At 37.8% G+C, this 115,343-nt stretch carries 96 protein-coding genes, 1 other RNA gene and 6 pseudogenes (2 of these 103 running past the window's edge); 61 read left to right on the top strand and 42 right to left on the bottom strand.

Annotated features, from left to right (window positions below; all coding sequences use genetic code 11):
- The 4 genes from P6280_RS04800 to ispG all read right to left on the bottom strand — a co-directional run.
- Positions 1 to 780: the beginning of a DUF262 domain-containing protein gene (locus P6280_RS04800; protein ID WP_283237132.1), read on the bottom strand. 1,269 nt of this gene lie to the left of the window's left edge; 780 of the gene's 2,049 nt are visible here — the first part of the coding sequence; it begins with the start codon at positions 778 to 780; its stop codon lies off the left edge, out of view.
- 153 nt (positions 781 to 933) lie between these two features.
- Positions 934 to 1,992: a tetratricopeptide repeat protein gene (locus tag P6280_RS04795; protein ID WP_283237131.1), complete on the bottom strand. Its 1,059-nt coding sequence runs from the start codon at positions 1,990 to 1,992 to the stop codon at positions 934 to 936.
- A gap of 11 nt (positions 1,993 to 2,003) precedes the next feature.
- Positions 2,004 to 3,209, bottom strand: coding sequence for a 2,3,4,5-tetrahydropyridine-2,6-carboxylate N-succinyltransferase (locus tag P6280_RS04790; protein WP_283237462.1), 1,206 nt, complete (start codon positions 3,207 to 3,209; stop codon positions 2,004 to 2,006).
- A gap of 11 nt (positions 3,210 to 3,220) precedes the next feature.
- Positions 3,221 to 4,300: a flavodoxin-dependent (E)-4-hydroxy-3-methylbut-2-enyl-diphosphate synthase gene (gene ispG / locus P6280_RS04785; protein WP_000892456.1), complete on the bottom strand. Its 1,080-nt coding sequence runs from the start codon at positions 4,298 to 4,300 to the stop codon at positions 3,221 to 3,223.
- Between the two features lie 118 nt (positions 4,301 to 4,418).
- On the opposite strand from ispG, the gene P6280_RS04780 reads away from it, so the two are divergent.
- From P6280_RS04780 to P6280_RS04765, 4 genes are read left to right on the top strand one after another with little or no spacing between them, the layout of a single operon-like run.
- Entirely contained in the window at positions 4,419 to 5,546 is a 1,128-nt protein-coding gene (locus P6280_RS04780; RefSeq protein ID WP_283237130.1) for a succinyldiaminopimelate transaminase, read from the top strand.
- Positions 5,539 to 6,888 (top strand): UDP-N-acetylmuramate--L-alanine ligase, encoded by a 1,350-nt coding sequence (murC, locus tag P6280_RS04775; RefSeq protein ID WP_283237129.1) that lies wholly within the window; start codon positions 5,539 to 5,541, stop codon positions 6,886 to 6,888. The genes P6280_RS04780 and murC overlap by 8 nt, the downstream gene beginning before the upstream one ends.
- The gene (locus tag P6280_RS04770) at positions 6,888 to 7,253 is read left to right on the top strand and encodes a hypothetical protein (protein WP_000500497.1); all 366 of its coding nucleotides are present in this window, start codon (positions 6,888 to 6,890) and stop codon (positions 7,251 to 7,253) included. Before murC ends, P6280_RS04770 begins: the two co-directional genes overlap by 1 nt.
- An 18-nt stretch (positions 7,254 to 7,271) precedes the next feature.
- Positions 7,272 to 9,518: an endonuclease MutS2 gene (locus P6280_RS04765; RefSeq protein ID WP_283237128.1), complete on the top strand. Its 2,247-nt coding sequence runs from the start codon at positions 7,272 to 7,274 to the stop codon at positions 9,516 to 9,518.
- A gap of 150 nt (positions 9,519 to 9,668) precedes the next feature.
- Here P6280_RS04765 and ppa read toward each other — a convergent pair whose 3' ends face one another.
- From ppa to P6280_RS04735, 6 genes are read right to left on the bottom strand one after another with little or no spacing between them, the layout of a single operon-like run.
- On the bottom strand, positions 9,669 to 10,190 hold the full coding sequence (gene ppa, locus P6280_RS04760; protein ID WP_001047364.1) for an inorganic diphosphatase: 522 nt from the start codon (positions 10,188 to 10,190) through the stop codon (positions 9,669 to 9,671).
- A 55-nt stretch (positions 10,191 to 10,245) separates the two neighbouring features.
- Positions 10,246 to 11,532: a glycosyltransferase family 25 protein gene (locus tag P6280_RS04755; protein ID WP_283237127.1), complete on the bottom strand. Its 1,287-nt coding sequence runs from the start codon at positions 11,530 to 11,532 to the stop codon at positions 10,246 to 10,248.
- Positions 11,533 to 11,584: 52 nt separating this feature from the next.
- The gene (locus tag P6280_RS04750) at positions 11,585 to 12,583 is read right to left on the bottom strand and encodes a glycosyltransferase family 25 protein (protein WP_283237126.1); all 999 of its coding nucleotides are present in this window, start codon (positions 12,581 to 12,583) and stop codon (positions 11,585 to 11,587) included.
- 24 nt (positions 12,584 to 12,607) lie between these two features.
- Positions 12,608 to 13,183, bottom strand: a complete 576-nt coding sequence (locus P6280_RS04745) for an adenylate kinase (protein ID WP_283237125.1) — start codon at positions 13,181 to 13,183, stop codon at positions 12,608 to 12,610.
- 16 nt (positions 13,184 to 13,199) lie between these two features.
- A complete protein-coding gene (aspS, locus tag P6280_RS04740; protein ID WP_283237124.1) occupies positions 13,200 to 14,933 on the bottom strand; it encodes an aspartate--tRNA ligase in 1,734 nt (577 codons plus the stop codon).
- A gap of 28 nt (positions 14,934 to 14,961) precedes the next feature.
- Positions 14,962 to 15,903, bottom strand: a complete 942-nt coding sequence (locus tag P6280_RS04735) for a chemotaxis protein (protein ID WP_283237123.1) — start codon at positions 15,901 to 15,903, stop codon at positions 14,962 to 14,964.
- A 77-nt stretch (positions 15,904 to 15,980) separates the two neighbouring features.
- On the opposite strand from P6280_RS04735, the gene ligA reads away from it, so the two are divergent.
- The 4 genes and pseudogenes from ligA to P6280_RS04715 all read left to right on the top strand — a co-directional run bounded on the left by ligA (position 15,981) and on the right by P6280_RS04715 (position 20,157).
- Entirely contained in the window at positions 15,981 to 17,954 is a 1,974-nt protein-coding gene (gene ligA / locus P6280_RS04730) for an NAD-dependent DNA ligase LigA (RefSeq protein WP_283237122.1), read from the top strand.
- A gap of 100 nt (positions 17,955 to 18,054) precedes the next feature.
- On the top strand, positions 18,055 to 18,387 hold the full coding sequence (locus P6280_RS04725; RefSeq protein WP_000399902.1) for a ribbon-helix-helix domain-containing protein: 333 nt from the start codon (positions 18,055 to 18,057) through the stop codon (positions 18,385 to 18,387).
- A gap of 317 nt (positions 18,388 to 18,704) precedes the next feature.
- Positions 18,705 to 19,402, top strand: a pseudogene (locus tag P6280_RS04720) (ATP-binding cassette domain-containing protein).
- The gene (locus P6280_RS04715; protein ID WP_283237121.1) at positions 19,402 to 20,157 is read left to right on the top strand and encodes an ABC transporter permease; all 756 of its coding nucleotides are present in this window, start codon (positions 19,402 to 19,404) and stop codon (positions 20,155 to 20,157) included. Before P6280_RS04720 ends, P6280_RS04715 begins: the two are co-directional and overlap by 1 nt.
- Positions 20,158 to 20,214: 57 nt before the next feature.
- Here P6280_RS04715 and P6280_RS04710 read toward each other — a convergent pair whose 3' ends face one another.
- From P6280_RS04710 to P6280_RS04670, 9 genes and pseudogenes are all read right to left on the bottom strand, one after another.
- Positions 20,215 to 29,805 (bottom strand): vacuolating cytotoxin domain-containing protein, encoded by a 9,591-nt coding sequence (locus tag P6280_RS04710; protein ID WP_283237120.1) that lies wholly within the window; start codon positions 29,803 to 29,805, stop codon positions 20,215 to 20,217.
- A 154-nt stretch (positions 29,806 to 29,959) separates the two neighbouring features.
- Positions 29,960 to 30,530 (bottom strand): annotated as a pseudogene (locus P6280_RS04705) (outer membrane beta-barrel protein).
- The gene (gene hefC, locus P6280_RS04700) at positions 30,527 to 33,607 is read right to left on the bottom strand and encodes an efflux RND transporter permease subunit HefC (protein ID WP_180519823.1); all 3,081 of its coding nucleotides are present in this window, start codon (positions 33,605 to 33,607) and stop codon (positions 30,527 to 30,529) included. Before hefC ends, P6280_RS04705 begins: the two are co-directional and overlap by 4 nt.
- 12 nt (positions 33,608 to 33,619) lie before the next feature.
- Positions 33,620 to 34,324 (bottom strand): efflux RND transporter periplasmic adaptor subunit HefB, encoded by a 705-nt coding sequence (gene hefB / locus P6280_RS04695; protein WP_000619691.1) that lies wholly within the window; start codon positions 34,322 to 34,324, stop codon positions 33,620 to 33,622.
- A 10-nt stretch (positions 34,325 to 34,334) separates the two neighbouring features.
- Positions 34,335 to 35,768: an efflux RND transporter outer membrane subunit HefA gene (gene hefA, locus P6280_RS04690; protein WP_283237461.1), complete on the bottom strand. Its 1,434-nt coding sequence runs from the start codon at positions 35,766 to 35,768 to the stop codon at positions 34,335 to 34,337.
- Positions 35,769 to 35,792: 24 nt separating this feature from the next.
- A complete protein-coding gene (gene hemE / locus P6280_RS04685; protein ID WP_283237119.1) occupies positions 35,793 to 36,812 on the bottom strand; it encodes a uroporphyrinogen decarboxylase in 1,020 nt (339 codons plus the stop codon).
- 68 nt (positions 36,813 to 36,880) lie between these two features.
- Positions 36,881 to 37,498 carry a hypothetical protein gene (locus P6280_RS04680; RefSeq protein ID WP_283237118.1) on the bottom strand — a complete coding sequence of 206 codons (618 nt, stop codon included), beginning with the start codon at positions 37,496 to 37,498 and terminating at the stop codon, positions 36,881 to 36,883.
- Positions 37,495 to 38,151 (bottom strand): 3-methyladenine DNA glycosylase, encoded by a 657-nt coding sequence (locus P6280_RS04675; RefSeq protein WP_283237117.1) that lies wholly within the window; start codon positions 38,149 to 38,151, stop codon positions 37,495 to 37,497. The genes P6280_RS04680 and P6280_RS04675 overlap by 4 nt, the downstream gene beginning before the upstream one ends.
- 117 nt (positions 38,152 to 38,268) lie before the next feature.
- A complete protein-coding gene (locus P6280_RS04670) occupies positions 38,269 to 39,801 on the bottom strand; it encodes a flagellin A (protein WP_283237116.1) in 1,533 nt (510 codons plus the stop codon).
- A gap of 106 nt (positions 39,802 to 39,907) precedes the next feature.
- Here P6280_RS04670 and P6280_RS04665 point away from each other — a divergent pair, with 106 nt between their 5' ends.
- From P6280_RS04665 to pbp1a, 4 genes are all read left to right on the top strand, one after another.
- Complete coding sequence (locus P6280_RS04665; protein ID WP_283237115.1) at positions 39,908 to 40,837, top strand: ATP-binding cassette domain-containing protein; 930 nt, start codon at positions 39,908 to 39,910, stop codon at positions 40,835 to 40,837.
- A 71-nt stretch (positions 40,838 to 40,908) separates the two neighbouring features.
- A complete protein-coding gene (gene tlpD / locus P6280_RS04660) occupies positions 40,909 to 42,210 on the top strand; it encodes a chemotaxis chemoreceptor TlpD (RefSeq protein ID WP_283237114.1) in 1,302 nt (433 codons plus the stop codon).
- A gap of 22 nt (positions 42,211 to 42,232) precedes the next feature.
- Positions 42,233 to 43,354 carry an aminotransferase class I/II-fold pyridoxal phosphate-dependent enzyme gene (locus P6280_RS04655; RefSeq protein WP_283237113.1) on the top strand — a complete coding sequence of 374 codons (1,122 nt, stop codon included), beginning with the start codon at positions 42,233 to 42,235 and terminating at the stop codon, positions 43,352 to 43,354.
- Positions 43,355 to 45,334 carry a penicillin-binding protein 1A gene (pbp1a, locus tag P6280_RS04650; RefSeq protein WP_283237112.1) on the top strand — a complete coding sequence of 660 codons (1,980 nt, stop codon included), beginning with the start codon at positions 43,355 to 43,357 and terminating at the stop codon, positions 45,332 to 45,334.
- A gap of 2 nt (positions 45,335 to 45,336) precedes the next feature.
- Here pbp1a and P6280_RS04645 read toward each other — a convergent pair whose 3' ends face one another.
- From P6280_RS04645 to mltG, 10 genes are all read right to left on the bottom strand, one after another.
- Entirely contained in the window at positions 45,337 to 45,915 is a 579-nt protein-coding gene (locus P6280_RS04645; protein ID WP_180390291.1) for a tumor necrosis factor alpha-inducing protein, read from the bottom strand.
- 123 nt (positions 45,916 to 46,038) lie between these two features.
- Positions 46,039 to 46,355: RNase P RNA component class A (rnpB, locus tag P6280_RS04640), an RNA gene on the bottom strand.
- Between the two features lie 35 nt (positions 46,356 to 46,390).
- Positions 46,391 to 47,863, bottom strand: a complete 1,473-nt coding sequence (locus P6280_RS04635) for a disulfide bond formation protein B (RefSeq protein WP_283237111.1) — start codon at positions 47,861 to 47,863, stop codon at positions 46,391 to 46,393.
- Positions 47,864 to 47,871: 8 nt separating this feature from the next.
- Positions 47,872 to 48,036: a hypothetical protein gene (locus P6280_RS04630; RefSeq protein WP_000394829.1), complete on the bottom strand. Its 165-nt coding sequence runs from the start codon at positions 48,034 to 48,036 to the stop codon at positions 47,872 to 47,874.
- A gap of 142 nt (positions 48,037 to 48,178) precedes the next feature.
- The gene (locus P6280_RS04625) at positions 48,179 to 49,957 is read right to left on the bottom strand and encodes an HAD-IA family hydrolase (RefSeq protein WP_283237110.1); all 1,779 of its coding nucleotides are present in this window, start codon (positions 49,955 to 49,957) and stop codon (positions 48,179 to 48,181) included.
- 105 nt (positions 49,958 to 50,062) lie between these two features.
- Entirely contained in the window at positions 50,063 to 50,617 is a 555-nt protein-coding gene (locus tag P6280_RS04620; RefSeq protein WP_000388023.1) for a 2-oxoglutarate:acceptor oxidoreductase subunit OorC, read from the bottom strand.
- On the bottom strand, positions 50,617 to 51,438 hold the full coding sequence (locus P6280_RS04615) for a 2-oxoglutarate ferredoxin oxidoreductase subunit beta (protein WP_000885307.1): 822 nt from the start codon (positions 51,436 to 51,438) through the stop codon (positions 50,617 to 50,619). Before P6280_RS04615 ends, P6280_RS04620 begins: the two co-directional genes overlap by 1 nt.
- A gap of 1 nt (position 51,439) precedes the next feature.
- Positions 51,440 to 52,567, bottom strand: coding sequence for a 2-oxoglutarate synthase subunit alpha (locus P6280_RS04610; protein ID WP_001206820.1), 1,128 nt, complete (start codon positions 52,565 to 52,567; stop codon positions 51,440 to 51,442).
- Positions 52,567 to 52,908 (bottom strand): 4Fe-4S binding protein, encoded by a 342-nt coding sequence (locus P6280_RS04605; protein ID WP_017280489.1) that lies wholly within the window; start codon positions 52,906 to 52,908, stop codon positions 52,567 to 52,569. Before P6280_RS04605 ends, P6280_RS04610 begins: the two co-directional genes overlap by 1 nt.
- Before the next feature lie 178 nt (positions 52,909 to 53,086).
- Entirely contained in the window at positions 53,087 to 54,082 is a 996-nt protein-coding gene (gene mltG / locus P6280_RS04600; RefSeq protein WP_096398469.1) for an endolytic transglycosylase MltG, read from the bottom strand.
- On the opposite strand from mltG, the gene P6280_RS04595 reads away from it, so the two are divergent.
- The 20 genes and pseudogenes from P6280_RS04595 (at position 54,000) to P6280_RS04500 (ending at position 72,919) form a co-directional block, all read left to right on the top strand.
- Positions 54,000 to 56,939 (top strand): DUF3971 domain-containing protein, encoded by a 2,940-nt coding sequence (locus P6280_RS04595; protein ID WP_283237109.1) that lies wholly within the window; start codon positions 54,000 to 54,002, stop codon positions 56,937 to 56,939. The two genes, mltG and P6280_RS04595, sit on opposite strands and share 83 nt — an antisense overlap.
- Positions 56,936 to 57,166, top strand: a complete 231-nt coding sequence (locus P6280_RS04590; RefSeq protein ID WP_000174143.1) for a FeoA family protein — start codon at positions 56,936 to 56,938, stop codon at positions 57,164 to 57,166. Before P6280_RS04595 ends, P6280_RS04590 begins: the two co-directional genes overlap by 4 nt.
- Positions 57,167 to 57,168: 2 nt before the next feature.
- Positions 57,169 to 57,819: an endonuclease III gene (nth, locus tag P6280_RS04585; RefSeq protein WP_001871081.1), complete on the top strand. Its 651-nt coding sequence runs from the start codon at positions 57,169 to 57,171 to the stop codon at positions 57,817 to 57,819.
- Positions 57,820 to 57,900: 81 nt separating this feature from the next.
- Positions 57,901 to 58,273, top strand: a pseudogene (gene fliN, locus P6280_RS04580) (flagellar motor switch protein FliN).
- Positions 58,270 to 59,145, top strand: coding sequence for a hypothetical protein (locus P6280_RS04575; protein ID WP_283237108.1), 876 nt, complete (start codon positions 58,270 to 58,272; stop codon positions 59,143 to 59,145). Before fliN ends, P6280_RS04575 begins: the two are co-directional and overlap by 4 nt.
- Positions 59,129 to 60,079, top strand: coding sequence for an energy transducer TonB (locus tag P6280_RS04570; protein ID WP_283237107.1), 951 nt, complete (start codon positions 59,129 to 59,131; stop codon positions 60,077 to 60,079). The genes P6280_RS04575 and P6280_RS04570 overlap by 17 nt, the downstream gene beginning before the upstream one ends.
- A 3-nt stretch (positions 60,080 to 60,082) precedes the next feature.
- Complete coding sequence (gene pyrC, locus P6280_RS04565) at positions 60,083 to 61,102, top strand: dihydroorotase (RefSeq protein ID WP_283237106.1); 1,020 nt, start codon at positions 60,083 to 60,085, stop codon at positions 61,100 to 61,102.
- Positions 61,078 to 62,196, top strand: coding sequence for a 3-deoxy-d-manno-octulosonic acid hydrolase subunit 2 (locus tag P6280_RS04560; protein WP_283237105.1), 1,119 nt, complete (start codon positions 61,078 to 61,080; stop codon positions 62,194 to 62,196). Before pyrC ends, P6280_RS04560 begins: the two co-directional genes overlap by 25 nt.
- 6 nt (positions 62,197 to 62,202) lie before the next feature.
- Positions 62,203 to 62,757 (top strand): 3-deoxy-d-manno-octulosonic acid hydrolase subunit 1, encoded by a 555-nt coding sequence (locus tag P6280_RS04555; RefSeq protein ID WP_283237104.1) that lies wholly within the window; start codon positions 62,203 to 62,205, stop codon positions 62,755 to 62,757.
- A gap of 5 nt (positions 62,758 to 62,762) precedes the next feature.
- Complete coding sequence (locus tag P6280_RS04550) at positions 62,763 to 64,790, top strand: LTA synthase family protein (protein WP_283237103.1); 2,028 nt, start codon at positions 62,763 to 62,765, stop codon at positions 64,788 to 64,790.
- Positions 64,791 to 64,870: 80 nt separating this feature from the next.
- Entirely contained in the window at positions 64,871 to 65,743 is an 873-nt protein-coding gene (gene folD / locus P6280_RS04545) for a bifunctional methylenetetrahydrofolate dehydrogenase/methenyltetrahydrofolate cyclohydrolase FolD (protein ID WP_283237460.1), read from the top strand.
- Positions 65,743 to 66,615, top strand: coding sequence for a signal peptidase I (lepB, locus tag P6280_RS04540; RefSeq protein ID WP_000670677.1), 873 nt, complete (start codon positions 65,743 to 65,745; stop codon positions 66,613 to 66,615). Before folD ends, lepB begins: the two co-directional genes overlap by 1 nt.
- Positions 66,616 to 66,623: 8 nt before the next feature.
- Positions 66,624 to 67,322 carry a site-2 protease family protein gene (locus P6280_RS04535; RefSeq protein WP_057112859.1) on the top strand — a complete coding sequence of 233 codons (699 nt, stop codon included), beginning with the start codon at positions 66,624 to 66,626 and terminating at the stop codon, positions 67,320 to 67,322.
- Between the two features lie 20 nt (positions 67,323 to 67,342).
- Positions 67,343 to 67,798 (top strand): ribose 5-phosphate isomerase B, encoded by a 456-nt coding sequence (rpiB, locus tag P6280_RS04530; RefSeq protein ID WP_001039770.1) that lies wholly within the window; start codon positions 67,343 to 67,345, stop codon positions 67,796 to 67,798.
- Between the two features lie 52 nt (positions 67,799 to 67,850).
- Positions 67,851 to 68,183 (top strand): hypothetical protein, encoded by a 333-nt coding sequence (locus P6280_RS04525; RefSeq protein ID WP_000495089.1) that lies wholly within the window; start codon positions 67,851 to 67,853, stop codon positions 68,181 to 68,183.
- 57 nt (positions 68,184 to 68,240) lie between these two features.
- Positions 68,241 to 68,780, top strand: coding sequence for an adenine phosphoribosyltransferase (gene apt, locus P6280_RS04520; protein ID WP_283237102.1), 540 nt, complete (start codon positions 68,241 to 68,243; stop codon positions 68,778 to 68,780).
- 14 nt (positions 68,781 to 68,794) lie between these two features.
- Complete coding sequence (locus P6280_RS04515) at positions 68,795 to 69,373, top strand: DedA family protein (RefSeq protein ID WP_000393391.1); 579 nt, start codon at positions 68,795 to 68,797, stop codon at positions 69,371 to 69,373.
- Positions 69,374 to 69,420: 47 nt separating this feature from the next.
- Positions 69,421 to 70,911 carry a leucyl aminopeptidase gene (locus P6280_RS04510; protein WP_223887848.1) on the top strand — a complete coding sequence of 497 codons (1,491 nt, stop codon included), beginning with the start codon at positions 69,421 to 69,423 and terminating at the stop codon, positions 70,909 to 70,911.
- Position 70,912: 1 nt separating this feature from the next.
- The gene (gene ychF, locus P6280_RS04505) at positions 70,913 to 72,013 is read left to right on the top strand and encodes a redox-regulated ATPase YchF (RefSeq protein WP_000524539.1); all 1,101 of its coding nucleotides are present in this window, start codon (positions 70,913 to 70,915) and stop codon (positions 72,011 to 72,013) included.
- Positions 72,014 to 72,046: 33 nt separating this feature from the next.
- On the top strand, positions 72,047 to 72,919 hold the full coding sequence (locus tag P6280_RS04500) for a radical SAM/SPASM domain-containing protein (protein WP_283237101.1): 873 nt from the start codon (positions 72,047 to 72,049) through the stop codon (positions 72,917 to 72,919).
- Between the two features lie 66 nt (positions 72,920 to 72,985).
- On the opposite strand, the gene P6280_RS04495 is transcribed toward P6280_RS04500, so the two are convergent.
- Complete coding sequence (locus P6280_RS04495) at positions 72,986 to 74,032, bottom strand: AI-2E family transporter (protein ID WP_000647359.1); 1,047 nt, start codon at positions 74,030 to 74,032, stop codon at positions 72,986 to 72,988.
- 115 nt (positions 74,033 to 74,147) lie between these two features.
- Here P6280_RS04495 and dapF point away from each other — a divergent pair, with 115 nt between their 5' ends.
- On the top strand, positions 74,148 to 74,969 hold the full coding sequence (gene dapF, locus P6280_RS04490) for a diaminopimelate epimerase (protein WP_283237100.1): 822 nt from the start codon (positions 74,148 to 74,150) through the stop codon (positions 74,967 to 74,969).
- Between the two features lie 90 nt (positions 74,970 to 75,059).
- Positions 75,060 to 75,707: a YkgB family protein gene (locus P6280_RS04485; protein ID WP_001148313.1), complete on the top strand. Its 648-nt coding sequence runs from the start codon at positions 75,060 to 75,062 to the stop codon at positions 75,705 to 75,707.
- 23 nt (positions 75,708 to 75,730) lie between these two features.
- On the opposite strand, the gene P6280_RS04480 is transcribed toward P6280_RS04485, so the two are convergent.
- Complete coding sequence (locus tag P6280_RS04480) at positions 75,731 to 75,976, bottom strand: ribbon-helix-helix domain-containing protein (protein ID WP_000418253.1); 246 nt, start codon at positions 75,974 to 75,976, stop codon at positions 75,731 to 75,733.
- 172 nt (positions 75,977 to 76,148) lie between these two features.
- On the opposite strand from P6280_RS04480, the gene P6280_RS04475 reads away from it, so the two are divergent.
- From P6280_RS04475 to P6280_RS04445, 7 genes and pseudogenes are all read left to right on the top strand, one after another.
- Positions 76,149 to 77,399 carry a hypothetical protein gene (locus P6280_RS04475; protein WP_180621311.1) on the top strand — a complete coding sequence of 417 codons (1,251 nt, stop codon included), beginning with the start codon at positions 76,149 to 76,151 and terminating at the stop codon, positions 77,397 to 77,399.
- 101 nt (positions 77,400 to 77,500) lie between these two features.
- Positions 77,501 to 77,713, top strand: coding sequence for a 30S ribosomal protein S21 (gene rpsU, locus P6280_RS04470; RefSeq protein ID WP_001117775.1), 213 nt, complete (start codon positions 77,501 to 77,503; stop codon positions 77,711 to 77,713).
- A gap of 36 nt (positions 77,714 to 77,749) precedes the next feature.
- Positions 77,750 to 78,493, top strand: a complete 744-nt coding sequence (gene fabG / locus P6280_RS04465; RefSeq protein ID WP_001212865.1) for a 3-oxoacyl-ACP reductase FabG — start codon at positions 77,750 to 77,752, stop codon at positions 78,491 to 78,493.
- Between the two features lie 230 nt (positions 78,494 to 78,723).
- Entirely contained in the window at positions 78,724 to 78,960 is a 237-nt protein-coding gene (gene acpP, locus P6280_RS04460; RefSeq protein WP_001163091.1) for an acyl carrier protein, read from the top strand.
- 301 nt (positions 78,961 to 79,261) lie between these two features.
- Positions 79,262 to 80,500 (top strand): beta-ketoacyl-ACP synthase II, encoded by a 1,239-nt coding sequence (locus P6280_RS04455; RefSeq protein WP_283237099.1) that lies wholly within the window; start codon positions 79,262 to 79,264, stop codon positions 80,498 to 80,500.
- Positions 80,501 to 80,522: 22 nt separating this feature from the next.
- Positions 80,523 to 81,461 (top strand): acetyl-CoA carboxylase carboxyl transferase subunit alpha, encoded by a 939-nt coding sequence (gene accA, locus P6280_RS04450; protein ID WP_000312023.1) that lies wholly within the window; start codon positions 80,523 to 80,525, stop codon positions 81,459 to 81,461.
- Positions 81,462 to 81,931: 470 nt separating this feature from the next.
- Positions 81,932 to 82,241, top strand: a pseudogene (locus P6280_RS04445) (hypothetical protein).
- Positions 82,242 to 82,254: 13 nt separating this feature from the next.
- Here P6280_RS04445 and P6280_RS04440 read toward each other — a convergent pair.
- The 5 genes from P6280_RS04440 to rpmE are packed head-to-tail and all read right to left on the bottom strand — an operon-like array spanning position 82,255 to position 85,838.
- A complete protein-coding gene (locus P6280_RS04440) occupies positions 82,255 to 83,076 on the bottom strand; it encodes a hypothetical protein (RefSeq protein ID WP_000792840.1) in 822 nt (273 codons plus the stop codon).
- A complete protein-coding gene (locus tag P6280_RS04435; RefSeq protein ID WP_283237098.1) occupies positions 83,073 to 84,038 on the bottom strand; it encodes a sialidase in 966 nt (321 codons plus the stop codon). Before P6280_RS04435 ends, P6280_RS04440 begins: the two co-directional genes overlap by 4 nt.
- Before the next feature lie 12 nt (positions 84,039 to 84,050).
- Positions 84,051 to 84,734, bottom strand: coding sequence for a 23S rRNA (guanosine(2251)-2'-O)-methyltransferase RlmB (rlmB, locus tag P6280_RS04430; RefSeq protein WP_283237097.1), 684 nt, complete (start codon positions 84,732 to 84,734; stop codon positions 84,051 to 84,053).
- 12 nt (positions 84,735 to 84,746) lie between these two features.
- Positions 84,747 to 85,610, bottom strand: a complete 864-nt coding sequence (rsmI, locus tag P6280_RS04425; RefSeq protein ID WP_283237096.1) for a 16S rRNA (cytidine(1402)-2'-O)-methyltransferase — start codon at positions 85,608 to 85,610, stop codon at positions 84,747 to 84,749.
- A 24-nt stretch (positions 85,611 to 85,634) separates the two neighbouring features.
- Positions 85,635 to 85,838, bottom strand: coding sequence for a 50S ribosomal protein L31 (gene rpmE / locus P6280_RS04420; RefSeq protein WP_000715278.1), 204 nt, complete (start codon positions 85,836 to 85,838; stop codon positions 85,635 to 85,637).
- A 264-nt stretch (positions 85,839 to 86,102) separates the two neighbouring features.
- On the opposite strand from rpmE, the gene rho reads away from it, so the two are divergent.
- The 3 genes and pseudogenes from rho to P6280_RS04405 form a co-directional block, all read left to right on the top strand.
- Complete coding sequence (gene rho / locus P6280_RS04415) at positions 86,103 to 87,419, top strand: transcription termination factor Rho (RefSeq protein ID WP_001004709.1); 1,317 nt, start codon at positions 86,103 to 86,105, stop codon at positions 87,417 to 87,419.
- A gap of 36 nt (positions 87,420 to 87,455) precedes the next feature.
- Positions 87,456 to 88,223 carry a glutamate racemase gene (murI, locus tag P6280_RS04410; protein WP_283237095.1) on the top strand — a complete coding sequence of 256 codons (768 nt, stop codon included), beginning with the start codon at positions 87,456 to 87,458 and terminating at the stop codon, positions 88,221 to 88,223.
- Between the two features lie 148 nt (positions 88,224 to 88,371).
- Positions 88,372 to 88,649 (top strand): annotated as a pseudogene (locus P6280_RS04405) (zinc ribbon domain-containing protein); the annotation flags it as partial.
- Between the two features lie 60 nt (positions 88,650 to 88,709).
- On the opposite strand, the pseudogene cagA reads toward P6280_RS04405, so the two are convergent.
- Positions 88,710 to 92,253: pseudogene (cagA, locus tag P6280_RS04400) on the bottom strand (type IV secretion system oncogenic effector CagA).
- Between the two features lie 247 nt (positions 92,254 to 92,500).
- Here cagA and cagB point away from each other — a divergent pair.
- The 6 genes from cagB to cagG all read left to right on the top strand — a co-directional run bounded on the left by cagB (position 92,501) and on the right by cagG (position 98,118).
- Entirely contained in the window at positions 92,501 to 92,728 is a 228-nt protein-coding gene (gene cagB / locus P6280_RS04395) for a cag pathogenicity island protein B (RefSeq protein ID WP_000428894.1), read from the top strand.
- Positions 92,729 to 92,893: 165 nt separating this feature from the next.
- Positions 92,894 to 93,241 (top strand): CagC family type IV secretion system protein, encoded by a 348-nt coding sequence (locus P6280_RS04390; protein ID WP_180389137.1) that lies wholly within the window; start codon positions 92,894 to 92,896, stop codon positions 93,239 to 93,241.
- 1 nt (position 93,242) lies between these two features.
- Positions 93,243 to 93,866 (top strand): cag pathogenicity island type IV secretion system protein CagD, encoded by a 624-nt coding sequence (cagD, locus tag P6280_RS04385; protein WP_212852373.1) that lies wholly within the window; start codon positions 93,243 to 93,245, stop codon positions 93,864 to 93,866.
- 8 nt (positions 93,867 to 93,874) lie between these two features.
- Positions 93,875 to 96,826 carry a cag pathogenicity island type IV secretion system ATPase CagE gene (gene cagE, locus P6280_RS04380; protein ID WP_283237094.1) on the top strand — a complete coding sequence of 984 codons (2,952 nt, stop codon included), beginning with the start codon at positions 93,875 to 93,877 and terminating at the stop codon, positions 96,824 to 96,826.
- A gap of 1 nt (position 96,827) precedes the next feature.
- Positions 96,828 to 97,628 (top strand): type IV secretion system chaperone CagF, encoded by an 801-nt coding sequence (cagF, locus tag P6280_RS04375; RefSeq protein ID WP_180515234.1) that lies wholly within the window; start codon positions 96,828 to 96,830, stop codon positions 97,626 to 97,628.
- A gap of 61 nt (positions 97,629 to 97,689) precedes the next feature.
- Positions 97,690 to 98,118, top strand: a complete 429-nt coding sequence (cagG, locus tag P6280_RS04370; protein WP_000855883.1) for a cag pathogenicity island type IV secretion system translocation protein CagG — start codon at positions 97,690 to 97,692, stop codon at positions 98,116 to 98,118.
- Here cagG and P6280_RS04365 read toward each other — a convergent pair whose 3' ends face one another.
- Positions 98,119 to 98,316, bottom strand: a complete 198-nt coding sequence (locus P6280_RS04365) for a hypothetical protein (RefSeq protein ID WP_000562351.1) — start codon at positions 98,314 to 98,316, stop codon at positions 98,119 to 98,121.
- Between P6280_RS04365 and P6280_RS04360 the strand changes: the two genes are divergently transcribed.
- Genes P6280_RS04360 through cagL form a run of 3 tightly spaced genes read left to right on the top strand, consistent with a single transcriptional unit; the run spans position 98,303 to position 101,113 of the window.
- The gene (locus tag P6280_RS04360) at positions 98,303 to 99,247 is read left to right on the top strand and encodes a sodium:calcium antiporter (RefSeq protein WP_283237093.1); all 945 of its coding nucleotides are present in this window, start codon (positions 98,303 to 98,305) and stop codon (positions 99,245 to 99,247) included. The two genes, P6280_RS04365 and P6280_RS04360, sit on opposite strands and share 14 nt — an antisense overlap.
- Before the next feature lie 10 nt (positions 99,248 to 99,257).
- Positions 99,258 to 100,403 carry a cag pathogenicity island type IV secretion system translocation protein CagI gene (cagI, locus tag P6280_RS04355; RefSeq protein WP_000649556.1) on the top strand — a complete coding sequence of 382 codons (1,146 nt, stop codon included), beginning with the start codon at positions 99,258 to 99,260 and terminating at the stop codon, positions 100,401 to 100,403.
- Complete coding sequence (gene cagL / locus P6280_RS04350; protein WP_180598464.1) at positions 100,400 to 101,113, top strand: cag pathogenicity island VirB5 family T4SS-associated adhesin CagL; 714 nt, start codon at positions 100,400 to 100,402, stop codon at positions 101,111 to 101,113. The genes cagI and cagL overlap by 4 nt, the downstream gene beginning before the upstream one ends.
- A gap of 81 nt (positions 101,114 to 101,194) precedes the next feature.
- Here the strand turns inward: cagL and cagN are convergent, their stop codons facing one another.
- Positions 101,195 to 102,115: a cag pathogenicity island type IV secretion system protein CagN gene (cagN, locus tag P6280_RS04345; protein ID WP_283237092.1), complete on the bottom strand. Its 921-nt coding sequence runs from the start codon at positions 102,113 to 102,115 to the stop codon at positions 101,195 to 101,197.
- Positions 102,116 to 102,129: 14 nt separating this feature from the next.
- Complete coding sequence (gene cagM, locus P6280_RS04340; protein ID WP_000879895.1) at positions 102,130 to 103,260, bottom strand: type IV secretion system apparatus protein CagM; 1,131 nt, start codon at positions 103,258 to 103,260, stop codon at positions 102,130 to 102,132.
- A gap of 420 nt (positions 103,261 to 103,680) precedes the next feature.
- On the opposite strand from cagM, the gene cagP reads away from it, so the two are divergent.
- The 4 genes from cagP (at position 103,681) to cagS (ending at position 105,878) form a co-directional block, all read left to right on the top strand.
- Complete coding sequence (cagP, locus tag P6280_RS04335; protein ID WP_128038933.1) at positions 103,681 to 104,025, top strand: cag pathogenicity island protein CagP; 345 nt, start codon at positions 103,681 to 103,683, stop codon at positions 104,023 to 104,025.
- 310 nt (positions 104,026 to 104,335) lie between these two features.
- Positions 104,336 to 104,521, top strand: coding sequence for a hypothetical protein (locus tag P6280_RS04330; protein ID WP_000466849.1), 186 nt, complete (start codon positions 104,336 to 104,338; stop codon positions 104,519 to 104,521).
- Entirely contained in the window at positions 104,458 to 104,838 is a 381-nt protein-coding gene (gene cagQ, locus P6280_RS04325) for a cag pathogenicity island type IV secretion system protein CagQ (RefSeq protein ID WP_010882521.1), read from the top strand. Before P6280_RS04330 ends, cagQ begins: the two co-directional genes overlap by 64 nt.
- Positions 104,839 to 105,278: 440 nt before the next feature.
- Positions 105,279 to 105,878, top strand: coding sequence for a cag pathogenicity island protein CagS (gene cagS / locus P6280_RS04320; protein WP_180515241.1), 600 nt, complete (start codon positions 105,279 to 105,281; stop codon positions 105,876 to 105,878).
- A gap of 201 nt (positions 105,879 to 106,079) precedes the next feature.
- Here cagS and cagT read toward each other — a convergent pair whose 3' ends face one another.
- Together cagT and cagU are read right to left on the bottom strand one after the other, a co-directional pair.
- Entirely contained in the window at positions 106,080 to 106,922 is an 843-nt protein-coding gene (cagT, locus tag P6280_RS04315) for a type IV secretion system apparatus protein CagT (RefSeq protein ID WP_000776470.1), read from the bottom strand.
- A gap of 15 nt (positions 106,923 to 106,937) precedes the next feature.
- Entirely contained in the window at positions 106,938 to 107,585 is a 648-nt protein-coding gene (gene cagU / locus P6280_RS04310) for a cag pathogenicity island translocation protein CagU (RefSeq protein ID WP_001000463.1), read from the bottom strand.
- A 273-nt stretch (positions 107,586 to 107,858) separates the two neighbouring features.
- On the opposite strand from cagU, the gene cagV reads away from it, so the two are divergent.
- The 4 genes in view from cagV to P6280_RS04290 are tightly spaced (at most 52 nt apart) and all read left to right on the top strand, a layout consistent with a single transcriptional unit that may run on beyond the window.
- Entirely contained in the window at positions 107,859 to 108,617 is a 759-nt protein-coding gene (gene cagV, locus P6280_RS04305; RefSeq protein ID WP_050830953.1) for a cag pathogenicity island type IV secretion system protein CagV, read from the top strand.
- A 4-nt stretch (positions 108,618 to 108,621) separates the two neighbouring features.
- Positions 108,622 to 110,229: a cag pathogenicity island VirB6 family T4SS protein CagW gene (gene cagW, locus P6280_RS04300; protein WP_096419703.1), complete on the top strand. Its 1,608-nt coding sequence runs from the start codon at positions 108,622 to 108,624 to the stop codon at positions 110,227 to 110,229.
- A gap of 52 nt (positions 110,230 to 110,281) precedes the next feature.
- Positions 110,282 to 111,850, top strand: coding sequence for a type IV secretion system apparatus protein CagX (gene cagX / locus P6280_RS04295; protein WP_130778447.1), 1,569 nt, complete (start codon positions 110,282 to 110,284; stop codon positions 111,848 to 111,850).
- A 14-nt stretch (positions 111,851 to 111,864) separates the two neighbouring features.
- A protein-coding gene (locus tag P6280_RS04290) for a CagY family CD-EC repeat-containing protein (RefSeq protein ID WP_283237091.1) crosses the window boundary here: on the top strand, positions 111,865 to 115,343 show its 5' portion. It continues 1,798 nt past the right edge of the window; 3,479 of the gene's 5,277 nt are visible here — the first part of the coding sequence; the start codon lies at positions 111,865 to 111,867; its stop codon lies beyond the right edge, outside the window.

The following is a 115,343-nucleotide window of genomic DNA, read 5'->3' as shown; positions in this document are numbered from 1 at the left end:
ATCTTCAAAATAAATCCTAAGATAGGTTTTGATAAAATCATTCAAATCCTTTTCACCAAGCCAATTTTCTAAAGGGACCCAATAAGTATCATAGAGATGTTTCTGGTTGTCAGAATTTTCCCCCATCATCAGATAGTTGCGGATGAGATCCAGCCCTTTTAATTGCACGCCTGTAGCGTTGATGCTTTCAAACACCACTTGCGGATCGTCTTCGCCCAACTCTAAACCTATAGCTACGATTTTAAGCCGCAAAAACGCCCCATAAATCTCTTCTATGCGATACCCTTTGCTGATATAATTGTCAAGCTCTTTGGTGAAAAATTTATAATTATTCCTAATGTGTGATACGCCTTGTAGTTCATGCGATCGATTTTGCATGACCAAATCAAAGGCTTCTTTGTCGCTTTTAATGGGTTTGAGACGCAACCTTTGTCCTGAAAGATTGAGTAGATTATTAATCTCTTTTTTTATCCCTTCATTTTTTATCTTTGTTTCTATGGCTTTAAGCAAAAGCATGATGGTAGTAACCCTTTGCTGCCCGTCAATGATGACAAATTCTTGCAGTTGTCTTAAGCTCTTTTCATCATCAATCAAATGCGAAATATAAGTGATAGAACCCATGAAATGCGTTTTCTTATTTTGAGAAATACTGACAATATCTTGCAGTAATTTTTCACAATTTTCTTCTTCCCAAGTGTAGTTCCTCTGGTATACAGGGATAGAAAAGATCGTGCCTGTTAGGGCAAAAAAGTCGTTAATGGTGCTTTGTATTGCTTTCATAGCTCTTCCTTTTAAGTAAAATTACAATCACACCGAGTATTAAATCAAAAAAAAAAAAAGAGCTTAAACTTTTGAAAAAACCGCAATTTGCGACTCAATTTATCCAAAAAAGATAAAAGAGCTTGCATAAAGCAAGCGGCAATCTCTTAAAAATTAGGGTATATCATAAGAATGATACGGCATGAACAAGCGCCCGTAATTAGGATTCACACGCAATAAATGCTCTTTGAAATTCCCGTAATTACGACAGCTTGACTCAAAACCATTATCGCACGCATACGAGAATAAATCCAAAGCCCTCTGATCGTCTTGAGGCACGCCTAAGCCCTTTTGATACAGCACGCCTAAATTGTTACAACTCCCCAAAATCCCCCCATCGCATGCCATTTGAAAATATTTCGCCGCGTAGTGGTTATTCAAAGGAGCCCCTAAATCCCCATTCGCATAGATCCAGCCTAAATTCGCGCACCCCATCATATCCCCAGCGTTACACGCCAGATAATTCAAATCCACTTGACTGAGCTTGGCTTTATCAATGCCATAAATATTATTCACATTAGACATCAAGCCCAGATTATAACAACCCATATCATTCCCATTATCGCATGAAAATTTATAATAACCCATCGCTTTGTAATAATCTTTTGGGACCCCACTCCCATTAGCGAACATCCACCCCAAATTATTGCATGCGATCATGTCCCCCCCTTGACAAGCCACCGCATACAATTGCAAAGCGTTTTCTTTGTCGTTCGTATCCGCATTTTTCTTATTTTCATACATTTGTGCTAAATTCGCGCAAGCGGTCGCATCGCCCCCACTGCAACCCATTTCATAATAGCGAGCGGCTTTTAATCTGTTCGTTTGGATCCCTACCCCATTAGCATACATCGCTCCCACTGCAAAACACCCAGCCGCATTGCCATTATCGCACGATTGGGAAAAAAGCTTAAAAGCCCCTTGATAATCGCCCTTTTTAGCCAATTCAATACCGGCAGAAAGCTCGGTTTGAGCACTTTCAGGCGATCCTAATTTGTCTAACAGATTAGAGTTATCGTTTTTAGGGGTGATTTGGGCGTTAGGGTTTGGCGTGCCCTTGGCGTTAGCGGGGTTTAATTCGGGGGGCGTGTTTTTTGGGGCTTGATTATTTTCTTCAGCGCCGCTAAGCTGTAAGACTAAAAAAACAAGCAGTAATAAACTTTTTTTGAGCATTCTTTTAATCCTTAATGCAGGTTTTGATTCAACTCAATTTTTTTCACGCTCCTAAAAGCAATCAGCTTACCATTTTGGCTATTGGAACGAAAATGCATGCCATTTTTTCCGGAAAGCTCTTTGCCTTTGTAAAGATTATTGGCATGCTTTTCTAAATTGCTATTCACTTCTAAAAGCTTTTTAAACTCATTTTCTTCAATTTCTATCACGCTCCCGGCTAATATTGCAACACCTGCATCCACAATACAGCCATCACCTAGACTGATTCCGGTAACGCTATTAGCCCCTAGCAAACAATTTTTCCCAATACTAATAGGATTGTTATTCCCTCCGCTTAAAACGCCTAAAACGCTCGCTCCCCCACCAATATCAGTGCCTGCTCCAACCACAACTGATGAAGAAATACGCCCCTCATTCATGCACACTCCCATAGCTCCTGCGTTAAAATTCACATAACTAGCCCCGGGCATTTGAGTGTAACCTCCGGTCCCCAAATACGCCCCAAAGCGCGTTTTTGAGCTATCCAGTAAGCGGATATTGTCAAACTCAGGGATTAATTGCATCAAATAGCGCGGAAATTTATCTATAAAATCAATGCTAGGGAAATTGCCTCGCATTTTTAAAGCCACTTCGTTCATTCTAAGCCATTCTAATTCATAAGGCTTGTTGCCGCTCCAAGCCGCATTAGAAAGCTGGTTAAAAATGCCCTCTAAATTCAAACTCCTTAAAGGGGCTTTACCTAAAGAGAGCGCTAAAAGTTTCATATACGCGCTCTCCACGCTCTCGCAAGGCTTATCTTCAAACAAGATCACCAAGCGATAAAGAGACTCCCCATCGCTATTTTTCAAACGATTTTCTTCTAAAGCCTTTAAAAGCTCTAAAACCACTTGGATGTTTTTATGAGTCATTTTATTAGAATAGGCTTCATTCAAAAAGGGCGTATAAAAATCCAATGCTTTTAACACAAAACTTTCATCAATCTCAATGACGCACTCGCTCTCGCTTCTTTTTAGGATTTTTTCTTTTGAAAGCGAGTTGCAAAACACCGCATAAGAGCCTAAATTTTCATCTTTCCAGTTCAAAACGGGGTAAGTGGCGCATAAAATCTTTTTGGAAATAGGGGCAATATCCACTCGGGCAATGCCAAAGCCTAAAGGCTCTCTATAACAACTGGATTGCTGGTAGTTGCTCACAAAATTTTTAAACTTATTTATCATGTTTATCATGCCTAATCCTTTAAACTTTTTTCTCTTTCTTTAGCTAAATTTTCCACTTCTATCACAAAAGTTTCAAACAAATCCTTTTCAGCCAGTTTGTGAATGACTTTACCCTCTTTAATGATCAAACCGCTGCGATTCCCAAAAGCGATCGCCATGTCTGCATGCTTAGCTTCACCTAAAGCATTCACCACGCAACCCATCACGCTAATGTCTAAAGGGGTTTTAATGTGGCTTAGGCGTTTTTCTACTTTGCTCGCCATATCCACTAAATTGGCTTCAATGCGCCCGCAAGTGGGACAAGAAATCCAATTAATCCCTTCTTTCAAACGCCCGCTATGGCGTAAAATCGCTCTAGCCACTTTGATTTCATTTTCTAATTCCCCTGTGATGGATACGCGCATCGTATCCCCAATGCCCTCCATTAAAAGCCCCCCTAAAGCCATGGCGGATTTGATACTGGAGCTAAAAAGATTACCCGCTTCAGTAACCCCCAAATGGAAAGGATAGATCACAAGAGGGCGTAGCATTCTGTAAGCTTCTATGGTGCGCATCACATCGCTCGCTTTTAAAGAAATCTTAAAATCAGTAAAATCCAAATCTTCTAAAAGTTTGGCGTTATACAAAGCGCTTTCTACCATGCCCTTTGGGGTGGGTCCGTATTTTTGATCAAACTGCTTTTCTAAACTCCCGGCATTCACGCCAATTCTTATAGGAATGTTTTTTTCTTTACAAGCATCAACCACCGCTTTGATTTTGTCTTTAGAGCCGATGTTTCCGGGGTTAATCCTGATCGCATCCACGCTTTGAGCGGCAATGAGAGCGAATTTATAATGGAAATGAATATCAGCGATTAAAGGCAAAGGGGACACTTTTTTCAATTCTTTTAAGGCTAGGGCGTCCTTTTCATTACTCACCGCCACCCTCACTAAATCAGCCCCGGCGAGTTTGAGTCGGTCAATTTGATTTTTAGTGCTTTCAATATCAGCGGTTTTACTAAAGGTCATGCTTTGCGTGCTTATGGGAGCATCACCCCCTATGGCCACGCCACCGATAAAAATTTGCTTGGTCTTCACTCTATTTTCTAGCATTAAACCTCTTCATCAGTTAAATTCTTATGCGCTATTATACTCTTTCTTAGTGGTTTCATACCATAACGCTCAAATTTTAGATAAGATTAACCATTCCATTTTAAATTAAAGTAGCCCTATGACCTTTGAGCCTTATCCTTTTGAACGATTAAGAGCCTTGTTTAAAGAGATCACCCCTAAAAAAAGGGGGCTAGATCTAGGCATCGGCGAGCCGCGATTTGAAACGCCCAAATTCATTCAAGACGCTCTCAAACAGCACACCCATTCGCTCAATATTTACCCTAAAAGCACGTTTGAAGAGAGTTTGAGGGAGGCTCAAAGAGGTTTTTTTAAACGCCGTTTTAAGATAGAATTGAAAGAAAACGAATTAGTCTCCACGCTAGGATCTAGGGAAGTGTTATTCAATTTCCCTAGTTTTGTTTTATTTGATTATCAAAACCCCACTATCGCCTACCCTAACCCCTTTTATCAAATCTATGAAGGAGCGGCCCAATTCGCCAGAGCCAAAAGCCTTTTAATGCCCTTAACTAAAGAAAATGATTTCACTCCAAGCTTGAATGAAGAAGAGTTGCAAGAAGTGGATTTAGTGATCTTAAATTCCCCCAACAACCCCACCGGAAGAACCCTTTCTTTAGAAGAGCTGATTAGTTGGGTCCAACTCGCTTTAAAGCATGATTTTATTTTAATCAATGATGAATGCTATAGTGAAATTTATGAAAACACGCCTCCTCCTTCGCTTTTAGAAGCTTGCATGCTTATTGGTAATGAAGCGTTTAAAAATGTTTTGGTTATCCATTCGCTCTCCAAACGCTCTAGCGCTCCAGGGCTAAGGAGTGGTTTTATCGCTGGGGATAGCCGCATTTTAGAAAAATACAAAGCGTTTCGCACTTATTTAGGCTATACGAGCGCTAATGCGATCCAAAAGGCTAGTGAAGCGGCTTGGCTAGATGATAGGCATGCAGAATTTTTCCGCAATATTTATGCGAATAATTTGAAACTGGCGCGAAAAATCTTTAAAGACACGCTCATTTATCCTTATAGTTTTTATGTGTATCTGCCCGTTCAAAACGGCGAAAATTTTGCCAAAACGCTTTATCAAAACGAAGGCATTATCACTTTACCGGCTTTGTATTTAGGGCGTGATCACATCGGCGCTGATTGCGTGCGTTTAGCCCTTGTCTATGACACTCCCCTTTTAGAAAAGCCTTTAGAAATCATAGAAACTTATCGAGAAAATCATGCTTGAAACCCCAAAAGTTTTACTCAAAAACCTGCAAGATTGCAAGATCCATTTTATCGGTATAGGGGGGATTGGCATTTCAGGCTTAGCCAAATACCTTAAAGCGCAAGGGGCTACAATCAGCGGCTCTGATATTGCCATAAGCCCTAGCGTTAAGTATTTGAAAGCTTTAGGCGTAGAAATCAATATCCCGCATGATCCAAAAGCGATCAATAATCAAGATGTCATTATCCATTCAGCCATTATCAAAGAAGACAATACCGAAATACAAAGGGCTAAGGAATTAGAAATCCCTATTTTATCTCGTAAAGACGCTTTGTATTCTATCCTTAAAGACAAGCGCGTTTTTAGCGTGTGCGGGGCTCATGGAAAAAGCAGTATCACGGCCATGTTAAGCGCGATTTGCCCATCGTTTGGAGCGATTATTGGGGCGCATTCTAAAGAGTTTGATTCCAATGTGCGAGAGAGCGCGGATATGAGCTTGGTTTTTGAAGCCGATGAGAGCGATTCAAGTTTTTTATTTTCCAACCCTTTTTGCGCGATTGTGCCTAACACAGAGCCAGAACATTTGGAGCATTATGACTACGATTTAGAACGCTTTTTCTCCGCCTATGAATATTTTTTAGACCATGCTCAAAAAAGAGTGATTTATAAAGAAGATCCTTTTTTGAAAAACTATTCTAAAGACGCCATTACTTTAGAAAAAAAAGACATTTATAATATCCAATACATTTTAAAAGACGGCGAGCCTTACACTTCATTTGAATTGAAAGATTTGGGGGTTTTTTTGGTGTGGGGGTTAGGCGAACACAACGCCACGAATGCGAGTTTGGCGATTTTAAGCGCTTTAGATGAATTGGATTTAGAAGAAATTAGAAATAATTTATTGAATTTCAAAGGCATTAAAAAACGCTTTGATATTTTGCAAAAAAACGCGCTCATCCTCATTGATGATTACGCCCACCACCCTACTGAAATTAACGCCACTTTAAAAAGCACTAGGATTTATGCTAACTTATTGAGCACGCAAGAAAAAATTATTGTAATCTGGCAAGCGCACAAATATTCTCGCTTAATGGATAATTTAGAAGAGTTTAAAAAATGTTTTTTAGAGCATTGCGACAGATTGATCATTTTGCCTGTTTATAGCGCGAGTGAAGTCAAAAGAGACATTGATTTGAAAGCCCATTTTAAGCATTATAACCCCACCTTTATAGACAGGGTGCGTAAAAAGGGGGATTTTTTAGAGCTGTTAGTCAATGATAATGTGGTAGAAACGATTGAAAAAGGCTTTGTGATAGGCTTTGGAGCGGGGGATATTACCTATCAATTGAGAGGCGAAATGTAATGGGTGCAGCGGTTGTTTTATTTTTAACGCTAATTTTATTGTTTTTAGTTTTAGGGGATTTTGGTTTAGCAAGCCCTAAACAAAAACTTGTAGCTTTTTTAATCGTAGGGATTATAGGAGCGAGCATAAGCGTTTATACTTACCAACAAAACCAACAAAACCAACGAGAAATCGCTTTGCAAAGAGCGTTTTTAAGGGGGGACACCTTGTTGTGTAAAGGCATTAAAGTGAATAACCAAACCTTTAATTTAGTGAGCGGGACTTTGAGCTTTTTAGGCAAAAAACAAACCCCTATGAAAGATGTTCTTGTGGATTTGGATTCTTGTCAGACGCTTCAAAAAGATCCCTTAATCCAACCCCAATGAACCCCCCAATAAACCCCAATGAATAATAATAATACCCCACCCAAACCCCTAGAAGAAAGCCTGGATTTAAAAGAGTTTATCGCTCTTTTTAAAACCTTTTTTGCAAAAGAAAGAGATACTATTATTTTAGAAAACGATCTCAAGCAGACTTTCACTTATTTAAACGAAGTGGATGCGATCGGGTTGCCTACCCCTAAAAGCGTGAAAGAAAGCGATCTCATTGTCATCAAACTCACCAAATTAGGGACGCTCCATTTAGATGAAATTTTTGAGATTGTCAAACGATTGCGCTACATTGTCATTTTACAAAACACTTTTAAAACTTTCACGCATTTGAAATTTCATGAACGCCTTAACGCTATTGTTCTGCCCCTTTTTTTTAATGATCTAATCGCTTTATTTGATGATGAGGGAAAAATCAAACAAGGGGCTAACGCTACCCTAGACGCTTTGAATGAAAGTTTGAACCGCCTTAAAAAAGAGAGTGCAAAAATCATTCACCATTACGCCCATTCTAAAGAGCTTGCCCCTTATTTAATGGATACGCAAAGCCATTTTAAGCATGGTTATGAATGCCTTTTATTGAAAAGCGGGTTTTCTAGCGCGATTAAAGGCGTTGTGCTAGAAAGGAGCGCTAATGGCTATTTCTATCTTTTGCCTGAAAGCGTGCAAAAAATCGTGCAAAAAATCGCGCAAATTGATAATGAAATAGATTGCTGTATTGTTGAAATGTGTCAAACTCTAAGCCATAGCTTGCAAAAACACCTTTTATTTTTAAAATTCCTTTTTAAAGAATTTGATTTTTTAGACAGCTTGCAAGCCAGGCTTAATTTCGCTAAAGCCTACAATTTAGAATTTGTCATGCCAAGCTTTACTCAAAAGAAAATGATTTTAGAAAACTTTTCGCACCCCATTTTAAAAGAGCCAAAGCCCTTAAATTTGAAGTTTGAAAAGTCCATGCTCGCTGTTACCGGCGTGAATGCCGGCGGGAAAACCATGCTCTTAAAATCGCTTTTAAGCGCGGCTTTTTTAAGCAAGCATCTTATTGCTATGAAAATCAACGCCCATCATTCCATTATCCCCTATTTTAAAGAAATCCACGCCATTATTAATGACCCCCAAAACAGCGCGAACAATATCTCTACTTTTGCCGGCAGAATGAAGCAATTTAGCGCTCTTTTATCCAAAGAAAACATGCTTTTAGGCGTTGATGAAATTGAGCTAGGGACTGACGCTGATGAAGCGAGCAGTTTGTATAAAACCCTGTTAGAAAGATTGCTTAAACAAAACAACCAAATCATTATCACCACGCACCACAAACGCCTGAGCGTGTTAATGGCAGAAAACAAGGAAGTGGAATTACTAGCCGCTCTTTATGATGAGGAAAAAGAACGGCCCACTTACACTTTTTTAAAAGGGGTTATTGGCAAAAGCTATGCGTTTGAAACCGCTTTGCGCTATGGCGTGCCGCATTTTTTGATTGAAAAAGCAAAAGCTTTCTATGGCGAAGATAAGGAAAAATTGAATGTTTTGATTGAAAATTCCAGCGCGTTAGAAAGGGAATTGAAGCAAAAAAATGAACTTTTAGAGAACGCTTTAAAAGAGCAAGAAGATTTAAAAAACGCATGGCTTTTAGAAATGGAAAAACAAAAAGAAATCTTTCACAATAAAAAATTGGAATTGGAAAAATCCTACCAACAAGCCCTAAATCTCTTAAAAAGCGAAGTCGCTTCAAAAGATACCAGCTCCATGCATAAAGAAATCCATAAAGCGAGCGAAATTTTAAACAAGCATAAAACAAACCAGGAGATCCCACAAATCATAACGAGCTTTCAAGCCAACGAAAAAGCGCGCTATAAAAATGAAAGCGTGCTGATTGTGCAAATTTTAGACAAGGGCTATTATTGGATAGAAACCGAGCTTGGCATGCGTTTAAAAGCGCATGGGAGTTTGTTGAAAAAAATCCAAAAACCCCCTAAAAACAAATTCAAACCCCCTAAAACAACCATTCCTAAACCCCAAAAAGCGAGCTTACGCCTTGATTTAAGGGGGCAACGCAGCGAAGAAGCCCTAGATTCACTAGACGCTTTTTTAAACGACGCGCTTTTAGGGGGCTTTGAAGAAGTGCTTATTTGCCATGGCAAGGGGAGCGGGATTTTAGAAAAGTTTGTGAAAGAATTTTTAAAAAACCACCCTAAAGTGGTAAGCTTTAGCGACGCTCCCATTAATTTAGGCGGTAGTGGGGTTAAAATCGTTAAATTGTAGTTTTTGGCGCTTTTTTATGGGGGATTAATACAAAAATCCGCTTTTAGACCATAAAGCCATTTCACACCAACACTAAATGAGAACAAAGCCTTTTTAAAAGAGCGTTAAAAAGGGCTTTTAAGCTTGATTGAGCCAAAACCCTTAAAATCTTTAGCCTTGATAGGCTTTTATCGCTTTCTCTAAAACCTTAATCGCACTCTCTTTGTTTTCAAACCCCTTGACTTTCACCCATTTATTAGGCTCTAAATCCTTGTAAGTTTCAAAAAAATGCTTGATTTTATCTAAAGTGTGTTTGGATAAATCATTAATATCTTTGACATAGGAATGCGTGGGATCGATCTTATCTATGGGCAGAGCGAGTAATTTTTCATCCATTCCGCTTTCATCTTCCATGTTCAAAACCCCAACCAAGCGCGCTTTCACCACGCTCCCGGCTTGAAAAGCCACATCGCTTAAAACAAGCGCATCTACAGGGTCGCCATCAGATCCTAGAGTGTTAGGCACAAAGCCATAATTGGCGGGGTAATTTTGCGCCCCATAAAGCACCCTATCCACCATTAAAGCCCCGCTTTCTTTATCCAGTTCATACTTGATATTAGAATGCTTGGATATTTCAATCACCACGCACAAAGCGTTAGCGTCATGGCTAATTTCTAGTTTTTCTAAATTCATTGCAATCTCCTTTGAATAATAAAAAAGACTTATTCTAACATAAAGCCCGCTCTTTTTAAACCTCTTTAGGGGTTTTTAAAGGAGCGTATTGTTTGCTGTATTTGTGAAACGCTCTCAAGCACTTTTTGGTGTTTAATTGATGATAAAAAAGATTATCAAAATAAGACTTTTTAGGGGGTTTTAATGAAATATCAGGCTTTTTCGCATTTTGGATGGTGCTATTGAAAGCATGCTTATTCAAAGAAACAGGGCAAGGCACATAAGTAAAATTAGCAATATCATGGTAAGTTGGGTTGTTTATGAACATATCCACCGGCTCTATGATTTTAAAACGCTCCGTGGCTTCTATAAAAGTTTTAGCTCCCTTAGGCGTGAGATAGTAGCCGGCTGTAGAAGCCACATACACGCTGGTGAGGTAAAAATGCTCTAAAAAAAAGGCTTCTTTTTCACTACCAGCACGCCTTTCCCAAAAGGTCTCTTTGATGTTTGCCTCTTTTGCCAACAAGGATTCGTATTTTCCTGTGAGATCATCGTATTTTCCTGTGAGATCATCGTATTTTCCTGTGAGATCATCGTATTTTCCTGTGAGTTCATCGTATTTTCCTGTGAGTTCATCGTATTTTGCCACGAGTTTCTTATATACTTCTGTCCGAGCTAAAATATTTCCCATGAGATGGTTGAGTTTTCTTTTAATTTTTTTAAAAACCACTTGATTAAAAGAGATTTTTTGGGGCGCTATTTTGCAAGGATCAGATGGTTCTTTGGGGTTTTGTTGCGTATCATTAATTAAATCTTGTTGTGTATCTTGTGCGGGATTGGGGGGGGGGGGGGGGGTAACTTCATGGTTTTCAATAGGTGCTTCAGCCTCTGTATAATCAGCCTCTTCAACCTCTGTATAGATAGGGAGAGTGCACAAATTGGTTTTATGGCCTCCCCAATAATGCCCATAGAGTCTCACAAAATCAAAAGGGCTTTTCAAGCAATCTTCTAGGGCTTGCATGAAGTTAGATTCTAACGCTACATCATCTTCTAAAATGACGATCGGTTGGTTTGTTTTGACGCATTCCTTCCATAAAAAATAATGGCTTAAATAGCACCCAAATTCTCGGGGCAATAACTCTTGATAACAATAATCAGAATGGAACCAATCGGATTTTAACATGCTTTGCGCATCATAAAGCTCTTGAACGAATTTTTCAAAATCTTGATGTTTAGGGCTAATAGCGTCAAAGATTTGAAAGACACAACGCCCTTTAAATTTTTCATTGGATTCTAAAACGAGTTTTTCCGTATCCAAACGCCTTTGACTTTCTTTTAACGAGATGATATAGACTTGTATCAAGTGAACTCCTAAATATGGTATTCCATTCTACCATAAAGTTTTTTCATTCTTTTTAAACCTCTTTAGGGGTTTTTAAATGATCATATTGTTTGCTGTATTTGTGAAAGGCTTTTAAACGCTTTTTAGCGTTAAGGCTATAGTAGAAAAGATTCTTAAAAGTTGATTTTTTAGGCGGAAGCAGGTAAGATTTCAAGCTCTTTTTTTGGGGCTTTTGAATCGTGCTGTCTAAAGAATGCTCACTTAAAGAAACAGGGCAAGGCACATAGGTAAAATTAGCAATATCATGGTAAGCGGAATTATCCATAAACATATCCACCGGCTCTATGATTTTAAAACGCTCCGTAGCTTCTATAAAAGTTTTAGCGCCCTTAGGCGTGAGATAGTAGCCGGCTGTAGAAGCCACATACACGCTGGTGAGGTAAAAATGCTCTAAAAAAAAGGCTTCTTTTTCATGCGTTGAGTAATAGCTTTTTTGTATTTTTTTGAGAATATAGTGGATGACTTTATGGGTAGAAAGATTTAAAAATCTAGAAACATCAAAAAATTTTTTAAATTTTTCTAAAATAGGGTTATTTTTAAAAGGATAATCAAAGGGAGGAAATACAAATTCTTTGGGTAAAACATGGAATTTTGTCTCGTGGTAATACCAATAGCACCCATAGAGTCTCACAAAATCAAAAGGGCTTTTCAAGCAATCTTCTAGGGCTTGCATAAAGTTAGATTCTAGTGCTACATCATCTTCTAAAATAACAACCGGTTGGTTTGTTTTAACGCATTCTTTCCATAAAAGATAATGGCTTAAATAGCACCCTAATTCAGGCAAAGTCAAACCAGCGCCAACATAAGAATGGAACCAATCGGATTTTAACATGCTTTGCGCATCATAAAGCTCTTGAACGAATTTTTCAAAATCTTCGTGTTTGGGGCTAATAGCGTCAAAGATTTGAAAAGCACAACGCCCTTTAAATTTTTCATTGGATTCTAAAACGAGTTTTTCAGTATCCAAACGCCTTTGACTTTCTTTTAACGAGATGATATAAACAGAAATCACAACTATTCGCCTTGCTAGCCAACCTTAATGTTCAAAAGACAAAATATACTCTTGCATTTCATGCACGATTTCTTCAATACTTCTTTCGCCATTGATTGTTTTATACACCTTCTTATTCTTGTAAAAATTTTGGATCTCACCCAACGGATCCAAAAACACCCGCATGCGGTTATGAAACACCACCTCATTATCATCAGCCCCCCTAGAGCGCCCTAAAACCCTTTCTTTAGCGGTATTTTCACTCACTTCCACTTCAATCACGCTCTTTAAAACCACTTCGTTTTGAGTGCTCAATTCCTTATCCAAAGCTTGCATTTGTTCCACGCTCCTAGGGTAGCCATCAATTAAAATGATCCCTTTATCAGAGCTTTTAATCGCTGAAAGGATCGTTTCTACCACAATTTCTAAAGGCACTAATTCGCCTTGAGAAGTGAATTTCTCAATCAATAAACCTCGCTTAGTCTTTTTAGTGCTCTCAGCCCTTAGTAAATCCCCGGTAGAAAAATGAGCGATTTTTTCGCTGTTATTCTTAGCGATAAGCTCTGCATCAGTGGTTTTACCACTCCCTGGGGCTCCAATAATCAAAAATAGTTGTTTCATATCTTATCCTTTCAAATTATTTTCTTAAGCGAATGTGTAATTCTCTTAGTTGCTCTTCATTGATGGGGCTAGGAGCGTCAGTCAATAAACATGAAGCTTTTTGCGTTTTAGGGAAAGCGATCACATCTCTAATGCTACTAGATTTAGTCATTAGCATGATCAAGCGATCAAAACCTATCGCAAAGCCCCCATGAGGAGGAGCGCCAAACTTTAGCGCTTCCAGTAAAAAGCCAAATTTCTTTTGCGCTTCCTCTTCGTTGATATTGATTCTTTCAAAGACTTTTTTTTGCATTTCTTCTTTATGAATCCTTATGCTCCCCCCACCAAGCTCCACGCCATTAAGCACCACATCATACGCATGCGCTTCAATCTCTTCTATATCTTCGCATTCTATATTTTTAGGCATCGTAAAAGGGTGGTGCGCGGCATGATAGCCGTTTTCAGTTTTTTCAAACATGGGGAAATTGACTACCCATAAGAAATTCAAAGCGTCTTTATCAATCAAATCAAGCGTTTCAGCTACTTTCAAGCGCAAACGCCCCATGTAATCTAACACGATTTTTTTATCCCCGGCTCCAAAAAAGACAATATCCCCGGTTTTTGCATCAGTTTTTTCTAAAATATTTTTAAGCCCCTTTTCGCTTAAAAATTTAACTAAAGGCCCCTTAACCCCATCTTCTTTAATTTGCAAATACGCCAAGCCTTGAGCCCCAAATTGGCGCACAAATTCTTCTAATTCTTTTAAAACGCTGCGGCTAAAAATCGCATCAGCCCCCTTAACATTCAAAGCTTTAATGCGTTTGTTTTTAGGATCTTGCGCGATATTAGAAAAAATAGCGTTTGAGCTGTCCATAAAACAATCCCCCACTTCTATTAAGGGCAATCCAAAGCGTAAATCCGGCTTATCGCTCCCGTAATTTTCCATTGCTTCCTTATAAGGCATGCGTTTAAAAGGTTTAGAAATATTATGCCCAATCGCTTTAAAAATCTCTTGCAACAAATCTTCCACCACGCCCATCACATCATTTTCGCTACAAAAACTCATTTCCGCATCAATTTGCGTGAATTCTGGCTGCCTGTCCGCTCTCAAATCTTCATCTCTAAAGCAACGAGCGATTTGAAAATACCTGTCCATTCCCCCCACCATTAAAAGCTGTTTGAACAATTGCGGGCTTTGAGGGAGCGCGAAAAATTCGCCCTCATGCACCCTACTTGGCACTAAATAATCCCTAGCCCCCTCAGGCGTAGTTTTAGACAAAATGGGGGTTTCAATCTCTAAAAATCCCTTTTGAGCTAAAACATTACGAGCGATTAAAGCCACTTCGCTGCGCAATTTAAAGATTTCATAAGCACTCAAAGAGCGCAAATCCAAATAGCGGTATTTCAAGCGCAAATCTTCATTCACATTTTTATTGCCAATTTCAATCGGTGGGGTAGCGCTTTTATTTTCAATGACTAACTCTTCTAAAACAATTTCAATTTTACCGGTCTTTAGTTTAGGGTTTTCTAACCCGGGCCCTCTTAAACGAGTTTTTCCTTTAGCCACTAGCACAAATTCACTCCTAACTTCTAAAGCCTTTTCATAAGCCTTAGAGCTAGGATCACAGACTAATTGCACTAAGCCGCTTTTATCCCTTAAATCAATAAAAACCACGCCTCCATGGTCTCTATAAGTGTTACACCATCCGGCTACTTTGATGGTTTTACCCACATCTTTTTCACTAATTTCTGCACAGAAATGACTTCGCATGTTTTATCCCTTAAAACAAAAATTAAATTTATGAAAGCGTTTTTTTAAGCATTTCATGGATTTCAAGAATGTTAGATTTTACCACAAAACCATCCGCTTCTAAAGATTGGGCTAATTGGCGGTTAGAATCGCTGCTCATGGACGAATTGATAATCACAGGAAGATGTTCAGTTCTGCTATCAGCTTTAATGGTTTTTAACACTTCAAACCCTGAAATAACAGGCATTTCTAAATCCGTAATGACCACGCCGACCTGTTGGTAATGTTCTTTTTCATACAAATAATCCAACAATTCTTTTCCGTTTGGAAAGGCTAGATAACGCAATTCTAAAGTTTGAACGATTTTTTCTAGGGTTTTAAGAGCGCTCAAGGAGTCTTCAGCGATCAAAATGAGTTTTTGGCTTTGAATGGCTTCTATGCAACGCAAAGTCAAATCGTCTAAATCCTTCAAGCTAGGGAAAACATCGCTAACCATCTTTTCCACATCTAAGATCTGCACCACCCGTTCTTCATCAAAACGAGTGATAGCGCTAATCTTACCCTCTTCATTAATGCCTTGTTTGTCCCCAGCGCTAATCTCAGTCCAATTTTTATGGATAATCCTTTCAATTTTTAAAACCTTTAGAGCGATGGAATGGTTAGAAAAATGGCACACAATCACCAAATTATGCTCATCTTTAACGCTGCATTCTTTTAAATTGCAACTCGGATCACTAGCGTTATAATGCAACCACCTTTTCACATCCACCAAAGGAATGGATTCGCCCCTAACGCTAAGAAACCCGAGCATCATGCCATCGCTCCCCCCAAGAACCTCTGTAACCTCCCCGTCATAATGGATAATTTCTCGGATCTTAAAAATATTCATGCCATAAAGCTGGGCGTCTTTTTCTGCATCTAATCTAAAGCATAGAAATCGCGCTTCGTTGTTTAAGTGCAACGAAGTCGTTTTGTCAATGTCTCTTACCACCTATTTTCCCCTAAAGCCCTATCAAAGATTAAATGTTATAATACTACCCTAATTTAGTTTAAAAGGTTTTTACAAAAATGATAAAAAGCCAAAAAGAATATTTAGAAAGAATTGAATATTTAAACACCCTATCGCACCATTATTACAACCTTGATGAGTCAATCGTAAGCGATGCGATCTATGATGAACTTTACCAAGAATTAAAAGCTTATGAAGAAAAAAACCCTAATAGCATTCAAGCCAATTCCCCTACCCAAAAAGTGGGGGTCACTGCCACCAATTCGTTCAACAAAAACCCCCATTTAATGCGGATGTGGAGTTTAGATGATGTGTTCAATCAAAGCGAATTGCAAGCGTGGTTGCAACGCATTTTAAAAGCCTATCCTAGCGCTTCGTTCGTGTGTTCGCCCAAACTTGATGGGGTTTCGCTCAATCTTTTGTATCAACATGGCAAGCTAGTGAAGGCGACCACTAGGGGCAACGGCTTAGAAGGGGAATTAGTGAGTGCAAACGCTAAATACATCGCTAATATCCCCCACGCTATCGCTTATAATGGAGAAATAGAAATCAGGGGCGAAGTGATCATTTCTAAAAAGGATTTTGACGCTTTAAATAAAGAGCGCTTAAACGCTAGTGAACCCCTATTCGCCAACCCTAGAAATGCCGCATCAGGGAGTTTGAGGCAGCTTGATAGCGAAATCACTAAAAAGCGTAAATTGCAATTCATTCCTTGGGGCGTGGGCAAGCATTCTTTAAATTTCCTAAGCTTTAAGGAGTGTTTGGATTTTATTGTTTCGCTAGGTTTTAGCGCTATTCAATACTTAAGCCTGAACAAAAACCACCAAGAAATAGAAGAAAATTACCACACCCTGATTAAAGAAAGGGAGGGCTTTTTTGCCCTTTTAGACGGCATGGTGATCGTTGTGAATGAATTAAATATTCAAAAGGAGCTAGGCTACACGCAAAAATCCCCTAAATTCGCTTGCGCTTATAAATTCCCGGCTCTAGAAAAACACACCAAAATCATAGGAGTCATTAACCAAGTGGGGCGCAGCGGGGCGATCACACCGGTCGCTGTTTTAGAGCCTGTAGAAATTGCTGGAGCTATCATTACGAAAGCGACCTTACACAATTATTCTGAAATTGAAAAAAAGAATATCATGCTCAATGATAGGGTTGTTGTCATTAGAAGCGGCGATGTGATCCCTAAAATCATCAAACCTTTAGAATCTTATAGAGACGGCTCGCAACACCCTATTATACGCCCCAAAGTTTGCCCTATATGTTCGCATGAGCTTTTATGCGAAGAGATTTTTACTTATTGTCAAAATCTCAACTGCCCGGCAAGGTTGAAAGAAAGCTTGATTCATTTCGCTTCTAAAGACGCTTTAAACATTCAAGGCCTAGGCGATAAAGTCATAGAGCAACTTTTTGAAGAAAAACTCATTTTTAACGCTCTGGATTTGTATGCTTTAAAATTAGAAGATTTAATGCGGCTAGACAAATTCAAAATCAAAAAAGCTCAAAATCTATTGGACGCTATTTTAAAAAGCAAAAACTCTCCCTTATGGCGTTTGATTAACGCTTTAGGGATTGAGCATATCGGCAAGGGAGCGAGTAAAACGCTGGCTAGATACGGCTTAAATGTGTTAGAAAAAAGCGAAGCTGAGTTTTTAGAAATGGAAGGCTTTGGGGTGGAAATGGCGCGCTCTTTAGTCAATTTTTATGCGAGCAATCAGGAATTTATCCGATCGCTATTTGATTTGTTGAACCCTAAAAACAGCGATGATATGGCCAAAGAAAAGCAAGAAAGCTCTTCTGTTTTCAACAATAAAACGATTGTTTTAACCGGCACGCTTTCTAAACCACGGCAAGAATACGCTCAAATGTTGGAAAATTTAGGGGCAAAAATTTCTTCAAGCGTGAGCGCTAAAACCGATTTTTTAATCGTTGGAGAAAACGCCGGCTCAAAACTCGCTCTAGCAAAAAAACATGGCGTGAGCGTTTTGAATGAAGAAGAATTATTAAAGCGCCTTAAAGAATTTGATTAAATTCTAAAGAAAAATTCCAATTTTCATTCTTAATGAATTTACTCACAAAATCCTATTTTATAGTAGAATGCGAAAAATAAAGATATTTTAAGGAACAATGATGGAACACCATAAAGCACACACAACCATTCAGGCTTTACAAGCCAAACGCAAAAAGTTGCTAACAGAATTAGCCGAGTTAGAAGCAGAAATAAAAGTGAGCAGCGAACGAAAAAGTAGTTTTAACATTTCGCTCTCGCCCAGTTTGTTAGCTGAAATAGAAGAGATAGAATACGAAGAAAAAACAAGTAAAGAGCGAAGAATCAATCATAGCGTTTTACTCTCGCCCAGTTTTATGGCTAAAGTGGATGAATACATGAAAGAAAAAGGTTTTTCTAACCGCTCGCTCCTCTTTGAAAAAGCGTTGGAATTTTATATGTTAAAGCACCCATAAAACCAATAACGGACAAAAACGAGAGAATATTTTAGGGTTTTGATCATAACAAATCAAAAACTTCTCTGGTTTTTAGGGTCTTTCTTAATTTAAGGTCTTGGCTTTGTCTATTTTTTAGAGTTGGAGCGCTTTTTAAAATCTGATGTTGTTTTATGCGATTAGAGCGTATCTATCAGTAACGCTTTTGGCTCGTTTTAACAAAGATTGGTTAATTTTTAGCAACAATACGCTAAATAAAACCATCATTTAAATATAATAACCCTAGATGGGATTTTAAACCATTTCTATCAAAGGAGATTTTATGCAAAGGGGATTTTATGATTTCTAATATCAGCATACACCCAAAAACCATGTTTAAAAACGCTTTAAATATACAAGATTTTTCATTTAAAAGTCATACTAGCACAGCCATTATTGGCACAAATGGTGCTGGAAAATCAACGCTTATCAACACTATTCTAGGCATTCAGACTATAATTTTAAAGCACAAAACAATAATATTCCATACCACGACAACATTATACCACAACGCAAACAATTGGGAGTTGTCTCTAACCTATTCAACTATCCACCTGGATTAAACGCAAACGACCTTTTTAAATTCTATCAATTTTTTCACAAAAACTGCACTCCAAATCTATTTGAAAAAAATCTTTTGAATAAAACCTACGAACACCTAAGCGATGGACAAAAACAGCGCTTAAAGATTGACTTAGCTCTTAGCCACCACCCCCAATTAATTATTATGGATGAACCAGAAACCAGTTTAGAGCAAAACGCTCTTATAAGACTATCAAATCTCATAAGCTTGCGCAACACCCAACAACTTACAAGTATCATCGCCACTCATGATCCTATTGTCTTAGATAGTTGCGAATGGGTATTGTTCCTTAAGAATGGCAACATTGCTCAATACAAACCTTTAAATTCTATATTAAAATCTGTAGCTATAACTTTTGACCTTAAAGAAAAACTGAGCGCAAAAGACTTGTTGTCATTGTTAAAGGATATTTAATGGGTGCAATTTTATCTATTTTAAAACTTGAAATTAAATCTTATTTTACTAATACAAGCGCACTATTTTGGACTTTTATCTATCCTATTTTGATGCTCTTATTGTTAGTTTTTGTCTTTTCAAAAAACACTACTGATATTTTTTACTTTAATAGCATCATAGGTCTAATGGGATTACTCATTATTTCTAGTGCAATCTTTGGTCTTACACAAGCTATAGCAAGCTCTAGATCACATAATGTTTTCTTATTCTATGCACTATCACCAGCAACTTTCAAACAAATAACTCTTGCACTCATTACTTCAAGATTAATCGTTGTAATCCTATATGCTTTTATCTTTATTGTTCTCTCTTTTTATGCACTCAATATCATCACTATTCTTAATTTTAAAGCACTTATTTTGGGGTTTGTTAGTGTTTTTTCAAGTGCATTGTTTTGTTTTTGCTTGGCAATTTTTGTAGCTAGAATTTTTCAAAACGAACAAAGCATCTTAGGATTTTGTAATATCATCAATCTCTATGTGCTAATGTCTTGTAATGTTTTTGTTCCTTTAGAATACCTACCTAATATTGGTCAATTATTTATCAAAACATCTATTTTTTACTACCTTAATCAACTTCTAATCAAAGCTTTTCAAGGGATTGATACTATACTGGTTTTAGCAACTTCAACATTTTTCATTATTGGTGGCATTATTTTATTTTTACTAAGTGCTAATCGCATGTTACTAACACCAAAAGAACGCATGCGTTAAACACCTAGTCTTACCATTGATTTATTTAATGGCTCAAAAAGGGGTAAGCCCCCACCTTTAAAACGCTAAACGCATTCCAATATTTCCAGTGATATTGATCATTTTGTAGTCCAATCCAAACCTAGCCCCCACCCCAGCATTCACATAAAAGCTTTTGAATAACCTTATCTCTCCGCCTGTAGTGATGTTCGCAAAAGTGTTGTAAAGCTCGCCTTTTCTATAACTCAAAATGTTATCGCCAATGAAACGCACCAATTTATCCCCCATAGATCTCACAAGCAAATCCCTGCCAATGCCGCCAATCGCATAAAAATAAGAGTTTTTATTGAAATAATGGCGGTTTTCAAAAGCAAAATCAATCATTAAAACGGATTTTTTAGACGGATCCGCGTTCGCTTTAAACTGGTTATAGAGCGCGTTATTCATCACTCCATCCAAACCGGTCATGCCGATATAATAATACCTTAAACCAATTTGAGGTTTGACAATCACGCTCTTGTTTTTAAACATGAAATCATACCCGTAATTGACTCTCGCGTTCGTCGTCCATGTGCTGTATTGATAAGACTGATTGATCATAGAAAGCAGAGCGTCGTTGGAGCTAATTTGGGTTTTATTAGCCCCCCAAGTTTCATTGACGCTAAAAGTTAGCTCGCTCTTTTTAATGAAAGCCCTCGCATACAAGCCCACATTCACATTATTCGATCGAGAGCCAGTGATACGGCTATTAAACCCGCTATACCCATAAGCCGCATACCCTCCAACAATCACACCCTTAATGAATCTGTCATAGCCCATATTGATACCATAGAGCGTTCCTGTGCCATTTTCCACAAAGCTCACGCCCCCAACGCCGGTTGCCCAAAGGTTGTTTTTTAATTTATCCCTTTGAGAGTATTTTAAAATCACATCCATCGCATTAGGGATTGCGTCAGCAAATCTTTGGTTTTTAAGGCTGCTCAAGCGTTCGCTAAAATCCGTTGAATCAAAAGAAGCGAAACTAGAAAGCTTGGCTAAACGCCCCATTTGTTGCGTGTAAGTGTTGAGCTGTAAAACATCGGTGGAATTGTTTTTAAGATTAGATTTAGAAAGCATGCCTAAAGCGCTGGTAATATCTTTCATTAAAGTAACAATGTGTTCAGTGGAATTGTCTTGCAAATAATAAGGAGCGAACAAGGGATTACCCCCCTTAGCCACAAAAAGTGCATTCAGCCACATAAGGGAATTATTGCCCGCAGATTTTATCGCATTCAAACCAGCGCTGCCTTGAATGTATTTGATGTAATACTCCAAACTAGGGGCTTGAATGTTAATGGGTTTATCAGAGACGGTAACTTGAACTTTATCATAAAGGATAGATGAATACACCATTTGCCCTTGAGAATCTTTAAAGCTTACCACAAGACCGCCATCTTTAATATTGACCGGTTGGTTGTCATAGCTTAACGAATTGCCTTTCAATTGCATGCGTTTGCCATTAAAGTCAATCAAAGTGTAGAGTTTGAGGTAATCGCTCAAGCTCCCTCCAAGAATCATTTGATTATCATAGCCATAAACCATGCGTTTAGCATTAATAAGCGTGTAAGCGCCTTGCTTGAGTTGAGTGTTTAAGTTGATTAAAGCTTGATTATGGTAAGACATGATCGTAGAAGCGCCAGTTACATTAATAATCGTTTGATGGGTGGGGTTATTAAGATTAAAGATTAATGACCCTTCGCTCTTGAAATCGCCCCCCACATTCAAACCATTTTCATTCGTGCCAAGAGTCGCTCCTTTTACCACATTGAAATTACCGCTGATATTGACCCTGTAATTAGAGTTATTGTTAAAAGCGTTATTCACGATCAAATTATTCGCCCTTAAAAGAGCGTTTGACCCTAAATCCAAAGTCCCGATCGTGGTATTTTGTAAGACTTTTGAAAAATCCACTAATCCGTTCGCTTTAATTGTTCCTAAAAATGTGAAGTTATTCGCATTCACTTCTAGCGTTTCATCGGTTGGAGCGCTTAAAGTTGAAGAATTAGCTTTTTTCTCGCTCATGCAATTTAAAACATTCACGCAAATCTGACCTTTTTGAACGCTAATGTCATTTCGTGGCGCGTTCAGCGTTAAGCCGTTGGTAGCGTTTAAGGTATCTAGTGAAATATTAGAAAAATCTTTAGAAATAAAAGAAAGCTTGCCCTGATATTGCGTGAAATTGATGGTGTTTTTCCCGTTAAAAATAATGGACTTGCCCGCTACAAAATTCAATTCCCCCCCTGTGGCGTTACTAAACGAGCTGTTATTCACAAACACATAATCTTTAGCTAAGAAATTAAAATTCCCTTTTTGCCAAAGGTTGTGCAATCCCCTAGAGCCTAGTAAAGATCCCAAGCCAAATTGTTCCAATTCTTTTTGTAAGGATTTAGGCAGTATTGAGCCTAAACCTTGATTATAAACGCCTCCAAAGCCCTTATTAGCGATGATTTTATTGATCATTTGCCCTAGGACTTGATTGCTCATGATTTTATTCACTACGCCTTCGCCTAATAAGTCGTTTAACGCTTTTTCCCCTATGCTAGAAATGGTGCTAGTCAGCTCTTTGCTAGGGTTAGTGATGCTATTTAAAGCAATATTCACTAAAACGCTTAAATCCTGCGGGCCTAGCCAAGAAATGAGCTTATTGATTAAGGGGGCTTGATTGATCATTTGATTGAGAATATCCCCAAAGGTCGTTTTGTCTAAGAAACTCTGTAAGTCTTTGGCATCAGAGTTAGAACCTATTTTATCAAGGGCTTGATTTAACCCTCCAGGCACAAAATTATTGGCAAAAGAACTCAAGCTTTGTTTTCCATACCAGTTATTGATGAAATTCTCTACATTTTCAATCCCTAAAGTTTTAACAATGAATTTTTCAAACCCTGAAGAATGGGCTTGGATTTGCTCTAAGAGCAGTTGATCAATTTCTTTTCTTTTTGCCGGATCCAATGCGTTTAAAAGCCCGTTTTCACCAAAAACATCGCCCACCGTTTTAGAATTTAAAATTTCCATGATCGCGTTTTTAAATGCACTCACGCCTAAGAGGTTATTCACTTCAGTAGGGCTAAGCAACGAGCTTAAAGTTTTAGAGCCAAAATCTTTAGGGATCATGCTGGCTAGATCTTTAGGGATAGCGTTATCATTCAAGCTCTCTTCATAAATAATATTAGAAAGGATATTCACTAAACCTTTTTCCCCAAAAAGCTTTTCAATACCACCTTGCCCCAGATAAGAAAAGATTTTATCGGTCCCTTGAGCGTCAATATTGGCTTGATTGAGCACCAAATTAGTGCCGCTTTCAAAAGACACATTCGCGCTCCCTCCGCTCCCCCAAGCGTTCCCGCTGCCGATTGTCCCGGTAATGTAAATGTTTTTAGCCCTAAAATTAGCGTTAATGTAGCCCAAATAAGGCGAAGTGGAATGGAGCAACTGCCCTAAATTAGTCTGCCTAAACATCTGGCAAGTGTTATTCCCAACCGCGCATGGCTCTTTATAGCCATCGCCTCCAAACCACACCACGCTTTTAGTGTTCGTTTGCCCTTCTTTGATCGCTCCCACAACGAGATTGCCTTGAGAGAAATGATAATTAGCCGTGTTGGAAAAGCCATTGATAATCTTTAATAAGCTCTTCCAATTTTCTTGGTTTAAAGTGATACCATATTTTTCAAAGATACCAAGAATGGTTTCAAAACTATTCGGGCTATTGAGATTGAGATTATCTAAAGCCCCCGAAGATAAAAGATTGGCTATTTTAGGCAAAAATTCCTTGCCCAAATTGGCAATAACGCTTAAATCCTGCTTAGTGATAGCCTGATTATAAATGTGTAAGGCTTGTAAGGGCTGGTTTTGTGCGTTATAAGTCCCTGGTATCTCATTGTTTTGATTAAAGCCTTTGATATTGCTATTCAAATAATAAGTTCCGGCTTTGCCGCTTGTGTAATTATAGGAATTAGAGCTTTCATCATAAGGGTTTTTTTGGTAATCATACAAGCTAGGAGCGAGATTAAACATCTCATTATTAGAAACGCCGTTTTGAGAAATCTGCACTTTCAAGCGGTTGTTATGCAAGGTTTCTGTAATCGTTTCAGTCGTATTGAGCGGGTTAGTGAAACTCCAAGAATGAACGCCGTTATTAAACGAGTAATCAGCCTTGTCAATCTGTATGCCATAAAAACGGATCTTCTCATAGCCGTTATTCCCCATTAAACCCTGAATATTTTGAGCTTGTAAAATATTATAAACTAAGGGCTTGTTTTTTGCATCAAATAAATTCACATTAGACAGATTCAAAACCCCTTGAGTTCCAAAGCTAAAATTCCCGCTTGCATTAACAGATAAAGCGTTAGCGCCATTACCTAAAAGGTTTAGAGTGCCATTTAAAAGAACGCTTTGAAAATTCAGGGTGCTGTTGTTGCCTAAATCAAATGAAGCGTCTGCATTAAAGGTCGCTAGTTTAGTGAAAGAAATTTGAGAATTATTAGCATAAAAACTCACAGGAGCGTTAAAAACGCTATCGCCATTGAAGTTCAACAAGCTTGATCCGTTGAGGTTGAAATCCGTTTCCCCTTCTACGCTAAGTGTATTAAAGCTCGCTTGAGAACTTTCAGCTAAATTCATCGTAGAGTTATTTTCAAAAGTGGAAGCCCCTTGGAAATTGATATGGATATTTTTAGCCCTTAAATTGAGCGTGGCTTGATTAAAATTCGTATTCCCTTTGAAATTGATAAGGCGCACAGAACTGCCAAAATCAGGCGTTTTACCAAATAGTGGGATTCCATAAAAGGTTACATTAGCGTTATTGAAATTCACTTGATTAAAGCTTAATTGAGCGTTAGGGTTCAAATTCAAATAAGACACCCCATTAAAAGCGGTTGTGCCGTTAAAATTCGCCACGCTGTTGTTGTAAAAAGAAAGGCTTGAAGCGTTTTCTAAAGTCGTTTGGGTTTGGCTATCCCCAATATTAATAGCAGCGTTGGGCTTGACTGAGAGCCTAGAATTATTGAAAGTAACATTCCCATTCAATGAAGACTGATTCACATTTTTAGACACATCAATAACCATTTGAGAGTTATTGAAAATAATGTTATTGGCTTTCAAATCATAGCGGATACCCCCTCCTAAAATGGAATTAGTAAAAATCAAATCCGTATTCGCAACCATATTCACATACGATGAGCCGCTCTCAGTCGCTCCGTTAATATTGGTCCAGCCGCTAAAAGTGGTGTTTTCAAAAGTGATACGCCCTGAATTAAAATTAAAGCCTCCCCATGTGAAATCCCTAAAGTTAGAGTTTTTAATATCCATAGAAAACCTGGAATTAAAATTCGCCCACGAATGCTGGCTCGCACTAGTTTGTAAGCCCATAGCCACGGTTTGGAAATTCGTGTAATTTAACCCGTCAGCGTTCAAGGTTTCATCAGCGTTAAAATTAATCGTCGCCCCACCGCCAGCGTTAGGGTTGCCGACATTAAAGTTATTCGTTAAAAAGATATTAGTCGCGTTGAAATTGCCGTGCAAATACAGCAAATTATTCTTACCAAACCAGATAGATCCGCCATTATTATTGGCTTTTTCTTGTGCGCTCCCTAAAAGCAAAGTCCCTACCACCGTAGCCCCAAAGTTCAGCGACCACGCAAAAGCGCTAGAGCCAATAAGGTCTTGATTTTTATAAGGCGCGATATAGCACACGCCAACACACACAGGGGTTTTTCCCGGAATAAAATCAAATTGCTTCCTCACTTGACTCCAAATATCCTTAGAATCAGCGTCTGTGTGGAAAAGTGAAGAGTTGAGCGTAAGGTATTTATAGGTGATAGATCCCGAATTAAAAGTTTCTTCAAAAACAAATTTTTGGCCGTTGCTTTGGGTGAATTGCACAAAATAAGTGTTTTTCTCCGTCCTTAATAAAGTCCCTTGTTCGCCACCATAATGGATTAAATTCCATAAACTTTGCGAAAAAGTATTATCCGCTAAAGCTTGGTTATTGTATTTGATGCTATCCCCACTTAAAAGCGTGTAAGTGGTTTTATCGGTCAAATCCCTTTCAATGTTAAAAATACTATTATTGTCAATAGTGATTGATCCTTGAAGACGGCTGAAAGGATCGCTGTTAATGAGCGTGTTTGTGCCTTTAAAGGTGGTGTTTTTAGTGTCGTTAAACGAATAGCTACCGCCACTAAACGAGTTGTTGTTGAAAATAAGGTTTTGCACTTTTGCGTTGATATTATAGGAATTGAAGGTGTTATTTTCTAGGGTTAAAGAATTTCCGGCGCTGTTTTCACCCCCTTTATAAATCAAAGTGCCGTTATTGTTGAAAGTTACTCCGCTAATGGTGGTTGTGCCACTGCTATTAGCGTTATCCACGCCAAAATTCCCCCCTCCATTCACAGAGCCTTTGTCCCAAGTAATGTTATTGGCTTTAAGGTTAAAGCCCCCATGCGGGGTTTGGTTGCTAAAATTTGCGTTTGTTGCATTCAAATTACCATTATTGACAATGAAATTCATCCATGAATCTTGCAAACCGGCTTTATCGTTATTCAAACTAGCGTTAGCGATATTCAAACGCTTTTGAGCGTTAAACACTAAAGTCGCCCCCCCACCGGTTTGAGCGCCGTTACCAGAGCGAATCGTGCCAGTAATATCAATTTGATTGGCTTTAAAAACGCCTTGAATATAGCCCACTAGTCCCCATTCAGCCCCTGAAGTTTTCCCAAAACTCACCACGCTATTAGAAGTGGGATTCGCCCCATCAAGAAAAGGGGTGGTCTGATTGAACACTAAAACGCTGTTAGTGCCGCTATAATCTTGCGTGAAAACGCCTGTGCCAGCGTTCTTCCAAGTCGTCATGCCGTTGAGATAGAACACGGTGTTACTGGCGTTGTTATTGATATTTTTAAGATGGAATACATCATTATTGATACTCACGCAATGCGTGTAGCCTAGAGTGCATAAACGAGTGAGCGTGATCCCGTTATTAAAATTTTCTTTGATATAGTAAGTCAAGCCGTTATCAATGAATTGGACATTATAAATTTTAGCGCTGCTTGGCACGGATTGATTTTTATCAACTAGCGTGCCGCTAGGGTTTTCCCCACTCGTCCAGCGCAACATTTGATACAAAGCGTTATTATTATCCTTATAATCCACGCTTTTAGCGTTAAGCAATTGATAAGTCGTGCCTACGCTTAGGCTGTTCAAAAGCCCTTGCATGTTGAAAACAACGCCCTTATTGAAAGTAAAAGTTGTTTGAGTGCCGTTTATTTTAAATTGGTTATTCGCATTGAAAGTGTCATCAGTAAAACTGACTTTAGGGGTGTTATTGAAATCAAACACCCCCCCATTGAACGAGTTCCCACTAAAATCCACTTGCTTGGCGTTGAAACTAAACGATCCGCCATTAAACGAGTTGTTATTAAAAGTGTTTGTCTGCTCTGCGTGGTTGAAGTTAAACGAACCGCCATTAAATTTGTCTTCATTAAAGGTGTTATTTACACCATTAAAAGTGTAAGAAGCGTCATCTAAAACGGATTTTTCAATGGTGGTTGTGCCTTGAAACTTAAAATTCCCTGCTAAAAAGTTCGTGTTTTTAAAGGTGTAAGAATTTTTAGCGCCTTGAAATTTGTAATAAGCCTTGTTGAAATTCACGCTATCAAAAGCGCCATTACCGGTAAAATCATACCCTCCACCCGTCCAATCGTAAAAATCAGACTGAGAAACATTGATCTTGCCGCTCCCAGAGCTATCCCCTAACGCCATAAAAGTCATGTAAGAATTTTGTGAAGTGGTTTTTAGGTTTTTAAAAGTAGCTCCGGCGATATTAATTTCAGTCGTGCCCACAAAATTCAAAGTCGCCCCCCCACCGGTTTGAGCGCCGTTACCAGACATCATGTTACCGGTGATATAAACCCTATCGGCTGTGAAAGTGCCGGTGATATAGCCTGTTTTCCCCCAATTGATTCCCTCATACCCCCCAAAACGCACCGCGCTGTTAGATTTAGGGATGCTGCCATTAGCCCAAGGGGTCGTAGCGTTAAAAACTAAAGCGCTGTTTTTCCCGCCATAGGTTTGAGTGAATCTCGCATTAGTGTAATTCCAAGTGTTTAAGCCGTTAAGATAAAAAATCGCATCAGCTCTATCATCATTAATATTTTTTAAGTTAAAGACATTATCATGGATATTCACGCTATTAGTATAATAAATATTGTTCGCGCCATAATAGACAGATTGTAAAACAATAGAATCAGGGCTAAAAATTTGTCTAAAATGATAGAGCGTGCCGCCTAAATTATAGGTTACATGGTAAGTGTGGGTGTTGTTATTAGAAGTGGCGTTTTTGCTGTTGTCTTTTGTGGCTTGCGTGTTTTTAAGCCTGATGATATTCCATAAGTTACTGACATCATTGTAAGCGATAGAGCCATTTTTCATGCTAAAGAGCGTGTAAGCGCTTCCTATACTGGGCGTGTAATTTTGAATATTAAAAATCGCATTAGCGTTAATATTCACATTGCCGGTCATATTGACAAAGGGCGAAGTGGGGTTGTTGATCGTGGTTGTGCCTTGAAAATGAACATTAGCATTAGATCTATCAAAAACGAACCAACCCCCATTAAAAGTCAAATTATTAAAAGTAATATTACTTGCATTAAGAATGTAGGCATTTCCTATAGTATTGATATTACCATTAGGCATGCTCCCTAGAGCGCTGTTATTAAAGGTAACGCTATTGGCGTTAAGATTGAGTTTATAATGATTGATATTAGAGTTAGTAAAGGTGATGTTCCCCCCGATACCATTCCCACCCTTGTAAGTGAGCGCGCCGTTATTGTTGAAAGTTACTCCGCTAATGGTGGTTGTGCCATTGCTATCCACATTATCAAAGCCAAAATTCCCACCATTGACAATCCCGCCATTATAAGTGATCTTTCGCCCCTTCACATTAAAGCCCCCATTAGGGGTTTGGTTGCCAAAATCCGTGTTTGTCAAATTCACGCTATGATTGGAAATCAAATTGATCCAAGAAGTTTGTGTCCCGGCTTTGTCGTTTTTGAAATGTGCTCCATCGGTGGTCAAGTCGTTTGAGCTTTCAAACACAAGCGTCGCCCCTCCACCGGTTTTTAACTGATTGCCTGAGCCAATGTCCCCTGTGATAAAAATGTCTTTCGCTTTAAAATGCCCTGTGATATATCCCACATAGCCCTGATACTGGTGCCAAAAATCATTATACGCCCCCCCAAACCACACAGAAGAATTATTGGGCGTTGCGGAAGCGTTTTTTGTCCCTATGTATAACTTACTATTGTTATAGTTTTGCGTAAAACTCCTATTCCCCCCAGCCCAAGTGCGTAAAGGGCTGACATAGTAGGATTTGTTGCTGTTATTTTCATTCACGCTATTGAGCCAATACACCGAACTATTATAATCTTCAGCGCTCAAAGCTGAAACAAACCCTAGCCCTAAGAAGATTTTTTTGTTAAAGGATACGGAAAAGTTTGAACGCGTTTTTAAGGGATAAATTGTCAAAGACGAGTTTTTGATTTTATATTTTTTAGCGATTTTCTTTTTAACGCCCTTAAAAGAGCGGTTTTTAAAGCGTTTGTTTTTTAAATCTGTTTTATCATTTTTATCCATCATTTTAAACCCTATTCATGCGGTCATGCTAATACTTGCTAATACTTTTTGGCACTATCCATTATAACAATTAAAAAAGAATGCGCGATCTCTTTGTGTGGTTATAGGGATCGTATCTTGTAAATGGAAGCCATCATTGGGCTATTTGGAACCTTTTTTAAAACGCGTAACTATAAGCCGCATGGATAAAAAACGCTCTCTAAAAAATAAGGATTTTTAAAAGAATTTCTGGTGTTTGAAAAAGGGATTTTAGCCCCAATCTCTATGCGGTGGTGGTAATCAATCGTGCTACCAAGCCCCACATTAAACAAGCCGTTATAACCCATAAACGAACTATTTTTCATGCCTAAATGGTTGCTTTGGTAAAAATACCCTATCCCAAGCCCCCCATATACCCCAAAGCTGTATTTTTTGTAAGTGTAAAAATCGCTCAACACATCTGCATTCAGGCTCAATAAAGAAGTGTTAATCGTGTGCAATGCGGTGGGTTTTATCGCCATAAGGTAGGAAAATTCACCCCTTAGCGCTAGAGCTTTAAAAAAAGCGAATTGATACCCCCCTTTAGCCCCCCATAAAAAAGCCGTATAAGAAGAATTGCTAACGGGTTTTGGGGTTATTTCAATAGGGGCTAAACCCACCATAGCCCCAAAATAAATATGACTTTTTTTAGGCTCAAACGCCCCTAACAAGCCCACCCATAAAGCCAAGATTAAAACAATTTTTTTCATTCTAAAGTTTTTTGGTTTTGATAAAACCGCTTGATTTTGTCGTCTATGGGAGCGAGAAGGCGATAAAACACCGGCACAATGAGTAAGCTTAACACCATAGAAATCATTAAGCCCCCACTCATCGCAATCCCTATAGGGGATTTCATCGCCGCTCCATCCCCACTCGCCAACGCTAAAGGCAGCATGCCGCAAACCATCGCAATGGTCGTCATTAAAATCGGTCTTAGACGGGTTTTGCCGGCAAACAAAATGGCTTCTTGGATATTCAAACCTTTTTTACGCTCTTCATTCGCCACATCAATTAAAAGCGTGGCGTTTTTACCCACCATACCAATGAGCAAGATCAAGCCTATCATAGAGAACATGCTCAAAGGCTGATGGACTAAACCCAGAGCAAAAAACGCCCCTGAAAAGCTTAAAGGCATGGTAACCATGATAATAAAAGGCTCTAAAATGGACTCATACAACGCCGCTAAAATCATATAAATCAACACAAACGCTGTCGCTAGAGCGATCAAAAACTCCCCATTGGTCTCTTTAGCGTTATCCGCTTCTCCGGTGAATCTGTAATTCGCCCCTTCAACCAGCCACTCTTTAGTGTTTTTGCTCACTTGCGTTAAAATTTCCCCTAAAGAGATACCTGCTTTAGGCTGAGCGAGCACCGTAACGCTGCGTTGGCGGTTATAGCGAGAAATACTGGACGGGCTTTTAGTTTCTGTGATTTCCACTAAAGCGTCTAAAAACATCAATTTATCGTATTTATTACGCACTTGCAAGCGTTTGATGTCTTCTACAGAAACGCGTTTGTTATCAGGCACTCTAATAATCATGTCGTATTCTTTACCATCTTCTTTGAACACGCTCGCTTGAGAAGTCCCAGAGAAAGCAGAGCTCACCACTGAGCCAATAGTTTGAGCGCTCACGCCGTATTTGTTGGCGTTTTGTCTTAAGATTTTCAGTTGCAGTTGCGGTTGCGATTCGCTCGTGCTTGTATGATAGCCTTCAATCTTGCCTTTTAATTCAGGGCTTTCCAATAAGAATTTTTTCAAATTTGCCACGCTTTTATCCACCGCTTCTTGAGAATGGGAAAACACAAAGGTTTGGAAGGGCGAACTATCCCCACCGCCCCCTATAAGAGCAACTTCAGAAAGATTAATAGTATCTAAACCTTTAGCTTCAGGCATGCTTTTTAATTCCTTCCTTAAAGCGCTCATCAACTCAAATTGCCCTAATTCATGCTCTTTTTTGCGCTCTTTTAAAGGCTTGAGCTGCACAAAAATTTTAGCCTTAAAAGGGTTTTGTGTGGTGCCATAACCCACTTGCAAGGTGGTAAATTCCACCTCAGCATGTTTTTCAATCGCTTTTTGAAAGATCTTACTCTTTTGTGTCATGTAATCTATGCTCACGCCCGGTTTAGCCTTAAGCCACACTAAAAACCTCCCCCTATCTTCTTTCAGCATGAACTCCATACCCAATTTAGAAGCCACAAAAAGCGAACCCACAAACACCAAAACCACCGCTATAAAGATAATGAGCTTGTGGTTTAATACCCATTGGAGTAATTTGGTATAACGAGATTCTAAAGCCTTAAAAAAAGGCTCACTCCACACATAAAAACGAGAATGCCTGGGATTGACCACGACTGAGCTTACCATGGGGATAATCGTAACGACCACCACATACGATAAAGCGATCGCTAAAGCCACCGTGATCCCAAAGCTTTGGAAAAAGCGCCCGATAATGCCTTTCATGTTCCCTATAGGCACAAAAACAGAGAGCAGCATCGCTGAAATCGCTACTAGAGCAAAGCCAATTTCCCTCACCCCCTCATAACTCGCTTTGCGTTTGTTCATGCCCATTTCTAGCTTTTTATGGATGTTTTCAATCACCACGATCGCATCATCAATGATAATCCCTATCGCTAGCGTTAAAGCCACCATGGTGAGCATGTTTAATGAAAAGCCCATCCATTGAATAAGCGCAAAAGTCCCCATGACAGAAATAGGGATAGAGATCGCTGAAACGAGGGTGATCGTGCCGTTACGCAAGAACGCAAACACCACTAAAACCGCCAAAATCGCCCCTAAGACCAAGTCAAATTTCACATCTTCAATAGAGGTGCGGATATAGCCCGTGGTGTCTAAAAAGGGTCTGATTTCATAGTTAGGGCTAATGGCTTGAATGTGTTTTAAAGCTTCATACACCCTATCTACGATTTCAATTTCATTCGCTCCGGCAATCTTTTGGATTTCCAAAATCACACCAGGCTTGTCTTTAAAGCTCGCAAAAGTGTTGTCTTCTTCCAAACCGATTTCAATCTTTGCAATATCCCCAAGACGCACATGATTACCCACTTGAATCTTTTCCACATCCGCCACGCTGTAACTATTCGCATTCACCAAAATAGACAATTCCCTTTGGCTATTGACAATGCGCCCCCCATCAATTTCCACATTCTCCGCTTTAAGCGTGCTGAAAAGATCCGCATAAGTCAGGTTGTATTTATTCATCAAAGTGGGATCTGCATAAATCCTAATCTGGCGTTCTCTAAAGCCGTTGAGTTGCACGCCCCCTACCCCATCGATTTTTTGGAGCATGGGTTTAATGGTTTTTTTAGCGTAGTCATTAAGGGTTGTAGCAGGCACGCTTGAACTGCTCACGAATAACGAAATAATGGCTTGGCTGTCGGTATCAAATTTATTGATAGAGGGTTTTTTAATGTTAGAATCATCAAAACGCACCGAAGAAATTTTATTAACCACATCGTTTAAGGCTTCTTCATTAGGCTTTTCTAATTCAAACTCAATGACAACAATGCTCACATTTTTAGAACTCGTAGAAGTAACCTTTTTGATCCCATCAATCCCCATCACCGCTTCTTCAATCTTGTCGGTTACCTTACTTTCTATGATTTCAGCGCTAGCCCCAGGATAAGTCGTAGTAACCACCACCGTAGGCAGATCAATTTTAGGGAAAAGCGCCACGCTCAATTTTTTAAAACCCATAGTCCCAAAAAAGACAATCGCCAAAGCAAACATCAAGGTCGTAATAGGACGATTAATCGCTGTTTTATACATCAAAAGATCCTATTATTTCGTTTGGATAAACCCATCGCCAAAAAGCCCCACTGCCATAGGCTTAGATAAAAGGGCTTCAGCGCTCACTTTTCTGGTGTTTTCATCAACCGTGGGGTAAATTTTAGTGATTTTAGCTTCATGCTGATTGGAATCTCCGTCTATAGAATAAGTGTAAATATCCCCCACTTTGACCGCATTAATATATTTAGAATCAAATTCAATAACCAATTTCCTAGCATGGCTGACTAATCTCAATAACACCGTGTTATTCGCGCTCACCCCTTCGCCCACTTGAATGTTTTTACTCGCTATTACGCCATCAAAAGGGGCTCTCAAAATGGTTTTATTCAATAGCGCAATAGAATAAGCGTAATCTGATTCCAAGCGCCTGTAATTGAACTCATAACTCTCTAGAGTGTTTTTATCCACAGCGCCCCCAATTTTGCTGTATCGTTGGTATTGCTTTTTAGCGAAAATGAGTTGTTGCTCGGTAGAATCGCTTTGAGCCTGCTTGTCTTGATTATACAAAAGCAACAAAACATCGCCCTTTTTGACCACGCTCCCCTCAGTAACCTTAATGCTATCCACAATCCCTGTGCTGTCTAAGGTGAGCTTGGAGTCTTGCATCGCTTTCACATTGAAAATCGCATACACTCTCTCGCCAGCTTCCAAACTCAAAAGACTCAAAAAAAGTCCTATTAAAATTTTTCGTATCATTTTTATTCCCTTAATGCACATAGTCGTCTATTTTATGCCCGCTGTTGAAAATGTAATTGGCTTTTTGCACTTCATAATTATTGAGCGCTAAATTGTAAGCCACTTCTGCATCAAAGCGCGTGGTTAAGCCCCTTAAATAGGTGGTGAAATCCACTAAATTAGCGTCGTATTTCCTTTTAATATTGGCAAAAGAAAGATTAGCCGCATCCAAACTAGCCTTTGAAGATTCAATTTTGGCTCTGGCAATATCAAGCGACTTTCTGTAAAGCTGTTCGTCTTTTTCTTGCTCCAATTTTTTATACGCTAAATTCTTTTCATTCGCTAATCGGCCTAGCATGATAGATTGTTTTTGCAAACTCAACCCTATATCATAAAAAAATTTCATGCTCGCAGTAACCCCAGCCGTATTTTGCTGACCGGGGTAGAAGTTCCCAAAACCCCCCAAAGCGTAAGCGGGTTTTTGGATCCAAAACAACCATGAGTCATAAACATCTATCGTAGGGTAATAGTTGAGCTGTTTGTTTTGGTATTTGAGCGCAGAAATTTGCTCCCTTAAAGAAACTAAATCTTGCCTTTCTCTCAATTGCAAATTAGGCACATCAATCGTAGTCTTTTTTAAATTTTTCACACTGAGATTAGTGAGATATTCTAAAGTCAAGCGGTTTTGCTCCAAAGCAAATTGCATGTCTAAAATATCGTATTCGCTCAAATTCCCTTGCGCTTTTAAGCTTTGCAAATCATCAATCGTGGTTAGCCCTTTGTCATAGAGCTTAGTAACCCTTTTAATGTCTGTTTTGATTTGCTCCAATTTCTTTTGTAAAGCGATCATGCGAGCGAGATTGTTAAAATACTCATAATATTGTTGCACCACTTGCAAATACACGCTCTGGCGGCTATACTCTAAATTAGCCACAGTGGATCGGTAAGTCGCAGACTTTTCTTTGACATTATTCACATCGCTAAAACCATTAAACACATTCAATTTGACTTGAGCTTGGAGTTGTTGCGTGTTATAATGCTTGAAGTTTGGAGTATCCCTAGCTTCATTTTTAAAATAATAATTCGCATCCAAAGTGGGCAAAAACATCGCTTTGGCGATGGTATGGTTTTTCATCGCTTGCTTGACACTGAGTTCTTGCGCTTGCAAACTGAGATTAGTGGTAGCCCCCTTTAGCAATTCATAAAGCCCCAAAGCGGCTTTATCGCTTTTTTCATGGTATTTAGCAATCTCTTGATTGATAGTGGTCGCTGTTTCTTTAGGTTGGGGCAAAAAACTCGGTGTTGCTTCTAAAGAACTTGTCGGCGGATCAATGAGCTTTAAATTCTTATGGCTGTAATTGTTAAGGATTTGCTTGATTTCATCTGGGGTTTTAGAGGGGGTTTGGGCTAGAGCTAAAACTGCACACAAGCCCCATAAACTAACATATCTTATAATAGTTTTCATCATAATAGTTTTCATCAATCCCCCCTATCGCCTGGTTTTAGCATGCACTAATTGCACTAAATATTTTGCGTTTTCTCTGGGTAAATCCGGCAACATCCCATGCCCTAAATTAAAAATATGCCCTTGATGGCCCATGACTTTTAGAATCCTTTCAACCCCTTCTTCTAAAGCGTTTTTATCATAAAGGCGGGTGGGTTCTAAATTCCCTTGCAAAACATACTTATCGCCTAAAATCTTTTTTGCCGCCTCTAAAGGCGTGCCCCAATCCACGCCAAACACATCAAATTCTCCGTCTATGCTATCCAAATAAGCGCCAATCCCTTTAGGGAAAAGGATAACCGGGATATGCGCATAGCGTTTTTTAAGCTCTTTAGAGATTTTTTTCAAATAATCCCAACTGAATTTCAAATACGCTTCTTTTTCTAAAGCGCTAGCCCATGAGTCAAAGATCATCACCGCATTGACCCCTGCTTGGATCTGAAGGCTCAAATACTCTATCAATTCAAGGCTTAATTTTTCTAAAAGCGCTTTTAAAACTTCAGGCTCGCTATAGAGCATTTTCTTGCTTTTAGCATACGATTTGCTCCCTTCGCCTTCTATCATGTAAGTCGCTAAAGTCCAAGGCGATCCGCAAAAACCGATTAACGCTTTCTCTTTAGAAAGCTTTTGGCGCGTTTGAGAAATCGTATCATAGACATAGTTTAGTTGTTTATAAGCCCCTATTTTTAGGCTTTCCACGCTTTTTAAATCCGTAATAGTTTCTAAAAAATGTGGCCCCTTTTTAGGGATAAACTCCAAATTCAAGCCCATTTCCAAAGGCACTACTAAAATATCGCTAAACAAAATAGCCGCATCCACGCCTAAAATCTCTACCGGCTGTAAGGTAACTTCTGTGGCTAAATCGCTATTTTTACACAACTCCAAGAAACTCCCCGCTTTTTTACGGCTCTCTTGGTATTCGCTAAGGTAACGCCCCGCTTGTCTCATCATCCAAATGGGCGTGTAAGGCGTTTCCTTTCTAAAACATGCATCAATGAAAATCATCATAAATCCTTAAAGGTTTGTCTGATTATGGTTTTTATACTCTATAGTTAATTATTAAAATGAATATTTTACCCTAAAAATCTCGTAAAATCATAAAAGGTGAAAGTGATACCAATAGAATAAATATTCAATCGTGGCGTGCCAAAGGCTTTAGAAAATTTGCTTTGGATAAAATAAAAAGGGATACCACCCCTTGCTTCTACACTCAAGCCAAAATTTTTAGCCGCATTGAAAAACAAGCCCACACTCCCCACCGCTGATTGGATATTGAATTGATACTTATCAATCTTAGCCCCTAAAATTTGAAGCTGATAGCCTAAGGCGATTTTAGGGATAACCCACCCCTTAAAAAGCCTCACCCCAGCCATAAACCCAGCGCTCATGAAATACGAATCGCCCATTCCTGCATCCAAATACCCCCCTAATAAAGCTTTCTTTTTCAAAGTATAACCCGCTTCAAAGCCCAAAGAAGCGTCATGGTAAATTTTATCCATTAAAATAGGAGAGCGGTTTTTAGGGCGGATGGGGGATCTTTTAGTCGTCTCTGCATGCTGGTAAAGATAGCCGATTTTAAAAGAGCCAAAATATTTTTTAGTAGGCTCTAAAGGTTTAAAAAAATCCCCATCCTTTTTGGCTAGTAAAACCCCTTTTAAAAGGCTTAAGATTAAGAAAAATCTAAAAATCAAAGCTTTAATTCCAATTTTTGTTTGGAAAATTCTACAATCTTTCCATGGAATCTCGCATAAAGTTGCGCTAAAGAAATGGTGTTTTCATAAAGCGCTAAGGCGGAATTTAAATTCTCTTGAACGCCTTTTTCAAAAAAATTTTGCAATTCGTCATAATCTTCTATCTCTATGCCTAATTTTTTTAAAAAAAGATAGCTGTATTTATCCACCACCATCACTTCTCTAGCGCACACATAGCATAAAATCGCATCCGCGCTTTCTTTGCCAATGCCCTTTTGGTCTAAAAGCCACTCTCTGGTTACTTCTTGTTTAAAATTTTCAAAACTTTGAAAGTCTTTTAAAATATTCTCGCTCAAATTAATCAGTCGTTTGGCTTTTTGGTTATAAAACCCGCTAGGGCGGACACACTCTGCAAGCTTTGAAAAATCCATATAAGCGATTTTTTTAAGATTGGTTTCATCATCATTTTCTAAAATGAAAGCGTTTTTTAGATTTTCTAAAGATTTCAAAACGGCTTCAAATTTAGTGTTTTGCGTTAAAACCGCCCCTAGTAGAGCTTCAAATTTCAAAGCGTTAGGCCACCACCAAGCAGGGGCGTTTTTCAATAAATCCAAACTCTTTAAAGCCTTTAAAATCTCAAAGCTATCCAACACAATAACCGCCTATGAAAAAAAGAAATAAAAAAGAGTATTTTATTAAAAAAGAAGCAAAAATTAAAGCGAAAAGCCAACGCTTAAAGCGTTAGCCCCATACAAACACCTTTCTTAAAACTAAGTTAAAAGCCTTAAGATATTTTGTTGGACGGTGTTGGCTTGACTCATCGCATAGCTGCCTGATTGCGCCAAAATGTTGTTTTTATTGAAATTCGCGCTCTCTTCAGCAAAATCCACATCCCTGATTTGAGATTCAGCCGCTTTAACATTCACTTGAGTGATGCTGATGTTATTCACGGTGCTAATCATTTGATTTTGCACAGAACCTAAATCAGAGCGGACTTTATCCAACATTTTCATCGCAGACTCGGCAATATCAATCACCACCATCGCGCCTCTTAAGGTTGTAACCCCAGATCCCAAGCTTTGGTTACCGCTAGCGATCACGGCGTTATAGTTCGCGCCACTGGCTGATTTGACGTTAGCGTTAAAATTCCCGGTAACATCGCGCAAATTCACCGTGGTTTCTGCCACTTGAGATTCCCCAAAACCAATCGCTGTGAAACCTAAATGCTGTGAGTCAGAAGCCGAAACGACATTGATGCTCTTAGCGTCTAATCGTGTGAGAGAAAGCCTTCCGTAGTTAGTAGAGCCTTTTGTTAAATCCTGACCGCCATTAACCATCGTTAAAGCGCTAGGCCCATTACTGACGCTATCGGTTTTGATTTCAATCCCACGACCATCTAAACTGCGCAAATTCAAGCGTCCGTTTTGATCCGTGTAAGCTTCCACGCCGGTTTCTGAAGTAACCGCATTGATCGCTGCGACTAACCTTCCGTCTGAGTCGTTTTTCTTAATGTCTGCGATATTGCCCAAATGAATCCCATTTAAGGTTAAATTACTCAAACTTCCTGACTGGACTGCCACATCGCTCGTGGTGATAACGCTCGCATAAGCTTTAACCCCTGTTTGGTTAGAGTTTTTGTTAATCACTTCTGCTAACACGCCAATCCCTGTGCCTGCTGAACTAGAGATTTTTACGCTCTCTAAAGTTACATCATTCACGCCATCCACTTGTTTAAAAGTCAAGCTAATATCCCCAGAAGCCGTGATTAACGCACCCGTAGCGATACGAACCTGACCGATTTTATCTGAAGTGGTAGAGCCGATAGAAGCTTTAATGCTTTGGTTAGAATAAGCCCCTACTTGGAATTCTTTGTTGGTGAATTGACCAGACAATAACGCTTGCCCGTTATAAGTAGTCGTGTTACCGATATTATCTAAACCTTGAATCAAACGAACGATGTCAGATTGAATCGCTTTACGAGATTCTGTAGTTTGCCCGTCTTGAGCCGCTTGAGTCGCTTTAACCTTAACGGTGTCTAAGATTTTCAACTGCTCATCCATAGCCTTATCCGCAACCTGGATAATCCCCATGCCGTCATTCGTGTTGGCAATCGCTTGACCCAAACTGTTCGCTTGTGAACGCAAAGAATCCGCCACCGTCATGCCTGATGCGTCATCAGCCGCTTTATTAATCCTTAAACCTGAACTCAATCTCTCCAATGAAGTTTTAAGCGCATTTTGAGTGAGTACGGATTGCACATGCGCATTCATCGCATTGATATTTGTATTGACCCGAAAAGCCATTGTTGTAACTCCTTGTTATAAAAAACCCAAAGGCATCCTTGCTTTTGGTTGAAACTATTATCGGTTAAAGTTTGAAATTTTAAAAAATGGACTATAATAAAGAAAATTGATACCAAATCTTACTGAAGCAATTGCTGGCTATATCCAAGCATTTAGCTCTACCCAGCAGCAGCTACAAGATTTATCATTTTATGGAAAGTGGTTTTTTGCTATCAATAAATACTTTGAAAATTATTTCTGTATTTTAGATTACAAAATACCGAAACCAGAAACACAAATCAAATTAGAAGAAAAAATCCATAGCATTACATTTGAAAATGTTAGTTTCTCTTATCCTAATTCAAAGCTTATTTTTGAAAACTTTAATCTCTCTTTACACTCTGATAAAATTTATGCATTAGTCGGCAAGAATGCTAGCGGAAAAACCACGCTGATTAAATTATTGCTAGGGTTTTATATCCCAAATTCAGGTCAAATTATTATCAATAACAAATACTCGTTACAAGATTTAGAGCTAAACAGCTACCACCAACAAATGAGCGCTGTATTCCAAGATTTTTCTCTTTATGCTGGGTATAGCATTGATGATAATCTTTTCATGCAAAACAACCCCACAAAAGAGCAATTAAAACAAAAGAGAGAAATGCTAAAATCTTTTGATGAAAATTTTCAAAATTGTCTTAATGATTACAGCAACGCATTATTTGGAGCCCAATATAATGGTGTAGATTTTTCTTTAGGTCAAAAGCAACGCATAGCTATCATAAGAGCCTTTTTAAAACCAAGTCATTGTGTTGTTTTAGATGAACCAAGTAGCGCTATTGACCCCATTGTAGAAAAAGAGTTTTTGGATTTTATTTTTAAACAAACGCAATCTAAGATGGCTTTAATCATTACGCACCGCATGGGTAGTGTCAGACAGGCTAATGAAATTATTGTGTTAGACAAAGGCAAACTTGTAGAACAGGGCAACTTTGAAACCCTTATAAAGAAACAGGGCTTATTTTCTGAATTGTATTTGAAGCAGCAATACTAACGAGCGGTTAAAATGTTTGGTAATTTTGGGTATAATCTCAAAAGATTCAAATTTAAATAAGGAATGCCACCATGTTTGGGAATAAGCAGTTGCAACTTCAAATCCATCAAAAAGATTCTGAAATTACGGAGTTAAAAAAAGAAATCAATCTCTATCAAAGCCTTTTAAATTTGTGCTTGCATGAAGGTTTTGTAGGTATTAAAAACAATAAAGTCGTTTTTAAGAGTGGGAATCTTGCAAGCTTGAACAATTTAGAAGAACAAAGCGTTCATTTTAAAGAGAATGCAGAGAGCGTTAATTTACAAGGGGTTTCTTATTCTTTAAAAAGCCAAAATATTGATGGCGTGCAGTATTTTTCACTAGCCAAAAAAACAAGGGGTGTGGGGGAATACCATAAAAATGATTTGTTTAAGACTTTTTGCGCGAGCTTAAAAGAAGGCTTAGAGAACGCGCAAGAAAGCATGCAGTATTTCCATCAAGAAACCGGCTTGCTCTTAAATGCGGCTAAAAATGGTGAAGCACATTCTGCTGAAGGATTGGGGACGGTTAATAAAACGGGGCAAGACATTGAATCGCTTTATGAAAAGATGCAAAACGCCACTTCGTTAGCGGACTCTCTCAACCAACGGAGCAATGAGATCACTCAAGTCATTTCTTTGATTGATGATATTGCAGAACAAACCAATCTATTAGCCCTAAATGCCGCTATTGAGGCCGCACGAGCGGGCGAGCATGGGAGAGGGTTTGCGGTGGTGGCTGATGAGGTGAGAAAACTCGCTGAAAAAACCCAAAAAGCCACTAAAGAAATCGCTGTCGTGGTTAAAAGCATGCAACAAGAAGCGAACGACATTCAAACCAACACCCACGATATTAATTCTATTGTAGGCTCTATTAAGGGCGATGTGGAAGAGCTTAAATCCACCGTAAAAAACAACATGATTGTCGCGCAAGCGGCAAAATACACCATCTACAATATCAATAACCGGGTGTTTTGCGGTCTAGCCAAACTTGATCATGTGGTCTTTAAAAACAATCTTTATGGCATGGTTTTTGGTCTTAACTCCTTTGATATTACCAGCCATAAGAATTGCCGCTTAGGCAAATGGTATTATGAGGGTGCGGGCAAAGAGAATTTTTCCAACACTTCAGGCTATAGAGCTTTAGAAAGCCACCATGCGAGCGTGCATGCTGAAGCTAATGATTTGGTTAAAGCCGTTCAAGAAGACCACATTACCGATTCAAAATACCTAGAGCATAAAGTGCATTTAATGGAAGATAGCGCTAAACATGTCAAAGAAAATATTGATAAGATGTTTTACGAAAAACAAGATGAACTCAATAAAATCATTGAAAAAATTCAAAAAGGCGAATGATTCCATTCAATGAAGTGTTTTGATGTTTTCTAAATCCTTAGAAGCTCTACGCCATGCCAAACGATACCGCAAAAGAGAATTGTTTGACCCTTCATTAAAGGATTACGCTTCTAATGATTATTTGGGTTTGAGCATTAAAAAAGATTTGCTTCAAAACGCTTTTAACAAGCTCCAATTTTTTGACGCTCATTCCCCCAAGGCTTCCATGCTAGTGAATGGCTACCACCCTTTGCATGCAGAGTTAGAAGAACGATTAGCGGATTTGTTGGGGTTTGAAAGCACTCTTTTAGTGGGGAGTGGTTTTTTGGGCAATCTGGCTTTAATAGACACCCTTTTAGTCAAAAACGCCCTTTTATTCATGGACGAACACTACCATGCAAGCGGGATTTTTAGCACCAAAGCCAAGCCTAATCAAGTGGCTTTTTTCTCGCACAATGACGCTAAAGATTTACAACAAAAACTCTTTAACGCCCCTAAAAATAAACTCAAATTCATAGCCATTGAGGGGGTTTATTCTATGGATGCGAGCGTCGCTCCCTATGACTTTTATGAAATCACTCAAGAAATTCCTAACGCTTTTCTAATCGTTGATGAAGCCCATAGTTTTGGGACTATCGGCGAGAATTTGTTGGGTTTTTTAGAATATTATCGCATCAAAGAAAAAGACAAAATCATTAAACTCAGCACTTTCTCTAAAGCGCTTGCGAGCTATGGGGCGTGCATTTTAGCCCCTTTACAAATCATAGAGTTTTTAACCAATCGCGCTAAAAGCGTGATTTACACCACCGCTTTAAGCCTATTAGACACCGTTTTAACTTTGGCCCATTTAGAATACTTTATCGCGCAAAAACAAGAATTAAAAAATGAGCTTAGCAAACACCAACAGATTATTTTTGAAACCTTAGGCATTAGAACACCCACAGGATTTTTTACCTTAGAATTTGAAAACAATTCCGCTCTTTTAAACGCTCATCATTTTTTGAAAGAAAGGGGGTTTTTAGTAGGAGCTATCCGCCCCCCCACGGTTTCTAAACCCCTTTTACGCATCTCTTTATCTCTCAAGAACAGCTTAGAAGACACTAAAGAGCTTGCTAACACCCTTTTAAATTATTCTAAAATACAATCTTCTTTTAAGAGTGATTAAATGCTAAAAAAGATTTTTTATGGTTTTATCGTTTTATTTTTAATTGTCGTAGGGTTGTTAGCCATTCTTATCGCTCAAGTTTGGGTGAGCACAAATAAGGATATTGCTAAAATTAAAGATTATCGCCCGAGCGTCGCTTCACAGATTTTAGACAGAAAAGGGCGTTTGATCGCTAATATCTATGATAAGGAATTCCGTTTTTATGCGCGTTTTGAAGAAATCCCCCCACGATTTATTGAAAGCCTTTTAGCGGTAGAAGACACCCTCTTTTTTGAACATGGGGGGATCAATTTAGACGCTATCATGCGCGCTATGATTAAAAACGCTAAAAGCGGTCGTTACACCGAGGGGGGTAGCACCCTAACCCAACAACTCGTTAAAAACATGGTGCTCACACGAGAAAAAACCCTAACCAGAAAACTCAAAGAAGCTATCATTTCCATACGCATTGAAAAAGTCTTAAGCAAAGAAGAAATTTTAGAGCGCTATTTGAACCAAACTTTTTTTGGGCATGGGTATTATGGCGTCAAAACCGCAAGTTTAGGGTATTTTAAAAAACCCCTTGACAAACTCACGCTTAAAGAAATCACCATGTTAGTCGCCCTGCCTAGGGCTCCAAGTTTTTATGACCCTACCAAAAATTTAGAATTTTCACTCTCTAGGGCTAATGATATTTTAAGGCGGTTGTATTCTTTAGGCTGGATTTCTTCTAACGAGCTCAAAGGCGCTCTCAATGAAGTGCCAATCGTCTATAACCAAACTTCCACGCAAAACATCGCTCCCTATGTCGTGGATGAAGTGTTGAAACAATTGGATCAATTAGACGGGTTAAAAACTCAAGGCTATACCATAAAGCTCACGATAGATTTGGATTACCAACGCTTATCGTTAGAGTCCTTGCGTTTTGGGCATCAAAAAATCTTAGAAAAAATCGCTAAAGAAAAGCCAAAAACTAACGCCTCTAATGAAGATGAAGACAACTTGAACGCCAGCATGATAGTTACAGACACAAGCACCGGTAAGATTTTAGCTTTAGTGGGGGGGATTGATTATAAAAAAAGTGCTTTCAATCGCGCCACGCAAGCCAAACGGCAATTTGGGAGCGCGATAAAGCCTTTTGTGTATCAAATCGCTTTTGATAATGGCTATTCCACCACTTCTAAAATCCCTGATACCGCGCGAAATTTTGAAAATGGCAATTATAGCAAAAACAGCGAACAAAACCACGCATGGCACCCCAGCAATTATTCTCGTAAGTTTTTAGGGCTTGTAACCTTGCAAGAAGCCTTAAGCCATTCGTTAAATCTAGCCACGATCAATTTAAGCGATCAGCTTGGCTTTGAAAAAATTTATCAATCTTTAAGCGATATGGGGTTTAAAAACCTCCCTAAAGACTTGTCTATTGTGTTAGGGAGCTTTGCTATCTCACCGATTGAAGCGGCTGAAAAGTATTCTTTATTTTCTAATTACGGCACCATGCTCAAACCCATGCTCATTGAAAGCATCACTGACCAACAAAACGATGTCAAAACTTTCACGCCCATTGAAACTAAAAAGATCACCTCCAAAGAACAGGCTTTTTTAACCCTTTCAGTGCTGATGAATGCGGTAGAAAATGGCACAGGGAGTTTGGCTCGCATTAAAGGTTTAGAAATCGCCGGTAAAACCGGGACTTCTAACAACAATATTGATGCTTGGTTCATTGGTTTTACCCCCACCTTACAAAGCGTGATTTGGTTTGGGAGAGATGACAACACACCTATTGGCAAAGGAGCGACAGGAGGCGTTGTGAGCGCGCCTGTGTATTCGTATTTCATGCGTAATATTTTAGCGATCGAACCTTCTTTAAAAAGAAAGTTTGATGTCCCCAAAGGCTTGCGTAAAGAAATCGTGGATAAAATCCCCTACTACTCAACCCCTAATTCCATCACCCCTACCCCACAAAAAACCGACGATGGCGAAGAACCCTTATTGTTCTAAACCTACATGGCTATAGGGACTTTCACATCGCTGTAATTGATAGAATCTTTAAAGATTTCTTCCACTTTAGAAATAAGGATACTCACCGCTTGATTGTCTAAGGACATTTTATGCAACCCCTCGCTCAAAACATCCTTATCAAAACCACGCGCACGCACTAACGCAAACACTTCCTCATTGTTAGGATTGATATAAATCCCTAAACGATCCACATTCATCAAGCTGTCAAAAATGGGCTGTGTCATTTGGATAAACATCTCATTAGTGATCTTTTGCTTGATACGATTGGATTTGGAAAGGTAAGCCTCTTTGAGTTTATGCACAATATTTTGCGCCACTCTTATTGTCGCTCTTTTGGTAGCGATTTTTTCTATCTCTTCTGTTTTTTTACCATCTACAATGTGCGAGCTATCCACCCCTTGCGTGATATACTCACTGCGATTTTGCAACATCCAATAAGGCACATCTTGTAAAAAAGAATTTCTTTGTGAAGTGTTTGGACAAGTGCAAGCTTGCAACATCAAAACACCCAATCCGCATAAAACCAATTGCTTGCTTTTTAAAAAAGATTTTTCTAACACGCTTATCTCCTTTGATTTTAATTTTACAGAGTGTAACACAAATCTTTAAGATTTAAGCAATAATTGGGTAAAAAATAAAAAAAATAAAATGATTAAAACTTTATTTAAAAAATCAACACGCAGTTAAGCATTAGAATAAGCCGGGTTCTGTCAATGGATGGCCATTTATCTGGGAAATATTTTGCAATATTCCTCAAGCGAAGCGTGTATCAATTTAGACTTACCATGCGCTTCTTGCTACAAATTGGGTTTGCCCAAACAAGCTAAATTGCTTTAGCTTTGGTGGGCTCTTACCCCACCCTTTCACCCTTACCTTAAAAAGGCGGTTTGCTTTCTGTGGCACTTTCCCTTAGCTTACGCTAGCCATCCGTTAGATGGAATTTTGTCTAATGTAGCCCGGACTTTCCTCTATTCTTAAAATAGCGACCATCTTCTAATGCGTTAATATATTAGAAAAAAGTAGCTTTAAAAGAGTTTAAAAATTAAGAGTATAGAGAATATTTTTATCATTCTCATAGCTCACAAGGATAAGCTCATTATCCCTAAACCCTCCAGCGCTGATATTTTTAATCTCTTTAGGCAAGCCATAAACTTCAAGAATCTCTTCTTTTGTAGGGTCTATGACTAAAAGCGTGTTAAATTCCTTACTGAACGCATAAAGCTTATTATCTTTTAAAGCTAGCGCGCTGATAACTAACTCGCCCAGTTTCCTTTTTTCTTTAAGTTTGGCATTGCCTAATTCAAGTAAAAACTCCCCATGCACCTGTTTGTCGCTATTAAGCATGGAGATGATAATCAAATCCTTATAACGCTTGTTAGGAGCGCTGATCAAATAAGTGAATTTAGCCCCTCTTCTTACAGCGCTAACATAATAGTTTTTCGCCCTAGAAGTTTTCAAGCGGCTGCGCTCCACCTCATCAAAAGAGTTAGCCCCTTCTAAAAAATAAGGGAAGTTTTTAAGCGCGTTAGCGTTTTTGTTAGGAGTGATTTCTACGCTCGTTTTATTATTGCCCATGATCACAATGTTTTCATCTTCGTTAAAATCCGCCCCCACGAACGACCCCACCGTCGCGCTATAATAGCTATCTAGCACCATATGGCTATGAATGGTTTTTAGATCGTTACCCGCAAGATAAAGGCCTTGGTTTTCTGTGGTAAGGATCGCCTTGTCTTCATTGAAACTCAAATCCGTGATCGCTCCGTTCAGTTTTAAAAAAAGCTCTTCTTTTTTTTCAATCTCCAACGCTTTTGTAATTTCTAAAGGCGAATGCTCATAATCATTATCTTTAGGCAAAGCACTCAATTTCAAAGGCTCGCCCACATCTCTTCTGCCCAAAACGCTTCTTGGGAATTTCAAATGATTCCAATTCTCCATAGACCAGACAGATTCTTTCAAATTCCACGAAAAACGCACCGGATCGCTTTGCCCTATGTAAGGGAAAGGTCCGGTAGAGAAAAACGCTTGCACGGCGTTAGAACCCACCACAATAAAGAAAATATAAAAAGCACTTTTTTGGAGCGTGTTTAATGAATAATCTTTAAAAAGTGGGGCATTAGGAGCAAAAAAGAGTAAAACCGCTAAAAGCGCCACCACGCTAAAAAAGACAAAAAGCGCCCAAAACTGCGTGTGCAATCCCAAAATAGCGAGCGCAAAGCCCTGCCCCACATCTTCTAAAGCATGGCTACTGGTATGATAAAAGCTCTCATATAACCCGCTACTAGCCATAAGTAATAGCAAGGCGATGTATTTAGGCTTAAACCCAAAACGCACCACCAAAAGCGCCACAGCCCCTATTAAAATCATGTTGATGCGTTGCACCCAGCAAAAAATACAAGGCGAATCTTTCAAAACATAGCCAAAATAAAAATTCGCCAAACCCACAGGAAAGATTAAAATCCCTAAAATCGCCAAAGAAAAAAGATTATAAAATCGGGTTTCTTTATTCATGCATCCCCCTATAAATTCATATTAGGCAAAACGCTAGAGCTGTGGGCTATAAAAATAATAAGCTCCACCAACCACACCACAATCAAAATCCCAAACGCCCAATTTTCTTTTTCAGGCTTTTTAAACGCTATTAAAACAGCGGCTAGACTTAAAAGCAGTCCTAAAAACTCCATGCCATTCCTTAAAATTTTCGTAGGATTATACTCAAAAACAAACGATTGGATAAATAAAAAATATCTAGTGGATAACTTTTGAGAGAATTATTTTAAAGGAGAAAGCCCTAGTTATCCATATTTGATTGAAACAGAGCCAATTTTATGATTTCTTTTTTAACTTCCCATAGATTTTTTTAATTAGAGATAATATTTTAAACAATCTCTCTTGCTTGTTTGTCCTAAGGCTTCTTTTTAATATGCCATAACTTTGTGAAGGTTTTAAAATACAAGACAATAAAGAAACATCGTTGCAAAACAAGGGCAGAGCGTTTTTATGCGTTGCATCTGGAAGAAAATAAATTTGTTTAAATTGCTCTTGATCTTGAATACTAGGATGATCAATGAAGAAATTGACCCACTTTATCACATCATGAATGTCTAAAGAAATTTGACTTTCTTTAAAATATGAAGCATATCCAACAGCCCCTTCTACTATTTTTTCATAAGCTTTAGAGCGGTGTTTTTCGCAAGATGAAACATCTTTTTGATAAATTGGAACGCCATTTTCTACATTTAAAATGGGGTATTCAGGGCTTGTTAGCAAAAACTCCATAAAATCCCAATTATGAAAATAAATGGATTTAGGGTGTGAAAAAGGTAAGAAACTCACGCAATCATGATTTAAAATTCTTAAGAGATCCACATAGCATCCAAAAACTTCTTTATTCAAAGCTTTTTGTATTAACTCTTGCGAAGAGTAGCCCAAAGTAATCGTATCTACAATAGCGATATTTCTCTCTAAATTTAATGAATACAAGTATTTTCTGTAATTATCTAAACATTTTAACGCTAAATGGCGGCAATGTTCAAAGTTACTATATATATATATATATGCTTGTTGGTTAGTGGTGATTTGCTTCTTTTGAATTTCTTCTTCGCCTTCTAAAATACGCAAAATTTCCAAACTCTCGCCCTCTATGACTTCTAAAAATACCGCTTTTTTTAAAATTCTGGGAGCATAGACATAAGTAGTTTTATATGAATTTGGATATAAAATATTAAAAATTTTTTGCAATAAATAGCCATCTCGTGCAACAAACACTAAAGTATCAATATTTCTTTTATGAATCTCTTTATAAATAAACTGGCAATAAGCAATGGCTACAATTCCTGCCTGCATCGCTCCCAAAAGAAACCAATAATCAAACTTTTCATGTTTTTGAATATAATTTTTATAAAAAACGCATAAAGATCCTAAAACAAAGCTTTGTGCAACACTAGTTGGACTAAATGTTTTGTATTTAGGAAAAATTTCTTCAAATTGCCTCAACACGCTTTTTCTAAATAGCGTTGCTATACCTAAACTTTTAGGCATAGCGTCATCTGCCCAAGAATTATCACCAATATGCAACATTTGTGTGTGAGTAATATTTTCTTGTTTTAAAACATGTTTAAACAAATCCTTTGAATGTTTAGTAAGCATTATATGGCTACTAAGATAGAAATTTGTATAACCATCAAAACCCTTAGAAATTAAAATATCTTCAAGGATCTCTAAAGGTAAATACATATCTGATACAATAATCACTCTCTTATTGTTCTCTTTAGCGAAACGATAGAGTTCTAACATCTCTAAGTTTGGAATAAGCATCTCTTTTTCAGTGGCAATTTCTACTTCCTTATATGAATGAAACTCTTTTGGAATTTGATGATAAATTTCATCTAGAGTAATGTCTTGTTCTTTACTGATTTCTCTAGATTGCATTTCTGCTAAAATCCTTGCTTGACAAAAACCTTTAATATCATATTTAGTCTCAATATACAAAAATAAATCTGTGGGTTTAATAAAAGGTCTTAAAAGAAGGGTATCAAAAATATCAAAAGAAATCACATCGTATTTTAAAATCTCACTTTTTGCCCCATCCAAAAATTTGAGCATACAAGAATCCTTTGTAAAATTTGAGCATTATATCACTTTTTTTTTCAAAAATACAAGAAAAGAGAGAAAACTATAGTTAAAGAAATGAGATAAGGAGTTACCCCCTTATTTTTTCAAAGCTTCTAAAGCATGTTTTTTCCCAATTTCAAAGGCTTTTTTGTTGGTGTCAGCGACTTTTGCGGGTACTTTTTTAAGCATGGTGTCTAGCACGATATTTTCTTCTACGCATTTAGTAAGCTCCACGGTAATGGCTAACGCTACCACAGATTGCGTGATGATGTTACCCACTTCATCCTTAGCGATATTGATAATGGGGATTTTATAGATCTGGTATTTTTCTTCATCTTCTTTAGTGGGGGTTACCAGATTGGGATCAATGACAACGATACCGCCTTGTTTAATATCGCTTTTAAACTGGTTGTAGCTGATTTGAGCGACTGAAAGCATGAAATCAATCTCACCCTCTTTAGCATAAGGGAAAATAATTTCATCTTTGTCTAGCAAAATATCCACTTTAGTGGGCCCTCCGCGCACTTGCGAAGTGTAAGTGGAAGTCTTAGTGCCATAGCCCCCACTCACAATCTTAGCTTCAGCTAAAATCTCCCCCGCTAACAGCACGCCTTGCCCTCCAACGCCCGTAAATCGTAATTGCGCTTCCATTATTGTTTTCCTTGTGCTTTTTCAATGATTTCTTGATACGCTTCGCAATATTCTTTCCTGTCCGTGTCATGCTTTAAAACGCCTGTAGGGAATTTATCCACCCTTTCTTCAGGACTCATAGCCTCAAATTGGCGTTTGCTCACTAACCGACTTTCCATCCATTTTAGCATTTGAGACGCTTCGCCCATTTTATTCTTACGCCCTAAATTGATATGGCAATTACTATGGACATCAAAGAAGCTAAAGCCCTTGTGCGTAAAACCTTCTTTAAGCACTTTTTCTAATTTTTGAGGGTCTAAAACGCTCTCTCTAGCCACAAAACTCGCCCCTGCAGCGGTGGTTAAAGCGCATGGGTCAAACTGGTTATCAATATTCCCCCATTGAGCCGTAACCGTCCACATGCCATTAGGCGTGGTGGGCGAAGTTTGAGAGTTGGTCAAACCATAAATGAAATTATTCACTAAAATAAAATTCAAATCAATGTTTCTTCGGCATGCATGCATGGTGTGATTGCCTCCAATAGCAAAGCCATCGCCATCTCCAGAAACCACGATCACATGCTTACTGGGGTTAGCTAATTTAATCCCTGTCGCATACGCTACAGCCCTACCATGCGTGGTATGAACGGTGTTGCAATTCACATACGAACTCATGCGCCCGCTGCAACCAATCCCGCTCACCAAACACACATCATCCATTTTCCAACCTAAAGCGTCAATCGTGCGGATAATGGATTTCAAAATCACGCCATCGCCACAGCCCCAACACCACAAAGTGGGTATTTTATCCACACGCAAATATTCATCATAATTAAACGCCATTTTAAAGCTCCTTCAATTTTGCGATGATTTGTTTAGGCGAAATCGTGCGCCCGTTGGCTTGCCCCAAGAAATGCACCTTTCTTTGCATAGCCCTTTCAATTTCTTCTAAATACTGCCCTTTATTCAATTCAATCACAAGGATTTTTTCGTATTTATCCCCTATTTCCTTCAAGCGTTTAGCCGGGCTTGGCCATAAGGTTTTAGGCCTGAAAAAGCCGACTTTTTGCTTGCTTTCTTTATTGTAATCTTTCAAGGCTTCTTTAACCGCTAGAGAAACCGAACCATAAGCGATAATAACGATTTCAGCACCCTCTAAATCCATTTCCTCATTTTCATTGATAATGTCTTGCTTGGATTCAATCTTATGAAATAATCTGTCAATCAAATCCCCACCAATTTTAGCGTCTTCAGTAGGAAAGCCAATAGGCCCATGGTGCAAGCCTGAAACATGGTAGCGATAGCCTTTAAAGAAAGGGTTTAAGACAGCCGGCTCATCTTGTGCGACCCCATAAGGTTTGTAGTCTTTTTTGTCGCCCACAAATTCCTTACGATTAATAGTCATCTTTTGCACTTCTTCTAAATCTGGGATTTGCACCTTGCCATACATATGCCCCACGGTTTCATCCATGAGCAAGAATACAGGAGTCATGAGCATTTCAGCCAAGTTGAATGCGCGAACGGTTTCTGTGTAAGCTTCTTCCAAACTAGCAGGAGCGAGCGCGACAGCTTTAAAATCCCCATGTATAGGGTGTTTTAAGAAATTCACATCGCCTTGAGCCACACGAGTGGGCATTCCGGTTGATGGGCCTGAACGCATCACATCAGCGATCACTAAAGGGATTTCTGCCATGAAAGAATAACCGATTTGCTCCACTTTTAATGAAATACCAGGCCCAGAGCTCGCTGTCATAGACTTCGTCCCGCTCATGCTTGCTCCCAAAGACACGCTAATCCCACTGATTTCATCTTCCATTTGGATAAAATGGCCACCACATTTGGGTAAAGCCACGCTCATCGCATGCATAATGTCCGAGCTTGGCGTGATAGGATAGCCCCCAAAAAACCGACACCCCACTTCAATCGCCGCTTTAGCGACTAATTCATTCCCATCAGAAATAATCTCACGCATTACTTGCCTCTCCCTTCTAAAATAGTCTCTTCTAAGAGCATGTATTTATTGGCCTTAACCTTTTCGCTTCTTTCTTGAGCGTCTTTAGAAACTTTAGCGAATTTGAAATCCTTCCTGTCAGCCACATAAATCGCAAAATCCGGGCAGTGCAACTCGCATTGCACGCAACCGATACAACTCTCTGGATAGGCTACTTTGACCACTTTCCCAAGCACCCTTTCTTTTTCAACCCCCATGCCAAGAACCCCAGCAGGGCATACCGATACGCAAATATCACAACCCTTACACCTGTCTTCATTCACCCAAACGGCAACCCCATCTGGAGCGCTCATTTTAGCCATTCATTCTCCTTTGTGCTAAAAGCTGTATTTAAAGCCTTAGCAATCAAAATTTGCCTAAAATTGTAGCAAGCCTTTTTTAATAAATTCTAAAATGCTTTAATAGTAGGAACTTAAAATTAAAATGAGAAAATAATAAACACTTTTTACTCAATTTAAAAGAAAAAACGCCCCATTTACCCTAATCATAAAAATGATTATTAGAAAGATTGATGTTTTTTAAATGCTCCTTATAAGTTGCGCTGAAAGCATGTTTTTTATCCGGCATTTTCACAAAATACAAAAAATCAGTTTTTTTAGGGAAGATCACGGCTTTAATCGCTTCTAGGCTCACGCTCCCTACAGGATTTTTAGGCAAGCCCTTGAATTTATAGGTATTATAGGGGGTGTTATCGGTTTTAATGCGCTCTTTTGTTACTTTAGCGTGTGAAAATTCCTGATAATTCAAAGCCCCATCCATTTGTAAAGGCATGCCTTTTTTCAAGCGGTTAAAAATCACGCTCGCAATCAAGGGCATTTCTTCAACATTGGCGGCTTCTTTTTGCACAATAGAAGCGAGAATGATTTTTTCAAACCACTCTTCTTTATGATAGTATCCAAGCCATTGTTTGCTTAAAGCTTCGTGTTTTTTCATAGATTGGCCGATCAAAGTTTGCATGATTTTAAAAGCGTCCTCCCCTAAAGGCAAATGATAAGTGTCTGGCCATATCACCCCATCTTCTATCACAGCACCATTCAATCGTGGGGCGATGCTTTCATAAGCCTGATTAAGATCGCTTGTTTCTAGCTGGTAAATCTCGCTCAAAATTTGCGTGAAAAAATAGCGGCTTTCTCCAGGGATTAGAGTTGCGCTTTTATACGCCGCTTTTGCCTTAATCAAACGGACTAAAAAATCCCCTTTCCTTAAGGCCCCATCGCCCATATCAATATAACCTTTTTTAGGCATGCCCATCAGGCGTAAAAAAAGCACATCCAAAGCGTTAATATCCACGCCTTGATCTTTTAAAGAAAAAAACACTTTTTTGAGCGAACCTTGCGGGACAACCACCACTTTGTTAGGATAAATTGGTATACTTAAATAAAAAAGAATACTAATGAATAAAAGAAAGCATGTATCCAAGAAAGTGTTTAATGTCATTATCTTGTTTGTGGCAGTATTCACTCTTTTAGTTGTCATTCACAAAACCCTTTCAAACGGCATTCACATACAAAATTTGAAAATTGGAAAGCTTGGCATTTCTGAATTATACTTAAAACTTAATAACAAGCTTTCTTTAGAAGTTGAACGGGTTGATCTATCTGCTTTCTTCCATCAAAAACCCACTAAAAAGCGTTTAGAAGTTTCTGATCTGATTAAAAATATCCGTTATGGCATCTGGGCGGTGTCTTATTTTGAAAAGCTTAAAGTCAAAGAAATCATTTTAGATGATAAAAATAAAGCCAATATCTTTTTTGACGGGAATAAATACGAGTTAGAATTCCCGGGAGTCAAAGGGGAATTTTCCCTAGAAGATGATAAAAATATCAAGCTTAAAATCATCAATCTGCTTTTTAAAGATATTAAAGTCCAAGTGGATGGCAACGCCCACTATTCACCCAAAGCTAGGAAAATGGCGTTCAATTTGATTGTCAAGCCCTTAATTGAACCCAGCGCTGCAATTTATTTGCAAGGGCTAACCGATTTAAAAACCATAGAATTAAAAATTAACACTTCTGTAATGAAAAGCCTAGCGTTTTTAAAGCCTCTTTTCCAACGCCAATCGCAAAAAAATTTAAAAACATGGATTTTTGATAAAATCCAATTCGCTAGCTTTAAGATTGATAACGCTTTAATCAAAGCCAATTTCACTCCTAGCGAGTTTATCCCATCGCTTTTGGAAAATTCTGTAGTTAAAGCCACTTTGATGAAGCCTTCAGTCGTTTTTAATGATGGCTTATCGCCCATTAAAATGGATAAAACCGAATTAGTTTTTAAAAACAAACAGCTCCTCATACAGCCCCAAAAAATCACTTATGAAACCATGGAATTAACCGGCTCTTACGCCACTTTTTCCAATTTGTTAGAAGCCCCTAAGTTGGAGATTTTTTTAAAAACGACCCCTAATTATTATGGCGATAGCATTAAGGATTTATTGAGCGCTTATAAAGTCGTTTTACCTTTGGATAAAATCAGCACGCCATCTAGCGCGGATTTGAAACTCACCTTACAATTCTTAAAAAACACCGCCCCTTTATTTAGCGTTCAAGGCAATGTTAATTTGCAAGAAGGCACCCTCTCGCTCTATAATATCCCCCTTTATACGCAAAACGCTAGCGTGAGCCTAGATATTACCCAAGAATACCAATACATCTACATAGAAACTACCCACACCCGCTATGAAAACATGCTGGATTTAGACGCTAAAATCGCTTTAGATTTGAATAAAAAAACCCTTTCTTTAGATTCTTTAGTCCATAAAATACGATTCAACACTAACAATAATATCAACATGCGTTCTTATGGCTTGAATAACGACCCAGATAACCCACAACCTACTAAATTTTCTTTAGATTTAAAAAGCTTGCATTCTATTATTCAAGAGGGTGAAAATTCAGAGGCGTTTAGAAGAAAAATCATAGACACCATTAAAGCCCAAAGTGAAGACAAATTCACTAAAGATGTTTTCTACGCTACAGAAGACACTTTTAAAAACCTTTCTTTGAATTTTGATTTTTCTAACCCCAATTACATGCAATGGAGCGTGCCACAACTTTTATTAGAGGGCGAATTTAAAGATAACGCCTATGTTTTTAGAATCAAAGATTTGAAAAAAATCAAGCCCTATTCCCCTATTATGAAATATTTCGCCTTAGAAGATGGCTCTTTGGAAGTTTCTACGAGCGATTTTGTCAATATTGATTTTTTTGCTAAGGATTTAAAAATCACTTTACCCATCTATCATAGCAACGGCAAGCAATTTGATTCTCTCTCTTTATTTGGCTCTATTAATAAAGATGAAATTTCTGTCTATACTCCAAGCAAAAGCATATCCATAAAAGTTAAGGGGGATCAAAAGGATATTACCCTTAATAACATTGATTTGAGTATTGATGATTTTTTAGATAGCAAGATGCCAGCTATTGCAGGATTATTCTCAAAAGAACGAAAAGAAAAGCCCAGCTCTAAAGAAATCCAAGATGAAGATATTTTCATTAGTGCCAAACAACGCTATGAAAAAGCCCACAAAATTATCCCTATCTCTACACGCATCCATGCTAAAGATGTCGTGTTAATCTATAAAAAAATGCCTTTTCCTTTAGAAAATCTTGATATTGTCGCTCAAGATGACAGAGTGAAAATTGATGGCAATTATAAAAATGGCATGATCATGGCGGATTTAGTGCATGGGGCTTTGTATCTTAAGGCTCATAATTTTAGCGGGGATTATATCAATACCATCCTCCAAAAAGATTTCGTAGAAGGGGGTTTATTCACGCTTATTGGGGCTCTTGAAGATCAGGTTTTCAACGGCGAATTAAAATTCCAAAACACAAGCTTAAAGAATTTCGCTCTCATGCAAAACATGATCAATCTCATCAACACCATTCCCTCTCTCATTGTCTTTAGGAACCCTCATTTAGGGGCTAATGGCTATCAAATCAAAAAGGGGTCTGTTGTTTTTGGGATCACTAAAGAATATCTAGGGTTGGAAAAAATTGATCTTATCGGTAAAACTCTTGATGTTGCTGGCAATGGGATCATTGAATTAGACAAAAACAAATTAGATTTGAATTTAGAAGTTTCCACCATCAAGGCTTTGAGTAATGTTTTGAGTAAAATCCCTATCGTGGGTTACCTCATTTTAGGGAAAGAAGGAAAAGTAACCACTAATGTGAATGTCAAAGGCACGCTGGATAACCCTAAAACAAAAGTGACTTTAGCGACAGATATTATCCAAGCGCCTTTTAAAATCTTGCGCCGCATTTTCACGCCCATTGACATCATCGTGGATGAAGTCAAAAAAAATATTGAATCAAAAAGGAAATTAAAATGACGCTCAATGAAGCCATTAAAGACAAAGTTTATGAAATCGTAGAAATCGCTAACTGCGATGAATCCCTTAAAAAACGCTTTCTGTCTTTTGGTATCCATGAAGGGGTTCAATGCACCCTTTTGCATTACTCCATGAAAAAAGCCACGCTTTCAGTTAAAATCAACCGCATTCAAGTGGCTTTAAGATCCCATGAAGCCCAATACCTTCTCATCAAAGAAAGCGTGTGAAAATGGGTTTAAAACGCGCTAAAACTTACCAAAAAGCCCAACAAATCAAAGAATTGCTTTTAAAACATTACCCCAACCAAACCACCGAATTGCACCATAAAAACCCCTATGAATTGTTGGTGGCTACCATTTTAAGCGCTCAATGCACGGACGCTAGAGTGAATAAAATAACGCCCAAGTTATTTGAAAAATACCCAAGCGTGAAGGATTTAGCGCTCGCTTCTTTAGAAGAAGTTAAAGAAATCATTAAATCCGTTTCTTATTTCAACAATAAAAGCAAGCATTTAATCAGTATGGCGCAAAAAGTGGTTAGGGATTTTAAGGGCGTTATCCCCTCTACGCAAAAAGAATTAATGAGCCTGGATGGTGTGGGGCAAAAAACCGCTAATGTGGTGCTTTCAGTGTGCTTTGATGCAAATTATATAGCCGTAGATACCCATGTGTTCCGCACGACACACCGCTTAGGCTTAAGCGACGCTAACACGCCCATTAAAACCGAAGAAGAACTCAGCGATCTTTTTAAAGACAACCTATCCAAACTCCACCATGCCTTAATCTTGTTTGGCCGCTACACCTGCAAGGCTAAAAACCCCTTATGCGGCGCGTGTTTTTTAAAAGAATTTTGCGTTTCTAAGGCTAGCTTTAAAGCGTAGTGGCTTTATTTGTTATAAAATTTATAGTAAAATTAAGATTTTATAATCAAAGTTAAATCATTCTTGAAAGAGTAGAGTTTTATGACAGAAACAGAATCTAATAAGTTAAAAATAGCCGAAAAAGAGAAAGAAAAAGCTAGCAAGGAAAGAGAGCTAGAGCTTTCCACTTATTTAGAAGAACTCATTTGCGATTATAAAAACCTTTTAGACATGGAGATTGTTTTTAGCGGCAGAACTTGGCTCTACGCAAATCCCTTTGTTGCAAATTTTGCGTTTTGAAAAAGGCTCTGTGATTGACTTGCAAAAACCCGCCGGAGAGAGCGTGGATACTTTTGTGAACGGGCGGGTTATTGGTAAGGGTGAAGTGATGGTTTTTGAAAGGAATTTAGCCATTCGTTTGAATGAAATCCTTGATTCTAACGCCATTGTGTATTATCTCGCTAAAAATTCATGAGATTGTTATTCTTGTTATTGAGCGCTACTTTTATGTTATTGGCTGAAGAAAAAATACCTTTAAATGATGACGCTCCCATTAAATTAGTGCATTGGCAAAATGCATTAAAAGAAGTCCAACCTGACTCAAACGCTTCAGCAACACCACCCATAAAAGCCGTGCAAACCACGCTCACTTTTGAAACGCCTTTTAACAAAACGCCTAAAATCATGGAAGTTGAAGGGCAAAAGGTGATCGTTTTAAAAAACGCTAAATTGGATTCTAAAAAAACCATGGATTTTAAAGAAGCCTCTTTGAATGTTTTAGAAATGTTTTCCTACCAAAATGACATCTACCTTTTGTCTAAAAAAGCTAAAGTGGAATTAGAAATCCAAGCTTCAAACAGCAAGGATAAAAAACGGCTCCGCTTTCTTTTTTTGCCTAAAGGGTTTCATTTAGCCCCAAGCCATGAAGAAAAATCTCAGCATGCCAATCTTATAAGCCAAGATGAAAAAGAGCAAGCCAAAAGTCCCTTAAACACTCTAGAGTTAAAACCCCCACTGGATTTAAGCCATGCTTATAAGGCGTTAGCGGTTATTGCTGCCTTACTCTTAATATTGTATATAATCAAAAAAAAAATTGTTCCTGCACAAGGGTCTTTTTCTGCAAAAGATTTTAAATTAGAAATTAGCGTTTTGGGTCGTGTTGATGCGAACCATAAAATCATTTCCATAGAAACCAATAAGGAGCGTTACTTGGTCTTACTAAGCGATAAATACGGCCTGCTTTTAGACAAAATAAGCCCAAAAACATCTAAAGAAGAACTGATTAAAGAAGCTGAAAATAATATAAAGAATTCAAAATTAGGAAATTTATATGCTGGAAAATTCTAAACTACAACCTGCTAAGTTAGGGAAAAATTTTGACCTTGTGGATCATTCTAACAGGAATTTTTTCTTTTCTCTCATTCTATCTGTATTGTTGCACTGGTTGATTTATTTTTTATTTGAACACAGAGGGGATTTTTTTCCTTCAAAACCCAAGCTCGTTAAAGTGGATCCTGAAAATTTATTGATTTTAAAAAGAGGCCATTCACAAGATCCCAGTAAAAACACCCCAGGCGCTCCTAAACCCACGCTAGCTGGCCCCCAAAAACCCCCCACGCCCCCAACTCCGCCAACTCCGCCAACTCCGCCAAAACCTATAGAAAAGCCTAATCCTGAGCCTAAACCTAAGCCAAAACCCAAACCTGAACCCAAAAAGCCCAATCACAAACATAAGGCTCTTAAAAAAGTGGAAGAGAAAAAAGTAGTAGAGGAGAAAAAAGAAGAGAAAAAAATAGTAGAACAAAAAGTGGAGCAGAAAAAAATAGAAGAGAAAAAACCTGTCAAAAAAGAATTTGACCCCAATCAGCTTTCTTTCTTGCCTAAAGAAGTTGCGCCACCCAGACAAGAAAATAATAAAGGCTTGGATAACCAAACCAGGAGGGATATTGATGAATTGTATGGCGAAGAATTTGGAGATTTAGGCACAGCCGAAAAAGATTTCATCAGGAATAATTTAAGGGATATTGGGCGCATCACGCAAAAATATTTAGAATACCCTCAAGTGGCGGCTTATTTAGGGCAAGACGGGACGAATGCGGTAGAGTTTTACTTGCATCCTAATGGCGATATTAGCGATCTTAAAATCATCATTGGCTCTGAATATAAAATGCTTGATGACAACACCTTAAAGACCATTCAGATCGCTTATAAGGATTACCCACGCCCCAAAACTAAAACCCTCATTCGCATTAGAGTGCGTTATTACTTAGGGGGCAATTAAAAAATGGAAATCACGCTTTTTGATCCCATAGACGCCCACTTGCATGTGCGAGAAAACGCGCTTTTAAAAGCGGTGTTAAGATATTCTAGCGAGCCTTTTAGCGCTGCGGTGATCATGCCTAATCTCAGTAAGCCCTTAATCAACACTAAAACTACCCTTGAATACGAAGAAGAAATTTTAAACTATTCTTCAAATTTCAAGCCTTTAATGAGTTTGTATTTCAATGATGGCTTGACTTTAACAGAATTGCAACGCGCTCAAGAAAAAGGCGTCAGGTTTTTAAAGCTCTACCCCAAAGGCATGACCACAAACGCGCAAAACGGCACTTCGGATTTGTTGGGTGAAAAAACTTTAGAGATTTTAGAAAACGCCCAAAAATTAGGCTTTATTTTATGCATCCATGCAGAACAAGCCGGGTTTTGTTTGGATAAAGAATTTTTATGCCATAGTGTTTTAGAAACTTTCGCGCTTTCATTCCCTAAACTCAAAATCATTATAGAGCATTTGAGCGATTGGCGCAGTATCGCTTTAATTGAAAAGCATGACAACCTCTATGCGACTTTAACTTTACACCATATCAGCATGACCTTAGATGATTTGTTAGGGGGGAGCTTGAACCCGCATTGTTTTTGCAAACCTTTAATCAAAACCAAAAAAGACCAAGAAAGGCTTTTATCCCTTGCTTTAAAAGCCCACCCTAAAATCTCTTTTGGCTCTGATAGTGCCCCGCATTTTGTCTCTAAAAAGCATAGCGCTAACATCCCGGCAGGCATCTTTTCTGCCCCTATTTTGTTGCCTGCGTTGTGCGAACTTTTTGAAAAACACAACGCTTTAGAAAACTTGCAAGCCTTTATCAGCGATAACGCTAAAAAAATCTACGCGCTAGACAATTTGCCCAATAAGAAGGTGCGTTTGTCTAAAACACCCTTTATAGTCTCCACGCACACGCTTTGTTTGAATGAAAAAATCGCTATCTTAAAAGGGGGCGAAACGCTATCTTGGAACATTCAAGAAATCGCCTAAAACATACCGCCTTTTTCGTGGGGCTTTTTATCGTTTTATTTTTAATGATAATGAAGCGCCAAACCCCCCCCTATGCTTTTTTGCACAATCAAACCCTTTCAACCGAGAGCCCCCCCTATTTCACACAACTCACTATCCCTAAACCAAATGACGCTTTAAGCGTGCATGCGAGCGCTTTAATCAGCTTGCCTAACGATAACCTTTTAAGCGCTTATTTTAGCGGCACTAAAGAAGGGGCAAGGGATGTGAAAATCAGCACGAATCTTTTTGACAGCAAGATCAATCGCTGGAGCGAAGCCTTCGTTATTTTAACCAAAGAAGAGCTTTCTTATTATTCGCATGAATATATCAAAAAACTAGGTAACCCCTTGCTTTTTTTGCATGACGATAAAATTTTGTTGTTTGTCGTAGGGGTGAGCATGGGCGGGTGGGCCACTTCTAAAATCTATCAACTTGAAAGCGCTTTAGAGCCGATTCATTTTAAATTTGTGCGAAAACTCTCTTTAAGCCCTTTTTTAAACTTAAGCCATTTGATAAGGAACAAGCCTTTAAACACCACTGATGGCGGGTTTATGCTACCACTCTATCACGAATTAGCCACCCAATACCCCTTATTGTTGAAATTTGACAAACACAATAACCCAAGAGAGCTTTTAAGACCTAATGCCCTAAACCACCAGCTCCAGCCAAGCCTAACCCCCTTTAAAGACTGCGCTCTCATGGCGTTTAGAAACCATTCTTTAAAAGATAGTCTCATGCTAGAAACCTGTAAAACCCCCACCGCTTGGCAAAAACCCATGCTTACGAATTTGAAAAACTTGAATGACGCTTTGAATTTGATCAATTTAAACAAAGAATTGTATTTGATCCACAACCCTAGCGATTTATCTTTGCGTCGTAAAGAACTCTTGCTTTCTAAATTAGAAAACTCAAACTCTTTTAAAACCTTAAAAATTTTAGATAAAGCGGATGAAGTGAGTTACCCAAGCTATAGTCTTAACCCTTATTTTATAGATATTGTCTATACCTACAACCGCTCTCATATCAAACACATCCGTTTTAATATGGCTTATTTAAAATCCCTTCTCAAGTGATTAACGATGTTTATATCTTCTTCTTACACGCTGAGTTTTGCATGGCTTTTTTTAATTTTCTTTTTTTTCAAAAATAAGCCATTGGGTTTGAGGTTTTCGCTCTCTTTTATAAGCGTGATTTTAAGCAATATCGCTTTTAAAGACTCTCTATCGCTCAACGCCTTTTTAAGCAGTTTTACAGCCCCATTAAGCCCCTTTAGCTGTCTTTTGATCCTTGCTTATACGCTCTTTTCTTGCCGCCTCCTCCAAAAGCCCCCTTTAGAAACCTTGCAATCTTATAGCGTCATGCTGTTTTTCAACCTGTTGCTTTTGACAGATATTTTAGGGTTTTTACCTTTTTCAATCTATCATCATTTCATGGCTTCTCTTATTTTTAGCACGCTTTTTTGCAGCAGTTTGTTTTTGAGCAGCCCCTTATTAGGCGTGATCGCTTTAGTAGCGTTATCCAGTTCGCTTTTGATGCGTTCTAATTTTCAAATCTTAGATTCTTTATTGGATTTCCCCTTGCTTCTTTTTGTCTTTTTTAAGACTTTATATCTTGTTAAAAAAAGGTTGTATTAACGCTCATGAAATCCCTATCTTATGCCCTTTTTTCGCTCTTTTTAAAAGGTTTTTACTTCACCTTTTTTATGAGCTTGTTGTTTGTGCTTAATCGTATCGGCTTTATCCTTTATACTGGCTATTATAAGCATGCTTTAAAAAACCCTATTTTTGATGAAATCATCAAAACCCTATTCAATGGAGCAAGATACGATAATCGTGTGGTTTCAAGCTTAGCGATTTTTTTTATCATCATCGGGTTATTGGGGTTATTTGCCCCTAAACACCAAATTAAAATGCTTAATATCACGGCGTATTTTTCTATCGCTATTATCCTGTTTCTAAACATTGCAAACATTGTTTATTATGGCATTTATGGGAATGTGTTTGATGAAAATTTATTGGAATTTTTGCATGAAGACACGCTCACGATTTTAAAAATGAGCGGGGAATACCCTATTTTTTCTAGTTTTTCACTCTTTGTGATCCTTAGCGTTTTAATCTCTTTTATCTATTTCAAACTCCAAAACGCCCTTTTTAAACCTAATGTTTATCAAACCACCAAACCCCTTAAAACTTTCATTTTATTTGCGCTTTTTTCACTCACGCAAATGTTTTACATTAACGCGCAATTGAGCTTTGTTGGCGCGTCTTTAGACCTCAGCATAGAGCCAGCCAAAGATCCTTTTTTAATGAAAATCACCCCCGGGGCGTTTCGCAACCTTTATCTTTTGGCGCGCAATTACAGACAAAGCCATAACCTTAAATTCAGCGATTTTGCTAAAGAATCGCCCCTAGAAGTGGCGAAAAATTATTTCAATCTTAAAGAAAACCCCTCAAACAACCTCTATGAATTGCTAACTCAGACAAGCCGCAACAATTCCAATCAAATCATTCAACATGTTTTTTATATCGTTTCAGAGTCTTTGAGTTCATGGCATTTTGATCCAAAATTTGACTCCATAGGGCTAACGAGCGCTTTACAAGATTTGGTTAAAAAAGAGCATGCCTATATGCTTTCTGCTTTTATTGAAAATGCCCCACGGACCGTTAAAAGCCTGGATGTCCAAATCACAGGCTTGCCTTATATCAATGATAATAATTTAGTCAATTCAGGAGTGATTCTCCCTAGCTTTCCCATGGCGATTGGCAATATCATGAAAACTCTGGGTTATAGAAACAACTTTTATTATGGAGGTAGCGGGATTTGGAACAAACTAACCAGTTTCACCAAAAAACAAGGTTTTCACGCCCTTTATTTCAATAACCATCTCTTAGAATTTGCCAAAAATAAGCCCTACCCTAAGCCCATAGAGAGCAACTGGGGAGTGCATGATAATATTTTATTTGACTATATTTTAGAAAACACCAACCCCAATGAAAAAACTTTCAGCATGGTCATGACTTTAAGCAATCATGCGATCAAAAATGTGAATCTCAAAGCCTTTGGCGTGCCTTTAGAAAAAATCCAAAAATTTGTGGAAAACACCCCCAAAGCAGAAAATCTACCGGACGCTAATTCTTTAGGGCATATTTACTGGTATGACAAAGTGGTAGTCAATTTCATCCAAAAAGCCAGCCAAAAATTCCCTAACTCGCTTTTTATCATCACAGGGGATCATTTTGATCGGAGCTATGAATACGCTAAAAACGATTTATATACGATTAAATCCGTGCCGCTTATTTTGTTCGCCCCTACTTTAAAGCCTGAAAAAATCAGTCAAGTCGGATCGCATTTAGACATCGCCCCTACGATTGTTGAATTAGTCGCTCCTAAAGGTTTTCAATTTGTGAGTTTTGGAAAACCTTTATTTTCTAACAATACAACAAACCCTCCAAGCCACCCCAATTACGCGCTAGGTTATGAAGCGATCGCTACCAAAGATTATTTTTATAATCCGAGTTTGGGGTTAAGGTATTTGAATGAAAACCACAAAGAACAAAAGGATGAACAAAACGACAAAACAAAAGCTTCTCAGTTTTACCAGCAATTAGAACCCTTAAAAGCCCTCAGTTATTACTTGCTCTATCATGGGGCTAATCTTAAAGATTGACAAACTGAGTTTTTTAATTCCATTAAACGCATGATTTTTGCTACAATAATAGGATTTTAATGGATAAAGGACAAATAAGCATGCCAAATAGAGGCGTTGTTTTATTAGACGGGCAAGCGCTAGCTTATGATATAGAAAAAGATTTGAAAAATAAAATCCAGATAATAACCGCACAAACGCACAAACGCCCCAAACTGGCCGTGATTTTAGTGGGGAAAGATCCCGCTAGTATCACTTATGTCAATATGAAGATCAAAGCATGCGAAAGAGTGGGCATGGATTTTGACTTAAAAACCCTCCAAGAGAATATTACTGAGGCCAAATTGCTGTCCTTGATTAAAGATTACAATACCGATCAAAACATTTCAGGCGTTTTAGTCCAGCTCCCCCTACCCAGACACATTGACACTAAAATGGTTTTAGAAACCATTGACCCGAGTAAAGATGTGGATGGTTTCCACCCCCTTAATATCGGCAAGCTCTGCACTCAAAAAGAATCGTTTCTGCCAGCTACCCCTATGGGCGTGATGCGTCTTTTAGAGCATTATCATATTGAAATCAAGGGCAAGGATGTAGCGATTATTGGGGCGAGCAATATCATTGGAAAACCTTTAAGCATGCTCATGTTAAACGCTGGGGCTAGCGTGAGCGTGTGCCATATTTTGACTAAAGACATTAGTTTTTACACCCAAAACGCTGATATTGTCTGCGTGGGCGTGGGTAAGCCTGATTTGATTAAAGCGAGCATGTTAAAAAAAGGGGCTGTAGTGGTGGATATTGGGATCAATCATTTGAATGATGGGCGTATCGTGGGCGATGTGGATTTTAACAACGCGCAAAAAGTCGCCGGTTTTATCACCCCTGTGCCTAAAGGCGTGGGGCCTATGACAATTGTTTCGCTTTTAGAAAACACTCTCATCGCTTTTGAAAAACAACAAAGGAAGGGATTTTAATGAAATTTTTACGCTCTGTTTATGCATTTTGCTCCAGTTGGGTAGGGACGATTATTATTGTGCTGTTGGTTATCTTTTTTATCGCGCAAGCCTTTATCATTCCCTCTCGCTCTATGGTAGGCACGCTCTATGAGGGCGATATGCTCTTTGTCAAAAAGTTTTCTTACGGCATACCCATTCCTAAAATCCCATGGATTGAGCTTCCTGTTATGCCTGATTTTAAAAATAACGGGCATTTGATAGAGGGGGATCGCCCTAATCGTGGCGAAGTGGTGGTGTTTATCCCGCCCCATGAAAAAAAATCTTATTATGTCAAAAGGAATTTTGCCATTGGAGGCGATGAGGTGTTATTCACTAATGAGGGGCTTTATTTGCACCCTTTTGAGAGCGACATAGACAAAAATTACATTGCTAAACATTACCCTAACGCCATGACTAAAGAATTTATGGGTAAAATTTTTGTTTTAAACCCCTATAAAAGTGAGCATCCGGGTATCCATTACCAAAAAGACAATGAAACCTTCCACTTAATGGAGCAGTTGGCCACTCAAGGCGCAGAAGCTAATATCAGCATGCAACTCATTCAAATGGAGGGCGAAAAGGTGTTTTACAAGAAAATCAATAACGATGAATTTTTCATGATCGGCGATAACAGAGATAATTCTAGCGACTCGCGCTTTTGGGGTAGTGTAGCTTATAAAAACATCGTGGGTTCGCCATGGATTGTTTATTTCAGTTTGAGTTTAAAAAATAGCCTGGAAATGGATGCAGAAAATAACCCCAAAAAACGCTATCTGGTGCGTTGGGAGCGCATGTTTAAAAGCGTTGAAGGCTTAGAAAAAATCATTAAAAAAGAAAAAGCAACGCCTTAAGGTTTTTTGTGCAATTTTTTGATTTCTCTTTAGAAAGTTTTATCGCCACCTTAATGAAGATCCTAGCCCTTTTAATCGCTATCATAGGGCATGAGATCATGCATGGCTTGAGCGCGTTTTTATTTGGGGACAGGAGCGCTAAAGATGCTAATCGTTTGAGTTTAAACCCTATTAGGCATTTAGACATGATGGGATCGGTGCTTTTGCCGGCTTTATTACTCATTTTTCAAGCCCCCTTTTTGTTTGGGTGGGCCAAACCCGTGCCAGTGGATATGCGCTATATTGTTTCTCAAAAAGGCTCTCTGGCATGCGTAGTGGTGAGTTTAGCCGGGGTGGCTTATAATTTCATCCTAGCCGTTCTGCTCGCTTTTATCACGCATTTGAGCTTCCAAGAACCATGGATCAACGCTTTAAGCATCAATGAATTGAACCTTTATCAGCTCGCTTTAGTAACCTTTCTCATTCAAGGCATTCTTTATAATCTTGTCTTAGGCGTTTTCAATAGCCTCCCTATCCCGCCCTTAGACGGCTCCAAAGCGTTAGGCTTTTTAGCGTTGCATTTTAAAAGCGCGTTTTTATTGGAATGGTTTTCTAAAATGGAACGCTACGGCTTCTTGGTAGTGTTTATCTTTTTGTTTATCCCCCCTTTATCGGAGTTTTTTATCCATGCGCCCACAAGATTTTTATTTTCCTTACTCCTTTCTTAATCTTTCATCAAGGAGAGTTTATGAATAAGCCCTTAAAGCCTTCTCAAATTTTTATAGGGAGCGATCATGCAGGGTTGCATCTTGCAGAGTTTGTCCAACATTTTTTAGAAGACAAGGATTTTAAGATCCAAGCTTTTTTACCCACTATGAGAGTGGATTACCCTGATTACGCCAAATTAGTGTGCCAAAAGGTCTTAGAAAACCCACAAAGCTATGGCATTTTAGTGTGCGCTACAGGGATAGGCATGAGCATGGGCGCTAATCGTTTTAAGGGTATTAGAGCCGCCTTGTGCCTTGATGCTTACATGGCTAAAATGACTCGCTTGCACAATAACGCTAATGTCTTGTGCTTGGGCGAAAAGATTAGCGGTATTGGCGTGGTGGGAAGCATTTTAGAAGCGTTTTTCTCTACAGAATTTGAACAAGGCCGTCATGTGTTGCGCATCCAAAAACTAGATGAATCGCTGAAATCATAAACCTAATGTAGTATAATTACATCGTTTCATTAAAAAGGATATTTTAATAGGCATGTTCACCCAATGGTTTATCATCACTATCGCTATTGTTTTTATCCTTTATATGGGTGTGCGCACTTTCTTTTTTAAAACCGTGGCTAAACGGCAAGAACGCACCAACGCATCCATGAAGCTCACCTTACAAGAAGCTGAAATTTTGATCCAAAAACACCAGTTGCAACTCCAAAGGGCTTTAGGCAATATTGACATTCTTACCCAAGAAATGAGCTCGTTAAAAACAGAACTAAAAGCCCTTAAACAGCGCAACTCTGAATACAAAGGCGAATCGGATAAATATAAAAATCGTATTAAAGAATTGGAGCAAAAAATAGAAGCTCTCCTTTAAAAACGCTATAATAAATCAAAATTCTACAACCAATCAGTGATATTAAAGGATATTAAAATGAATGAAACGCTCAAAGAAGAACTTTTACAAAGCATCAGAGAAGTGAAAGATTACCCTAAAAAAGGGATTTTATTCAAAGACATTACCACGCTACTCAACTACCCTAAACTCTTTAACAAACTCATTGACGCGCTCAAAAAACGCTATCTCGCTCTCAATATAGACTTTATCGTGGGCATTGAAGCTAGGGGGTTTATTTTAGGCTCTGCTCTCGCTTATGCGCTTGGGGTGGGTTTTGTGCCTGTGAGGAAAAAGGGCAAACTCCCCGCGCACACCCTATCTCAAAGCTACAGCCTAGAATACGGGAGCGACAGCATAGAAATCCACTCTGACGCTTTTAGGGAGGTTAAAGGGGTAAGGGTGGTGTTAATTGATGATCTATTAGCCACTGGAGGCACAGCTTTAGCGAGCCTTGAGCTTATCAAAGCCCTACAAGCCGAATGCATAGAAGCATGCTTTTTGATAGGGTTAAAAGGATTACCGGGTATCCAACTTTTAGAAGAGCGAGTGAAAACTTTTTGTTTGTTAGAGTGCTAGAATAAGGGTGAATTTTGGAAGAATACATCATTGACTTATGGCATCAGCATGCAGCGACTTGGGGGTATCTCATTTTATTTGGGTGGAGCATTTTAGAAGGCGAAATTGGGTTAATTCTAGCAGGGATTGCCAGCTATACCGGTCATATGCATTTAGGGTTAGCCATTTTAGTCGCAGGGATTGGGGGTTTTGTGGGGGATCAGATCTATTTTTACATCGGCCGCACCAATAAAGCTTACATCCAAAAAAAGCTAGAAAAACAACGCCGAAAACTAGCCCTAGCCCATTTATTGTTGCAAAAACACGGCTGGTTTATCATTTTTATCCAACGCTACATGTATGGCATGCGCACCATCATTCCCATTAGCATAGGCCTCACGCGCTATAGCGCTTTAAAATTCGCTATCATCAATCTCATTAGCGCGATGGTGTGGGCGAGCATTACCATTATTTTGGCGTGGTATTTGGGAGAAGAATTATTGCATGCGTTAGGGTGGCTTAAAAAACACCCTTATGCGCTAATATTACTATTAGTATCTTTCTTGGCGTTGGTGCTATGGTATTTCCAATACTATAGTAAGAAAAACCGCTAGATTTCAATACAATTCTTGGAAGATATGAAATGAAAAAAGGAGACTTTATGTTAAAAATCAAATTAGAAAAAACCACTTTTGAAAACGCAAAAGCTGAATGCAGTTTAGTTTTTATTATCAATAAGGATTTTGATCACGCTTGGGTCAAAAATAAAAAATTGCTAGAAACCTTTAAATACGAAGGCGAAGGCGTATTTTTAGACCAAGAAAATAAAATCTTGTATGTGGGCGTTAAAGAAGACGATGTGCATTTATTAAGAGAGAGTGCATGTTTAGCCGTTCGTGCCCTTAAAAAACTCGCTTTTAAAAGCGTTAAAGTGGGGGTTTATACTTGCGGAGTGCATTCTAAAGATAATGCGCTTTTAGAAAACTTGAAAGCGTTGTTTTTGGGCTTGAAATTAGGCTTGTATGAATACGACACTTTTAAATCCAATAAAAAAGAAAGCGTTTTAGAAGAAGCGGTTGTCGCTTTAGAATTGCACAAACCTTGCGAAAAAACTTGTGCGAATTCTTTAGAAAAGAGTGCTAAAGAGGCTTTAAAATACGCTGAAATCATGACAGAAAGCTTGAATATCGTTAGGGATCTAGTCAATACCCCCCCTATGATTGCCACCCCGGTTTATATGGCTGAAGTGGCACAAAAAGTGGCTAAAGAAAACCATTTAGAAATCCATGTCTATGATGAAAAATTTTTAGAAGAAAAGAAAATGAACGCCTTTTTAGCGGTTAATAAAGCCTCTCTTGGCGTCAATCCTCCCCGCTTGATCCATCTAGTCTATAAGCCCAAAAAAGCGAAGAAAAAAATCGCTTTAGTGGGTAAGGGCTTGACTTATGATTGCGGGGGTTTGAGCTTGAAACCGGCCGATTACATGGTTACCATGAAAGCGGATAAAGGCGGTGGCTCTGCGGTGATTGGGCTTTTAAACGCATTAGCCAAACTGGGCGTGGAAGCTGAAGTGCATGGCATTATTGGGGCTACAGAAAACATGATAGGTCCGGCCGCTTATAAACCAGATGATATTTTGATCTCCAAAGAAGGCAAGAGCATAGAGGTCCGTAATACCGACGCTGAAGGGCGTTTGGTTTTAGCGGATTGTTTGAGCTACGCTCAAGACTTAAGCCCTGATGTGATCGTGGATTTTGCGACCCTTACTGGGGCATGCGTTGTGGGCTTAGGCGAATTCACTTCAGCGATCATGGGGCATAATGAAGAGTTGAAAAACCTCTTTGAAACTTCAGGGTTAGAATCCGGCGAATTATTAGCCAAACTCCCCTTTAACCGCCATTTAAAGAAATTGATCGAATCTAAAATCGCTGATGTGTGCAATATTTCTTCTTCACGCTATGGCGGTGCGATCACAGCGGGCTTGTTTTTAAATGAATTTATCAGAGATGAATTTAAGGATAAGTGGCTACACATTGACATTGCAGGTCCTGCTTATGTGGAAAAAGAATGGGATGTGAATAGCTTTGGAGCGAGTGGGGCTGGGGTTAGAGCATGCACAGCTTTTGTGGAAGAATTTTTGAAAAAGGCTTGAAATGGGCTTGTCTGTAGGCATTGTGGGTTTGCCTAATGTGGGCAAATCCAGCACCTTTAACGCACTCACTAAAACCCAAAACGCAGAGAGCGCGAACTACCCTTTTTGCACCATTGAACCCAATAAAGCCATCGTGAATGTGCCTGATAGGCGGCTTGATGCGTTGGCTCAAATCGTAAAGCCTGAACGCATTTTGCATTCCGTGGTGGAATTTGTGGATATTGCCGGATTGATTAAGGGAGCGAGCAAGGGAGAGGGTTTAGGCAATCAATTTTTAGCCAATATCAAGGAATGCGAAGTGATCTTGCAAGTGGTGCGCTGTTTTGAAGATGACAATATCACGCATGTGAACGATAAAATTGACCCCCTAAATGATATAGAGATCATTGAATTGGAGTTGATTTTAGCGGATATTGCCACTTTAGACAAAAGGATCGATCGCTTGCAAAAAGCCCTAAAAAGCTCAAAAGACGCTAAAAATCTTTTAGAATGCGCTTTGAGTTTAAAAACGCATTTAGAAGAATTAAAGCCGGCGAAAACTTTTCCCTTGAATGCAAGCGAAGCTTTTTTAGAATTGGATAAGGAATTGCGCTTTTTATCCCATAAAAAAATGATCTATGCCGCTAATGTGGGCGAAGAAGATTTAAACGCTCTCAATGAGCATGCTAAAAAAGTCAAAAATTATGCGAAAGCCCAAAATAGCGAGTTTGTTGCCTTGTGCGCTAAATTAGAAGAAGAAATGGTTTCTATGAGTGAAGATGAAGTCAAAGAATTTTTGCAAAGTTTAGGCGTAGAAGAAAGCGGGCTAGAAAAGACCATTCGTTTGAGTTTTAAGGAATTAGGCTTGATCAATTACTTTACCGCTGGAGTCAAGGAAGTGCGATCATGGACGATTAAAAAAGGCTCTAGCGCACCTGTGGCTGCTGGGGTGATCCATAAGGATTTTGAAAAAGGCTTTATCAGAGCTGAAACCATCAGTTATGATGATTTTATCGCTTATAAGGGCGAAGCCGGAGCGAAAGAAAAGGGAGCGTTACGCATTGAAGGTAAGGATTATATCGTTCAAGATGGCGATGTGTTGCATTTTCGCTTCAATGTTTAGTGTCTTTTCAAACAAGCGTTACTATTTTTTGAATTGACACCTAGTAAGAAACTTTTTAAAAAAGTCTATGTAGAGTTAAGCGATATTTGCGGGTTGCAATGCAGTTTTTGCCCTAACCCCAAAAATATCAGAGGTGTGATGCCTTTAGAATTGTTTGAAAAAGTTTGTAAAGAAGTGGTCTCCTTAACCCAAATTATCACCTTGCATGTCTTAGGCGATCCTTGCAAGCTCAAAAATTTAAACCACTATCTCAACACCGCTAAACGCTTTTCTTTGAAAGTGGATTTGGTTACTAGCGGGGTGTATTGGCACGATTTTGAGACGCTTTTACACAATACAATCTATCAAATCTCTATTTCTTTAGACGCAGGGCTAGACAATCGCAACAAAATCAACCAGCACCGCTACATCCAAAAAATTTTAGAATTTTGCCGCTACAAATTTAAAAAAAACAGCGAAGTGTTTTTGAATTTACGCCTTCAAGACAGCACCCTTGAAAAACACCAGAATTTGATCAAGCCTTTTTTAGAAAGCTTTGAACTTGTTTCTTTAGAGGGCTTAAAAACGCAAGGGCGCGCTCGTTTGTTTAAAAAAAGTTTTTTGAATATCCAAAAAACCTTTAAATGGCCGAATTTGAACGCCCAAAATCCTTTAGATCAAAAATCAAAGATCCCCTATTGTTACGGCTTAATCAAACAAATCGCTATTTTATCTAATGGCGTTGTCGTGCCGTGCTGCATGGACACGCAAGCTAATATCAGCCTTGGCGATTTAAACCATACGCCCCTAAAAGATGTTTTAAAGAGCCAAAAAGCTATGGCTATCAAAACCCATTTTTTAAAGGGCGAAGCGTTAGAATTTTTATGCAAAAACTGCTCCTACCCTTTGATCCGCTATAAAAAATGAAAATGGTTATTTCTATAACTCACTCTTATCATTTTTAAAAATTTCGTTGTGAGCCATAGGGCTTTATCATTCGCATGCTTTTTGATCGTTTTGGATAAAGTAATTTTCATACAATCGCAGCAGTGCAATAAAAAACGCCGTGATAGTAGGCCCTACAATAATCCCCCAAAAACCAAATTGTGAAATCCCAGCAATCATGGAAAAGAAAATCAGCATTTCATTGATTTTAAGGGTGGTTTTAAAGATTCTTTTTTTGATGAAGACGATTAAAATTGGCTTGATCACGCTATCAATCAGCACACTAATCAATAAAATGGAATACAAAGCGATAAAAATAGCTTCATTCACATTCCCATGATAAAGCTCATAAATCGCTATAGGGATCCAAATCAAAGCCCCCCCAACAGCCGGCACCAAAGACGCCAGGCCGTATAAAATCCCTAAAGACCAGCCGTCATGCCCAAACCATACGATCATCAACCCAAACGCCACGCCCTCTAAAATAACCGTGATGAGAGAAGTTAAAAGCACGATGCGTAAAATCCCAGCCACTTCTTCAAAAATCTTTTTGCTTTGATTCATTCCAAGAGGCAAGACTCCCAAAAAATAACGATAAAATCTCTCCCCATAGTAAAAAAAGAAAAACAACAGCCCCAAAATAAACAAGGCGTCTGTAATGAGCTTCAAGCTGTATTTTCCCACATAGCTGCTTATTTTCAACAAATAGCCCGTGATTGAAGCGGCGCTAAAATTTTCTAAAAACTTGCTCGCTCCATCATGAATGGTAGGAAAATGCGATAAATTCTCGGTGATTGTCCCTTTAAGCCATTTAATTAGGGCTGAAAATTTTTCAAAATTGATTTCAAAAATGATATTAGAACTTTTATAAACAATAAAATACAACGGCACGATCAAAACGCTCGCTAAAACCAAAACGCACAAAAACGAACTGATCAAATTCAAAAAGCGCTTATCTAAAAAAACTTTCACTTGAAAAAACCCCACGCACAAAAGCCCAGCGATCAATGCATCCATTAAAAAATCTTGATACAAATAGATCATCCAATAAAAACCAATCAAAAAAAGAATCCAAAAGAAATACTGAGCTTTCATAAAATTATCCCCATTAAACTGAACCAAAAGTTATCAAATGTTAGCTAAAAAACGCTCTTTTAAGGATAAAAAATCTCTTTTAACTTATAATTAAAATCAAAAAGGCTTGAATTAGATGGTGTTTTACAAATATTCAGGGAGCGGGAATGATTTTTTAATCGTTCAAAGTTTCAAAAAAAAAGATTTTTCAAATTTAGCCAAACAGGTGTGTAATAGGCATGAGGGTTTTGGGGCTGATGGGCTTGTAGTCGTCTTACCGAGTAAGGATTATGACTACGAATGGGATTTTTACAATTCAGATGGCTCTAAAGCTGGAATGTGCGGGAATGCGAGCCGTTGCGTGGGGTTATTTGCCTACCAACATGCCATAGCCTCTAAAAACCATGTTTTTTTAGCCGGAAAAAGAGAGATTTCTATTTGCATAGAAGAACCCAATATCATAGAGAGCAATCTTGGTAACTACAAAATCCTAGATGTGATCCCTGCTTTAAGATGCGAAAAATTTTTCACCAATAACAGCGTTTTAGAAAATATCCCCACTTTCTATCTCATAGATACAGGAGTGCCGCATTTAGTGGGATTTGTGAAAAATAAAGAGTGGTTAAATTCCCTTAACACGCTGGAATTAAGGGCTTTAAGGCATGTGTTTAACGCTAATATTAACATCGCTTTTATAGAAAATAAAGAGACGATTTTTTTACAAACTTATGAAAGAGGGGTTGAAGATTTCACGCTAGCTTGCGGGACGGGCATGGCGGCGGTTTTTATCGCCGCGCGCATTTTTTATAACACGCCTAAAAAAGCCGCTCTCATCCCTAAAAGCAACGAATCTTTAGAACTTTCTTTAAAAAATGATGAAATTTTTTATAAAGGCACGGTGCGTTATATTGGCATGAGTGTTTTGGGCATGAGTGTTTTTGATCGTTATTTCTTGTAATAGTAATGATTTTGTCGCAATTAAACATAATGCGCTATCATTTGCGAGTTGTTTTTAGCAATATAAAAAATATCCTAAAGGAATAAAACCATGCAAGCGTTAAAATCATTGCTTGAAGTGATTACAAAACTCCAGAATCTAGGCGGCTATTTGATGCATATAGCTATTTTTATCATTTTTATTTGGATTGGAGGGCTTAAGTTTGTGCCGTATGAAGCCGAAGGGATCGCTCCTTTTGTGGCTAACTCCCCTTTCTTTTCTTTCATGTATCAATTTGAAAAACCCGCATACAAACAGCACAAAATGTCTGAATCCCAGTCCATGCAAGAAGAAATGCAAGATGACCCTAAAATCGTTGAAAACAAAGAATGGCATAAAGAAAACCGCACTTATTTAGTGGCTGAAGGTTTAGGGATCACAATTATGATCTTAGGTATTTTGGTGCTTTTAGGGCTTTGGATGCCTTTAATGGGCGTGATTGGGGGCTTGCTTGTCGCTGGAATGACGATCACAACCCTATCTTTTTTATTCACAACGCCAGAAGTGTTTGTCAATCAGCATTTCCCATGGCTTTCTGGGGCTGGAAGGTTAGTGGTTAAAGACTTGGCGTTATTTGCTGGAGGCTTGTTTGTGGCCGGGTTTGATGCGAAACGCTATTTAGAGGGGAAAGGGTTTTGTTTGATGGATCGCTCATCAGTAGGGATTAAAACTAAATGCTCTAGTGGGTGTTGCTCTTAAAGAGCGAACGCCTTAAAGTAGGCTTAAAGCCTACTAGAAGAATCATAATTGATAGAAGAATCTTGGTTAACGCCTTTTTTGTAAATGATTGTTTTTAAAATGTGGCGTTTGACAAAAGAATTAACGCTTTCTACTTCTTCATCAGCCAATCGTCTTAAAACATCATGCTCGTCTTTAGAGAGATAAAAAGTCACTGAAAAATTGCGTTTCAACTCATCTACAGCGACACGCTTACGACCGGGCTTTATATTTTTATTTTCTAATTCCATTAAAATTTCCTTTTTTAGTTAGTGTGTAGTAATATCATAACGGCTATTCTAACATGAAATATACGCCATTTTATATTAAATCTAAAGAAAAATATTTTTAGATGTGCTAGAATACCCATTTGTTACAAGATAAGCTTTTTTATCAAAAATAATGATGGCATAGGGGCAACAAGTGGCAATAAACACCTTTTTAAAACATTCTTTTCTGGTCTGTTTGTTAGCGGTTAATTCTTACGCTTTTGATTGGAACATTTTTAAATACAATCTGGGTTTCAATATGTTTATCATGGACCATGAAGGCTCAACGCCTTATTGGGTCAATACTAACACCAATCTTAAAACCCGTTTGACTCCAAATTTTGGGATCCAATTTTATACAAAAGGTGTGGAGCAAAGCCTTACTGTGGGGGCGTATTTTTTTCAAAACTTCCATAACTACAGCACTAATTTTCCCTACCGCTGGGGGCCTACTATGTATTATAAGGCTAGGGGGAAGCGTTTTACTTTTTATGGAGGGATTTTTCCTAGGAAAAATCTCTTAGGAAGGTATGGTTTGAATATTTTTGCCCCTTATTATTGGTTTATAGATCCAAACGCTAGAGGGTTTTTATTGCAATTTCAAAACCATTATTCGCCTTCAAAACCCTATTATGGGCATGCGGAGTTCATGCTAGATTGGTTTGGAGGCAATTGTTACAACACTTGCAAATTCGGGAGAAACCCTTATGGGAACGCAATGGACAGGTTTCAAATGAACGGCTCTGTTGCTTATAATTTCTTTAAGGATTTATTGGGTATTGGAGGGTATTTTGTCTTGTTCCATAACGAAGACAAATACCTTTTGAATGGGGCTGATGGCATGCAGTTTAATGAAAAAAAAGCGATTGACAATAATAATATTTATCTTATGGATCGCCTCTACTTTAACGCTTACATAGGGACAAGCCTTTTAGACATCGCCCCCTTTATGGAAAAACTCAACGCCAGTTTTGGTATGGTTTCTGAATCAAGCCGATTAAGGCAAATTCACAACAATGTGCCTTTTATGAATAGCGTTGGGGGACAATTGGATGTGGAGATCCAATACAAAGGCTTTGGCATACACAATTTATTTTTCTTCGCCAAGACCCCAGAAATGCCTTTTTATAACCAATACCAGTATATTGAAATGTATTGCACGCCTTCGTATTGCCCCACGCCTATTTATCGTGGCGTGCCATTCTTTCAAGCCAATATGTATAATCGTTTTGATTTGTATTACAATTGGAAAAACGACTTCGCATCGGTTCGCATCAACTTCGTGCTTAATGCGATGCGTGGGGGCTTTGATAGGAGCTTGCCTTGGTCAGAATCTTACCAAGTGTATATGACGGTTGCCTTTGATCCTTATAACCTTATTAACAAAATTGCTAGAAAAAAATAAAAATTCTTGACAACCAGTTAATTCGTCTTATATAATGCTATTTCATTTGTAGCCATTGTTTGAGCAATGATTTTAAGCTATGGAAAAGAGGTGATAGCAGTATGCCAGGGATTAAGGTTAGAGAAGGCGATGCGTTTGATGAAGCTTATAGGAGATTCAAAAAGCAAACCGATCGCAATTTGGTGGTAACAGAATGCCGTGCAAGGAGATTCTTTGAGTCTAAGACTGAAAAACGCAAAAAACAAAAAATCAGTGCTAAAAAGAAGATTTTAAAGCGTCTTTATATGTTAAGGCGTTATGAGTCAAGACTATAATAAGCTTTGAGAAAAATTTAAAAATTAAGGATAATCATGCGATTCACAGGGAAAAATGTTCTCATTACTGGGGCTTCTAAAGGCATTGGGGCTGAAATTGCTAGAACTCTCGCTTCTATGGGGCTGAAAGTTTGGATCAATTACCGCAGTAATGCTGAAGTGGCTGACGCTTTGAAAAATGAGCTTGAAGAAAAAGGCTATAAGGCAGCTGTCATTAAATTTGATGCGGCTTCTGAAAGCGGTTTTATTGAAGCGATACAAACCATTGTCCAAAGCGATGGGGGTTTGTCTTACTTGGTAAATAACGCTGGTGTGGTGCGCGATAAATTAGCGATCAAAATGAAAACAGAAGATTTTCACCATGTCATAGACAATAACCTCACTTCAGCGTTTATAGGTTGCAGAGAAGCCCTAAAAATCATGAGCAAAAGCCGTTTTGGGAGCGTAGTCAATATCGCGTCTATCATTGGTGAAAGAGGCAATATGGGGCAGACAAACTACTCAGCGAGTAAGGGGGGGATGATTGCGATGAGCAAGTCCTTTGCTTATGAGGGAGCTTTAAGGAATATTCGTTTCAACTCTGTAACGCCCGGTTTTATAGAAACCGACATGAACGCCAATTTGAAAGATGAACTCAAAGCGGATTATGTTAAAAATATTCCCTTAAACAGGCTAGGGTCTGCTAAAGAAGTGGCAGAAGCGGTAGCGTTTCTTTTGAGTGATCACTCTAGTTACATCACTGGAGAGACTCTCAAAGTCAATGGCGGGCTTTATATGTAGTCCTAAACAAAGGGTTCTTTTAGCGATAAAAGTTTGTAAGTAGCAAAAATCATGCTAACATTATGAGGTTATTCTAAAACAAAGAGGTTATTATCAAATGGGGATTATTTACTTAATATTGTTTCTCATTGTAATTTATTTGTTGTATAGGATTTTAGATGTTTTGGAGCAAAAATAAACGCTCCAATGATGGTTGATTTAATTTTTACAAAAACAAGGGAGTTTTAATTATGGCTTTATTTGAAGATATTCAGGCAGTTATTGCTGAGCAGTTGAATGTGGATGCGGCGCAAGTTACGCCAGAGGCGGAATTTGTGAAGGATTTGGGTGCGGACTCTTTAGATGTCGTGGAATTAATCATGGCGTTAGAAGAAAAGTTTGGCATTGAAATTCCTGATGAGCAAGCGGAAAAAATCGTCAATGTGGGCGATGTGGTGAAGTATATTGAGGATAATAAACTAGCTTAATCTTTTTAATTTGGAGCGTTTGTCTCCAGGTTTTACCTAAAAATTTGGCTTTAGCTAAGTTTTATCCCAACAGCACGAAAAAACTCTGTCCTTTAGGGTGCAAGATGTGAGTGCGTAGCCGTTAGGCTATATTCAAGCTAAAAGAGGTTAAAATAGTCTTTTTGGGGTAGGAAACATCCATGCAGACTATAAAGAACAAAGCCTTTCGTGTTAGCATTCAATGGAATGCTTTAGTTAGGAAGCTCCTTTTTTAGAAAGGGGCGGTTTCACTGAATTAAAGTTTTGAAATGAGGAGCTATTGGTGCGTCGGATTGTAGTAACTGGAATGGGAATGATCAATTCGCTAGGTTTAAATAAAGAAGATTCTTTTTTAGCGATCGTTAAAGGGAAATGCGGTATCAAAAACATAGAAAGTTTTGATGCGAGTGCGTTTCCTGTGCGTATTGCTGGAGAAATCATTGACTTTGACCCTACAGAGGTGATGAATCCCAAAGATGTTAAAAAGGCGGGTCGTTTCATTCAATTGGCCTTGAAAGCCACAAAAGAGGCGATGAAAGATAGTGGGATTTTAGACGCTCACAATAAATGCCCTGAAGAATTGGCAAATCGCATGGGCGTAAGCTCTGGCTCTGGGATTGGCGGGTTAGGCAATATTGAAGCGAATTCCATTTTTTGTTTTGAAAAAGGCCCTAGAAAAGTCAATCCCTTTTTTATCACTTCTGCGTTAGTGAATATGATTGGTGGTTTCACTTCCATTGAGTTTGGCATTAAAGGGCCTAACCTCTCTAGCGTAACGGCTTGTGCAGCAGGCACTCATGCCATTATTGAAGCCGTTAAAACCATTTTGCTTAATGGGGCTGATAAAATGCTAGTCGTGGGAGCGGAATCCACCATTTGTCCTGTAGGGATTGGGGGGTTTGCGAGCATTAAAGCCCTTTCTACAAGGAATGATGATCCTAAAAAAGCTTCAAGACCTTTTGATAAGGATCGCAATGGCTTTGTGATGGGCGAAGGTGCTGGGGCTTTGGTGCTTGAAGAATACGAGAGTGCGAAAAAAAGAGGGGCAAAAATTTATGCAGAATTTGCCGGATATGGTGAGAGCGGCGATGCTAACCATATCACAGCCCCAGCTCCTGAGGGTGAAGGGGCTTTTAGAGCCATGAAAATGGCTTTAGAAATGGCGAAAGTGGAAGTAGGCTATGTGAACGCTCATGGGACCAGCACGCATTATAACGATTGGTATGAAAGCATCGCTCTAAAAAATGTGTTTGGCTCTAAAGAAAAAGTCCCTCCCGTTAGCTCCACTAAGGGGCAGATTGGGCATTGTTTGGGTGCTGCGGGTGCGTTAGAAGCCGTTATTTCTATCATGGCCATGAATCAAGGGATCTTACCTCCTACCATCAATCAAGAAACGCCTGACCCAGAATGCGATCTGGATTATATCCCTAATGCGGCCAGAGAAAAGCAAGTGGATGCGGTGATGAGTAACTCATTTGGTTTTGGTGGCACTAATGGTGTTGTGATTTTCAAAAAAGCCTAGTTTTACAAAGTTAGGATTTTGAATGGCCGTTTATTTAGATTTTGAAAATCATATTAAAGAGATTCAAAATGAAATTGAATTAGCCCTTATTAGAGGCGATGAGGACGCTAAAGAAATCTTAGAAAAAAGATTGGACAAGGAAGTTAAAAGCATTTACTCCAATCTCACTGATTTTCAAAAACTCCAATTAGCAAGACACCCTGACAGACCCTACGCTATGGATTACATTGATTTGATCTTAAAAGATAAGTATGAAGTCTTTGGGGATAGGCACTATAACGATGATAAAGCGATCGTGTGTTTTATAGGGAAAATTGATAATGTCCCAGTTGTGGTGATCGGAGAAGAAAAAGGCAGAGGGACTAAAAACAAGCTCTTAAGGAATTTTGGCATGCCTAACCCTTGTGGCTATCGTAAGGCTTTGAAAATGGCAAAATTTGCTGAAAAGTTTAATTTGCCCATCTTAATGCTTGTAGATACAGCCGGGGCGTATCCGGGGATTGGTGCAGAGGAAAGAGGCCAGAGTGAAGCGATCGCTAAAAACCTCCAAGAGTTCGCTTCCTTAAAAGTCCCTACTATTTCTGTAATTATCGGTGAAGGGGGCAGTGGTGGCGCGTTAGCGATTGCAGTGGCTGACAAATTGGCTATGATGGAATATTCCATTTTTAGCGTTATATCCCCAGAAGGTTGCGCGGCGATTCTTTGGGATGACCCTAGCAAGACTGAAGTGGCCATTAAAGCGATGAAAATCACGCCTAGAGATTTAAAGGAGGCGGGGCTTATTGATGATATTATCTTAGAGCCTAGCAAAGGGGCTCATAGAGACAAATTTTCAGCCGCCAACACGATCAAAGAGTATTTTTTAGACGCTCTAAGGACTATCCAACAAGACCCTCATTTCCTTGACAACCGCTATCAAAAATTAATGTCGCTTGGTTCGTTTGTGGAGAGCATGAATTAGATCTATAAAAAACTTTGCGTTAATGAAGTATTGATAATTGGTTCTTTAACTTTTAAAATTGTGTGTTTAAACTTTATTTTAAACCCATTCTCTTAAGGAAATAAGGGGTATTTTGAAATAATTCCCCCCTACAACTAAAATCTCCCCCTAAAGAACGCTTTAAAAAATACCGCTTGAATAAGCTCTCTACTATCCAGTCTTAAAAAATGCAATATTTTTTTTATAACCAACGCCCAATAAAAACAAAGCCAAATTTTTCACTACTTGCTATCATTTTAGAAAAAAGCGAATATTTTACATAGCTTGTATAATAATATAAAAAAACATCATTGTGTTACCAATCTGCTATCTCTCTCCTTTTGTTTGAATACAAAAAGACAATCATCATGCTCAACATATTGAATGAAAGCATTCTTATTTTACAATACAAAAGTTAGGTCTAATGGTATTTTAAAAAAGAAAGAAATCCCATGGTTATATATGAAAAAATCAAAAGCCGCTTTTCTAGGAACTGGTCTTTAAGGAATAGGGGGCAGGCATTTTGCATCTTCAAGCGTGTATTTTTCTCACTTCTTGTCATTACAATGGCGTTTGGCAAAAAAGATAAAATCTTTAAACTCGCCTTGGAATTTCTATTGTTAGCGGCATTTCATTGTTGCTTGGCGCTTTACACATATACTAGTGCATTTATTTTTTGCATGGTTTATTAATTGGTGGGCTATCCTTCTTATGGAAGCGGAAGCGGAGCTTATTAGCAAGCTGTTTTATTCCAATCAATAGGGTTACCCCCTACTTAAGGCATCGCATCAAAAACCACGCTAATCCCATTTTTTAAAATGATAGGGTTTTTTGCATCAGTGATATGGATAAAACGCACGCCATCAAGCAAATTAAGAGCGATTTCTTGTTGTTTGTTTTCTTTGGCAATGATTTGAATAATCTTTAAGTTTTCATCATAAAAAATGATTTTGGGTTGCCATAAAGGGTTATTAGAGCTTATTTTTAAATACGCATTCTGATTCACGCTCAGCCAATACTTCCCACTCGCTTCCTTAAATTCCACAGGATCGCTACTCAAAACTAAGACTCTCGCATTAGGGAGCTTGATTTTTTGTAAGACAAAGTCGTATTCCCACTCTTTTAAAGACACCCGTCTAATATCTGTAAAATCAAAACCATGCCTTTTCATCGTTTCTATTAAAATGTTAGGGTCTAAAACATATTCCGTTTTAAGCTCGTATGAAAAAACATTCTCGCCCAAAGAGCTTTGCATTTTAATGGGCAAAACATACGAATACCCCATCATGCTCAAAGAATTATTGATGCTTTTGGCAAACGCTAGGGGATTGCTTGAAGCCTTGAAAGTGATTTTTAACATGCTTGGCTTGTCAAAATTAAAAGACAAAAGCCCGTTTTCTTTGAGAGTGTTGAGCAGTTTCAAGGAATCCAAACGCCCCATTACATAGAAAGCTTTACGATTTTTAAACAAACGCTCTAAAAAAAGCTTGTTCGTATGATAAGCTCGCTCCCCCATTAAATTCTCAATCCTATCGTTTAAAGCGTCAGCGTTTAATAGCGTTCCCCCAACAATAAAAGCTAAAAAAAGATTTTTCATTGCTGGAGTTCTTTGTATTGGGCCTCGTTGATGAGCGTTAAGCCTTTATTTGGCTCGTATAAAAACCGCCTAGTTTTGCTGTCGTTATAATTTTGTTCTTGATGGTTATTTTTAAGACTAAGATGCCCATGCCCAAAACGCAACAACAAGCGGTGGTTTTTGGTTTCTAAAGAATAACTCTTTTTAAAAACCTTTTGAAAGGAGTTTTTTTTCTCATCTAAATCAATCACTTCCACCCAAATATCTCGTTTAGGGATAATATAAATGGTATTAGGATATTCTTTGATCGCTTCTTTTTCTTGCTTGTCTTGTTCTTTTGGTTTTTCTTCTAGTTTAGGCGTTGGCTCTGGCTTGTTTTCTTCTGCAAGATTAGCGTCATCGAAAGAACTCTTTTTAGTGCCGGATTTAATAGTGCTTTCTCGCTCTCTTTCTTCTTTTAAAGAAGAGCTGTTTTGAATGATAACGACCGCCAAAATAATGACAATCACCCCTAAAACGATAATAAAGGGTTTCCATTTGGAAGTTTTTTTGGATAATGAAGTATTAGCCTGATTGATGCTGTAATCTATCTCAACTTTCAAAGGGTTTTTTGTTTTTTCTTCAGGGTCTGTTTCTTGATTTTGCTCTTCGCTCACACCCTCTTTAAAAGTGCACGCCTTATCAAATTCTTTCATCCATGCGCTCAAATCAATTTTATACTCACGCTCTAAAATCTGTATAAAACCCCTAGCATGCACCCTTGATAAAGACTCATAGCGTTTTTCCAAGATAGAATGGATATTTTTAGAAGCGATTTTAGTCGCCTTGCAAATTTCTGTTACTCCAACTTCTTTTAAAATCTGCAAATTTTTATCTAAATTTTTAAGCGATAATTCTTCTAATTCCGCACCAGAAATATCTTTAGAAATGTTTTGAACATCAGAAAGATCTAAATTTTCTAAACTTTTTTTATGCTGTTCCATTCAATTGACCACCTAGTTGATTTTATCCATTAAGATCCCTGCTGCCACGCTCACATTGAGCGAATCAAAATCTCTTCGCATTTTTACGCTCAATATAGCGTCCATTTTAGCAAGGATTTTTTTAGACAACCCCTCATGCTCGCTCCCCAAAAAAAGAGCGCATTTTTTTAAGGATAGATTTTCTACTTGACTAGAGCCTTGCATGCTCGCGCCCAAACATAAAAACCCGCTCGTTTTCAATTCATTGATTAAATCTAGCGTGTTAGGCGCAACGCTAAAAGGCAAATCATACATAAGCCCCAAGCTGGATCGCACAATCCCCTCATAAGCCAATTCTTTAGCAAAATCTAAAATAACGCCATCCATTCCTAAGCAATACGCACTCCTAAAAATACCCCCAATATTCCCCACATCCGTAATGGCGCAAAGCACCAAAAGTTTTTGTGCTTTTTTAACATCTTTTAAAGGAAGCGCTAAAGGCAATTCCACCTTAGCTAAAACCCCTTGATGGTTCCCCCCCTTAGCCAAGCTTTGCGCTTTTTTATTATCCACTTTGATGATATTAGGGCATGCTTTTTTGAGCGCGAAAAAAAACTTTTTGTCTATTTCTTTAGAAAGATAGATTTCTTGCAATTTTTCTTGATGAGAGTTTAGAATGTGCATAATCACCTGCTTGCCATAAATTACTGCTTGCATGCTAAACCCCTTTTATTGATTTTTTTCTTCTAACAAACGCTGGAAATAAAGCTCTTTAGCGTTTTTTTGTGTCATAGCGGCTTCAATTTTAGCCTTAATTTTAGGAGGTAAATCCAACTCCAATAACGCCGATAGCCCCATGCAAGGCTCTATTTTTTTCTCATTCAAAAGCACTAAAACCCACTCCCCTTGGATATTATTTTGTCGCAACCGCTCTATGATTTGAGAAACCTCTCCTAAATAATATTGCTGGTGGAGTTTGGTAAGCTCTTTAGCCGCAAACAAATGCATGCCTTTAGCCAGATCGTTTAAATCCTTTAAAGTCTCTAGCAATCGGTGCGGGCTTTCATAAAAAACCACCGGGGTTTTTTCTTCTAAATACGCTAAAGCGTTTAAAATTTTAGCGATTTTTAAGCGCCTTTCCTTACTCTTATGAGGTAAAAAGCCGGCGTAAAAAAACCGCCCTTCTAAAAACCCGCTCGCGCAAAACGCCGTAGTGAGCGCGTTAGCCCCGGGCAAAACATCGTAGGGAATGTTATGTTTTAAAGCGTGAGCGGCTAAACTCATGCCTGGATCGCTCAAATTTGGCATGCCCGCATCGCTCATCACAGCGATTTCTTTGTCAAAAAAAGAAAGCTCTATTCGGTTTAAAAATTCCTGATCATTGTGCGAATGGAATGCGATAAACTCCCTTTTTTTAGTAGCGATATTGGGGAAAGAATGGCTAATAACAGGGTTTTGTGCGAGCAAGTGCAACAACCTCTTACTCACCCTTGTATCCTCGCATAAAAAAACCTCGCAACGCTCTAAAACTTCTAAGGCGCGTAGCGTAATGTCAGCGAGATTACCTATAGGAGTGGGCAAAAAATACAGCACAAAAAGCCACGCTTTTTAAAAGAGTTACTTCAAGTTGTAGCGTTGCTTGAATTTCTCTACTCTCCCTGCAGTGTCAGCGATTTTATCGCTACCAGTATAAAAAGGGTGGCAAAAGCTAGAAATATCAATACGCATTTCAGGTTTGGTGCTTAAAACTTCAATTTCTTTCCCGCTCGTTACGCAAGTAACCTTGCATGGGATATATTCGGGGTGAATGCCTTTTTTCATCAAGTATCCTTTATTTTTAAATTTAAACTTAAAATTATAGCGCAAGTAACAATAAATTAAAACCACTCTAAAGTTAAAATAAAATTTGACTTTGTTAAAAAAATTATGATAGTATAGCGAAGCATTACGAAATTCAACACTTGTGGCATGCACCACTTATTAGCATCTTTTGGTTACACTAATTTTTTAAGAATGCTTTAGCTTTTTGTATTTTTATCTTAATTTCAACAAACTAGAAATCTCTTTTTGTTAAAAGGAAATTTAATGAACGAAAACGCGCCTACGCACAAAAGTTCGCACAAAGTCAAAACGCACACGCCAGTGAGCGGTTATCACATTGAAGATTTACGCACCTACCCTACTGAAAAGCTTTTAGAAATCGCCAACAAGCTCAAAGTGGAAAACCCCCAAGAATTCAAACGACAAGACTTGATGTTTGAAATTTTAAAAACCCAAGTTACGCAAGGCGGATACATTCTTTTTACCGGGATTTTAGAAATCATGCCTGATGGCTATGGCTTTTTAAGGGGGTTTGATGGGAGTTTTTCAGACGGGCATAACGACACTTATGTCAGCCCTTCTCAAATCAGGCGTTTTGCTTTAAGGAATGGCGATATTGTTACCGGTCAAGTGCGATCCCCCAAAGACCAGGAAAAATACTACGCCCTTTTAAAAATAGAAGCCATCAATTATTTGCCTTCAGATGAGATCAAAAACCGCCCTTTGTTTGACAATCTAACCCCCCTATTCCCGGATGAACAAATCAAATTAGAATACGAACCCACTAAAGTTACCGGCAGAATGCTAGATTTATTCAGCCCTGTGGGGAAAGGTCAAAGGGCTTTGATCGTCGCGCCACCAAGAACTGGGAAAACGGAGCTCATGAAAGAACTCGCCCAAGGCATCACCTCTAACCACCCTGAAGTGGAATTGATTATCCTTTTGGTGGATGAGCGCCCCGAAGAAGTTACGGATATGCAACGAAGCGTTAAAGGTCAAGTTTTTAGCTCCACTTTTGATTTGCCCGCAAACAACCATATAAGAATCGCTGAGTTAGTCCTAGAAAGGGCTAAAAGGCGAGTGGAAATGGGAAAAGATGTGGTGGTTTTATTGGATTCTATCACCCGTTTAGCCAGAGCGTATAACGCTGTAACGCCTTCAAGCGGTAAGGTTTTAAGTGGGGGCGTGGATGCGAACGCCTTGCACAGGCCCAAGCGCTTTTTTGGAGCGGCAAGGAATATTGAAGAAGGCGGGAGCTTGACGATTATCGCTACTGCATTGATTGAAACGGGATCTAGAATGGATGAGGTGATTTTTGAAGAATTTAAAGGCACCGGGAATAGCGAAATTGTTTTAGCGAGGAATATTGCGGACAGGCGCATTTACCCGGCCTTTGATATTTTAAAATCCGGCACACGAAAAGACAATATCTTGCTTGGCAAAGACCGCTTGACTAAAGTGTGGGTTTTAAGGAATGTGATGCAACAAATGGATGACATAGAAGCCTTAAGCTTTGTGTATTCTAAAATGCAACAAACTAAGGACAATGAAGAATTTTTAAATTTAATGAATGAAAAATAAAATCCCTAATTAATCCCATTAAATTAAAAAAGTGTCATGAAAATAGGCGTTTTTGATAGCGGTGTGGGAGGGTTTAGCGTTTTAAAAAGCCTTTTAAAAGCGCAATTGTTTGATGAAATCGTCTATTATGGCGATAGCGCTAGAGTGCCTTATGGCACTAAAGACCCCACCACGATCAAGCAATTTGGCTTAGAGGCTTTGGATTTTTTCAAACCGCACAAGATTGAATTATTGATTGTGGCATGCAACACAGCGAGCGCTCTAGCTTTAGAAGAGATGCAAAAGCATTCCAAAATCCCTATTGTGGGCGTGATTGAGCCAAGCATTTTAGCGATCAAACAACAAGTAAAAGATAAAAACGCCCCTATTTTAGTGCTAGGGACAAAAGCGACGATTCAATCCAACGCTTATGACAACGCCCTAAAACAACAAGGCTATTTGAATGTTTCGCATTTAGCCACTTCTCTTTTTGTGCCTTTGATTGAAGAAAGTATTTTAGAGGGCGAATTGTTAGAAACTTGCATGCGTTATTATTTCACTCCCTTAAAGATTTTACCTGAAGTGATCATTTTAGGTTGTACGCATTTTCCCTTGATCGCTCACCAAATTGAGAGCTATTTTATGGAACATTTTGCCCTTTCAACGCCCCCCTTACTCATCCATTCTGGCGATGCTATTGTGGGATATTTGCAGCAAAAATACGCCCTTAAGAAAAACGCATGCGCATTCCCTAAAGTGGAATTTCATGCGAGCGGCGATGTGATCTGGCTAGAAAAACAGGCTAAAGAATGGCTCAAATTGTAACACTAATAAAAATTTAAAGTCAAAATAACTCAATTCCAAAAAAGGGCTATAGCTCACACAATAAATAAGGGTATTGTGTTGATTGTAAAGCGCTTTAGAGAGATCCAGAAAAGCGTTTTTATATTTGGAAAAGAATTACCTATCTACAAGCTTGCTAAACTACAAACAACAGCATAATGGCAAATTGTTAGTGAAAGTTCCCCCACAATACACCAGCAAAACTTGCTACATTGTGGGAGCATCAACCATAAGCTCAAATTGAATCACAGGCAATATTTGTGTCCTGATTGTGGGTATAAAGAACACAGAGATATTAACGCTGCGAACAACATCTTTATCAAAGGGTTAAGTCTTTTTAGGGCGGGAAATGTCCTTGCAGACTTTAAAGAACAAAGCCTTTCGTTAGTATCTGTTGAGATATTCTAAGTTAAAACCCCCTGCTTTTAGCAAGGGGTGGTTTTTGCGTTTTTGATATTCCTTAATCTTTTAAGATTTCTGGAAACCACCTTTTGTATTAGTATTTTTGACTCCATGTTCCACACTTGCTTTCATCAAGTTGTAAGATCCCATAGAAAATGTATTGGTTAAAAATTGCACAAAGCCAGACTTAATGTCTTTTACGGCATTGCTCAACCTGTTGGAAAACTTGAACGAATCAGAATAATTTTTCATATTCTTTTGGTTGAATCCAATTTTATCATACGCTGACAAAGGAGCGCTTCCCACATTATGCGCAACTATCTTATCATTCACGAGCTTGAGCCACTCAGGGTTTTTTTGCGTTAGCATACCAGTCGCTTTTTCATTGATTGCTCCATTTTTGACATTGCTATTAATGCGTGTGTGGCTGTTAGTAGCGTAATTGTCCAATTTCGCTTGCAAACCAGTAGGCACTTTTTTTGCACTTTCAACATATAGATTCATAACATTCTTTTTTGTAGAATCTTTGAGCTTGTCTATCATTTGATCTAGGTTGTCAAAATGACATGCTTTAGCTTCTGATACCGCCTGATTGAGATTGTCAATCTTTTGTTTCAATTCTTGCTCCCTTGAAAGCCCTACCTTACTGAGATCATCAACTTTATCATGCCTTTTCAAAGGGAAAGGTCCGCCGAGATCATCAATCGTAGCGTAAATGGGTTCATGGTTAGCTGAAAGCCCTACCTTACTGAGATCATCAACTTTAGTATGCCTTTTCAAAGGGAATCCCGCTTGCCCTACATTACCGAAACCACTTGCTGCTTGATTGAGTTGGTCAATTTTTGCATTTACCTTTTTAGCAACTTGAGTATAAATGGACTCTTCAGGGCTAGCTGCTTGTCCTGCTTTCTTTTTATTAACTTTAGCATAAATGGGTTCTATGCTATTTTTGAGTCCATTATTGTTATTGTTGTTGAAATTTTTAAATTTCTCATTCAATTCTTTCTTGATATCCGAAAAATTTTTGGCGAGAGCTGTGGCCTCTATTCCAGATAACCCATTACCGACTAGGATTCCATTCACACTATTCTTAACGGATTGGTATAGTTCAGAATTTTTTCCAGTATTGAAATCTTCATTTTTTTGAGCTTGTTGAGCCAATTGTCCTTTTGAGAAATTCTTGAGATCGGCTAGCGCTTGCTCTACCCCACTGAAATCGCCTTTTGCCTTAGCCATTGATACAGCTTGATTGAGATTGTCAACTTTATCCGTTATCTTTTGATTGATGATCACATCTTTAATGGAATTTTCAAGGTCGCTTTTTGCTTGTATTACCTTGCTGAAATCCTTATTCTTGCCATTTTTGAATTCATTCAAAGCTGTATTAAGGTTTTCAACTTTTGAAATCCATTCTGGATTGATACCTAAATCTTTCACCGAGTCTTTAAGGGCTTTTAGCGTTTCTTCTGTCTTGCTAAAATCCTTATTTTTGCCATTTTTGAATTCATCAAAAGATTTATCAAAGTCTTTCAAATTCTTGTTGATGTTTTCAAGCTTATCAGACAATTCCATTCTGATGCCTTTAAGATTCTGAACGCAAGCGGCCACTCTTGCTTCCTTACCAGCCTCTTCATTGATAATTGCAAAAATCTTATCTTTTTGGCTGTTAGCTTGAGCTTTTGCTTCCATTCTATTTTTGTTATCGCTTTTTCTCTCCAATTTTTTCGCTACTTCTTTCTCTAAATGCTCTCGTTTCCTTAGAGATTTTTCAAAATCTTTCTGAGCTTTTTTCACTTCGTCATAATTGCCTGTGTTTTTAGCTTCAGCTACAGTTTTATTGAAGTTTAAAGCTTTTTCAACCAATTCTTTGTTGCTGTTCAAAAAGTCTTTGATGAGCTTATTAGCTTCTTGTGGGGACAATCCTTTAGCCCACAGTTTATCTTCTAAGTCTTGGCCTTATATAACTATTGATAGCGAGATTATTTAAATTAGGCAAATTAAAGACAGCTACCTTGCTAAGATTTGCTTCCAAATGGGAAACGCCATTCGTAGCACCCACACCCTTATCAGGACTCTTGGAGGCGTTGGTGTATTTGAAATTAGAATAATTAACAAACATCACGCCATCATGTTTTAGGTTACCTTGAAGAGTGGTTTTTGTCTCCCTATCTAAAGCTTTATCTTGTTTTTTCCCATAATCTTTGAGAGTGTAGCTCAATTCCCCATTACCAAACTCAGTAACTAAAGCTAAATGTTTTTTGTCTTTTTTAGAAACAAAAGCAATGTGATCATTCCCTAGGGCGTCTAAATAAGCCTTAGGGTTTTTTTGGAAATCTTCAATCTCAGTTTGGAATTTTTCTTTCTCTTTCTCGCTCAAGTTATCTAATCTAGCGTTGTTTTTTGCAAGAAATTCCATGAAATCCACTTTGTTTTGGATCTCTTTTTGACTCAATGCTTGTTTCAAGCCTGTGAGCTGGTCTTCTTTGTAGAGATAAAAACTAGGGTTGTTAACCCCTTTCTCACCACCTGCTATGACTAACCCACTGCCGTTTTTCATATGCACATTAATGAGTGTAGCCACATTGTTGCCTTGTTGGTTTTTATAACCAACGGTGGCGTTCCAATCATGCCTAGCTTCAGGACCACCATTGCCCCCATACAATAATGAAACTTTTTCAGGTTCTACGCCATTATGACTCCCCATTAACACAGAAGACAGAGCGTTATTGTGAATCAATAATTGGTTGAACTTGTAATTAGGATCAATGTCAGCGACACCCTCAACATCTAACATTTCCATATCACCAAGAGTGAATTTAGAAAAATTACCCCTTTCATCAAGCAAATCCCTAGATTCAGGCGGTAAGCCTTGTATGTCGGTGGTGGTAGTGGCTAAATTTTGTTCAAAATCAGGCCTTGGCTCTTGATTGAGCGTTTCTTTGAGATCGGAAGATTGTTTTTTGTTAAACACAAATGATAAAAAAATATCAAGCCAATCCCCACCAGCAGGCTCTGCATTTTTTTCTGCTTCTTGCCTTGCTTTCAAAGATTCATCAAACACGCCCATGAATTTTTCATCCGATCGGATTTGATTCCCTATGATAATTCCTGCAAAAGATTGTTTGGCAGACCTCAAAAACTCCGCTTTTTCCTTATCATCAGAGATAGGGGGTTGTATGATATTTTCCATAAAATTTCGGATTTGTTGGGTGTTGATTTTAGACGGATCTTTTTGAAGGGACACCCAACTCGTAAAAATTTGGTAACGCTGATCCCCAAATTTCCGAAAGCTCTCTACGGAAGAATCTACAGCAATGAGATTGTCTTTGTTGATCAAATCATTGCTCTTATTGATAAAGTCTGAAAAATACTGATTCTTTTTGGTGGGATTTTTGATCGCTTTATTGGCGTATTCTTCCCTTAGTTGCGAGATTTTCTCAAAAGCTTGCCTGTTATCCCTATCATTCTTATCAACGATTGGTTTTTGATCGGGATCAAATGAAGCGACAGCGTTATCAACTTTGATAAAAGCTACTTGAAGATTATTGATAAATCGTTGCGGAACAAAATCCGTTTGATTTGGTGTTTGATCAATGGTTTCGTTAGTCATTGTTTCTCCTTACTATAATTTGGTATCAAAGACTGCTAAAAATCGCTACACGCTTGAGTGGTCAGTTTATGTCTTTGAACGATCTCATTATATCACAATATTAGGCATTTTTTCATTAATATTGTTAATATTGAAAAATTCCAGTCGTTGTAAGCATTTAAAGGCTAGGAACGATTCACATTTTACCCACAATTGACAAAAACTTGCTAAAATAGACAAATTTTAACAAGAAGTGTTTGTGATCCACATGGAAAATAAATCAATAGGACAGATTTTCAAAGAGAGTCTCAAAAAAAGTTTCTTTAGTGGTCTATGGAGTTGTTTAAAATGGAGCTTCATTCTCACTCTGATCAGCTTGGGTTTGTTTTTGCTTGTTTTTAGGTTTCAACCTGAGACGATTAAAAAATACATCAAAGATCCTAAAGATCTACAATTCTACAATGACTTGAGAAAGAAAAATGGTTGGGACAAGTAGGTTTATTGTTCTAAATTGGGTCAATTGTCAAACAAAAGTGTCGGTTTTTGTTTGAATCAAATAAAGATACACACAGACCAGTTAATCTAGTGGTGCTTGCGTGAAAGTGTAAAAATATTTTTTTTTGGTATAATCACACCATTATTTCAATTTGAAAGGAAACGCATGAAATTTCTTACAAGAATCACTGACAGCTACAAGAAAGTTGTAGTAACTTTAGGGCTAGTGGTAACAACCAATCCTTTAATGGCGTTCAACAGTCCTGCAACAGGCGTTACTGAGACTAGATCTTTGGTTGTTCAGATCATTTCTGTTCTAGCGATCGTAGGTGGTTGCGCTTTAGGGGTCAAAGGCATAGCAGATATTTGGAAAATCTCTGATGACATCAAAAGAGGTCAGGCGACTGTTTTTGCTTACGCGCAACCCATAGCTATGTTAGCGGTGGCAGGTGGTATTATCTATTTGAGCACTAAGTTTGGCTTCAATATTGGCGAAGGTGGAGGAGCTAGCTAAATTGATCAACAATAATAGTAATAAAAAAATAAGAGACTTTTTTTTGAAAGTTCTCTTAAGTATCGTTGTTTTCAGTTCGTATGGGTTGGCAAATGATGATAAAGAAGCCAAAAAAGAAGCACAAGAAAAAGAAAAAAACACTCCTAGTGGGCTTGTTTATACGAATTTAGATTTTGATAGTTTCAAGGCGACTATCAAAAATTTGAAAGACAAGAAAGTAACTTTCAAAGAAGTCAATCCCGATATTATCAAAGATGAAGTTTTTGACTTCGTGATTGTCAATAGAGTCCTTAAAAAAATAAAGGATTTGAAGCATTACGATCCAATTATTGAAAAAATCTTTGATGAAAAGGGTAAAGAAATGGGATTGAATGTGGAATTGCAGATCAATCCTGAAGTGAAAGACTTTTTCACTTTCAAAAGCATCAGCACGACCAACAAACAACGCTGCTTCCTATCATTGCACGGAGAAACAAGAGAAATCCTATGCGATGATAAGCTGTATAATGTTTTATTGGCCGTATTTAATTCTTATGATCCTAATGATCTTTTGAAACATATTAGCACTATAGAGTCTCTCAAAAAAATCTTTTATACGATTACATGTGAAGCGGTATATCTATAAAGAGAGGGGTGTTTGTGGCAAGCAAGCAAGCTGACGAACAAAAAAAGCTAATCATAGAGCAAGAGGTTCAAAAGCGGCAGTTTCAAAAAATAGAAGAGCTTAAAGCAGACATGCAAAAAGGTGTCAATCCCTTTTTTAAAGTCTTGTTTGATGGGGGGAATAGGTTGTTTGGTTTCCCTGAAACTTTTATTTATTCTTCTATATTTATATTGTTTGTAACAATTGTATTATCTGTTATTCTTTTTCAAGCCTATGAACCTGTTTTGATTGTAACGATTGTTATTGTGCTTGTAGCTCTTGGATTCAAGAAAGATTATAGGCTTTATCAAAGAATGGAGCGAGCGATGAAATTTAAAAAACCTTTTTTGTTTAAGGGCGTGAAAAACAAAGCATTCATGAGCATTTTTTCCATGAAGCCTAGTAAAGAAATGGCTAATGACATCCACTTAAATCCAAACAGAGAAGACAGACTTGTGAGTGCTGCAAACTCCTATCTAGCGAATAACTATGAATGTTTTTTAGATGATGGGGTGATCCTTACTAACAACTATTCTCTTTTAGGCACAATCAAATTGGGGGGCATTGATTTTTTAACCACTTCCAAAAAAGATCTCATAGAATTACACGCTTCTATTTATAGCGTTTTTAGGAATTTTGTTACCCCTGAATTCAAATTTTATTTTCACACTGTTAAAAAGAAAATCGTTGTTGATGAAACCAATAGGGACTATAGTCTTGCTTTTTCTAATGATTTTATGCGAGCCTATAATGAGAAGCAAAAGAGAGAAAGTTTTTATGATATTAGTTTTTTTCTGACCATAGAGCAAGATTTATTAGACACTCTCAATGAACCCGTTATGAATAAAAAGCATTTTGCAGACAATAATTTTGAAGAGTTTCAAAGGATTATTAGAGCCAAGCTTGAAAACTTCAAGGACAAAATAGAGCTCATAGAAGAGCTATTGAGTAAATACCACCCCACTAGATTAAAAGAATACACTAAAGATGGCGTTGTTTATTCCAAACAATGCGAGTTTTACAATTTTCTTGTGGGAATGAATGAAGCCCCTTTTATTTGCAACAGAAAAGACTTGTATCTCAAGGAAAAAATGCATGGTGGGGTGAAAGAAGTTTATTTTGCCAATAAGCATGGAAAAATCTTAAATGACGATTTGAGTGAAAAGTATTTTAGTGCTATTGAGATTAGTGAATACGCCCCCAAATCACAGAGCGATTTGTTTGACAAGATCAACGCTCTAGATAGCGAATTTATCTTTATGCATGCTTATTCGCCTAAAAACTCACAGGTTTTAAAGGACAAACTAGCTTTCACCTCTAGAAGGATTATTATTAGTGGGGGTTCTAAAGAGCAGGGCATGACTTTAGGTTGCTTGAGCGAATTAGTGGGTAATGGTGATATTACGCTAGGCAGTTATGGTAATTCTTTAGTGCTGTTTGCTGATAGCTTTGAAAAAATGAAACAAAGCGTCAAGGAATGCGTCTCTAGTCTTAATGCTAAAGGTTTTTTAGCCAACGCAGCGACTTTCTCTATGGAAAATTACTTTTTTGCCAAACATTGCTCTTTTATCACGCTTCCTTTTATTTTTGATGTAACTTCTAATAATTTTGCTGACTTTATCGCTATGAGAGCGATGAGTTTTAGCGGCAATCAAGACAATAACGCTTGGGGCAATAGTGTGATGACGCTAAAAAGCGAGATCAATTCGCCTTTTTATCTGAACTTCCACATGCCCACTGATTTTGGTTCAGCCTCAGCAGGACACACTTTGATACTTGGCTCAACCGGTTCAGGTAAGACAGTGTTTATGTCAATGACCTTGAATGCTATGGGACAATTTGCCTATAATTTTCCTGCTAATGTCAGCAAAGACAGACAAAAGCTCACTATGGTCTATATGGATAAAGATTATGGCGCTTATGGGAATATTGTCGCAATGGGTGGGGAGTATGTCAAGATTGAGCTAGGGACAGATACAGGATTAAATCCTTTTGCTTGGGCGGCTTGTGTGCAAAAATCCAATGTAACAATGGAGCAAAAACAAACAGCTATTTCTGTTGTCAAAGAACTTGTGAAAAACTTAGCAACCAAAAGCGATGAAAAAGATGAAAATGGCAACAGCATCTCTTTTAGCCTAGCTGATTCTAATACGCTTGCAGCGGCAGTAACCAACCTTATCACAGGAAATATGAACCTAGATTATCCCATCACTCAACTTATTAATGCTTTCGGAAAAGACCACAATGATCCTAATGGGCTTGTTGCGCGATTAGCGCCTTTTTGCAAATCAACCAATGGTGAATTTCAATGGCTTTTTGATAATAAAGCAACAGATCGCTTAGATTTTTCAAAAACGATTATTGGCGTTGATGGGTCAAGTTTCCTAGACAATAATGATGTTTCGCCCTTTATTTGTTTTTACCTTTTCGCTCGTATTCAAGAGGCAATGGATGGGCGTAGATTTGTTTTAGATATTGATGAAGCTTGGAAATATTTAGGCGATCCAAAGGTCGCTTATTTTGTAAGAGACATGCTAAAAACTGCAAGGAAAAGAAACGCTATTGTCAGGCTTGCGACTCAAAGCATCACTGATCTTTTGGCTTGCCCTATTGCTGATACTATTAGAGAACAATGCCCTACAAAGATTTTTCTGAGAAACGATGGGGGCAATCTTTCTGATTACCAAAGATTAGCCAATGTTACAGAAAAAGAATTTGAAATCATCACTAAGGGGTTAGATAGGAAAATTCTCTACAAACAAGATGGAAGCCCTAGCGTTATCGCTAGTTTTAATTTGAGAGGCATTCCTAAAGAATATTTGAAAATTTTATCCACAGATACTGTATTTGTCAAAGAAATTGACAAGATTATCCAAAACCATAGTATCATAGATAAATATCAGGCCTTGAGGCAAATGTATCAACAAATAGAGGAGTATTAAAATGAAACAAAATTTGCGTGAACAAAAATTATTGAAAATTTTAGAAAATGATGTCTTGACAATTTTGGATAGTTTTTCTAATTACCTTTTTGAACTGAGAGAAGAATTGGACTTCATAGAAGAAGAAATGGAAGGCGAAATCACTGAACAAAACCTTACCACTCTTTATGATTTTTCTAATTTCTTAGAAGACCATGTCAATGTGTTTTATGAGAATGTTTTAAATATAGATGATGTCAAAACAGAGCACCTTTATTCAGGTCTCATAGATAGTCTCAATGCTAATCTCCACTTTGTCAAGTCATTTCTCAGTAATCAGGATTTAGACTTCCGCTTTTTTAAAGAAATAAACGATGGGCAAGATCCCCAAAAAACATTATCAAGATTAATTCCTCTTCAAAGTGGGAAAAATGACGCAAGCTCGTTTAAAGCCAATAATTCTTTTGTCTCATTAGTTTATGTTTATGTTTACTTCATGCTAGAAACTATCATGCAGTCGTATAGGATTCTCAGATTACTAGAAAAACCTATCAATAACAACATAAGCGAGGATATGCAGAGCGATATAGAGAATTTTTTTGTTCAAGCGAATTTTTTAGAATACTATGTTCAGAACAAAATATACCCAACAAATCATGCCTATGACTTCACGCATTTGATCATGGACTCCATTGTTCCTAATTGGATTCAGATTGATATGAGCGTTGAAGCTAAAAAGAAAGAGCTTTTTGAAAAATATTTTCAAAACATTGATGAAGTAACAAACAAAATGATCGATCAAAAAAATCAAAACAAAAAATAACGATTGAGTGGTGTTAATGTGCTAGAATAGTGCTAAAAATAAGAATAAAGGAGTTAAAAGTATGAAAACGAATTTTTATAAAATTAAATTACTATTTGCTTGGTGTCTTATCATTGGCATGTTTAACGCTCCGCTTAACGCTGACCAAAACACTGACATAAAAGATATTAGTCCTGAAGATATGGCACTAAATAGCGTAGGGCTTGTTTCTAGAGATCAGCTAAAAATAGAGATCCCTAAAGAAACCCTAGAGCAAAAAGTGGCCATACTCAATGACTATAATGATAAAAATGTTAATATCAAATTTGACGACATAAGTTTAGGGAGTTTTCAACCTAATGATAATCTAGGTATCAATGCGATGTGGGGCATTCAAAATCTTCTCATGAGCCAAATGATGGGCGATTACGGTCCAAACAACCCTTTCATGTATGGCTATGCGCCAACATACTCAGATTCATCGTTTTTACCACCGATCTTAGGGTATTAACTAGGGGGGTATTAACATGGCAGGCACACAAGCTATATATGAATCATCTTCCGCAGGCTTCTTATCGGAAATCTCCTCAATCATCTCAAGCACAAGTGGTGTTGCAGGGCCATTTGCAGGAATAGTAGCGGGCGCTATGTCAGCAGCGATTATTCCTATTGTTGTGGGATTTACTAATCCGCAAATGACCGCTATCATGACCCAATACAATCAAAGCATCGCTGAAGCCGTAAGCATGCCTATGAAAGCCGCTAACCAACAATACAACCAATTGTATCAAGGTTTTAACGATCAAAGCATGGCTGTGGGGAACAATATCTTAAATATCAGCAAATTAACAGGGGAATTTAACGCACAAGGCAACACGCAAGGCGCGCAAATTAGTGCTGTTAATAGTCAGATTGCAAGCATTTTAGCGAGTAACACTACCCCTAAAAATCCTAGTGCTATTGAAGCTTATGCGACGAATCAAATCGCTGTTCCTAGTGTGCCAACAACGGTTGAAATAATGAGCGGTATCTTAGGCAATATTACAAGTGCAGCACCAAAATACGCCCTAGCTCTACAAGAGCAACTGCGTTCTCAAGCAAGCAACAGCTCAATGAATGATACAGCCGATTCCCTTGATAGCTGTACCGCTTTAGGTGCACTTGTTGGCTCATCAAAAGTGTTTTTTAGTTGCATGCAAATTTCTATGACTCCTATGAGTGTTTCTATGCCCACTGTTTATGCCAAATACCAAGCGTTAGTCGCTAATGCCCTAACTTCAGGCGTTAATCCTATGACCACTCCTGCATGCCCTATTGGGGACAAAGTTCTTGTCGTTTATTGCTATGCTGAAAAAGTAGCAGAAATTTTGAGAGAATACTATATAGAATTTGTGAAAAACAATACCAATTTGTTGCAGAACGCTTCTCAAATGATACTTAATCAATCAGGATTAGCTACTAGCACCTATGACACTCAAGCGATTTCTAACATAAGTTCGCTATATAATTACAATATAGTAGCGAATAAATCTTTTTTAGAATCGCATTTGACTTACCTTGATTACATCAAAGACAAGCTTAAGGGGCAAAAAGATAGCTACTTAACAGAAAGGGTGCAAACTAAAATAATCGTGAAGTGAGGAAAAAGATGTGAAATGTTTTTTAAGCATATTTTCTTTCTTGACTTTTTGTGGTTTGTCTCTGAATGGTGCAGAAGTAGTAATAACGCTTGAACCCGCCTTAAAAGCCATTCAGGCGGACGCACAAGCCAAACAAAAAACCGCTCAAGCCGAATTAAAAGCCATAGAGGCTCAATCTAATGCCAAAGAAAAGGCCATTCAAGCGCAAATAGAGGGAGAATTGAGAACTCAGCTTGCAACTATGAGCGCTATGTTAAAAGGGGCTAATGGCGTTATTAATGGTGTCAATAGCATGACAGGGGGGTTTTTTGCAGGTTCAGACATCTTGCTTGGCGTCATGGAAGGGTATTCAAGCGCGCTTAGTGCATTGGGGGGGAATGTCAAAATGATCGTGGAAAAACAAAAAATTAATACCCAAACAGAAATCCAAAACATGCAAATCGCGCTCCAAAAAAATAACGAAATAATCAAGCTCAAAATGAACCAGCAAAACGCTCTCTTAGAAGCGTTAAAAAACAGCTTTGAACCGAGCGTTACCCTAAAAACACAAATGGAAATGCTTTCTCAAGCTCTAGGAAGTTCTTCTGATAACGCTCAATACATCGCTTACAATACGATTGGTATCAAGGCGTTTGAAGAAACCTTAAAAGGTTTTGAAACATGGTTGAAAGTGGCTATGCAAAAAGCGACCCTTATTGATTATAATTCCCTAACGGGTCAGGCTTTGTTTCAAAGCGCCATCTATGCGCCTGCTCTTAGTTTTTTTTCAAGCATGGGTGCACCATTTGGAATCATTGAAACATTTACTCTAGTACCCACAAAATGCCCCTATCTTGATGGGCTAAAAATTTCAGCATGCCTTATGGAACAGGTTATTCAGAATTACAGAATGATTGTAGCCCTTATTCAAAATAAACTGAGTGATGCAGATTTTCAAAATATCGCTTATTTGAATGGGATCAATGGAGAAATCAAAACCTTAAAAGGATCAGTAGATTTGAACGCGCTCATAGAAGTTGCTATCTTAAACGCAGAAAATCATTTAAACTATATAGAGAATCTTGAAAAAAAAGCCGACCTTTGGGAAGAACAACTGAAATTAGAAAGAGAAACGACAGCAAGAAACATTGCTAGCTCTAAAGTTATTGTCAAATGAAAACACTCGTGAAAAATACCATATCTTCTTTTTTGCTCTTGTCTGTTTTGATGGCAGAAGATATAACAAGCGGCTTAAAGCAACTTGATAACACCTACCAAGAGACCAACCAACAAGTGCTCAAAAACCTAGATGAGATTTTTTCAACCACTAGCCCTAGTGCTAATAATAAAATAGGTCAAGAAGATGCTCTAAACATCAAAAAAGCGGCCATTGCTTTGAGAGGAGATTTAGCGTTATTGAAAGCCAATTTTGAAGCGAATGAGTTATTTTTCATCTCAGAAGATGTGATTTTTAAGACTTATATGTCTAGCCCTGAACTTTTATTAACCTATATGAAAATCAATCCCTTAGACCAAAAGACTGCTGAGCAACAATGCGGAATATCCGATAAAGTTTTAGTTCTTTATTGTGAGGGGAAGCTGAAAATCGAGCAAGAAAAACAAAATATAAGAGAGCACTTAGAAACTTCTCTAAAGGCATATCAGAGCAACATTGGAGGTACAGCTTCCTTAATCACTGCTTCACAGACGCTTGTAGAAAGCCTAAAAAATAAAAATTTCATCAAAGGAATCAGAAAGCTTATGTTAGCTCACAACAAGGTCTTTTTAAATTATTTAGAGAAGTTGGATGCATTAGAAAGATCCCTAGAACAAAGTAAGCGGCAATACCTACAAGAAAGGCAATCAAGTAAGATCATTGTTAAATGATTTTTCTGAGACGACAAACTATGATTTCTAACCTTTGGGATTTGTTTCTCTAGTTGTTTTTTGAGCTAATAATTTGGATCGCTATTTTTTTCCATGAGCGATGCTTTGTTCTATTTGATTAATGACGCTATTGGGCAGTTCAGATTTAGAGCGATTGTTTGAGAATGTTGCATCTTTTGCTTCATTTTCTTTTGTATCAGTAGTGCCAAACTCACTTGCATTTGTAGTATCTTGGTAGTTATTTTCTTGCTCCATTTCTTTTTTTCTCTTCTCACAAATAGTGCACGAAGCTATAAGAAAAGTTCTATTGTTGCTGTTATTAAGAGCGAGTTTTAAACCACTCAAGTGTTGTCTAGAAAATTTGTTATTTTCTGTCTCTATTTCTTGAATTTTTTCTAATAAGGGGGCAAGAATTTTTTGATCCTTGATGCCTTTGATCAAACACTTTCTTAACCCATCGTAATCGTTGCTTGAAATAATACACTCATTGATAACGATTTCAATTTCAGGTGTTCTCCACTCATTAGGCACAAGCGGAGCAGCAGGTTTCACAAAAGCTCCATTCACCTTATTAATCATCTCATCAAAGTTATCATCTTTATTAGATTTGGTTTCAGCGGAAGAATTGCTATTAGGGTTGTCATTCAAAGGGTTAGCGTTAATTTCGTTTAATTCTTGTAATCCTTTGTGCTTAGTCGCTTTTTTTTGAATAGAAGAGTTGTTCTTTTTTTCAAACGCTTCAATATTCTTTTGAATTTGCTCTGCTCTCGCCCTATCATTTCGTAATTTTTCTCTCAAAGCGTTAGTGGCGAATTCTTTTTCCTCTTTTGTAATTTCTTCGTCGTCATGTCTTTGATGGAATGTTTTGATTTTTTTAAAGCCCAAAGCCACTAATTCTTTGTATTCACTCGGCAATAATGCTGTATTGATAGCGTTTAAGCCCCCATAAATAACTAAAGAATAAAGAGCGACAGAACCTAGTTTTTTGAAGATACTTTTCAAGAGTGTCTCCTTTCCTATTCAAAGGGATTATTCTTGGCAACATTGTTTCGGTATGCAGAAACCACTGTTTTGAAGAAATTAAATATCTTGTAGTGTTCTTTTTGCATAGTGGTTTTGTCATGCATCATAGGATCGCTATCTACGAAAATATTGTATTCATTAGTCTTTTTTAAGATAGATTTTTTGGATTGGGTATCAAAATTGAAGCTGTCTAAAACCAACAAACACAATTTTTGTTTTTGAGCGAAACTCAATTTTTGATTGGTAAAGTTTTTAGTCAGAGTATTCAATTCCACATCATCTTTGACATTTTTCAACAAGTTAGAAAAAGCCTCATAGCCCCTTAAGTATTTCTCATTAATCTTATCAATCGCCATGCTAAACGCCAAGCGTTCCGAGTTAAAAATAAGCGTGTTAGTAGCCTTTTGAGCAATATCTTTGGCTTTGGAGTCAAACTTGTTTCTTTCAAGCTGTAAGTAATAATCTATATTATCCAATTCTTTTCTGCTCAATAAATTAGAAACATTATTGGAATATTCTTCAATCGCTTGCTTGTAAGATAAAGCTAATCGGCTCGCTTTTTTGTTTTGTTCTTCATCTAAAGAAAACACACCCATTTGAAGCAAAGCCTGAGCCTTATCTTTAGTGGTAGCGGTGGTTTTTTTAAAAATACTGCTCGTTTTCACTTGAGGGTAGTAATAACTCAAACGCTCCTTATCTTCTTTGGTGAATGTTTCTTGGTTTAAAACATAGGCATAAGGGTTAGGGAGAAGTTTCTTATAGAGAGGGTTATCTTTTAGGGCTTGCTCCAAATCACCATAAGCCTTTGACTTAGCAGTAAGGATTTTACCTCTTGTCTCTTTCTCTAAAGCCTCTTTTTCTTTTTTGTATTTGTTTTCTAAGTCTGAAAGAACTTTAGCTCTATGATCCATAAGCTCTTTGATTTTTTGTTTTCTAAAAATCAAGTCTTCTAAGAAATCATGCGTATTGTTTAAGAGCTTCTTGCGAGCCTTAAGAGCGTCTTCTTTTGCAGCCACTTCTTCTTGTTCTTTTTTTATCTCGTTGAAAAATGAACCAAACTGCTCCACATTAGCCGACAAAACTCCAAACGCAACCAATGAGCTAAAAACAATTTTTGCAAGCATCTTATAGTTTTTGTAACCTTAAAATTTCAAAGAATATCGATACATTTTACCACAATTTTTACAAAACTATGAATCAAGATTTTTCCATATCCAAAAGGTAAATAAAATCCAGGTCTTATAGTGTTATGTTTTTCTTGCTTGTATGCGGCTTGTTGGTATTTTTTAAGTTTCTCTTAAGATTATTTTTATATAATAGATTTGTGTTTTTTAGATGGAGAACTCCTTTATTCTTTAACAGATGTTTTCTGTTCTTTGTTTGGCATAAACAAGCAAATCGTTGGTTTGTGCTATACCACATGCTAGTATCAGCAAGTGGGGTATTCTTTGAAATTTGGAGTTAGATTAGGGTGGTTTTGTAAAATATTTATTATTTTATGATCCTTTATATCACCGCCTTAAACTATTTCTTTAAAAACCAAAATGAAACAGCCGATTAGCCAATTAAAACAAAACTTCTTACAATTCAAACATTCTTTCAACAAACATTTAGATAAGTACAGCCTTTATTATAGGCTGTTCAATATCAGCTCTATCGTTATAGGTTTTTTAATAGGGCTTTTTTCTTATGGGGCAGGGGTAATTTTAGTTTATCCAATATTATTCCTATTTGCTCTTATAATAAAACCTAGCTTTTTTTATTACACTACTTATCTTTTGCTACTCGTTTCTCTCAGTGTAATAAGCAAATACTATCTCTTAAGCCACGCAAATTTCACAATGAAGCTAATCATACTTATGACTCAATGGCAAAATTGGTTCTTATGATTCGTCCAAAAATTTCTCAAGACTTGATTTAGAGAAATTTCTTTATTTCCAAACATTAGCATAAAACCTTACTGGCTAAAAACTAAAATCTTTTTAAGTGCATACCCAAAGCTAGCTTATTTGAAAAAACCAATCGATTTTTGGTATTCAAATCCTAAAACCCCATGATTTTAAATTTAAAGGAGCGTTTTTTAAAAATAATTCTGCATCTAGTGTGCTAGTAATTTGTTTTTGATATGGTGGTGGTTTTCCAAATTAATATTGAGAAAAATTTGCTATAATTAGGAGATAAAAACAAGAAGGATATGGCTTGTTTGGTGGCAAAATATTTGATTTGTTTGCGATTGGTGGTTACTTATCGCTTGATTTCATGAGTAATCTTACCAATAGATTCAAGAATTTTGTTAGTAGCTTTAGGTATGCTATTGTGAAATGCTTCCTACTAAAACACGCATTAGAGATCCGAACAAGCAAGAACTTACACAACCAAAAATAAAAGGATTGAGTATGGGAAAAATTTTAGCTTCTTTGTTGGGTGGCGGAACAAATCTTTTTACAGGTTTATCTAGTGATTTGTTTTCTATGATATTAAATTTTTTGTTCTTCCTGATGTTAATGATGGGACTTAATGAAGCATTAGGGAAAAAATTTAACTTGCCTATGGACAATATCAAGAATTTTATGGCAGAAGTGCTGAAGAATGGATTCGATAGTATCAAAAACATGGGATCTGCTTTGGTTGGTAATGGTTTTGGTAGCAGCAAATCAGACAAAACCACTAATAAAATGAGTGTCCCACAAGTAAGACTCTAGTGGTGTATTAACTATCTAAAGATGAAATTTTTTCATCTTTCACGCAGAGCTTTGTTTGATCAACAAGGCAATAGATTACTAGCTGAACATTATGATTTTATTACTTAAGACTCCTTTTTGAAAATTGAGTTATCTTGACCCTTTATTTTAGTTGTAACGCATTTTTACGACTGATCTTGCTTTTTAAAAATAATATATAATATTAAAACTTTTTTAAATCGGTTTTTAGGGCTATTTGTGAAAGCTTTTTTGTAGGTTTTGAAAAATAGATATAAGAGTGATTGAAACAATATTTTATGGTTAAAAAATAGTTTCTTGCTCTTTGAATTATGAGTGCTCTGAAATTTTCACACAACAGATATTGTATAATTCTAATATAAAACTTTACGATTTAAACAATCTAAAGAGAAACAAAATCCACTGAAGGGATCAAGAGCGATATGAGTAATAACATGCGAAAACTCTTCTCAATGATTGCTGACTCAAAAGATAAGAAAGAAAAACTTATTGAGAGTTTGCAGGAGAACGAACTTTTAAACACTGATGAAAAAAAGAAAATCATAGATCAAATAAAAACCATGCATGATTTTTTCAAGCAGATGCATACAAACAAGGGAGCGTTAGATAAGGTTCTAAGAAATTACATGAAAGATTATCGCGCTGTTATCAAAAGCATTGGTGTTGATAAGTTTAAAAAGGTTTATCGATTGCTTGAGAGTGAGACTATGGAGCTGTTGCATGCGATTACAGAGAATCCTAATTTCTTATTCTCTAAATTTGATCGATCAATTCTTGGAATATTTCTGCCTTTCTTCAGTAAGCCCGTCATGTTCAAGATGAGTATTAGAGAAATGGACTCGCAAATAGAATTGTATGGCACTAAGCTCCCACTATTGAAATTGTTTGTGATGACAGATGAAGAAGTGAATTTCTATGCTAATCTAAAAACCATTGAACAATATAACGACTATGTTAGGGATTTGCTGATGAAATTTGATCTTGAAAAATACATGAAAGAAAAAGGAGTGCAAAATGCTTGATGTAGAAAACGAACAAAAAATCTCGGTGCAACTAACAAAATTCAGTTTGAAAAATATTTGTCTCAAGCAGAGACAGAATTAAAAAATGATGAGTGCTTTAAAAAGATTACCTACTTGATCGCCTTACCTATCAAGTAAGGCTAACGCCTATTGGCGTTGTTCTCTACCCTTAGAAAAATCTACTCTCTCCCTTTCTTCCAATCACTTACCACTGAGCAAACTTCTGATTTGATTTCGCAAGTATTCATTCTCTCTTTCTTCTTGTAGCTTCTCCCTAACTTCTTCTTCTTTGGCTTGCATGTTCAAGTTGCCATTCTTAAAAATCTCAGAACTGATCACATTCTGCCTCATTTGATAACCTGCACGATTACTCAATGTTTCTAAAATTTCTCGTTGGTTATTTTTCCTAGTGGTATATTCTTGTTCCTTGTCTTGTAAGAGAGTTTTGTAATACTGATTGATTTTTTCTAGCTGAGCTTTTTCTCTTGCCACTTCATTGATCACTTGCTTGTTGTTTGCTCCACTCACATCATAGCCATGCAAGTTTTTTGTGTTAGCTCCTAGCATTGGCTGGCTTCCTTGCAACACATCAAAGGTCTGTGGTTGTTCTTTGTTGTTAGGATTATCATTGTAGTTACTCGCTATCATCACCACACCCTTTTGATTCAAAGTAGGCTGCAAGTAAAAATCAATGTCAGATCTCGCTCCATTAGCTTGGAAATAATTCTTGTATTGAAGTATCTTATTGGCATCGCCTATGAGCGTAATCTTTTTAGAATGATGAACAAGTTTGAAAGTTAATACAACTTGTTTATTATCCAACAAATAGTCCTTGTAATTTGGCAACTTCACTTGCACCATGAATGGTGTGTCTTTGAGTTTGTCATTTAAGGGTATCTCACTATACTTCTCTATCAGTTCATTATACACAGGCGTATAAACATGGTTCTTTTGTTTCACCACTTTTTTCGCATAATTACTGCATGCGCTTAAAGTTAAACACAGAATTGTCGCACCGATTAAAACACTTGCTCTCAGTTTCATTGTCGTTTCTCCTTATTATTCTTGTTTCTTTGAAGTGAAAAGACCATTGATAAAATTTTTTATACCAATAACCTTAATAACTTTATAAATCAAATAGCCCATACCTATGAAGCAAATGTTTTTCAAAACAAAGAGCACCTTGTCGTTAGTGCTACCAATTCCTAATATATATAATTCATAAATAGATCTAATTGTTTCTAATCCAAAAAACAAAACCGCACCTACACCAAAGGCATAGTAAAAATACTGAAGTTTTAGTTTTGTTTTTAGACTTTCCACCAGATCTGTGTTTTTGCTAGTTCTTAAAAATACAAAATAGATTGCAAACAGAACAAATATCCCACCCATACATAATCCTAACAGATGCTCTAGTCCCCCTATATATCCCAAGAATGAATGAGCGTATGCTTCCATTATTCTCTGTTTGGCTTGCCCTATTTGCATCAGAAGTTCATACCTTTTTTCTTGCGGTAGCTTTTCTATTTCTATTAGGATATTTTTCAACTCTTCTTGATTCTTTAGAGCTTCGTGAAATCTTTGCTCCCCTAAACTCCCTTTGGGATATAACGAGTCTAGCAAATTTAAAAGATCATTGCTCTGTGAGTTGCTAGGTGATGGGGCGTTTAGCGAATTGGATCCATGATGCTCTGTTGTATCGTTCATGAAACTCCTTTCAAGAATTAAATTGAGAAATTGTTTTCTTATTATACCATTCTCTCTCTGAGTTGTGATTGTCTTACCTCTTTGAATTAGGCGCTTCTAAAATTTCATTACTGGGTTATGACCGCTTACTCATTGCTCTTACCTTAAATTAAATACATATTTTTACAGAAATTTTGCTATACTACAATTTAAGGTATTTTAAGGGGTTCTTAATGAAAAAATTTCTCAAGTTTTACAACCAACAAACCAATAACTAAACCATAAAGCTGTCGCATGTTAGGGAAAAAAAACGAGGAAGTTTTGATTGATGAAAATTTGGTTGGGGGTGTGATAGCCCTTGATAGATTGGCAAAACTCAATAAGGCCAATAGGACTTTCAAAAGGGCTTTTTATCTCTCTATGGCACTCAATATCGCCGCTGTAACGAGTATTGTAATGATGATGCCTTTGAAGAAAACGGATATATTTGTTTATGGCATTGATCGATACACAGGAGAATTTAAAATCGTCAAACGCTCCGATGCTAGACAAATTGTCAATTCTGAAGCTGTTGTGGATAGTGCAACTTCAAAATTTGTTTCATTGCTGTTTGGTTATAGCAAAAATTCTTTGAGGGATCGCAAGGATCAACTAATGCAGTATTGCGATGTGAGTTTCCAAACCCAAGCAATGAGAATGTTCAATGAAAATATCAGACAATTTGTAGATAAAGTCCGAGCAGAAGCTATCATTAGCTCCAACATACAAAGAGAAAAAGTCAAAAATAGTCCCTTAACGAGATTAACATTTTTCATTACCATCAAAATCACACCGGATACAATGGAAAATTATGAATATATTACTAAAAAACAAGTAACTATTTATTATGATTTTGCTAGAGGTAACTCTTCTCAAGAAAATCTTATCATCAATCCTTTTGGCTTCAAAGTGTTTGACATTCAAATCACAGATTTACAAAACGAACAGACGGTAAGCGAAATTTTGAGAAAGATTAAAGAAGTGGAATCAAAAAATAAGGCATTAAAGCAATAAGAGCATGTTTAATATTAAAAGGACTTTTTTAGTAACGATCATAAGTTTTTTTCTCATTGTTCCTAATTGGTTGAAAGCTATTGATTTGCCCATTGTTTCAAATCTCAAAATTTACCAAACAGTTTATTGCATGCTGATACCGAGTTATGTTTTAACCAACAAAAGTTTTGCAGATATTTTGACAGGCTATACATCTATTGGTGCATCAGGGAGTGGAAAGAGTTCAGGGCAGGGTGTGATCGAAGCGCTTAGCACACCATTAGCCACAAGTTTAGCTGCTAGCAATCTGGTGAAATATTTGAATACTTTAGGTCCTTTATGGGGATCGGCGTGGGCAAGTGTTGCTACAGCTATACAAGGTTTTGCTCTAACGCCATCAAGTGGCTGCAATTTTGGTTGGAATGCATTGATAAATAAAAACATAGATGTATCCATGGATAGCATGCTAGACAATTTGAGCAACAAGATTCGGAATTTTACCAAAGGCGGTATTGAGGACAATGTGAAAGGCAATGTTCTTTTACAAATAATTAGCTCAATAACCGCTCAAGCTTCTACGAATATTACAGCTGATGGTTTAATTTGGCTGATTGGTAAAGAATTCACCGCCAATAAACTGCAAAACAACGCTACAGCCATGCTTGCTTTTGCCGCACTGGAATCTGTTGTCAAAGGAGCGGACGCTGCTGTTCTTCCTGCATATGGTGTAGTCAATCTGCCTGATATTATCATAGGGCAAGGGTCATATCTTGATTTTGTTTCTTACTTGATTTATATTGTTTTTGGGATTTTTGTTTTTATTTCTTTTATGAAATTGAGAGATATTTCAAATGGTATTCAGATTAACATAGGTTTTGAATACATGCGATTTGTTGGGGGGACATTATTCAAAATGGCGATGGTTTCTTTTATCGCCTATGCAGGTTTTGGTTATCTTTATAAAATCTCTTATTCCATTTATTTTGGTTTAGCAGGCGCTTTTGGGTTGAATCAAGTTCTTTTTTGGGCTTTAGATTTAGTGCTGAATTACACTGTTAATTCAATTTTACCTGCGGTAAGAGCTGTTTTTTCTAATGTTGGCAACAACGCTCCTAGTTTGTTACAAGGCTTGCAAGTGGCAGGTATTTCTTTATTCGCTATTTTTATGCAAGTAACTATCATTATGAGAATAAGCACTGTTGTTGTGAAACCTTTGATAGCGGGGGCTTTTAGCGGTATTGTGTTCCCTATTGCGGTATGTTTGATCGTGCTAGATTGGTTCAAAGACTCTATGAAAAACATATTGATATGGTTTATCAATAATTTGTTTATCTTGGTTCTAGCTATTCCTATTTTGCTCTTTGGTGTTTTGGCATTATTGGCATTCAATTTGACCATAACGCCCTCTGTTGCTATACAAAACATCAATCAAGGGGGACTAGGTATCGATTCAACCATTGCGAGTTTGATCACTTTATTTATTTTAAAGGGTTTCATAGAGACGATTATTGAGAGTGTCAATGCGATCGTTAATACCATTTTCAGCTCTGTTTCTATGGATGGTAGCAGAATGGATAGAGAAAGAGATGCCTTAATGGTGGGAAGAGTTGGTGGATCTATGTTTAAAGGATAAGCCACTTTATTCTTGTGCTACAATTACAAATATTTTTTAAGAGGAATTGTTGATGGAGCAGGCATTTTTTAAAAAAATTGTTGGCTGTTTCTGTCTTGGTTATTTATTTCTATCTAGCGTAATAGAAGCAGCAGCACCTGACATTAAAAATTTTAATCGTGGTAGGGTGAAAGTGGTGAATAAGAAGATTGCTTATTTAGGAGATGAAAAGCCTATTACGATTTGGACTTCATTAGACAATGTTACTGTGATCCAACTTGAAAAAGATGAAACTATTTCTTACATCACAACAGGTTTTAATAAAGGTTGGAGCATTGTGCCTAATTCTAATCATATATTCATTCAACCTAAATCGGTAAAAAGTAATCTCATGTTTGAAAAAGAAGCAGTGAATTTTGCCCTAATGACAAGAGATTACCAAGAATTTTTAAAAACAAAAAAACTTATCGTAGATGCACCTGACCCTAAAGAATTAGAAGAACAAAAAAAAGCTCTAGAAAAAGAAAAAGAAGCTAAAGAACAGGCGCAAAAAGCGCAAAAAGATAAAAGAGAAAAAAGAAAGGAAGAGCGTGCAAAAAATAGAGCCAATTTAGAAAATCTCACTAACGCTATGAGTAACCCGCAAAATTTAAGCAATAACAAAAATCTTAGTGAATTTATCAAGCAACAACGAGAAAATGAATTAGATCAAATGGAACGACTAGAGGACATGCAAGAACAGGCTCAAGCTAATGCGCTCAAACAAATTGAAGAACTCAACAAAAAACAAGCTGAAGAGGCAGTGAAACAAAGAGCCAAGGATAAAATCAATATTAAGACAGATAAGCCTCAAAAAAGCCCTGAGGATAACTCCATAGAATTATCTCCTAGCGATAGCGCTTGGAGAACTAATCTTGTTGTGCGGACTAATAAAGCCTTGTATCAATTCATTTTGAGAATAGCCCAAAAAGACAATTTTGCTTCGGCGTATCTAACAGTCAAATTAGAATACCCACAAAGACACGAAGTTTCTAGCGTCATTGAAGAGGAGTTAAAAAAGAGAGAAGAAGCAAAGAGGCAGAGAGAATTGATCAAGCAAGAAAATCTTAACACCACAGCCTACATCAATAGAGTAATGATGGCGAGCAATGAACAGATTATCAACAAAGAAAAAATAAGAGAAGAAAAGCAAAAAATTATCTTAGATCAAGCAAAGGCGTTAGAGACTCAATATGTGCATAATGCCTTAAAAAGAAACCCCGTGCCTAGAAACTACAATTACTACCAAGCGCCTGAAAAACGCTCTAAACATATTATGCCCTCTGAAATTTTTGATGATGGCACATTCACTTATTTTGGTTTCAAAAACATCACTCTCCAACCTGCTATTTTTGTGGTTCAACCTGATGGGAAATTGAGCATGACTGATGCTGCCATTGATCCTAACATGACCAATTCAGGATTGAGATGGTATAGAGTTAATGAAATTGCAGAAAAGTTTAAGCTCATTAAAGACAAAGCCCTTGTAACAGTAATAAATAAAGGCTATGGGAAAAATCCATTGACAAAAAATTACAATATCAAAAACTATGGTGAATTGGAGCGTGTGATTAAAAAGCTCCCTCTTGTCAGAGATAAATAAAAAGGCGTTAAGACATGAATGAAGAAAACGATAAATTTGAAACTTCTAAAAAAACCCAACAACATTCACCCCAAGATTTATCCAATGAAGAAGCAACGGAAGCCAATCACTTTGAAGATTCTTCAAAAGAATCCAAAGAAAGCTCAGATCATCATCTTGACAACCCCACAGAAACTAAAACCAATTTTGATGAATACGAGTCAGAAGAAACCCAAGCTCAAATAGATTCTGGAGGTAATGAAACTTCAGAATCTAGCAATGGCAGTCTAGCAGACAAGTTATTCAAAAAAGCTAGAAAATTAGTTGATAATAAAAGACCTTTCACTCAGCAAAAGAATTTAGATGAAGAAACCCAAGAACTGAACGAAGAAGACGATCAAGAAAATAATGGGTATCAAGAAGAAACTCAAATGGACTTAATTGATGATGAAACTTCTAAAAAAACCCAACAACATTCACCCCAAGATTTATCCAATGAAGAAGCGACAGAAGTCAATCATTTTGAAGATTCTTCAAAAGAATCCAAAGAAAGCTCAGATCATTATCTTGACAACCCCACAGAAACTAAAACCAATTTTGATGAAGACAAGTCAGAAGAAATAACTAACGACTCTAACGATCAAGAGATTATCAAAGGAAGCAAAAAGAAATATATTATTAGTGGCATTGTAGTCGCTGTTCTTATCGTGATTATTTTATTTTCTAGAAGCATTTTTCACTACTTCATGCCTTTGGAAGATAAAAGTTCTCGTTTTAGCAAAGACAGGAATCTTTATGTCAATGATGAAATCCAAATAAGGCAAGAGTATAACCGATTGCTGAAAGAACGGAATGAAAAAGGCAATATGATCGATAAGAATCTTTTCTTCAATGACGATCCCAATAGAACCTTATACAACTATTTGAATATTGCAGAAATTGAGGACAAAAACCCATTGAGAGCCTTTTATGAATGTATTAGTAATGGTGGCAACTATGAAGAATGTTTGAAGCTTATCAAAGACAAAAAACTTCAAGATCAAATGAAAAAGACTTTAGAGGCTTATAATGATTGCATCAAAAATGCCAAAACTGAAGAAGAAAGGATCAAGTGTTTAGATTTAATCAAAGATGAAAACCTGAAAAAAAGCTTATTGAACCAACAAAAAGTTCAAGTGGCGCTAGATTGTTTGAAAAACGCTAAAACCGATGAAGAACGAAACGAGTGTCTAAAACTCATAAATGACCCTGAGATTAGAGAGAAATTCCGTAAGGAATTAGGGATTCAAAAAGAGCTTCAAGAGTATAAGGATTGTATCAAAAACGCCAAAACAGAAGCTGAGAAAAACGAATGTTTGAAAGGCTTGTCTAAAGAAGCTATAGAAAGATTGAAACAGCAAGCGCTAGATTGTTTGAAAAACGCTAAAACCGATGAAGAACGAAACGAGTGCTTGAAAAATATTCCCCAAGACTTGCAAAAAGAACTACTAGCTGATATGAGCGTCAAGGCTTACAAGGATTGCATATCAAAAGCTAGGAATGAAAAAGAGAAAAAAGAATGCGAGAAATTGCTCACGCCTGAAGCGAAAAAAAAGTTAGAACAACAGGTTCTAGATTGTTTGAAAAACGCTAAAACTGATGGAGAACGAAAAAAGTGTTTGAAAGATCTCCCTAAAGACTTACAAAGCGATATTTTAGCTAAAGAGAGCGTTAAAGCTTATAAAGACTGCGTATCTCAAGCCAAAACTGAAGCTGAGAAAAAAGAATGTGAGAAGTTACTCACGCCTGAAGCGAGAAAAAAGTTAGAAGAAGCTAAAAAAAGCGTTAAAGCTTATTTGGATTGCGTATCTCAAGCCAAAACTGAAGCTGAGAAAAAAGAATGCGAGAAATTACTCACGCCTGAAGCGAAAAAGCTTTTAGAGCAACAAGCGCTAGATTGTTTGAAAAGTGCTAAAACCGAAGCTGAGAAAAAAAGGTGTGTCAAAGATCTTCCTAAAGACTTGCAGAAAAAGGTTTTAGCTAAAGAGAGCCTGAAAGCTTATAAAGACTGCGTATCTCAAGCCAAAACTGAAGCTGAGAAAAAAGAATGCGAGAAATTACTCACGCCTGAAGCGAAAAAACTTTTAGAAGAAGCTAAAGAGAGTCTTAAAGCTTATAAAGACTGCGTTTCAAGAGCTAGGAATGAAAAAGAGAAAAAAGAATGCGAGAAATTGCTTACGCCTGAAGCGAAAAAACTTTTAGAAGAAGAAGCCAAAGAGAGCGTTAAGGCCTATTTGGATTGCGTGTCTCAAGCCAAAACTGAAGCTGAGAAAAAAGAATGTGAGAAATTACTCACCCCTGAAGCGAAAAAAAAGTTAGAAGAAGCTAAAAAAAGCGTTAAAGCTTATTTGGATTGTGTATCTCAAGCCAAAACTGAAGCTGAGAAAAAAGAATGCGAGAAATTGCTCACCCCTGAAGCGAAAAAACTTTTAGAGCAACAAGCGCTAGATTGTTTGAAAAGTGCTAAAACCGAAGCTGAGAAAAAAAGGTGTGTCAAAGATCTCCCTAAAGACTTGCAGAAAAAGGTTTTAGCTAAAGAGAGCCTGAAAGCTTATAAAGACTGCGTTTCAAGAGCTAGGAATGAAAAAGAGAAAAAAGAATGCGAGAAATTACTCACCCCTGAAGCGAAAAAACTTTTAGAAGAAGCTAAAGAGAGTCTTAAAGCTTATAAAGACTGCGTATCTCAAGCCAAAACTGAAGCTGAAAAAAAAGAATGCGAGAAATTGCTCACCCCTGAAGCGAAAAAACTTTTAGAAGAAGCTAAAGAGAGTCTTAAAGCTTATAAAGACTGCGTTTCAAGAGCTAGGAATGAAAAAGAGAAAAAAGAATGCGAGAAATTGCTTACGCCTGAAGCGAAAAAACTTTTAGAGCAACAAGCGCTAGATTGTTTGAAAAGTGCTAAAACCGAAGCTGAGAAAAAAAGGTGTGTCAAAGATCTCCCTAAAGACTTGCAGAAAAAGGTTTTAGCTAAAGAGAGCGTTAAGGCTTATTTGGACTGCGTATCAAGAGCTAGGAATGAAAAAGAGAAACAAGAATGCGAGAAATTGCTCACCCCTGAAGCGAAAAAACTTTTAGAAGAAGCTAAAGAGAGTCTTAAAGCTTATAAAGACTGCCTCTCTCAAGCTAGAAATGAAGAAGAAAGGAGAGCTTGTGAGAAATTACTCACCCCTGAAGCGAGAAAACTCTTAGAGCAAGAAGTTAAGAAGAGTGTTAAGGCTTATTTGGACTGCGTTTCAAGAGCTAGGAATGAAAAAGAGAAACAAGAATGCGAGAAATTGCTCACCCCTGAAGCGAGAAAATTTTTAGCGAAGCAAGTGCTAAGTTGTTTGGAAAAAGCTGGAAATGAAGAAGAAAGAAAAGCATGTCTTAAAAATATCCCTAAAGACTTACAGAAAAATGTTTTAGCTAAAGAGAGTCTTAAAGCTTATAAAGACTGCCTCTCTCAAGCTAGAAATGAAGAAGAAAGGAGAGCTTG

This window comes from Helicobacter sp. 219-2 (assembly GCF_030053225.1).
Lineage (GTDB): Bacteria > Campylobacterota > Campylobacteria > Campylobacterales > Helicobacteraceae > Helicobacter > Helicobacter pylori_C.
The sequence above is the reverse complement of the archived record's forward strand: the minus strand, read 5'-3'. Positions and strand labels throughout refer to the sequence as shown.

Bases quoted from the DNA above. Each gene is read 5' to 3' on its own strand.
- nth (WP_001871081.1), top strand. From the start codon at position 57,169: ATGGGTTTAAAACGCGCTAAAACTTACCAAAAAGCCCAACAAATCAAA.
- ispG (WP_000892456.1), bottom strand. From the start codon at position 4,300: ATGCTAGAAAATAGAGTGAAGACCAAGCAAATTTTTATCGGTGGCGTG.
- mltG (WP_096398469.1), bottom strand. From the start codon at position 54,082: ATGACAACTAAAAGAGTGAATACTGCCACAAACAAGATAATGACATTA.
- P6280_RS04670 (WP_283237116.1), bottom strand. From the start codon at position 39,801: ATGGCTTTTCGGGTCAATACAAATATCAATGCGATGAATGCGCATGTG.
- P6280_RS04570 (WP_283237107.1), top strand. From the start codon at position 59,129: ATGCTGGAAAATTCTAAACTACAACCTGCTAAGTTAGGGAAAAATTTT.
- P6280_RS04620 (WP_000388023.1), bottom strand. From the start codon at position 50,617: ATGGAAGCGCAATTACGATTTACGGGCGTTGGAGGGCAAGGCGTGCTG.
- P6280_RS04550 (WP_283237103.1), top strand. From the start codon at position 62,763: ATGAAATCCCTATCTTATGCCCTTTTTTCGCTCTTTTTAAAAGGTTTT.
- P6280_RS04625 (WP_283237110.1), bottom strand. From the start codon at position 49,957: ATGCTCAAATTTTTGGATGGGGCAAAAAGTGAGATTTTAAAATACGAT.
- folD (WP_283237460.1), top strand. From the start codon at position 64,871: ATGCCAAATAGAGGCGTTGTTTTATTAGACGGGCAAGCGCTAGCTTAT.
- acpP (WP_001163091.1), top strand. From the start codon at position 78,724: ATGGCTTTATTTGAAGATATTCAGGCAGTTATTGCTGAGCAGTTGAAT.
- rpiB (WP_001039770.1), top strand. From the start codon at position 67,343: ATGAATAAGCCCTTAAAGCCTTCTCAAATTTTTATAGGGAGCGATCAT.
- P6280_RS04485 (WP_001148313.1), top strand. From the start codon at position 75,060: ATGCAAGCGTTAAAATCATTGCTTGAAGTGATTACAAAACTCCAGAAT.
- P6280_RS04510 (WP_223887848.1), top strand. From the start codon at position 69,421: ATGTTAAAAATCAAATTAGAAAAAACCACTTTTGAAAACGCAAAAGCT.
- murI (WP_283237095.1), top strand. From the start codon at position 87,456: ATGAAAATAGGCGTTTTTGATAGCGGTGTGGGAGGGTTTAGCGTTTTA.
- ligA (WP_283237122.1), top strand. From the start codon at position 15,981: ATGATAAAAAGCCAAAAAGAATATTTAGAAAGAATTGAATATTTAAAC.
- rpsU (WP_001117775.1), top strand. From the start codon at position 77,501: ATGCCAGGGATTAAGGTTAGAGAAGGCGATGCGTTTGATGAAGCTTAT.
- P6280_RS04635 (WP_283237111.1), bottom strand. From the start codon at position 47,863: ATGAATAAAGAAACCCGATTTTATAATCTTTTTTCTTTGGCGATTTTA.
- P6280_RS04790 (WP_283237462.1), bottom strand. From the start codon at position 3,209: ATGATAAATAAGTTTAAAAATTTTGTGAGCAACTACCAGCAATCCAGT.
- rpmE (WP_000715278.1), bottom strand. From the start codon at position 85,838: ATGAAAAAAGGCATTCACCCCGAATATATCCCATGCAAGGTTACTTGC.
- hefA (WP_283237461.1), bottom strand. From the start codon at position 35,768: ATGAAAACTATTATAAGATATGTTAGTTTATGGGGCTTGTGTGCAGTT.
- P6280_RS04725 (WP_000399902.1), top strand. From the start codon at position 18,055: ATGGAACACCATAAAGCACACACAACCATTCAGGCTTTACAAGCCAAA.
- P6280_RS04390 (WP_180389137.1), top strand. From the start codon at position 92,894: ATGAAATTTCTTACAAGAATCACTGACAGCTACAAGAAAGTTGTAGTA.
- dapF (WP_283237100.1), top strand. From the start codon at position 74,148: ATGGTGTTTTACAAATATTCAGGGAGCGGGAATGATTTTTTAATCGTT.
- cagF (WP_180515234.1), top strand. From the start codon at position 96,828: ATGAAACAAAATTTGCGTGAACAAAAATTATTGAAAATTTTAGAAAAT.
- cagS (WP_180515241.1), top strand. From the start codon at position 105,279: ATGAGTAATAACATGCGAAAACTCTTCTCAATGATTGCTGACTCAAAA.
- P6280_RS04710 (WP_283237120.1), bottom strand. From the start codon at position 29,805: ATGATGGATAAAAATGATAAAACAGATTTAAAAAACAAACGCTTTAAA.
- accA (WP_000312023.1), top strand. From the start codon at position 80,523: ATGGCCGTTTATTTAGATTTTGAAAATCATATTAAAGAGATTCAAAAT.
- cagQ (WP_010882521.1), top strand. From the start codon at position 104,458: ATGCTTCCTACTAAAACACGCATTAGAGATCCGAACAAGCAAGAACTT.
- fabG (WP_001212865.1), top strand. From the start codon at position 77,750: ATGCGATTCACAGGGAAAAATGTTCTCATTACTGGGGCTTCTAAAGGC.
- lepB (WP_000670677.1), top strand. From the start codon at position 65,743: ATGAAATTTTTACGCTCTGTTTATGCATTTTGCTCCAGTTGGGTAGGG.
- murC (WP_283237129.1), top strand. From the start codon at position 5,539: ATGCTTGAAACCCCAAAAGTTTTACTCAAAAACCTGCAAGATTGCAAG.
- P6280_RS04435 (WP_283237098.1), bottom strand. From the start codon at position 84,038: ATGGAACAGCATAAAAAAAGTTTAGAAAATTTAGATCTTTCTGATGTT.
- P6280_RS04630 (WP_000394829.1), bottom strand. From the start codon at position 48,036: ATGGAGTTTTTAGGACTGCTTTTAAGTCTAGCCGCTGTTTTAATAGCG.
- P6280_RS04590 (WP_000174143.1), top strand. From the start codon at position 56,936: ATGACGCTCAATGAAGCCATTAAAGACAAAGTTTATGAAATCGTAGAA.
- cagG (WP_000855883.1), top strand. From the start codon at position 97,690: ATGAAAACGAATTTTTATAAAATTAAATTACTATTTGCTTGGTGTCTT.
- P6280_RS04525 (WP_000495089.1), top strand. From the start codon at position 67,851: ATGTTCACCCAATGGTTTATCATCACTATCGCTATTGTTTTTATCCTT.
- hefC (WP_180519823.1), bottom strand. From the start codon at position 33,607: ATGTATAAAACAGCGATTAATCGTCCTATTACGACCTTGATGTTTGCT.
- cagX (WP_130778447.1), top strand. From the start codon at position 110,282: ATGGAGCAGGCATTTTTTAAAAAAATTGTTGGCTGTTTCTGTCTTGGT.
- P6280_RS04480 (WP_000418253.1), bottom strand. From the start codon at position 75,976: ATGGAATTAGAAAATAAAAATATAAAGCCCGGTCGTAAGCGTGTCGCT.
- cagL (WP_180598464.1), top strand. From the start codon at position 100,400: ATGAAAACACTCGTGAAAAATACCATATCTTCTTTTTTGCTCTTGTCT.
- P6280_RS04610 (WP_001206820.1), bottom strand. From the start codon at position 52,567: ATGCGTGAGATTATTTCTGATGGGAATGAATTAGTCGCTAAAGCGGCG.
- cagP (WP_128038933.1), top strand. From the start codon at position 103,681: ATGAAACAGCCGATTAGCCAATTAAAACAAAACTTCTTACAATTCAAA.
- P6280_RS04440 (WP_000792840.1), bottom strand. From the start codon at position 83,076: ATGAAAAATCTTTTTTTAGCTTTTATTGTTGGGGGAACGCTATTAAAC.
- apt (WP_283237102.1), top strand. From the start codon at position 68,241: ATGAATGAAACGCTCAAAGAAGAACTTTTACAAAGCATCAGAGAAGTG.
- cagB (WP_000428894.1), top strand. From the start codon at position 92,501: ATGGAAAATAAATCAATAGGACAGATTTTCAAAGAGAGTCTCAAAAAA.
- rho (WP_001004709.1), top strand. From the start codon at position 86,103: ATGAACGAAAACGCGCCTACGCACAAAAGTTCGCACAAAGTCAAAACG.
- P6280_RS04575 (WP_283237108.1), top strand. From the start codon at position 58,270: ATGAGATTGTTATTCTTGTTATTGAGCGCTACTTTTATGTTATTGGCT.
- pbp1a (WP_283237112.1), top strand. From the start codon at position 43,355: ATGCTAAAAAAGATTTTTTATGGTTTTATCGTTTTATTTTTAATTGTC.
- ppa (WP_001047364.1), bottom strand. From the start codon at position 10,190: ATGAATTTAGAAAAACTAGAAATTAGCCATGACGCTAACGCTTTGTGC.
- pyrC (WP_283237106.1), top strand. From the start codon at position 60,083: ATGGAAATCACGCTTTTTGATCCCATAGACGCCCACTTGCATGTGCGA.
- hefB (WP_000619691.1), bottom strand. From the start codon at position 34,324: ATGATACGAAAAATTTTAATAGGACTTTTTTTGAGTCTTTTGAGTTTG.
- P6280_RS04360 (WP_283237093.1), top strand. From the start codon at position 98,303: ATGACCGCTATCATGACCCAATACAATCAAAGCATCGCTGAAGCCGTA.
- P6280_RS04715 (WP_283237121.1), top strand. From the start codon at position 19,402: ATGGGTGCAATTTTATCTATTTTAAAACTTGAAATTAAATCTTATTTT.
- P6280_RS04765 (WP_283237128.1), top strand. From the start codon at position 7,272: ATGAATAATAATAATACCCCACCCAAACCCCTAGAAGAAAGCCTGGAT.
- rlmB (WP_283237097.1), bottom strand. From the start codon at position 84,734: ATGCAAGCAGTAATTTATGGCAAGCAGGTGATTATGCACATTCTAAAC.
- P6280_RS04745 (WP_283237125.1), bottom strand. From the start codon at position 13,183: ATGAAACAACTATTTTTGATTATTGGAGCCCCAGGGAGTGGTAAAACC.
- P6280_RS04795 (WP_283237131.1), bottom strand. From the start codon at position 1,992: ATGCTCAAAAAAAGTTTATTACTGCTTGTTTTTTTAGTCTTACAGCTT.
- P6280_RS04780 (WP_283237130.1), top strand. From the start codon at position 4,419: ATGACCTTTGAGCCTTATCCTTTTGAACGATTAAGAGCCTTGTTTAAA.
- cagW (WP_096419703.1), top strand. From the start codon at position 108,622: ATGTTTAATATTAAAAGGACTTTTTTAGTAACGATCATAAGTTTTTTT.
- tlpD (WP_283237114.1), top strand. From the start codon at position 40,909: ATGTTTGGGAATAAGCAGTTGCAACTTCAAATCCATCAAAAAGATTCT.
- P6280_RS04495 (WP_000647359.1), bottom strand. From the start codon at position 74,032: ATGAAAGCTCAGTATTTCTTTTGGATTCTTTTTTTGATTGGTTTTTAT.
- cagT (WP_000776470.1), bottom strand. From the start codon at position 106,922: ATGAAACTGAGAGCAAGTGTTTTAATCGGTGCGACAATTCTGTGTTTA.
- aspS (WP_283237124.1), bottom strand. From the start codon at position 14,933: ATGCGAAGTCATTTCTGTGCAGAAATTAGTGAAAAAGATGTGGGTAAA.
- P6280_RS04615 (WP_000885307.1), bottom strand. From the start codon at position 51,438: ATGGCGTTTAATTATGATGAATATTTGCGTGTGGATAAAATACCCACT.
- hemE (WP_283237119.1), bottom strand. From the start codon at position 36,812: ATGATTTTCATTGATGCATGTTTTAGAAAGGAAACGCCTTACACGCCC.
- P6280_RS04605 (WP_017280489.1), bottom strand. From the start codon at position 52,908: ATGGCTAAAATGAGCGCTCCAGATGGGGTTGCCGTTTGGGTGAATGAA.
- P6280_RS04555 (WP_283237104.1), top strand. From the start codon at position 62,203: ATGTTTATATCTTCTTCTTACACGCTGAGTTTTGCATGGCTTTTTTTA.
- P6280_RS04655 (WP_283237113.1), top strand. From the start codon at position 42,233: ATGTTTTCTAAATCCTTAGAAGCTCTACGCCATGCCAAACGATACCGC.
- P6280_RS04365 (WP_000562351.1), bottom strand. From the start codon at position 98,316: ATGATAGCGGTCATTTGCGGATTAGTAAATCCCACAACAATAGGAATA.
- P6280_RS04595 (WP_283237109.1), top strand. From the start codon at position 54,000: ATGAATAAAAGAAAGCATGTATCCAAGAAAGTGTTTAATGTCATTATC.
- cagM (WP_000879895.1), bottom strand. From the start codon at position 103,260: ATGCTTGCAAAAATTGTTTTTAGCTCATTGGTTGCGTTTGGAGTTTTG.
- cagU (WP_001000463.1), bottom strand. From the start codon at position 107,585: ATGAACGATACAACAGAGCATCATGGATCCAATTCGCTAAACGCCCCA.
- ychF (WP_000524539.1), top strand. From the start codon at position 70,913: ATGGGCTTGTCTGTAGGCATTGTGGGTTTGCCTAATGTGGGCAAATCC.
- cagV (WP_050830953.1), top strand. From the start codon at position 107,859: ATGTTAGGGAAAAAAAACGAGGAAGTTTTGATTGATGAAAATTTGGTT.
- P6280_RS04770 (WP_000500497.1), top strand. From the start codon at position 6,888: ATGGGTGCAGCGGTTGTTTTATTTTTAACGCTAATTTTATTGTTTTTA.